Source organism: Collinsella sp. AM42-18AC (assembly GCF_003467965.1).
Lineage (GTDB): Bacteria > Actinomycetota > Coriobacteriia > Coriobacteriales > Coriobacteriaceae > Collinsella.
Window position 1 is genome coordinate 9,980 of the sequence record NZ_QSFY01000006.1, and the last position, 115,343, is coordinate 125,322.

The window sequence follows — 115,343 nt, forward strand, 5'->3', positions numbered from 1 at the left end:
CCTGGTCCACGTGTCCAGCGACTACGTCTTCGACGGCACCGCCGAGGTCCATACCGAGGACGAGCCCCTCAGCCCGCTGTCCGTCTACGGCCAGACCAAGGCCGCCGGAGACATCGCCGTGGCCGGCTGCCCGCGCCACTACATCATGCGCAGCTCCTGGGTCATCGGCGAGGGCCGCAACTTCGTCAAGACCATGAGGGGACTGTCCGACCGCGTAGCCGACCCCGAGGACAAGCTCGAGCAGGTCACCGTCGTGGACGACCAGCTGGGCCGCCTGACCTTCACGCGCGACATGGCCGCGGCCATCTTCCATGTGCTGGACGTGAAGGCCCCCTACGGCACCTACGACTGCACCGGCTCCGGGGCCGTGAGGAGCTGGGCGGACATCGCCCGCGCCGTCTTCGAGGCAGCCAACGGCAACGGGGAGAAGGTCTTGCCGGTATCGACCGCCGACTACTACGCGAACGCCGCGGGCCCCATCGCCCCGCGCCCGGTCCACTCCGCGCTCGACCTGTCCAGGCTCGAGGCCGCGGGCTTCCACATGCCCGACTGGGAGGAAGAGCTGGGGGAGTACCTCAAGACGCTCTAGTCGCTATTAACTTTTCGAGAGCAAAAGCCGCCGCTTGCTAACGGCGGCTTTTCTTGTTGGTGGCTATCGGCGCAGTGGTGCCAATAGTATTCTGTGGAAGATCTACCTCTCGCTTGTCTCGGTGGCGGACTTGCCGGGCTGGTCATCGTAGGCGTATTTGCTGTACACGTTGACCTCCCACTGCTTTTTTTCGACCTTTGCCACAGAATCCAGGATGAATCCGGTTGCAAGGCTCAGACCACAGAGGAACATAAACGATGCAGCAAGCATGGCAGTGGGGAAACGCGGGACCAGACCGGTCTGAAAGTACTCAACAAAGATAGGAATGCCCAAAACCAGGCCGATAATCGCGAATAGAAGCGCGACGAGGCCGAAGAACTTCAGCGGGCGGTAGTCCTTGAATAGCGTGCCGATCATCGCAACGACTTTAATGCCGTCGCTCACGGTATTGAGCTTGGACTCGGAGCCTTCCGGACGGTCGCGGTACTCGATGGGCACGTCTTTGATGCGCCAACGGTGGTCGACGGCGTGGATCGAGAGCTCGGTTTCGATCTGGAAGCCCTCGGAAAGCACAGGGAAGGTTTTAACGAACGGGCGGCTCATGGCGCGGTAGCCTGTCATGACGTCATCGAAGCTGTAGCCATAGATCCACTTGATCATGGCGCGGACCAGATTATTGCCAAAGCCGTGGAAGGCACGCTTGTTCTCCTCGGCGTAGGTGCCGTTGGAAAGGCGATCGCCTACGGTCATGTCGGCCGTGCCGTTTAGGATGGGCTCGCAGAGGGCCTTGGCCGCCTCGGCGGGGTAGGTGTCGTCTCCGTCGACCATCAGGTAGCAATCGGCGTCGATATCGCGAAACATCTGGCGGCACACGTTGCCCTTTCCCTGACGGGGCTCAAAGCGGACTGTGGCGCCGTGCTCGGTGGCAATGCGTGAGGTATCGTCCGACGAGTTGTTGTCATAGACATAGACCGTCGCCTGCGGAAGCTCGCGGTGAAAGTCGTCGATGACCTTACCGATCGTGAGCGCTTCGTTGTAGCAAGGGATGATGACGGCGATGGATTCAGAATTCACTTAATGCTCCTTATACATTCAATCCTAGAAAGTATAGCCGTTTGGGCCTGGCATCCTAAGATGTGGGTTAGTTCTCCAGTTTTGCTGCGCGAATCGTTTGCATGGCCGTCGGGTCTATACTGTTCGTTTGTCAACGATTACGAGTAAAGGAGTTGCATCCGTGTCGGATCAGACAAAGCAACAAGAAGCTCGCAGTCTGCCTGCGACGTTTGCTAAGAACGAATTTGAGAAGGACGCGTTTATCCTTCGTCAGCTGGTTACCAAGGATTTTAAGATCAAGTATCGCCGTAGCGTTCTGGGCGTCGCATGGTCGGTGCTCAACCCGCTGCTGATGATGATCGTCATGGCCATCGTGTTCTCGACGATTTTTGGCCAGGGCCGCAATGGCTCAATGACGCCCGAGATGTACCCGCTGTACTTGATCGTGGGTAACATTACCTTTGCCGTCATGTCCGAGTCTACTAACCAGGCCCTGACGTCGATCGTGGGCGCTGCCCCTCTGCTCAAGAAGGTTAAGGTGCACCGCTGGGTCTTCCCGGTGCAGAAGGTGCTCTTCTCGCTGGTCAACTTTGCCTTCTCGCTGGTCGCCGTCGCCATCGTCATGCTGTGGTTCCGCGTTATGCCTTCTTGGCACCTTATTCTGCTGCCGGTTTGCCTGCTGCTGCTTATGTGCTTCTGCATGGGCCTGGGCATGATGCTCTCTGCCCTTACGGTCTTCTTCCGCGACGTTATGCATCTGTGGAGCGTCGTCATTACGGCGTGGACTTACATTACGCCCATCTTCTGGACGACTGACTATATTGCGCAAATGCCGCATCTCGTGCGTATCTTGATGTATGCGAACCCCATGTTCAACTACCTGCAGTTTATGCGCGATATCTTCCTGTTCCAGACTACGCCCTCGCTTATGACGTTTGGTATGTGCGTCGCTTGGGCGGTTCTTGCGCTTATTATTGGCTATACCGTGTTCCATAAGTCCGAGCGCAAATTTATCCTCTACATCTAAGGAGTGCTGTGATGACTGAATCTGTTGTTGATTACAGCGAGCAGCCTCTGGCTGTCGAGGTCGACGACGTCACCATGATCTTTAACATGGCGTCCGAGTCGCTGACCAACCTCAAGGAGTACTTCATTAAGCTTGCCAAGCACGAGCTGTTCTTTGAGGAGTTTAGGGCGCTTAAGCACATCTCGTTTGATATTCATCGCGGCGAGGTTGTGGGTCTGGTCGGCACCAATGGCTCCGGCAAGTCTACGATGCTCAAGATTATCGCTGGCGTTCTTGAGCCTAGCGAGGGCAGCGTTAAGGTGCACGGTAACATCGCGCCGCTGATTGAGCTTGGCGCCGGCTTTGACCCCGAGCTGACCGCCCGCGAGAACATCTATCTGAACGGCGCCCTGCTCGGCTATACCAAGGAGTTCATCGACGCCAACTTTGACGGCATTATTGAGTTCGCTGAGCTGCAGAACTTTGTCGATATGCCGCTTAAGAACTTCTCCTCGGGCATGGTGGCGCGTATCGCCTTTGCAATCGCGACGATTACCGAGCCCGATATTCTGATCGTTGACGAGACGCTGTCCGTCGGTGATGTGTTCTTCCAGCAGAAGTGCGAGGCCCGCATCCAGCACTTTATCCAGAGCGGTGACGTGACGGTTCTGTTCGTTTCGCACTCCATGGAGCAGGTTGAGCGCATCTGCCAGCGTGCCGTTTGGATTGAGAAGGGTGACCTTCGCATGGACGGCCCGGTCAGTGAGGTCTGCAAGGCGTATCGCGAGCAGTTCAACTAGGTTATAATTACTTGCGCTTGGCCGAATTGTTTGGCTGGGCGTGCGGTTATTTGCTCCATTAGCTCAGTTGGATAGAGCAGGGGACTTCTAATCCCAAGGTCGACGGTTCGAATCCGCCATGGAGCACCATCGTTTATTAAGCCCGGACCGCTTGGTGGTCTGGGCTTTTTCACATGCCGGTGTTCTTTATTCTTGCCGGGTATACGTTTAGGCCGAAGCGGTGGTGCGAGCGTTCTGCGGACAGGCAAGCCTTGCCGTCTTTGCCTTTCATGCGGTTGACTGGTTTATCCCTTGGCAGACGATGCCGTTGCTTTTAACGCTGCCAGTACCATGGCTCTTTGCGTCGATTGTGCGCTGCGGGTGCGACATAGGGTTGGCGTACGTGATCAAGAAGGCGTAACAAAAACGGGGAGGACCAACTTGGCCCTCCCCACTATATCTAGTCTGTCTAGTCTGCCTTCAGGCACTCGGGCAAGACGCTTGCAATTGCATTCATCGCCTGCGGCCTCAGGTACTGCTCATTGAGCTTTGCCTTTCTGTAGGCGTAGCGAGTGTCTGTCGAGTACTTGATCAATACGTCGGTGAAGAATCGCTCCCAACTTAGGTACTTGCGACTTTCGATATAGCTCGAAGGGTCCTTGAGGATTTTTGGAATGTCGTTACTGGGAATGAGGCCAGATTGCAGAAGTGTCCACTCAAATGATTCCGGGAGGAACAAGCGAACGTTCTTGTAAACGCGCTGTCCGAGCACCTTTTCGATGTAGGGACCAAACGCTGCGCCGTCTCCAATGGCAAGAACGTTTTGCTCGGGGCATTCGTGAATTGTCCGCTTTAGATTTGCTACGCCGGTGGCGGTATAGCAGGGGATCCTGAGCCGGTTGCAAAGAGCGTCGTAGAATTGATAGCCAGATTTGCTATCCTCGACAACTACGGCGTCGGGTACCTCGAATCCAACATTTAGATCCTGATACAGCATACTTGCCGTGTGGTCATATAGCGGCTTGGTCACCGAGTAGAAGCGCCTGTCGCTCTTGCGGCCATTGATTGTTTTACTTGTCGTGTTGACTAGCTTTAGGATTTCATCAACGCTGTAGGGGAGCTCGTTGGCATCGCGACGAGATATCAGAACAAAATAGTTGGACGAGCCGTTGACGGCTTTGGCGAAGTCCTTTGAGTAGATAAACTCGTTACCCTCATCTAGAAAGACGATTGAATCTTCGATGATCGATAGCTCGCGCTCCCAGCGTCTGCCGGAAAGCGTTTCGCAAGGCACGTCGCAACTGAGTGCAACGCCGCTTTCCGGTCCTCGGTCGTTGTAGTCGCGAATCATCGAGATGAGCGTCGTTTTACCCGTGCCGCTGTTGCCGCGTATAAAGGAAATATTGCGCTTAAACGTGAGTGTGTATTTGACCTTTGCACGCTCTACGACAACGGTATGCGTTCCCTTCATTACTCATCAACATCCAAAAAGTCATTCGTGGCGCCGACAAACTCCTGCATGTTTCTGACGATGCGGCCATCGTTTTCAATGCGGATTTCAAAGCTCTTCCAGGGGAATTTCATGATGTGGTATAAGGTCACCAGCACATCCTGCTCTTTGCCGATCTTGAGTAGCCAGCGGGCACAGTTGTCTCCGCAGGTGGATGCGTTGAACACCATATTTGGGAGATTGCGCACCAGCAGCAGCGTCTTAACGCCGCCGGACAGTTCGAGTGGGGTGATCGAGCCCAGCTGTTTGCTTACGATGTTGTGGGGACCGATGAGCTCTGATCCGTCCACGCTTTTAATAATCTGTGCGGCCATAGGGTCTTCGAACCATGAGTCCAAGTATGAGTTCCTAAAATAGGTTTCGGTATCGTAGATGGAACCGGGGTAATCCCCCAGATGGATGCTTAACATGCGCGTCTCCAGACGTTGTGTGACTGCAATGATTATATGCCAGTAATAAAGTGCCGCCAGTAGCGAGGTTGCTGCTGGCGGCACTGGCATTATTAGCGTGTGAATCGCGTTGATGGATCTGCTCGCGAGGCTACTTTTCGAGACGTTCCCTCAGCAGCTCCAGCGCGTGGGCGTAGCCTTGCAGGCCCTCGCCGGTGATGGTGGCGAAGCAGGCTAGGCGTGCATAGCTCACCTGGCGGAAGTCCTCGCGCGTCTCTACGGCGCTGATGTGCACCTCGACGGCAGGGATGGCGACGGCCTTGAGGGCGTCAAGGATTGCCACGCTCGTATGTGTGTAGGCGGCCGGGTTGATGACGATGCCGTCGACCCGGCCGTAGGCCTCCTGAATCTTGTCGACGATGTTGCCCTCGTGGTTAGACTGGAAGACCTCGACCTCGTCGAAGCCCTGTGCGGCACCCGCCTCCTGGCAGATCTGCACTAAGCGGTCGTAGTTGTCGCTGCCATAGATGCCCGGCTCGCGAATGCCGAGCATGTTGAGGTTGGGGCCGTTGATGACGAGTGCTTTCATGGTTGCTTCCTTTGCGGTTGGAAAACCACCACAAAGGTGCTTGTCCCCTTTGTGGTGGTTTTGGTTAGAGGGCGGGTGGGAGGGTGTCGAGGAGGGCTTGGGCGGTGTTGGCGGCGCAGTCGCGTGAGTCGATGATGTAGTCGGCCCAGGCGCGGTAGTGTGGCATGCGCTGTTCGGCCAGCTTATCGATGCCGTCGCGCGCGGTGATGGGGCGGCCCTTGTGGGCGAGCTCGTCGAGCTTGCGGTTGAGCATCACGATCTGGCTGTTTTGGTGCAGCAGCGGGTAGTTCTCGTCGCGCGTGACCACGCCGCCGCCGGTGGAGAGCACCAGGCCGCTGCGCTTGGAGATGTCGGACAGCGCCGCCGTCTCCTGTTCGCGGAAGGCCGCCTCGCCGCGCTCGACGATAAAGTCGGCGCAGGGCATGTCGAGGCGTTCCTCGAGGGCGCGGTCCAGGTCGATGTGCTCGCGACCCGTGAGCAGGGCAATCTGCTCACCCACGCGGGTCTTGCCCGAGCCCGGCATGCCGATCAGCGCGATGTTCTGTTCGCGGCGTGACAAGCGCTCCGTTACATCCAGGATGCGCTTGCGCGGGGTGACCTGGCCGGTGTAGCGCTCAACAGCCTGTGCCGCTTGGGCCACGAGCATCAGCAGACCGCCGATGCAGGGGATACCGCGGCGCTCGGCCTCGAGCATCAGGCCCGTGCGGGCGGGGTTGTAGACAATGTCGATAACGCCTTCGAGCGCATCGAGCCCTTCGAGCGTGCAAGGCGCGTCGGGGCAATGGGGGAACATGCCGGCGGGCGTGCAGTTGACGAGTAGGGCGGCGTCGGACTGCTGCGCGATGTTGCCGTAGTTGACCTCGCTCGTGCGGCCCACGGGCACCACGGTGGCGCCAAGGTCGCCGAGCACCATGCTTGCCGTGGTGCCGGCACCACCGGTAGCGCCAAGCACGAGGACCTTCTTGCCGGTAACCTCAACCCCCAGCTCCTCGACCAGGCACTGAAAACCAAAGTAGTCGGTGTTGTCGCCGCGCAGGCGCCCGTCGGGCAGGCGCGTGATGGTGTTGACGTTGCCCATGCGCTCGGCGAGCGGGCTCAGCTCGTCCAGGTAGTTCATGACGGCGCGTTTGTAGGGGATGGTCACGTTGGTGCCTTCCCATTCTTTACCCGTCATAAAGGCCGCGAGGTCCTCGGGCTCGCGCTCAAATCGCACGTAATCGAGCCCAGCGAGCTCTTTGTAGATGGTCGGGGTGTAGCTGTGGCCCAGCACGCGGCCCAGCACACCGTAGGGGCGGGTTGCGGCGGTATCGGTCATCTAGAGCACCTCCGTGTAGCTGCCAAAGTAGGTGAAGCTCTCGCACACGTCGTCGATGGAATCGAGCAGGTCGTCGAGGGCCTTGCTGCCAAAGGGGCAGTCCAGATCAAAGTAGAACATAAACTCAAAGTCGCGGCCGGGGATGGGGCGGCTCTCGAGCTTGATGAGGTTGATATTGAGCGCATAGAAGCGCTCGAGTACGCGATAGAGCGCGCCCGGTTCGTTGGCCGTGGTGATCATGAGCGAGGTACGGTTGGCGCCGGGGTAGACGCGCGGCTCGCGGCTGATGACGACAAAACGCGTGTAGTTGTTGTCCGAGTCCTGGATGTTGGGCTCCAACACCTCTAGGCCGTAGAGTGCCGCACAGCTGCGCGAGGCGATGGCGGCGGCGTCGGTGCGTTCGGAGTTGGCGACCATCTCGGCCGACATGGCGGTGTTGGGGTACTTGGTGGCGTGCAGGCCGTGGGCCTCGATAAAGCCGGCGCACTGGGCAATGGCTTGGCCATGGCTGTAGACCTCGCGCACGTCTGCGAGCTTGGTGCCGGGCTTGACGAGCAGGTTGTGATCGATCTTGAGGCGCAGCGAACGCACGATGTGGAAGTCGAACTGGGCGAGCAAGTCGTAGACGGCGTTGACCGAGCCGGCGGTTGAGTTTTCGATGGGCAGCACGCCAAACTCGCAGAAGCCGTCACGCACGGCGCGCATAACGCCTTCGAAGGTCTCGAAAAACGCGATGTCGGGCACGTCGAAGAGTTTGCACGCGGCGATCTGGCTGTAGGCGCCTTCGACACCCTGGCAGGCGACGGTGGCCGTCTGGGGAAAGGGTGTGTCAAAGGCTGCGGCCGTGGCATGGGCTTTTTGCGACACCGTGATGCCCTTGAGCTCGTTGATGTAGCGCTGCTGCTCGGCCTTGCTCATGCTCATGAGGAGACGGAACAGGGCGATGGTCTGTGCCTCGTAGCGCTCGGGCGCGCGGCTGGCGAGGTTGTTGAGCTTGGAGCGCTCGCGGGCGGGGTCGAAGACGGCCTTGCCCATCTCGATTTTTGACTTGGCGACCTCGGTGGCAATGTCCATGCGCTCGACAAAGCTGTTGAGGAGCGTGGTGTCGATGCCATCGATGGTCTGGCGAATATCGGCAAGGTCCATGGAGACCCCTTTCACGTGTCGGGGGATGTTGAGGGGTGGGTAGTTAGCGCTGGGCGGCGTCTTCGAGGAGGGCGTCCCAGATGGCGAGGGCGGCGGCTGCTTCGGCTACGGGGACAGCTCGGGGGACGATGCAGGGATCGTGGCGGCCGTGGACCGAGAGCTCGGCATTTTCCATAGCGTCCATGTCCACCGTCTGCTGCTCGCGGCCAATTGAGGGCGTCGGCTTTACGGCCATGCGCCACATGACGGGAGCGCCGGTCGAAATACCGCCCAGGATGCCGCCGGCGTTGTTGGACTCGACCTCGATCTCGCCGGTCTCGGCATCGATGCGATACGGATCATTGTTCTCGCTGCCGCGCATGGCGGCCACGGCAAAGCCCATGCCAAACTCCACGCCCTTTACGGCGGGAATGCCAAACGCGATCTGCGCGATGCGGTTCTCGATGCCGTCGAACATGGGGTCGCCGATGCCCGCGTGAAGCCCGTAAATGCCGCACTCCACGATGCCGCCGATGCTGTCGAGTTCGTCGCGCGCGGCTAGGATTTCCTCGCGCATGCGGCCGGCTGCGGCGGCGTCAATGCACGGCAGATCGTTCGTAAGGATCGCCTTGCGGTCGGCCTCGCGATAGACCATGTCGTCCATCGGCAGGTCGGAGATGCCGCCGATCTGCGCGACGTGCGCCATGACCTGAATGCCGCGGGCCTCGAGTGCCTGCAGCGCAATGCCGCCGGCGATGCATAAGGGGGCCGTTAGGCGGCCGGAGAAATGACCGCCACCGGCGACATCGTGCATGTTGTGATACTTCACGCGCGCAGGGAAGTCCGCATGTCCGGGGCGGGGCTTGCGGCGCAGCTCGGAGTAATCCTTGGAGCGCGTGTTGGTGTTCTCGATAATCGCGGCGATGGGCGCGCCGGTGGTATGTCCATCGACCACACCGGCGATGATGTGGGCGGCGTCGGCCTCGCGGCGTTTGGTCGCGGTCTCGTCGCGACCGGGGGCACGACGGTCAAGGAAGGCCTGCAGCCGCTCCTGGTCAACAGCGATGCCCGCCGGGATGCCATCGAGGGAGCAGCCGATGGCGGGGGAGTGCGACTGGCCGAAGATGCTTAAGTGCAAGACGTTGCCAAAGGTCGAGGACATGCTATTCCTCCTCGAGTGTGACCTTGCCGCCCAGCAGGCGGTAGTGGTCGAAGAAATCGGGATAGGACTTGTTGACGGCCTCGGCACCGTGGATCACGACCTCGCCGGTGGCGCGGCTCGCGGCGATAGCGGCCATCATGGCGATGCGATGGTCGTTGTGCGAATCGACCTCGCCGCCGGTAAAGGCGTCGACGCCCTTGATGATGAGGTCGTCGCCGGCAATGCGCACCTGCGCGCCCAGCGCGGTGAGCTCGCGGGTGGTGGTGACCAAGCGGTCGGATTCCTTGATGCGCAGACGGGCACAATCGCGGATAAAGGTGCGGCCCTGTGCCAGCGAGGCCACGGCCGAGATGACGGGCACCAGGTCCGGAATGTCGTGGGCACTCATCTCAAAGCCGGCGAGCTTGTCGGACTGCACGGTGGCGGCGTTGGTGGAGCGCACGATGCGGGCGCCAAAGCGCGAAAGCGCGGCAAGCACGTTACGGTCGCCCTGTGCGGAGCTTAGCGACACGCCCTCGACGGTGATTGGGTCGGTACCGATGGCGCCGGCGCACAGCCAAAAGGCGGCGTTGGACCAGTCGCCCTCGACGGCCACGCTGCCGGGCGTGCGGTACGAGCCACTGCTCACGCGGAAGTTCGTGACCTCGGGCTGGCCGTCCTTGGCCGGAATGCGCTCGACGTTGACCTCGACGCCAAAGGCCTTCATGGCCTGTATCGTCAGGTTGATGTAGGGGCGGCTCTCGATGAGGCCGGTTACCTGCACGCAGGAGGGCTGGGCCAGCAGCGGGGCTGCCAGCAGCAGGCCCGAGATGTACTGCGAGCTCACGTTGCCCGGTAGCACAAAGGTGCCCGGGCGCATGCGGCCGCTCGTCTTGAGCGGAAAACCGCCCAGACCCTGTAGGTCGCAGCCGGCGGCGATGATCTCGTCCGAGAGCGGGGAGAGCGGGCGGGCGCCCAAGCGCCCCTGACCCACAAAAGTTGCTTCTGCGCCCAGCGCGCAGGCGACGGGCAACATAAAGCGGAGCGTGGATCCACTTTCACCGCAGTCAAGCGTGCTGCCGGCAAGGGCCTTGAGCAGGCCAAACTCAACACTCTTCATGGTGGGGTGGACCTGGAAGCCGTCCTCGACGGTCTCGATGCGAGCCCCCAGGGCCGTAAGGCAGCGCACCGTAGCCTCGATGTCGGCGCAGGTGGTGTTGCAGGTGACGTGTGTCTCGCCGTTGGCAAGCGCAGCGCAGATGATCAGGCGATGCGCCATCGACTTGGACGCGATGGCGGGAACGGTGCCCTTGAGCGGGGACGGGGTGATGCGGGCTAGCATGCGGATGCGTCTCCCTTCTGGCCGAGGCCCTCGGCAATGAGTTCGTGGAAAGTGGAAAGCGGTGTGCGGTCGATGCTGCAGCGGCCAATGCCGTGCGGAATCACTAGATCGATGGTGTCACCCGCGCGCTTCTTGTCGTGGAGCGCCTCGGCAAAGACGGTATCGGCATCTAGGTCGCAGCGGGTCTTGAGGCCATGGCGGGCGCAGAGTTCCTCAATACGATCGGGCAGTGCAGCATCGCAAATGCCGTGCAGGGCCGCGGCGCGCGTGATGATGCCCATGCCGATTGAAACGCAGTTGCCGTGTCCGAGCTCAAAGTGCTCGCAGGCCTCGACGGCGTGCCCGGCGCTGTGTCCAAAATTGAGGAGCTTGCGCTGGTTGGTTTCGCGCTCGTCGGCGACGACCACGGCGCGCTTGATGTCGATGTTGCGGGCGATGATGAGTGCTACGCGGGCCACATCGCGGTTGAGCAGCTCCAGCGTGAGCGGGGTCTTCTCCAGCTCGGCGAAAAGCTCCGGGTCGGCGATCACGGCGTGCTTGACGACCTCGCCGCAGCCGTCGGCGAACTGCTCGGGCGTGAGTGTGGCCAGACACCCCACGTCGGCGATAACCACGCTCGGCTGCCAAAAGGCGCCGGCCAAGTTCTTGCCGGCAGCCAGATCGATGGCGGTCTTGCCTCCCACCGACGAATCCACCATGGCGAGCAGGCTCGTTGGGATCTGCACAAACTTGCAGCCGCGCATGTAGGTGGCGGCCACAAAGCCCGCCACGTCGCCCACGACGCCGCCGCCGAGTGCCACGATCACGTCGGAGCGCGAAAGCTCGTGCTCGGCCACAAACTCCAAAATGGCAACATAGGTTTCGGCGCGCTTATGGGCCTCGCCGGCCTCGAAGGTGCAGATGCTCACCTCGTAGCCTGACGCCTCCAGGCTCTGCTTAACGGGCATCTGGTAGAGCGGGCCCACGTTGGTGTCCGTCACGATGACGGCCTTGGTGCCGCCGGCAGTGGCACGCACGAGCGGTCCCGCCTGCTCCAGCAAAAACGTGCCAACATGCACCTGGTAGGGGCGTGCAGTGTCGATATCGATGGTAATCGCCATAAGCTTCGGTCCTTTCGACCTGGCGTGATGGGTTGTCTAGTGGGAGGCCTCGTCGTCGAGTGCGCGCTTAATGCGGTCGCCCTCGGCAAGGAGATTCTCCAGATAGCGCTGGTCGCGGTCCTTGAGCGCACGGCTGTAGGCGCCAAGCGATTCGATCAGATGGTCGATCTCAAAGGCGAGCGCGTCGGCGTCGTCGATCATGAGCTCGGACCACATTTGCGGGTTGAGGTGCGCCACGCGGGTGAGATCGCGGTAGCTGCCGGCCGAAAAGCCGTGGTGGACCTGAGCGGTCGGGCTCTTAACATAGGCGTTGGAGACGACGTGCGCGAGCTGGCTCGTAAAGGCGATGACGCGGTCGTGCTCGGCGGCGCTGGTCACGCTGAACTTGCCAAAGCCCAAGGGGCGTACCATCTCGCGCACCTGGCCCAAAAGCTCCAGTTTGAGCGCATCGTCCACCGCGGGCGGTACGAGCACGAGCGGGGCGCCCTGGAACAGGTCGGCGCGGGAGTGCGCATAGCCCGAGTACTGCGTGCCCGCCATGGGGTGCGCGCCCACAAAGTAAAAGCCGTGCTCGCGGGCTAGCTCAAAGGCGCGCTCGCACACGATGCCCTTGACGCCCACCGTGTCGATCACCACGGGGCCCATGATGGCCTCGGTGTCGGTGGCGTCGGCGAGCGCCTGGGCGTGCGCCTCGAGCCACTCGATGCATGCCTCGGGATAGCAGGCAAGGACGATGATGTCGCATTCGCCGAGCGTCTTGTCGTTAAGCTCTCCGGCGACAGTGCCCATGCTGGCGGCCGTCATGACATCGTCATCGGGGTCCCAGGCCAGCACGCGGACGCCCGCCTGCGCATAGCCGCGGGCAAAGCTGCCGCCGATGAGGCCCAGGCCGACGATGCCGGCGCACTTGGGGCCGCCCTGGTTAACGCGCGCGTTTCTCACTGTACCCATGGGCTACTCCATGGTCTCTTGGCAGACAACCTCGCGAATGGCTCGGATGCGGCGCATGGTGTCGTCGAACTGATCGGGGGTGAGGGCCTGAGCGCCGTCGGACCATGCGCGGCTGGGCTCGTCGTGGACCTCGATCTCTAGGCCGTTGGCACCGCAGGCGGTCGCGGCGAGCGCCATGGGCTCAACGTAGCGGGTGTAGCCGGTGGCGTGGCTGGGGTCGGCGACGACGGGCAGGTGCGACAGGTGGTGCAGCACCGGCACGGCATTGAGGTCGAAGGTGTTGCGGGTGCGGGTCTCGAAGGTGCGGATGCCGCGCTCGCACAGGATGACGTTGTCGTTGCCCTCGCTCATGATGTACTCGGCGGCCATGAGCAGCTCATCGATCGTGCCGGACATGCCGCGCTTAAGCAAGATCGGAGTCTTGGTCTTGCCGACCTCTTTGAGCAGAGGGAAGTTCTGGGCGTTGCGGGCGCCGATCTGCATGACGTCGATCTTCTTGTCCAGGAAGACCTGCACGTCGCGCGGGTCCATGATCTCGGTGACGATCGGCATGTCGAGCTCGGCAGACGCCTCGCACAGCAGGTCCAGACCGGCGGGGCCCATGCCCTGGTAGGCGTACGGGGAAGTGCGGGGCTTGTAGGCACCGCCGCGCAGCATCGTGGCACCGGCGGTCTTCACGCGGCGGGCGATGCGGATGAGGTTCTCGCCCTCGACGGAGCACGGGCCGGCGATGACTTGGAACTGATCGCCGCCGATCTTGACGCCGTGGCCGCAGTCGATGACGGAGTCCTCGGGGTGGAACTTGCGGTTGGCGCGCTTGAACGGCTCGGAGACGCGCTGCACGCGCTCGACGACGTCCATGGACTCGAGCAGGAACGGGTCGATCTTGGTCGTATCGCCCACCAGGCCGATGATCGTCTCGTTCTCGCCGCGCGAGACGTCGGTCTTCAGGCCCTTTTTCTCAATCCAGCTGACGATATGGCTGACGGCCTCGTCGCTGGCGCTCTGCTTTAAAATTGCAATCATGGTGTGCCTCTCACATCGATGGATAACCCTTGCAAAAACGGCCCGCATCGCGAGCCGTGTATATATGGTGCATGAGAGTTTATACTATCTGATTCGCTTTTGCCTTCTAAAGTGAGCCGTTGCGCCGCGTCTTCCTCGGAATTGCAAAGCTTTTTCTTTTATTTTGATAGCCCGTGGTGCACTTGGGTATAATGCCAAACGTTGGCCCTATTAGCTCAGGGGATTAGAGCGTCTGCCTCCGGAGCAGAAGGCCGTTGGTTCGAATCCAACATGGGGCACCATCGAACGTAAGACCGTCCGAACCTCGCATGGTCCGGGCGGTTTTTCTTATACCGACGCGACGTGATGGGACGTGGTATGGCAGCAACGGATATCGAGCGCGGACTCTCGACCACCGAGGTCGAGGAGCGCATCGCCGCCGGTAAGATCAATCGCAACATGGAGCTCAAGACCAAGTCGGTCAAAGAACTCATCATCGAGAACCTCTGCACGCTGTTCAATTTGATCAACGTGATCTTGGCGTTCCTGGTCATTTTGACCGGTTCGTTTAAGAATCTGACGTTCCTGTTCGTGGTGTTCCTCAATACCGCTATTGGCGTCATTCAGTCCATGCGTTCCAAGAAGATGGTCGATAAGCTCACGCTGCTGACCTCCAAGAAGGCCATCGCGGTGCGCGACGGCGCCGAGGTGGAGCTCGACCTGGACCAGATCGTTCTCGACGACATCATCCGCCTGGGGCGCGGCGACCAGATTCCCGCTGACGCCGTAGTGGTTTCGGGCGAGGCTCTCGTGAATGAGAGCCTGCTGACGGGCGAGAGCGACCTTATTAAGAAACAGCCCGGTTCCGAGCTCATGAGCGGCAGCTTTATCGACTCGGGCCTGCTGCGCGCCCGCGTGATCCATGTCGGCGCCGACAACTACGTGGCCAAAATTAATAACGAGGCCAAGTACGTCAAAAAGGTCAATTCCGAGATCATGAACGCGCTTAACGCCATCGTGCGGTTTGCGAGCATCATCATGATCCCGCTCGGTTTGGCGTTGTTTTCCTCGAGTGTGAGCGAGCTGTGGGATGCCGCGGGAACCCCGGGCGATAGCGCGCTTTCGTGGTGCTTCTCCGAGCTGCTGGCCGGCCGCGTGCCCTCGTCGGCGCTGCTGTCCACGGTGGGCGCCCTGCTGGGCATGATCCCGCAAGGCCTGGTGCTGCTGACCTCGTCGGTGCTCGCCATCGCCACGGTGCGCCTGGCCCGCCGCAAGGTGCTGGCGCAGCAGCTCTACTGCATCGAGACGCTCGCGCGCGTCGACGTGCTGTGTCTGGACAAGACGGGCACCATCACGTCGGGCCGCATGGAGGTCGAGGGCACGTATCCGCTACCGGTTGAGGGTGTTGCCCTGGGCGTGGGGGAGAACGAGGCATCTGTTCCCGTCGATACCACGGTGCTCGATTTTGCGCTGGCTAACGTGGCACGTGCGACTTCGGCCGATGCCAACGAGACCTGCCAGGCGCTGCTCAACTATTACGCCGATCGACAGGTCGAGGTGTCTGAGCCGCTGTCGGTCATTCCGTTCTCGTCCTCCAAAAAGTGGAGCGGCGCGTCGTTTGCGCAGGGCTCCTATGTGATGGGTGCGGCGCAGTTTGTGCTCTCTGATCGTGCGTTTGCCCAGGTCGAGAACCGTGTCGCCGAGCTTGCCGATACCTGCCGCGTGCTCGTGGTGGCGCGCGTTGACGGCTTTACGCCCGATGGCGATATGGCGGGCGAGGCCGAGCCCGTGGGCTTTGTGACCATCCGCGACGAGATTCGTACCTCGGCGGCCGAGACCATCGGCTACTTTAACGAGCAGGGCGTGACCCTCAACGTGATCAGTGGCGACGACCCGCGTACGGTGTCGTCAATCGCTCGCGTGGTGGGCGTGCCGGGGGCGGACGCTTATGTGGACGCCACGACGCTCGATACGCCGGCCAAGCTCGATGCCGCAGTGGACCGCTACCATGTCTTTGGTCGTGTGACCCCGCAGCAGAAGCGCGAGCTCGTGCAGGCGCTCAAACGCCGCGAGCACACCGTGGCCATGACGGGCGACGGCGTCAACGACGTGCTGGCGCTCAAGGAGGCCGACTGCTCCGTCGCCATGGCGGCCGGCTCCGATGCCGCGCGTAACGTGGCCGAAATTGTGCTGGTCGACAACGACTTTGCCTCGATGCCTGCTGTGGTTGCCGAGGGCCGTCGCTCCATCAACAACCTGCAGCGTTCGGCCTCGCTGTTCCTGACCAAGACGCTGTTCTCGATGGGCCTGGCGGCGCTGTGCATCGCGTTGCCGCCGTACCCTTTCGAGCCGATTCAGATGACGCTCATTAACTTCTTCTGTATCGGCGCGCCGGGCTTTGTGTTGGGCCTGGAGCCCAACAATGCTCGCGTGAAGGGGTCGTTCCTGACGAACGTGCTCAAGCGGGCACTGCCGGCGTCGATTGCGGTCATTTTGGCCGCGGCGCTCGATATCTTTGTGGCGCGCGTGTTTGGCTTTAACCAGCTCACGCTGTCTACGATGTGCCTGCTTACGTCGTGCGCGGCGAGCGTCAGCCTGATCTGGCGCATCTCGCAGCCCCTCACGCCCTTACGTGTGGTGCTCTTTGTGTTTGTAGTCGCCGGCATCCTGACGGGCGTTATCGGATTCCCGGAGCTGCTGTCTATTGCCAACCTGTCGATGGGCCAGATGGTTATCTTGGCTGTCATCGTAGTCTTTACCTGCTCGGTGTTCTTTAAGCTCGCCACGATGATGGATTCGCTCAAGCCGCGTCGTCGTCATGCCGCAACTGGTTTTGGCCGTGGTGTGCGCGTCCGCCTGGGTCGCGGTGGCGGCAAGGTGAGCTCGACGGGTTCGACGGCGGAGCGTTTTGCCAAGCGCGTTGCCGCCGATATGGCGCAGCGCCGTGAGGAGCGCACTGTCCGCGAGGCCGAGGCCCGTGCACTCGAGGGCGTGGCCCAGGCCCAGCCCAAGAAAAAGAAGGGTAGCGGAGCCAAGCGCTCTCGCGTAACCAAGTCCGCCCAAGGCATCAAAGTCTCGATGCCGAGCAAAAAGAAGAAGTAACTACGCGCCCTGGCGATGTTGAATTGGTGCCTTGCTCCTGTGGGGCCGTGGCGATGTTATGCTCTAACCTCGATTGTTTGAATTGCTTCGAAAAGAGGATGCCGTGATCTGCCCGCATTGCCTTAAGACTATCGAGGACGGCGCCTCGTTCTGCCCCTACTGCAACGCCTATGTGGGTCCGGGCGATGGTCCCGAGCACACCGAGTTCGTGTTCTGTGAGGGCTGCGGTGCCCGTCTTTCTCCGCATGATCGTACGTGCCCCAAATGCGGACGCCCCGCTCCGGGTATCCTCTCCGAGGACGCGGCAGCATCCGACCTGGCAGCGGGCCGCACGGCGGGCTTTCCGCGCCTAACGCAAGAGCAGATCGATACCGAGGTGCCGCATGCGCCGGCCTCTGCCGCTGCGGTGCTTTCAGACGCCGCCGACCCCAATGAGACCTGCGTGCTGCCGGCTTTCGATAAGGATTTCGGTATCCCCAAGGTCGATATTCCCACGCCCGTTTCCCTGCATGACGATGCTCAAAAACCCAAGCGCAAGGTGCACCCCGACGAGGATGCCTATCACAAGCACAAGCGTCATATTCCCAAGCCGCTTATCGTCATCGCGGTCCTTGCCGTCGTTTGCGGCGGTGCCTATTGGTTCGTGACGACCGATCCCATGGGTGTCATGCCTGGCTTCTACGACCAGTTTGGCCAGGCCGCGCAGACGACCTTCCCCACGCGCCAAAAGGGCGAGGCCACTGAGGACGATGCCAAGCAGGACGATTCCGCCGAGGTGGTCCAGGAAGAAACCGTGCTCACCGATGATCAACTCTATACCAGGCTCGACGGTCTGTATCAGACCATCGTGTCCTACGCTGACGAGGACCAGATCGGCGAGGTCATCGATTCCTTTAACAACGGCTATCTCCGAACGCCGCTGTCCACCCGTCAGGAGCTGTCGCAGAGTGCCTACGCCCTGCGCGACCAGATTAAAAAGACGCAAGATGAGCTCAACAACCTGAAAGTACAGGACGATACGGTCTATGCGGATGACATCGCCCACTTAAAGCAGCTTGCCGAGTGGATGTATGAGCGCGTCGACGTGATCTGCCAGAGCTGGGACATCTCGCTGGCCATTCCCGATGGCGAGCCGATGAGTTCCCACCAAAGCGAGATCCTGGCGCCCATCGCGCAGGGCGGCAACAGCGCGCTGAACCAGTACGATGCCAATGTGGGTTCCTGGAAGCCGCAGCAGCGTTCCTAAAATTAGTTCGCCATAGTCGGCATAACCTACGTGCGCAATTGATGTAAGCCCGTGCTTATTGCTACAATTCGTACAAATATGCTTTAAACGCACGAGGAAGGAACCACATGTTTGGTTTTAAGAAAGAGCTCTACACGCCCGAGTATCAGCTTGTCGGCGACGAGTGCGCCGTAATCGAGACGTCGAAGGGCACCATCAAGGTCAAGTTTGACGGCGAGGGTGCCCCAATTCATGTCGCGAACTTCTGCGAGCTTTCCACGATGGGCTTCTATGATGGCCTTAAGTTCCATCGCTATGTGCCCGGTTTTGTCATCCAGGGCGGCGACCCCAATACCCGCGATATGTCCGGCGCCGACGTTGCTGCCGGTCTTGAGGGCCCCGATGGCATGCCTGGTACCGGTGGCCCCGGCTACTGCATCAAGGGCGAGTTTGCCACCAATCCGCGCAACAGCCATGTCGATGGCGCCCTTGCCATGGCACGCTCCATGGACCCCGATTCCGCGGGTTCGCAGTTCTACTTCTGCTTGGGTGCCCAGCATAACCTCGATTCCGGTTACACCGTCTTTGGCACCACGGTCGAGGGTCTCGATGTGATTTCGCAGCTGCGTGCCGGCGACGAGATCGTCCATGTCGAGATCGTTCACGAGTAAAGGGGACTTCCTTGAATAGCCAGCTGATCCAACAGGGCCGCGCCGCTTACCGCGCGGGTGATTTTTCCGCTGCAGCCCAGATGCTTGGGGCGGCAAAAACTCCCGATGAGATTATGGGCGAGGCCGATCACCTTCGTGGCAACGCCTTGATGCACCTGGGCATGTATGCCGAGGCCGCCGAGGCCTATGCCGCCGCTCTCAACGACGGCACCTACGGCAAGCGCGGCGCGCTGCTCACCAACCGCGGCAAGGCACTCGCCGCCGTGGGCGACTACACGACGGCCGCTCAGGCGTTCTCTGCTGCTACGCAGGACGCTTCTTATGCCACGCCGTTCAAGGCCTATCTGGGCTTGGGTAACGCGCTGTTCCAGTCGGGCGACTATGCCAACGCGGGTACTGCTTTCCGTCAGGCTGCCATCGACGGCGCTAATCCGGCTCCTGCCGCCGCACTCGGCGAGCTCGGTCGTTGCTTCATTAAGCTCGGCCGTCCGGCGGATGCCGTGGAGACCTACCGCACGGCTATCGACTTTGCCGGCCCCCGCGACGACACGCGTGCGCTCAACGCCGGCATGGGTCAGGCGCTTTCTGCCGCCGGCCGTCCCTCCGACGCACTCGACGCCTTTAACGCCGCTACTGCCGATGGCATCTACCAGCTCACCTCCGAGCAGGCCGATGAGCTTGCCCGCGTGCACGATTCGCTTGCCGCGCTGTCTGCCCAGACGGCTATGGCCACGGCTCCGGCGCCCGCGATGGACGCTCCTGCCGTCGATCCGCTCGATCCTACGGGCGCGACCGGTCAGTTTATGCCCGATCCCTCGGACACCGGCTTCTTTACGCTGTCCGAGTCCGAGATGGTCCAGCAGGACCGTCAGGATCGTAAGCAGGCCAAGGTCCGTCGTCGCCATCGCCACACGGGTCTCAAAGTCTTCATCGTGCTGCTTCTGCTCATTTTGATCGCCGCGGGCGGTCTGGGCTTTGCCTACACGCGCGGCTTTGGCTTCCCGTCCCAGGAGTCTGTCGTTACCGATCTGTTCCAGGCTGCCGGCGACGGTGACACCGCAAAGGCCGAGTCTTGCCTGGCATCGAGCCTGTCCGAGGACGCTAAGTCGATGATCATCTCCTCGATTCCGCAGGGTGCCACCGTGTCCGTCGAGGGCATGGATCAGTCCATGACCGAGACGACCGCCAAGGTGAAGGCATCGCTGTCCAAGGGCGGCGAGCAGGAGTACACCGTCAAATTCGTGCGCTCCGACAACCATATCGGCTGGGCCGTTTCCTCGCTCGATATGGATTTCTCGGCTGCTGACAACCAGTAGTGACCTTATGGGATTTAGCTTTGCCCGGCGCTTCACCGCAAGTGAGGTGCCGGGCTTGCGCTAGTATGATGAGCTAGTAGTTTTCCAGCAATCATCCAACACATCAGGAGTTGCGTTGTTTTCTTTGATGGATATGTTCTTCGGTAGCTATGCGGGCGATCTTGCCATCGACCTCGGCACCGCAAATACGCTTGTCTCCGTGCGCGGCAAGGGCATCGTCATTCGCGAGCCCTCTGTTGTCGCCATCGACAAGAACGACGAGCGCATCCTGGCGGTCGGTATCGAGGCAAAGCGCATGCTCGGCCGTACGCCCGGCAACATCGTGGCCGTTCGTCCCCTGAAGGACGGCGTCATCGCCGACTTCGATGTTACCGAGGCCATGCTTCGCTACTTTATCGACAAGGCGTCTGAGAAGCGCTATCCGTGGACCCCGCGTCCGCGTGTTGTCGTCTGCGTTCCTTCCGGTGTCACGTCGGTCGAGAAGCGTGCTGTCTTTGAGGCCACGATCCAGGCCGGTGCCCGCCAGGCCTATCTGATCGAGGAGCCCATGGCTGCCGCTATCGGCGCCGACCTGCCCGTCGAGGAGCCCACCGGCTCCATGGTCATCGACATCGGTGGCGGTACCACCGAGGTTGCCGTTATCGCTATGGGCGGCATCGTCGTCTCGCAGTCCATTCGTATTGCCGGCGACGAGTTCGATCAGGCCATCCTTACGCACGTTCGTGATGCCTACAACCTGGCCATCGGCGAGCGTACGGCAGAGGACATCAAGATCAAGGTCGGCTCCGCCGTGCCGCTCAAGGACGAGCTCGACGTCGAGGTCAACGGCCGCGACGTGATCACCGGTCTGCCCAAGACCGTGCGCATCGAGAGCGAGGAGATTCGTCGCGCGCTCAACAAGCCGCTCGACGAGATGGCCAAGGCCGTCAAGGACGCACTCGACGCTACGCCTCCCGATCTTGCCTCGGACCTTATGTACTACGGCATTTTGCTGACTGGTGGCGGCGCGCTGCTGCGCGGTCTCGACGTGCGCCTGCGCGATGAGACCGGCGTTTCGGTCAACGTCAGCCCCACGGCGCTCGATAACGTTGTTAACGGCTGTGCCCGCGTGCTCGAGGCCAATGCGTTTGATGGCGGCTTCGTCCAGACCAATGCTTAATTTCCAAAAGGTGGATTCCATTTGGCACGATCTTCGGGTTTCTCCACAAATCTGAATACCAAGCGACAATCAACGGGTATGCGCCCGTTGATTGTTTTCAGCCTGATTTCGGTGTTGCTGCTCACGTTTTATATTCGTGAGGGCGAGACGGGGCCGATTCATGCCGTTCGTTCGGGCGTGACGACGATTACCTCGCCGGTGCGTTTTCTGGGCTCGGCTGTGGCGGCTCCCTTCAATGCGATCGGTAACGTGTTCTCTAACCTTACGGCGTCACAGGACACGCTTGACGAGCTTAAGAAGCAAAACGAGGAACTGACCTCTAAGGTCGCCGAGCTCTCCGAGGCTCAAAAGACCGCCGAGCGACTGGAGGGTCTGGTCGGTCTGCAGTCGACCTACAACCTCAAGTCCACTGCAGCTCGTATCGTCGGCGCTTCGGGCGATGCCTGGACCTCGACCGTTACCATCGATAAGGGTTCTGCCGACGGGCTTACCATTAACATGCCCGTGACGAGTTCTGCCGGTGTCATAGGCCAGATCATCGAAGTCTCGGCCAAGACGTCCACCGTGCGCCTGATTGGCGACGAGAACTCGGGCGTGTCCGCCATGGTGCAGGATACGCGCGCCCAGGGCATGCTGCAGGGTCAGGCTGACGGCACGCTGCGTCTTGAGTATGTGAGCGTCGATTCCGACGTTAAGGTTGGCGACATCATCGTGACCTCGGGCATTGGCGGTGTGTTCCCCAAGGGCCTTCCGCTCGGCACCGTCTCGTCGGTTGAGAAATCGGCAAACGACGTGTACTACACCATTGTGGTGCGCGCTCAGACCACGGCCGAGAACAACGAGGAAGTGCTGGTCATCACCTCGCTGACCGACGAACAGTCGGCCTCGGATGAGGACGTGAACACCGCTAATAGCACGCCGCAGGGAACGTCGCGCGATGCTGCGACCAAGACGAAGGACGAGAGCTCGGATGACAGTTCCGACACGTCTGAGACGACCGATTCCGGCTCGAGCGAATAGGGGGCATGTCCATGGATCTACACGAGCAGGGGATGAGCTCCCGCACGTTTGTAATCGCCGCCATCGTGTGCGTGCTGCTGCAGGCAGGCCTGGCACCGCAGATCTCCATTGCGGGCGGTCGCGTCAACTTCATGATTATCTTGGTGTGCCTAAGCGTGTTCTCGGGCGACCCGAACCGTGCCGTCGTGTGCGGTTTTTGCAGCGGCTTGTTCTATGACCTTTCCGCTGCCGTGCCGGTGGGCGTTATGTCGCTCCTGCTGACCGTGGGTTCTTTTGCCCTGGTGCATAGCGCCGCCGGTCAGACGGGCGGTAGCCCGAGTGCGCGCGGCGTCACCGTGGGCGCCTTCGCGCTCGTCATTAATGTGATCTACAGCATCATCTTGCTGTTTATGGGTTTGGAGACGAGCTTTGTCGTTGCGATCTTCGGCCATGCGCTGCCGTCTTCGATCCTGACGGGTCTGGTTGCCATTCCGTTTTTGATGTCCGGCGTCGTGCCGCAGTCCGGTTATGGATTCTCCGCACGTGGCGGACGCCAGACGGGCATGCGCTTTAAGCCCAAGACCCGTAAGCTCAAATAGGGGAGGCCCGTAGATGTCTTCCCAGATGACGGTTATTATCGCCGGTATCGTGCTGGTTGTGGCCATCGTGGTCGCGCTGGTCATCATGCGTCGCGGCGATTCCCGTTTTACCTACGATACGCAGCATGGAACGGCCCCGCGCGCCACCGAGGGCGAGGGCAATACCGCGGCGACCGCCTTTAAGGGCCGCTTTTCCATCCTCACCACGGGTGTGGGCGCGATTTTTGCGGCGCTTGCCGTCAAGCTGTGGGGCATGCAGATGGTCTCGTCGGACTATTACGAAAAGCAGGCTAATAGCAATCAGACGCGCACCGTTACCACACCCGCTGTGCGCGGCCGCATCCTCGACCGCAATGGCGTGGCGCTTGTCCAGAACCGTCCCTCACTTGCTGTCGCGGCCTACCGCGACCTTGCCGAGGATGAGGTTCTGGTTCGCCATCTTGCCAACGTGCTCGGTATGCCCTACGTGGCGGTGCTGCGCAATATTCAGGACAATTCCGAGGGCGCTCAGAGCCTGCATACCATCGCGACGGACGTCCGTCGCTCCACGGTTGCCTATATTCAGGAGCACGCCGGCGAGTTCCCGGGCGTCAAGATTGCCGAGCGTACCGAGCGCCAGTATCCATATGGCGAGACGGCATGCCATATCTTGGGCTATACCGGCACCATTACCTCCGAGCAGCTCGAGGCCCAGAATAAGAAAACCTCTGGTGATGATGCTTCTGCTGGCCGGATTACGTACCAGTCGGGCGATATCGTGGGCCAGGCGGGTGTTGAGAGCTACTACGAAAACCTGCTGCAGGGTATTCGTGGCGAGCAGACCGTCAAGGTCGATGCCTCGGGCAATGTGACCGGTCAGGCCGGCGCCGTGCCCGCCAAGGCCGGCTCCGACATTAAGCTCACGCTCGATCTTAAGATCCAACAGGCCTGTGAGACGGCGCTGGCGAGCGCCATCGAGCTTGCCAAGACCACTGGCTACAGCAATGCCGGCAACGGCGCTGTGGTGTGTCTCGATCCCAACAATGGCGAGATCCTGGGCATGGCGAGCGAGCCCAAGTTCGATCCGTCCGTCTTTATCGGCGGCGTCTCAAATGACGTGTGGACCGAGCTCAATGATGACAAGGGTTCGCACCCGCTGCTCAACCGCGCCATTAGCGGACAGTACATGTCGGCCTCGACCATCAAGCCGCTCTCGGCACTGGCCGGTCTTGAGTTTGGAACCTACACTTCAACGCAGACAACTAACTGCACGGGCTATTGGACGGGCCTGGGCAAGGCTTGGGGCAAGCGCTGCTGGCTGACGTCTGGCCACGGCACCATGACGCTGCAGTCGGGTATCGCCAACTCGTGCGACCCCGTCTTCTACGACATGGGCAAGGCCTTCTTTTATGACGAGCAACATTCCGAGGGCCTGCAGGAGGTCTTTCGTCGCTGGGGCCTAGGCAAGACCTGCGGTATCGATCTGCCGAGTGAGGGCGCGGGCCGTATTCCCGATGCCGAGTGGAAAGAGTCGTACTTTACCGACGCCTCTGCCGAGGACCGCAAGTGGAATGCCGGCGATATGACCAACATTGCCATCGGCCAAGGCGACATCCTGGTGACGCCCCTGCAGATGGCGTGCGCCTATATGGGTCTTGCCAACGGCGGCAAACAGTACGTGCCTCACGTGTTTTTGTCTGCCGTGTCGCGCGATGGCGACGGCGATGCCTATAAGTACAACGGCAAGGGCAAGAAGAAGCGCCTGGAGGCCAAGATCAACAGCGATTCGGATTTGACTCTTGTTCGCAACGGCATGCACGACGTGATTTACACGGCATCGACGTCCCTGGCGGCTCACTTTGGCACCCTGACGCCGCAGGTGTACGGCAAGTCGGGCACGGGCGAGAAAAGCGGCGAGGACGAATACGCGTGGTTCTGCGCCTATGCACCGGCCGATGATCCCAAGTATGTCATCGCTACTGTCCTGGAGCAGGGCGGCGGTGGTTCGGATACCGCGATGCATGTCGTGCGCGACGTGCTCGGCGTGATTTATGACGAGCCCGATACCTCTTCGGCCTCGGGCGATTCTTCGGTTCGATAGGAGGTTGCGATGGATTTTTCTCCGGCGGATCTGTTCCGTTCAACCAAGACCGGCTCTCGCAGCAGCCTGGACCGCGTCAACAAGCAACTTTCGGCCTCGCGCGGTACGTTTCGCCAAAAGGTGCATATCGGTGTGCTGCTGGCTACCGTCGCGCTCGTTGCCTATGGCGCCATCATTATTTGGTCGGCGTCACAGTTTAAGGCCGACGCCTCATTCTCGCGCCACCTGCTGGGCATTGGCATTGGCGCGGTGCTTGCGGTGCTCGTCTGGCGTACCGATCTGCGCGGTATTTCCAATTTTTCGACGGCGTTGCTCGTCATCGACCTGATCGTGATCTTCTCGCCCAAGATTCCGGGTCTGTCCTATACGGGCGGTCTGGGCATGACGGGCTGGATCAAGATTCCCGGTATCGGCTTGACATTCCAGCCGGTCGAGCTTGCCAAGCTCATCACCATCTTCTTTATCGCCACGCTTGGCTCGCAGTATAACGGCCGCATCGATACCGTTCGCGACTACGTCAAGCTCTGCGGCATGCTGTCCATCCCGTTTTTGGCCGTCGTTGCCATGGGCGACCTGGGCTCGGGCCTGGTCGTGCTGGTCTCGGGCGCCATCGTCATCTGCATGAGCGGTGCGCGCCGCGAATGGGTGCTGTCGACCCTGGCCCTGCTTGTGGGCCTGGTGGCCCTCGTCCTGGCGCTCGATTCGGTCTTTGATTCGTTGCTCGGCCACGATGTGCTCATCAAGCAGTATCAGATGAACCGCCTGACGGTCTTTATCGACCCCGATAATGCCGATTCGGACGATGCCTACAACCTGCAGCAGTCGCTTATCGCCGTTGGCTCGGGCGGCTTCTTTGGTAAGGGTTTGGGCCATGCGACGCAGTCGGCCGGCGGCTTTCTGCCTGAGTTCCACACCGACTTTGTCTTCGCCTTCCTATCCGAGACCTTTGGCTTTTGCGGTTCCTTTTTGCTCCTGTGCCTCTACGTGCTGCTGATCTTTTCGACGATTCGCGTCGCCTTTAAGTGTGAGTCGCTGTTCTTGCGTCTTTCGTGTGTGGGCATCGTTGGCATGTGGGCGTTCCAGACCTTCGAAAACATCGGCATGTGCATCGGCATGATGCCGATTACCGGTATTCCGCTACCGTTTATTAGCTTCGGTTCGTCTTCGATGATGATTCAGCTGCTGACAGTGGGTATCGTACAATCCATATGGCGGCATCGTTCGGGCGCCGCGTAACCGCTGGAGGGGTTTGCTATGAAAATTCCCGTAGATAAGCTGACCCGCGCTTTTAAGATGGGCGCGTCCGTTAAGAAGGATTCCGATACGCCGGTGCGCGTCTCGGTCTATCTGGATTCGTCCGCCTCGCGCTTTCTGGCCGAGACGGTGCGTGACGCCTTTGTGCCGCAGACGACCTCGGGCATTGTGCGCGTCGAGCGTCTGGGGGAGGAGCGAATTGCTCCAAAGACCGATACCGATGTGGTACTGGTGCTCTCGTGTGGTTCCGACCGCCTGGAGAGTGCCGTGCAGGAGCTCGTGATCGCCGGCGCGCCCGTGTGCGTGCTTGCCGAGTCTGCTGTGGAGGTGCCGTTTATCGAGGAGTCCACGCCCATGCTCGGCGTGGTGGCGGCAACCGATAAGACGTTTCTGCTCGAGACGCTTGCCCGCTGGATTCTCGATCGCACCGACAAGGAAACGGCTTTTGCGGCGAACTTTGCCTTTATGCGCATCGCGGCGGCCAATCGTATCATCACCTCGTGCGCGCTCACCAATATGGCGACCGGTGCGCTGGTGTTTTTGCCGGGCGCCGATTATCCCGTTATGGCGCTGGCTCAGGTGGGAATGCTCTTTGAGCTCGCTGCCGTCTTTGGACGCGGCATTAAGCCTGAGCGCGGCTACGAGGTCGCGGGCGTGCTTGCCGGCGGTCTTGTGATCCGCGCGGTCACCCGTGCGCTCGTCAAGCAGACGCCGCATATTGGGTTTGCCGTCAAGGCGCTCACTGCTGCCGCGGGCACCTATGGCATGGGCCGTGCGCTCGTTTCGCTCTACGAGCGCGATGTCGACTACAGCCGTGCCAACGAGGTGGTCACTGCCACGTTCTCCCGCGTTCGCGATCTGGTGACCACGGTCGCGGGCGCTATCCGTCCTATGGCGTCCTACCAAGACGCATCCGATCTCGCTGCTTAGGGGTTTTCCGTTGCGCGTTCCGTATCAAGACTGCTTTCATTTAATTGAGCCGCTGCTCGCCAAGGTCGAAAAGCCGAGCCGCTATATCGATCACGAGTGGGGCACGCTTTCCAAGGCCGATGCCGACTACCGTTGCTGCCTGATCTACCCGGATGTGTACGAGGTTGGTCTGCCCAACCAGGGTATCGCCATCCTCTACAACATCCTTAACCAGGCCGAGGGCATCTCCTGCGAGCGTGGCTATGTGCCGTGGCCCGATATGGGTGACGCTATGCGCGAGGCAGGCATTCCGCTGCTCTCGCTCGAGGGTGCAGCGCCGGTCGCTTCGTTTGATATCGTCGGCCTGCATGTGCCGCACGAGATGGCGGTGACGAACTTCCTCGAGGCACTCGACCTCGCTGGCATTCCGCTGTTAGCGGCCGACCGAGGTGAAGACGACCCCATCATCATCGCCGGCGGCCCCTCGGTGTACAACCCCGAGCCGTACGCGGCCTTCTTCGATGCCATCCTCATCGGCGAGGGCGAGGAATCGCTGCTCGAGACCTGCCAGCTGCATCGCCGCCTGCGCGACGAAGGAGTCCCGCGCGCGCAGATTGTTGAGCAGCTTGCATCCATTGCCGGCAACTACGTGCCGTCGCTCTATGAGGTTCGTCACGACGAGCCCTGCTCGCCGCATGGCTACACCGTGCCGCGCGAGGGCAAGGATGCGCCGACCGTGGTCTACAAACGCGTCGTCGAGGATTTCGGCGCCACGAATCCGCTGTCGCAGTCGTGCGTGCCCTATGCGCAGCTGGTCCACGATCGCCTGTCTATCGAGATTCTGCGCGGCTGCGCCCGCGGCTGTCGTTTTTGCCAGGCCGGCATGACGTATCGCCCGGTGCGCGAGCGCTCGGCCGACCAGATCGTCTCGTCGGTGATTCTGGGTCTGGAAAAGACCGGCTATGACGAGGTGTCGCTGACCTCGCTCTCCACGACCGACCACTCCTGCATTCGTGACGTGCTCGGCAGGCTCAACCGTCGCCTGGAGGATACGGGTATTCGCGTGTCTATTCCGTCGCAGCGCCTGGATTCGTTTGGCGTGGATATGGCCGAGTCGGTCGCCGGCGAAAAGAAGGGCGGCCTGACGTTCGCGCCCGAGGCCGGCAGCCAGCGCATGCGCGACATCATTAACAAGAACGTGACCGAGGAGGACCTGGACCGTGCGGCCAAGGCGGCCTTCGAGGCCGGCTGGAACCGCATGAAGCTCTACTTTATGATGGGCCTTCCCGGCGAGCGCGACGAGGACATCGTGGCCATCGCCAATCTGGCCGATCACGTGCTGGAGCTCGGCCGTTCCGTGGTGCCCAAGGCTCGTCGCGGCTCGATCTCGGTGTCGATCTCGGTTTCGGTCTTTATTCCCAAGGCTGCCACGCCGTTCCAGTGGTGCCCGCAGCTCGACTACGACGACGTCAAGCGTCGCCAGAAGCTGCTCATCACGAGCGTTCGCAACCGTGCCGTCCGCGTGCATTACCACGATGCCGAGACCTCGCTCATCGAGGCCGCTCTGTCCCGCGCCGGTCGTGACATGACGCCCGTCATCATCGATGCTTGGCGCGCGGGCTCTCGCTTTGACGCCTGGGTAGAGCATTTCACGCTCGATAACTGGAAGGAGGCTGCTGCCAAAAACGGCATCGACCTCAATGAGCTCGTGCACCTGCCCTACGAGTTGGACTGGCGCCTGCCGTGGGAGCACGTGAGCCCCGGCTGCACGCGCGGCTTCCTCGAGCGCGAGTACCGTCGCTCGCTCGAGGGTGTCACGACTCCCGACTGCACCCGCACGTCGTGCACCGGCTGCGGAATCTGCCCCACGCTCCACGCCAAGAATGTATTGATGGGTGATCGCGCATGAGTGAGCGCCTGACCGACAACCCCACGCTCTTTAGACTTCGCGTTCGCTATGGCAAGCGCGATCGCCTTAAGTACCTGGGCCATCTCGAAGTAATCCATACCATTGAGCGCATCGTGCGCCGTGCGGGACTTCCCTATGCCGTCACGCAGGGCTTCTCTCCGCACATGCGCGTGGGCTTCTCTTCGGCGTTACCGGTGGGTACGTCGTCGACCTGCGAGTGGTATGACCTGTTTATGACCGAGTTTGTGGCGCTCGACGAGGCGTTTGGGCGTCTGGCTGCGGCGTCTCCGACCGATCTGGCGCCCATCGAGGCGGCGTATATCGACGTGCGCACGCCGGCGTTGACGGCGCAACTCACGCGTCTGTCGTATCGCATCGACCTGCACTTGGATCCCGAGGCGCCCGTAAGCGCCGACGAGGTGCGTCGTGCGATCGACACGCTGCGCGCGGACCATGGCATCGACTACGCGCGCGGCAAAAAGAGCAAGCGCTTGGATTTGGATCACACGCTTGTGGGCTATGAGCTCACGGCGGGGGAGCGCCCGGACCATCTGGTGCTTATGCTCGACACCCATGCCGATAACGAGGGCTCCATGCGTCCGGAAATTTTGCTTTCTGCTGCTGATGTTTTGTTGCAGGGCTTGACCCCGGGCGTGGATGCACCTATTGTTTCCACCGGTATGCAAGACCTCGTGACCATCTGCTCCTACGATGTCGAGCGTCAGAATCAAGCATGCGAGGACGACGAGGGCCGACTCGTCAGCCCCATACCTGTGCGAACTTGTGGATTTGCTTCACATACTCGTTGACGGGGGTATTTTCGCCTGCTACTATATTCGGCTGTTGCACTAACTGATGCATGAAGGGCAAGTAAACATGTACGCAATCGTTAACACGGGCGGCAAGCAGTACAAGGTCGCCACCGACGATGTCATCACCGTCGAGAAGATCGAGGGCAATGAGGGCGACAAGGTCACCCTGCCGGTCATCTTCCTCAACGATGGTAAGAAGATCGTCACCGATCCCGACAAGCTGGCCAAGGCCAAGGTTACCGCTCAGATCGTTGAGCAGTTCAAGGGCGAGAAGCAGCTGGTCTTCAAGTTCCACAAGCGCAAGCGCTATCGTCGTCTGAAGGGTCACCGTCAGCAGCTCACCAAGCTGAAGATCGTGAAGGTCCAGGCTACGTCCCGCGCCAAGAAGGCTGTCAAGGCAGAGGCCGAGGCTGTTGCCGAGGCTCCCGTCGCCGAGTAGATTACACTCGTAACGAAAGAGTAGGTATACACAATGGCACACAAAAAAGGACTCGGTTCCTCCCGTAATGGCCGTGACTCCCGCGGTCAGCGCCTTGGCACGAAGCGCTATGCCGGCCAGACGGTAACCACGGGCACGATTCTCGTCCGTCAGCACGGCACTCACATCCACCCGGGTGAGAACGTTGGCCGTGGCAAGGACGACACGCTGTTCGCGCTGGTCGACGGTACCGTTGAGTTCCACAAGGGTATCAAGCACAGGGTCAGCGTACGCCCGCTCGCGAACGCGTAATTCACCCTTCATAGAGCACATATGTGGGAGGCACTTGAGTTTTAGGATTCAAGGGTCTCCCTCTTTTTGTAGGAGGCGATTCTGTTGTCACAGTTCACCGATATCAGCCGCATTAACGTGTGCGGCGGCGACGGCGGAGCCGGATGCATGTCGTTTAGGCGCGAGGCATTTGTCCCCAAGGGCGGCCCCGATGGCGGCGACGGCGGTCGTGGCGGCAATGTCGTCATCCAGGCCGATGCTCAGCTGTCTTCGCTGATCGATTACCGCTTTAAGCATCACTTCCGCGCCGAGCGCGGCACGCACGGGCAGGGTGCCCGTCGTAACGGTAAGAGCGGCGAGGACCTAATTTTGAAGGTTCCTATGGGCACCGTGGTGCGCGAGCTCGACCCCGAGACGCAGACCCCGATGTTCGAGATTGCCGACCTGGTGCATGATGGCGAGCGCGTTGTCGTGGCGCCCGGCGGTGCCGGTGGCCTGGGCAACACGCACTTTGTGACGTCGGTGCGCCGCGCGCCCGCGTTCGCTCAGCTGGGCGAACCGGCCGAGGAGCACTGGATTGAGCTCGAGATGAAGCTTATGGCCGATGCCGCGCTCGTGGGCTTCCCCTCGGTGGGCAAGTCCTCGCTCATCGCGCGCATGAGTGCCGCCCGACCCAAGATCGCCGATTATCCGTTTACCACGCTCGTGCCCAATCTGGGCATGGTGCGTGCCGGTGAGTATTCTTACGTTGTTGCCGACGTTCCTGGTTTGATCGAGGGCGCGAGCGAGGGCAAGGGTCTGGGCCACCAGTTCCTGCGCCACATTGAGCGTACGGCCCTGATCATGCATGTCGTCGACATGACGGGCGGTTTTGAGGATCGCGACCCGGTTGAGGATTACCGCATCATCAACCGTGAGCTCGAGCAGTATGGCGCCGAGCTTTCGGAGCGTCCGCAGATCGTCGTCGCCAACAAGTGCGATGCGCCGGGCACGGCCGACAAGATTGCCGACCTCAAGCGCGCCGCGCTCGACGATGGACATATGTTCTTTGCCGTGTCCGCCGTGACGGGCGCCGGTCTCAACACGCTGATGCTTGCCGTGGGCGAGCAGGTGGCTAAGCTGCGTGCCGAGTTGGCGGTCTCCGCTGAGCCGGTCGATCTGCGCGACGAGGAGTGGGAGCGCCGCCGTCTGCAGCGCGAGAAGCGTTTCCGCATTGTCCAGGAGGAGCCCCATGCCTTCCGTGTGGTTGGTCGCGCGATTGAGCGCATGGTCATCCAGACCGACTGGGAAAACGAGGAAGCTGTCATTTATCTGCAGCACAAGTTTGCGCGTATGGGTGTTGACGACGCGCTCGAGAAGGCCGGTTGCCGTGCGGGCGACGAGGTCCGCATTTGCCAGCGCGCCTTTGACTTTGAGGGCGCCGAGGACTTCTTGGAGTACGAGGAGCTCGAGGACGCTGGTGAGGACGTTGCCGTTGAGGCCATTGACGTGGCCGATGCTGCGGATGAGGGCGTCGAGGCTATCGATGCGGCTGATGCCGCGGACGATGCCGAGACCTCGGAGGGCGAGTAAGCCATGTCGCTGCGCGGTGGAATCGGTTTGCCCGAGCTGCCCATAAAAGAGGGCAAAGAGTTTCGGCTTGGCATTATGGGCGGCACCTTCGACCCGATTCATTACGGGCACCTGGTGACTGCCGAGCAGGCGCGCGAGTCGCTCGACTTGGACGCCGTGCTCTTTATGCCGGCGGGCTCTCCCGCCTTTAAGCTTGACAAGCCGGTTACGCCTGCCGAGGACCGTTATGCCATGACGGTCCTCGCCACCGCCGCGAACCCGGCCTTTTTGGCGAGCCGGTTCGAGATTGACCGTCCGGGCGTAACCTATACGGCCGATACGCTTCATGCCCTTCGCGACTTTTACCCGCCGCAGGTAAAGCTCTACTTTATTACGGGCGCCGATGCGATTATCGATATTGTGACCTGGCATGATGCCGAACGAATCGCTGAGCTTGCTACCTTTATTGCGGCGACGCGACCGGGCTTTGATATCGATACGGCGCGTGCCCGAATCAAAGAGTCGGGGCTGCCGTTCGACGTGCGCTATATTCAGATTCCGGCGCTGGCGATCAGCTCGACGAACATTCGTAAGCGAGTTGCCCGCGGCATGAGCGTGCGCTATCTTACGAGCGAGTCCGTGCTCGGCTACATTCGCAAGCGCAGGCTATATGCCGATTTGGGCCAAGAAGATTTTGAGTGATGGGGGCTACGTTGTCGGTAGAGGATCAGTTTGAGGGCGATGAGCGCGCGCTGCTCAAGCGCATTCAAGAACTGCTCGATGTTCGCATGAAAGATAAGCGCAAGCGCTATGTGCATTCGCTGGGTGTTGCCGAGACCGCACTTCATCTGGCCGAGGTCTACGGCGTTGACCGCTTTGATGCGGCTGCCGCCGGCTTAATTCACGATTGGGACAAGGTTCTTTCCGATGACGAGCTCGTGGCCCGCGCGCTTCACTATGGCATCAAGGTTGCCGGCTCTCCTTCCGCTGCGATGCCGCTTTTGCATGGCCCTGTTGCCGCCTATGAGCTTCCGCAGCTTTTTCCCGAGCTGTCGCCGGCTGTTTTCCAGGCTGTCGACCGTCACACCGTGGGTGCCTGCGACATGACGCCGCTCGATATGGTGGTCTTTGTGGCAGATGCCATCGAGCCCAACCGTCACGGCGACTATGCCCATGCGCTGCGCAAGATGGTGGGGGAGTCGACGCTTGACGAGTTGTTCTTCTCCTGTTTTGCGCAGGGTCTGGTCTATGTGATCCAGTCCGGGCGCTATCTTTATCCCACGGCTATTACGATTTACAACCATTACGCCCAGCTGCGCTAGCTCGGGTGTGTCTAGAAAGAGGTATTCCATGGCCGACGAGACCATGACTGACGAGCAGATTCTTGAAGGTGTGGAGCACAAGAGTTTCGTTGCCACGTCCGACCGCACCGCCGCCTCGCTGTCCGCGAGCGGTGTCGCCGCCGAGGATGTCGCCCGCGCCGCCGCGCAGGCCGCCTACGACAAGAAGGGCGAGGACGTGCAGGTGCTCGACCTGACCGAGCTTTCCGACGTGTGCGACTACTTTGTGCTTGCCACCGGTACCAACAACCGCCAGGTCGATTCGATCGTCGACGAGATCGAGGAGAAGGTCGCCGAGGCTTGCGGCGAGCATCCGTTCTCCATCGAGGGCCGCGAGCAGAAGACCTGGATGCTCATGGACTACGGCTCGGTTGTCGTCCACGTCTTCACTCCCGAAGCCCGCGACTTCTACCGCCTAGAAAAGCTCTGGGGTGACGCCCCCCAGCTCCCCCTCAATCTCCTCTAGTAGCTCATTTGATACGGGGCTTTTTAGCTAGCTTCGCGCATTTCGCCGGGCAGTTGCGGTTTTCCGCACCTGCCCGGCTTTCTTTTTGCCTAAAGGCGGTTAATCGTTGAAGCGGGATTGGCGGCCGAAAGATAGGGCGGTGTCGCCGAACTTGTCTCGGACGGCGTCGATAGCGACCGAGAGGTCGCGACGGTCGCTTGATTGGGCTCCGCGGTCGTCGACTTCGCAGAACAGGTCGGTCTGGATGCCGCCTTGGTGGTCGAAGTCGCTCATGCCGATGCCCGCTAAGCGAACATGCATGCCTTCCTGCCAGATGTTGTCGAGCAGTTCGAGTGCAACCGCCACGAAGATGTTCTCATCGTCGGTCGGATGAGGCAGCCGGCGCTGTGCCGTACGCCCGCTGCCATACGAATACTTAAGCTTGAGCGTTACCGTGCCGCCCGTCAGTCCCTGACGGCGCAGGCGGCGTCCAACCGACTCACCCAGCAGCGCAATCGCCGCTTCGATGTCCCCGCGCTCAGTCAAATCTTTCGCAAAGGTGCGCTCATTGCTCACCGATTTAACCTCACGCTCTTCATCGAGACTTGTGACTTCGGAGATTTCGAGTCCCAGCGCACGCTGGCGCATGCGTTCGCCGTTGACGCCAAAAATAGAGGCCAAGGTGGATTCCGGTGCACGTGATAGCTCGCCGAGGGTGTAGATGCGCATGCGGCGCAGTCGTTCCTCGGCCGAGCGCCCGATGCCGCTCATGGCAGACACTGGTAGCGCGGCCAAAAAGCGCTGTTCCGTCCCGGGGCGCACAATCGTCAATCCAAACGGCTTGTCACGCTCGCTTGCGATCTTTGCGACCGTCTTGTTGCAGCCCACGCCAATGGAGCAGGTCACTCCCAGCGCTGCCACGCGGTCGCTTATACGCCGCGCAACCAGTCGCGGGTCTTCGGGCGCAAAGCGACCCGGTGTGATATCGATAAAGGCTTCGTCGATGGATACGCGCTCTACGCGCGGCGTTTCCTCGGCAAGAATCGCCATGACCTGCGCGCTCACCTCGCGGTAGCGATCAAAGTGCCCGTGCGTCCAAATGGCTTGCGGGCACAAGCGCCGCGCCTCGGCCGAGGCCATGGCAGAGTGCACGCCAAAGCGACGCGCCTCATACGAACACGTGGACACGACGCCACGCGAATCGGCGTCTCCGCCCACGATGAGCGGCTTACCGCGCCATTCGGGATGATCGAGCATCTCCACGCTCGCAAAAAACGCATCGAGGTCCATGAGGCCCACCGCCGGACCCGTCCAGGGAGGCGGCGTGACGCCCATGGCATCCTCATAACCGTATGTATGTTCGCGTATTTCCATGTCATGAGTATACCGCGCAGCTCATGTGGGGTGCGTGTATGTGCTTGCAAATCCCGAATTCTTGTCTAAGATATGGATTTGCCCTCGACTACACCGAAGAAGTTGGTCTCACGGACTTCACCTGCCCGCGTCGATGGCGTATTATGTTCAACTGTTTGTTTGTAGTTGCAGCCTAAAGCTGCTTGGTTGGAGGAGTTTCCTTTGGCAGTCAAGATTCGCCTTGCTCGTCACGGCGCTAAGAAGCGTCCGTACTACCGTGTCGTCGTCGCCGATTCCCGCGCCCCGCGTGACGGTCGTATCATCGAGGAGGTTGGCCGCTACAACCCGATGACCGCCCCCAAGACCATCAACCTCGACCTCGAGAAGATCGCCGACTGGCAGTCCAAGGGCGCTCAGCTCACCGACGCCGTCGCCGCTTTGGTCAAGGCCGCCAACGAGGGCGAGAAGACCGAGACCGTCGTCAAGAAGTCCAAGAAGCAGCTCGCCAAAGAGGCTGAGGCCGCTAAGGCTGCCGCTGAGGCCGCTGAGGGCGCCGAGGAGTAAATCGTGCCTGAGGTTGACGCTGCACAGCTCGAGGGTGAGGCAATGCTCTCAGATCGCATCGCCGATCTCGTCGAATATCTCGTTGTTCAGATCGTCGACGACCCGGATTCCGTGAGCCTTGAGGTCATCGATGGTGACGACGCCTCTACGATTGAGGTTTCTGTCGCCGAGGATGACGTCGCTAAGGTCATCGGCCGTCGTGGCCGTACCATCAAGGCCATTCGCACGCTCGCCCGTGCACTGGCCGCTCGCCTCGACACTGCTGTCGAGGTAGAGGTTCTGGGCTAGGACCTTGAGGTCCCAGTACAAAAACATCGCCCGTGTGGTCAAGCCGCACGGAAGGAAGGGGGAGGTCCTCGCGCAGCCGCTGCGGGGGCTTCCTTCTGTATTAGAGCCGGGTATGCGCGTCGCCCTGACGCCGCCGGCGCTCAAGCGCGACCGCTTTTGCACGGTCGTGTCCGTCACCGATACGGGCGATGGCGATCTGGTCTCGTTTGAGGGCATTGACGACTTGACGGCCGCCGAGGGCATCACGGGATGCTATGTGTTGACAAATCGTGACGATTTTGAACTCGATTCACTCGACGCCGCCTATACCGACCTGATGGGTCGCGAGGTGGTCGACGAGCGCTTCGGTTCACTCGGCACGATCGTCGAGATCATGTCGACGCCCGCTAACGATGTTTGGGTTGTCGAGGGTGATCGGTACGGCGAGGTACTGATTCCCGTGATCGAGCAGGTTGTGCTCGATCTTCCCGACACAGGAACAATTTCCGTCCACGTTATGGACGGCCTGATCGATATGGACAAGTAGGGAGGACAACATGCTGATTGAGACCCTTTCGGTCTTTCCCGAGATGTTTGAGCCCGTCATGTCCACATCGATTTTGGGCCGCGCCCGCAAGGCCGGCCTTTTTGATTTTAAGGCGTATAACCTGCGCGACTGGACGCACGACCGCCATCGTACCGTCGATGACGAGCCGTACGGCGGCGGGCAGGGCATGCTCATGAAGGTCGAGCCTATTGCCGAGGCCATCGAGGCTATTAGCTCCGAGGGTCCTAAGCCCACCGTGGTGTTTTTTACCCCCTGTGGCGAGCCCTTTACACAGCATGTGGCCGAGCGCCTGCTCAAAAGCGAGCGCTTGCTGTTTGTGTGCAGCCGTTACGAGGGTGTCGACGAGCGTGCCTATGCGTATGCCGACGAGCGCCTGTCGATCGGCGATTACGTGCTCACGGGCGGCGAGCTTCCCGCTATGGTCGTTGCCGATGCCGTCGTACGCCTGATTCCCGGCGCCCTTGGTGACGAGATGAGCAACGTGGACGAGTCGTTCTCGACCGCCGAGGACGGAGGCCTGCTCGAGTATGCGCAGTACACTCGCCCTGCTGAATTCAACGGCGAGGGCGTGCCGCCGGTGCTCGTGAGCGGTGACCATGCCAAGGTTGACGCCTGGCGCCGTAAGAATGCCATCGAGCGCACCTGCCGCTGGCGTCCCGACCTGATCGAGACGGCACGGCTTACGCCCCAGGAGCGCGCATACGCGCAGGAGATTCTGGACGCTTCGTATTCGCAGAGCGAGGAGTGAGAATGGTTCCATCGCAGCATTCCGCGTTGAGGGGCGCTTTTGAGTGGGTCGCGGTCATCGCGATCGCGCTCGTGGCCACCTTCCTGATCCGCACCTTTGTGGTCGAGCCCTTTGTGGTACCCACCGGCTCCATGGAGGACACGATCGAGATTGGCGACCAGATCCTGGCACAAAAGGTGAGCCTCGAGCTCGGTCAGCCCGTCAAACAGGGTGATATCGTGGTGTTCCACAACCCCGATGCCACTTCCGAGCATGATGTTCTTGTCAAGCGTGTTATTGCCACGGCCGGCCAGACGGTCGACCTGCAGGACGGCAAGGTGGTCGTTGACGGCCAAGCGCTCGACGAGGACTATACGACGGGCATGAGCTGGCCGCTTTCGGTCCAAGCGCCTGGCGCCCAGGTGAGTTATCCCTACACCGTCCCCGACGGGTGCGTGTGGGTGATGGGCGACAACCGCGAAAACTCTGCCGACTCGCGCTACTTTGGTCCCGTCGATCGCTCTGATTTGATCGCTGTGGCGCTTGTGCGCTACTGGCCGCTCAACCGCATCGGCGCTATCGACTAAAAACCGCTATAGTACAGTACCTAACCGTGTAATCGTTTCGACGAGGGGATATTAGAGGCATGAACGCTTCATCGCTTTCCTTCCAAGACATCATCCTGCGCCTCCAGCAGTACTGGGGCGAGCAGGGCTGCGTCATTATGCAGCCCTATGACTCCGAGGTCGGTGCCGGTACCTTCCATACCGCGACCACGCTGCGCTCGCTCGGTCCCGCCGAATGGCGCACCTGCTATGCGCAGCCCTGCCGCCGTCCCGCCGACGGCCGCTACGGCGAGAACCCTAACCGCATGCAGCACTACTATCAGTTCCAGGTGCTCATTAAGCCCTCTCCGGTTAATGCTCAGGAGCTTTACCTGGGGTCTCTTGCTGCCATTGGCCTGGACCCCAACGACCATGACGTCCGTTTTGTCGAGGACGACTGGGAGAGCCCGACGCTGGGCGCCTGGGGCCTTGGCTGGGAGGTCTGGCTCAACGGCATGGAGGTCACGCAGTTCACGTACTTCCAGCAGGTGGGCGGTATCGAGGTCGACCCCGTGCCCGTCGAGATAACCTATGGCCTGGAGCGTATCGCCATGTACGCTCAGGGCGTCAACTCGGTCTACGATCTGGTGTGGAGCTATCTGCCCGACGGCACGCCCATGACCTACGGCGACGTGTTCCTCGAGAACGAGCGCGAGTTCAGTGCCTATAACTTTGAGGTCGCCAACGTCGAGATGATGCGTCAGAAGTTTGACGACTACGAGGCCGAGTGCCATTCCTGCCTGGAGCGCAAGCTGCCGTTGCCGGCGTACGACTGTGTCATGAAGTGCAGCCACGCCTTCAACCTGCTCGATGCCCGCGGCGCCCTGTCCGCGGTCGAGCGTGCCAACTACATCCTGCGCGTCCGCGCCGTCGCCAAGGCGTGCTGCGAGGCCTACATGGCCGAGGTCGCCGGAGTCAACGAGAATGCCGACCAGGAAGGCGAGGTGGCGTAAGCCATGGCAGACGCTAAGGATTTCCTGTTTGAGATCGGTACGGAGGAAATGCCCTCTGCACCGCTGAACAATGCCGTCAAGCAGCTTGGTACCATGATCGCCAAGGGTCTCGACGAGGCCGGTCTGGCCCACGGCGAGGTCCGCGTGATCTCGAGCCCGCGTCGCCTGGCTGCGCTCGTTGCCGACGTTGCCACCGCGACCGATGAGGTTCACGAGGTCAAGCGTGGCCCCGCGGCAAACATCGCCTTCGACGCTGACGGTAACGCCACCAAGGCCGCCCAGGGCTTCGCCCGCAAGTGCGGTGTGGCTGCCGAGGATCTGGTCCGTCGCGAGGACACCGACGGCCGCGAGTACGTCTTTGCCGAGAAGAATATCCCTTCCGCACCGGCTACGCCGATTCTGACCGCTCTGTGCGAGAAGACCATCGCCGGCCTGCAGTGGCCCAACTACCGCTCTCAGCGCTGGGGCCACGAGCACGCGACCTTTGTTCGTCCGGTCCGTTGGATCTGCTGCCTTCTGGGCGAGGATGTTGTGCCCGTGTCGTTTGCCGACGTGACGAGTGGCAACACCACGCGTGGCCATCGCGTGCTTGGCCCCGGTGACCATGTGGTCGCCAGCCCCGCTGTTTACGAGCAGGTGCTCGAGGATGCCGGCGTGCTTTCTGCCGAGCGCCGTCGCGAGGCGATTCTCGCCGGTATCGCCGAGGTCGAGGCCGCTCGCCCCGGCTGCCATGTCGATACGCCCAAGAAGGTCTTTGAGGAGGTCATTAACCTCTGCGAGTGGCCGACGGTGCTCGTCGGTACTTTCGACGAGGAGTTCCTCAAGGTCCCGCACGAGATTATCTGCGAGTCCATGCTCACCAACCAGCGCTACTTCCCGATCTATGACGGCGAGGGCAAGCTGACGCGTGAGTTCGTGGTCGTCTCCAACAGCAAGCCCGAGAACGCCGAGCGAGTGATCGACGGTAACGAGCGCGTCGTGCGCGCCCGTCTGGACGACGCTAAGTTCTTCTACGAGGAGGACCTGAAGATCTCCCTCGACGAGTTCCGTGAGCGTCTGTCCAAGGTTGCCTTCCAGGAGAAGCTCGGTAGCGTGCTCGCCAAGTCCGAGCGCATCGAGCAGCTCGCGCTCGCTATCGCCCGCGAGGCTCACCTGGGCGCCCATCTTGCCGCCGACGCTGCTCGCGCCGCACACCTGTGCAAGGCAGACCTGGTGTCCAACGCCGTCGTCGAGTTCACGAGCCAGCAGGGCGTGATGGGCGGTTATTACGCGACCGCGATGGGGGAGAACGACGAGGTCGCCCATGCTATTCGCGATCACTATCGTCCCCGTTTTGCCGGTGACGAGCTGCCCGAGGGCACCGCTGGCTGCATCGTGGCCTGCGCCGACAAGCTCGATACCATCGCCGGTATCTTTGCCATCGGCGAGCCCCCGACCGGCTCCTCCGACCCCTACGCGCTGCGTCGTGCCGCTATCGGCATTATCAACATTCTGCGCGACCGTCTGCCGATCGACCCCACGTCGCTCATCGACTTTGCCCTCGAACTCTACAGTGAGCAGGGCATTGAGTTCGACGCCGCCGAGGTCGCCCAGCAGGTTCGTGACTTCTTCCATGGCCGCCTGGTGAGCATGGCCCGCGACGAAAAGATTCCGGCCGATACCGTCGCCGCCGTCTCCGCGGTGCACATCATCGCCCCGTCCGTCTTCTTCGCCCGCTGCGCCGCCCTCGACGAGGCCCGCAAGAACGACGCTGAGACGTTCGACAACCTGGCGACCGCCTATGCCCGCGCCGCGCATATCTCCAAGCCCGAGCTGGGTGCGGAGTATGACCGCAGCCTGATGGGCGAGGTCGAGCTTGCGCTCGCCGACGCCTCCGAGGCTGCTCAGACCGCCGTCGATGCCGCCCTTGCTGCCGAGGACTACCCGGCCGCATTTGCCGCCCTCGCCGCCCTGCGCGCGCCCATCGACCGTTTCTTCGATGAGGTCATGGTCATGGACAAGGACGAGCAGCTTCGCGATAATCGCCTTAAGCTGCTCAACCGCTTCGAGGCCGTTTTCTCCGGCATTGCCAACATCGGTGAGCTTGCCCGCAAAAAGTAAGCCAGCCTGCGCATAAGCGCAAAAGGAGCCCCGCATGGATTGCCCGGTCACCGCTCGTCCCACCGTTATCGTTATCTCCGACTCGCTCGGCGATACCGCTTGTGAGGTGGTGCTTGCGGCGTCCGGGCAATTTGATGAAGGGGCTTTTCGCGTTTTGCGCCTGCCCAAGGTGACCTCCGTGGAGCAGGTCAAGTCATTTGTGGGGCCGCGCGTCGATGCCGACCATCGCGATGTCGCCGTGTTCCATACCATTGTCGATCCGGCGCTTCGCGCCCGCGTGCTCGATTACCTGGGTATGCTGCATATCCGTTCGGTCGACCTGATCGGCCCGACGCTTGCCGTGCTGTCGTCGCTCATCGGTGTGCCGCCCAAGTGCGTTGCGGGCGTGATTCACAAGACCGATGACCGCTATTTCCATCGTATCGAGGCCATGGAGTATTTCGTTGAGCACGATGACGGTCGTGGTTGCGACGATCTGTCGGGTGCCGATATCGTGCTGCTGGGTGTGTCGCGTACATCCAAGACGCCGCTGTCGATGTATTTAGCCTATCAGGGCTACAAGGTCGCCAATGTCCCACTGGCGCATGGCATGGAGCCGCCCAAGTCGATTTACGAGGTTGACCCGATGCACCTGTTCGGCCTGATTTCGACCGTCGACGTTATTTCTGAGATTCGCGATAGCCGCTTGGGCGATGACTACGCCCGTGCCGTTGCCGGCTCCTATGCCGAGCCTGAGAGCGTGCGCAGCGAGCTTGAGGAAGCTCGTGCCCTCATGAAGCGCTTAGGCTGCTTTGTTGTGCGTACCGACGGCAAAGCCATCGAGGAAAGCGCTGCCGAGATCATTGCTCACCTCGAAGAGATTCAAGAGGCAAGAGCCCGCCGTGCCGCCCGCCGCGCTCAACAAAAGTAGCTCACTTGGGACAAGGTTGTTTGGGTAGCTAATTTGGGACGGGGCTCTTTTAGCTAACCAAAGAGAATACTTGGAAATAATGCTGATAAATGGTAAAGCGATTTAGCAAAAACATCGCATCCGACCTGCACTTTCCTTGTAGTGGTATCTTCATAAGGTAACCACCTTTACCTACCGTTTACCGCCATATTTATCACGTTTACCAACCCCCGCGCCCTCTGCGCAAGCCCGCTCAATGCCCGCCGTATAGTACCCTCACGGCCCGCATCCGGCGGGTCGATTCGTTACCACGGTCGTGCGCGTAAGCGCATGGAAGGGGAAGTATCGTGAGCGATTGCAAGAGGGTTTACCGTTTTGGAACCGACGCCCGGGGCACCTGTGTCACTGAGGGCGACAAATCCATGAACTTCGTGCTTGGCGGCAAAGGCGCAAACCTTGCCGAGATGAGCCGCATCGGTCTGCCGGTTCCCGGTGGCTTTACCATTACCTGCCAGACCTGTGTCGAGTACTCCGGTGCCGGCAACGTCTGGCCCGAAGGCGCACTCGATGAGATCGTTGCCGCCGAGGCGGACCTCGAGGCCCGTTGCGGCAAGAAACTCGGCGATGCCTCCGATCCGCTGCTCGTGTCGGTTCGCTCGGGCGCTCCGTTCTCCATGCCCGGCATGATGGACACGGTCCTCAACCTGGGCTTCAACGACGATTCCGTCCAGGGCCTTATCGCCCAGACGCAGAACCCGCGCTTTGCCTGGGACAGCTACCGTCGCTTTATCCAGATGTTCTCCAACGTCGTCATGGGCGTCGACGCCGACCTATTCGAGAACGCCCTGACCCAGGCCCGCCTGGTCGCCGGCGTTCGTGTCGATTCCGAGCTTTCGGCCGAGGACCTGCAGGAGCTCGTCGAGACCTTTAAGGGCATCTTCTCCGAGAACGTCGAGGCGACCCTGTATCCCGAGCTCGAGGTCGCCGACGGTAAGCCCGTTTTTCCGCACGATCCGGAGCTCCAGCTGCGCCTTGCCATCCAGGCCGTCTTTGGCAGCTGGATGAACGAGCGCGCCTGCATCTACCGCAAGCAGCACGGCATTTCCGACGAGCTCGGCACCGCCGTCAACGTCCAGGCCATGGCCTTTGGCAACAAGGGCGAGACCTCTGCGACCGGCGTCGCCTTTACGCGCAACCCGGCCGACGGCACCAAGGAGTTCTATGGCGACTTTTTGGTGAATGCCCAGGGCGAGGACGTCGTCGCCGGCATCCGAAACACCGAGCCCATCGCCGACCTCAAGACCACCTCGGGCCTCGAGTCCGCAGGCGAGGAGCTCGAGCGCGTGTTCCTGACGCTCGAGGATCATTACCGCGATATGTGCGATATCGAGTTCACCATCGAGCAGGGTAAGCTCTGGATGCTCCAGACCCGCGTGGGCAAGCGCACCGCCACCGCCGCCCTGCGCATCGCCATCGAGATGGTCGAGGAGGGCCTCATCACCCGCGAGGAGGCCGTGAGCCGCATCGACCCCGCACAGCTCGACCAGCTCCTGCACCCGCAGTTCGACGCCTCCAAGAAGTACGAGGCCCTGGCCAGCGGCCTTAACGCCAGCCCTGGTGCCGCCGTGGGCGAGGTCGTGTTCTCGAGTGATGACGCCGTCGCGCGTTCCGCCGAGGGCCACAAGGTCATTCTGGTCCGCTGGGAGACCAACCCCGACGACCTGAAGGGCATGGTCGCCGCCGAGGGCATCCTGACCAGCCACGGTGGCAAGACGAGCCATGCCGCCGTTATCGCCCGCGGCATGGGTACGCCCTGCGTTTGCGGCGTTGAGCGCTTCCACATTGACGCGGCAGAGAAGGTCGTGCGCATCGAGGGCAGCGACCGCGTGCTGCGCGAGGGCGATGTCATCTCCATCGACGGCACCCAGGGTATCGTCGTCGACGGCGCGGTCGACCTGGTCTCTGCAGAGCTCACCGGCGACCTGGACACCATCCTGTCTTGGGCCGATGAGATCCGTTTGGACGAGACCGACGGTCACGCCAACCACGTGCGCGTCAACGCCGACAACCCCGAGGATGCCGAGCTCGCGCTCGAGTTTGGCGCCGAGGCCATCGGTCTGTGCCGCACCGAGCACATGTTCCTGGGCGATCGCAAGAACATCATCCAGAGCTTTATCCTGTCTGACGATGAGGCCGTGAAGCAGCAGGCCCTGGCCGACTTGCTCAAGGTTCAGACCGAGGACTTCCTGGCGATGTCCAAGACCATGTCCGGTCGCGATGTGGTCGTCCGCCTGCTCGATCCGCCGCTTCATGAGTTCCTGGATAATCCTCGCGAGCTCGAGGTCGCCATCACCAAGAAGGAGGCCGCCGGCGCTCCCGAGGAGGAGCTCACTGCCCTGCGCGCCCGCCTGCGTCGCATTGACGGCATGGTCGAGTCCAACCCCATGCTGGGCTTGCGCGGCGTGCGCCTGTCCGTCGTCTTTGGCGATCTGCCGCTCATGCAGGTTCGCGCCGTCGCCACGGCCGCTGCCCGCCTTATCAAGGAGGGTGTCGACCCGCGCCCCGAGATCATGGTTCCGCTCGTTTCCATCACGGCCGAGCATGTCCAGACCCGCGAGGTTATCGAGCGCGTGATCGCCGAGGTTTCCGCCGAGGAAGGCGTCGAGCTCAATATTCCCGTGGGCACGATGCTCGAGCTGCCGCGTGCCTGCATGGTCGCCGACGAGATCGCCCATCATGCCGACTTCTTCTGCTTTGGCACCAACGACCTCACCCAGACGACCTTTGGCTTCTCGCGCGATGACGCCGAGGCCAAGTTCATCCCGCTGTACATGCATAAAAAGATCCTGAAAGACAACCCCTTCGAGACCATCGACGCGGCGGTGCTGGAGCTCGTGCGCTTGGCCGTCGAGAAGGGCCGCGCCACCAATCCCGACATGCACTTTGGCGTGTGCGGCGAACACGGCGGCGACCCCAAGTCCATCAAGGGCCTGTTTAACGTGGCCGACGTGGACTACGTGTCCTGCTCGCCCTATCGCGTGCCCCTCGCGCGCCTGGCTGCCGCTCAGGCCAAGCTCGAGGCCAAGCGTTCCGCCTAACGTTTTGGGTTTAGACGCCTAGCGTAGCCCCCTTCATGCCGCCCGTCTCATTCGTGAGACGGGCGGTTATCATGTGCGGGTTTTGTCTTTTTGTCTGCGTGAAAAAATGTTCTTGCAGCAGAAACCCGCGCGTGTATACTCGAATACGTTTGTTCAACTACGTGCCGGCCAAGGTGGTACGGCACCTCTAGAAGAGTAAGGAATTGCACATGGATTACATCCGCGCAATCGAGCGTCAGCAGATCCGCGAGGACATTCCTCAGGTTCGCGTCGCCGACAACGTCAAGGTTCACTACCGCATTAAGGAAGGCGACCGCGAGCGCATTCAGGTCTTCCAGGGCGACGTCATCCGCATGGCCGGCGCCGGTGCCCGCGAGACCTTCACCGTCCGCAAGATGTCCTTCGGTGTCGGTGTTGAGCGTACCTTCCCGCTTCACAGCCCCAAGATCGCCAAGCTCGAGGTCGTTCGTCATGGTCGCGTCCGTCGCGCCAAGCTGTACTACCTCCGCGACAAGGTGGGCAAGGCTGCTCGCATCCCCGAGAAGCGCTAAGAAGATCGCAGCGTCTGTCCACTCGTTTGGACACAAGGGTCACCTTCGGGTGGCCCTTCTTTTTATCTGATTTGCATGCAAGGAGGGCCTGGTATGGCCAATATGACGAGCTCGGTTTCGGCATCGCAGGTTGCCGGTGAGTTGGCGAGCGCTACGTTTGAGGAGATCCCCGCCCTCGTGGAGCATTATCGCGAGGACCCGCGCCAGCAGGTGATCAAGGCTTGCGAGCGTGCTCTTAAGCGCCATGCCAAGGAACTTGCCGAGCGCGAGCGCGTCAATGACATGTACGAGCTTATGCATGAGCTTGGCGGCGATGGGGTAGTCGTTGGTGTCGACGAGGTGGGTCGCGGATCGGTGGCCGGTCCTTTGACGGTATGCGCCGTCTGCCTTCCTATGGAGCCGCGCGTCTGGGGCATCAACGATTCCAAAAAGCTCACGCCGGCGCGCCGCGAGTTGCTCTCAGTGAAGATTGCCGAGGTGGCGACGGCAATTGGTTTTTGCCATATCGCGCCTAAGGATATCGATGAGATGGGCATGGCCCGCGCCATTCGAGCCGCTGTCGCGGGCGCCGTGGCCGATACGGGGCTCGAGCCCGATTGCGTGCTTATGGACGGTAACCCCTTGGGCGCCGTTCCCAACGAGCGCGACGTGGTGAAGGGCGATGCCAAGATCGCCTGTATCGCCGCGGCGTCCATCATGGCCAAGGTCACGCGTGATGAGATGATGGTCGAGTACGATGCCGAGTATCCCGAGTACCATTTGGCCGAATCGAAAGGCTACGCAAGCCCCGAGCACATCGAGGCCATTCGCAAACATGGACTTTGTCCACTGCACCGCGTGAGCTTTTGCGGAAACTTTCTGCAGACTGAGCGCCTTTTCTAGGTCAATTGTGGAGACAGGGACCTCAGGGGTTTTATAAACCTGCTGGTAGCGGGCCGTATGCAACACCATTGCTGCGTACGGCCCGTTTTTTGACGGCATTTGGTCAGCTTTTGGTTTGCTTCCGGTACTTACCCGCATGAAAGGTGCCCTCATCATCGGGGCAATGCAGCGTGCGGGAAAGGAGACCCCATGAGTGCCGCAAGCAAAAAGAGCAAGACGAAGCAGCTCAAGGAGCGTTGGGAAAACGGCGAGCTCGACTGCGGGGCGATGACGCCCGAGTTTATCAAGGGACTCAGTCCCCGCGAGCTGGGCATGCTGGGCGAGCTGATCACCATCGACTACTTTAACGAGCGCGGCTACACCTTGCTGGAGCAGGGTTATCGTTGCACCGAGGGCGAGGCCGATCTGGTGCTGCTCGATGAGCTCGACGATGTCGTGGTGATGGCCGAGGTCAAGACCAGACGCGTTGCACTGGATTGCAGCACGCGGGTCTTTCCCGAGGAGGCCGTGGACGCTCAAAAGCAACGCCGCTACCGCCGCATCGCAAGTTGCTATCTCATGCAGCATTATCCGCTCAAGGCGATTCGCTTCGATGCCGTGGGTGTCACCATTCGTGGCGGGCATATCGCTGAGATCGAGCATCAGTACAACGCGTTCGATTGGCAGGTGTCGTGATGGCGTTCGAGACGTTTGCCGTTCACGCGGCCTGCATCCGTGGCGTCGAGGCGATTCACGTCACGGTCGAGGTCTCGCTTGCCGGTGGTGTTCCGGGCATCCAAATGCTTGGCATTCCGAGTATGGAGGTGATGGAGTCACGCGGTCGTATTCGCTGCGCGATGCGCTCCGCCGGGTTCGAGATCCCACGCTCGGGCATTACGGTCAACCTAGCGCCCGGCGATATTCGCAAGACCGGTAGCGGCTTTGATCTGCCCATCGCCATCGCGGTTCTGGCGGCCGATGGGCAGATTCCCCGTGACAACCTCGATCGCTGCCTTATCGCCGGCGAGCTCGGCTTGGACGGTACGGTGCTTCCCGTCAAGGGCGAGGTGGCGTTTCAGCTATTGGCGCGTGATATGGGGCTGTCCTTTATCGCCGGCAGGTCCGATCAGCATGTGCCGCTCGCGGGCGTGGATTGTGGATTCATCGATCATTTGTCTCAGCTTGCCCATGGCATGGGCGAGGCGGCTCGGCACTATCTGGATTCCGAGGGCGTCGAGGCGACCTTTGAGCCCGAGCTCGACTATGCCGACGTACTGGGGCAGGAAGTCGCTAAACGCGGCATGGCGCTTGCGGCGGCAGGAGAACTCGGCTTGCTCATGATTGGGTCCCCGGGATCGGGCAAGACGATGCTTGCGCGCCGTATGACCGGCATCCTGCCCGAGCTTTCCATTGAGGATCAGCAGGAGGCGCTGTGCATCCATTCGGTCTTGGGCGAGAACATCGATGGCTTATTGGCAGGTCATCGGCCGTTTCGAAGCCCCCATCACAGTATTTCAACGGCGGGTCTCATTGGCGGAGGACGCCCGGTGCATCCGGGTGAGATCAGCCTGGCTCATGGCGGCGTGCTCTTTTTGGACGAGCTTGCCGAGTTTCCCACGGGTGTGCTGCAGACGCTGCGTCAGCCCATCGAACGCGGCTATGTGAGGATCGTACGCGTCGACGGGGCCTTTACCTTCCCGTCGCGCTTTCAGCTGCTGGCCGCGAGCAATCCCTGCCCCTGCGGCTTTTTGGGCGATCGCGAGGTGCCATGCCGCTGCTCGGCATCGATGGTGGAGCGCTATCGGGCAAAGCTGCGCGGTCCTTTAGCCGACCGTATCGACATGATGATCGATGTGACCCGTCCCGACCCCCAAGTGATTATCGAGGGTGCGGAGGGTATGTCGTCGGCCGAGTTGCGTGACTACGTTGTGCGCGGTCGCGCCTTTCGCGCCTGGCGCGAGTCCCGTATGGACGATGCGGATGCCGAGGTCGAGGATGACGAGACGCGGTCCATTGACGGCGTCGTTTCGACCTTTGAGCTCGATGATGCGGCGGAGAAGTGTGTGCTCGGCCTGTCGAAGCGCACGCATCTCACGGGCCGCGGCATCGTGCGCCTGGTGCGTATCGCACGTACCATCGCCGATGTCGCCGAGAGCGAGCAGGTGACGCAGGATCACGTGCTCGAGGCGGCGATGTACCAGGGAGGGAGGGACCAATGATGGCCGAGGGGACCTTCGAACTGCATCCAGGTGACGCGTTGTATCCAGAGTCCGTTTTGGAGCTATCTGATGTACCCCAGACGCTCTTTGTGCGCGGCAACCCCGAGGTGCTTTCGACGCCTGCGCTCTCCATCATCGGCGCGCGCAAGGCCTCTCCGTATGGTCTTGCCGTGGCAGAGCTTGCGGCAAAGGTGGCGGTCGAGGCGGGAGTGACGGTTGTTTCGGGCGGCGCGGTCGGTTGTGACCAGGCCTCGGGTTGGGCTGCGGTCAACGCCGGCGGCAAACACGTCGTGGTGCTAGGGACGGGCGCCGACGTGGTTTACCCGCGTTCGAGCGCGGGGCTTATTACTCGCACGCTCGATACGGGCGGCGCGATCGTGTCGATCTCTCCGTGGGGCATGGGTCCGCGCAAGTTTGCCTTTCCGCGCCGCAATCGCGTGATCGCGGCCCTGTCGCAAGCCCTCTTTGTATCCGAGGCGGGTATGCCTTCCGGGACGTTTTCTACAGCCGAGGCTGCTATGGATTTGGGGCGCGAACTTCTTGCCGTGCCGGGGTCGATCCTATCGCCCGAGTCGCGTGGCACGAATTACCTCATTGCGAACGGTGCCTGCTGCATCATCGACGAGGAATCTATCGAGATGGCTATCTCACGCATCTACGGCACCCTGCGCTACTCGCGCCCCGATGCTCCCGGCATTGCCGACCTGGATCCAACGCAGCAGACCGTGATGCATGCGCTCATCGCCTCTCCGCTCAAGGTCGATGACATTGCGGCGCTCGTCTCGCTTGATGCCGTCGGCGTACTTAAGCTCCTGGGTTCGCTTGAGCTCGAGGGCCTTATCGAGCGCATGATGGATGGAAGGTATGCGCCCTCCAAGTTTGCCCTTCACGCCCAGACGCCCTTCGGTCACAATGGAAAACGTGTCAATTAGAAAGGTGTTTGCAGATGCAGTTCGATCAGGTGACGGTTATCGGTGGCGGTCTGGCGGGATCGGAGTGCGCGATCCAGCTGGCAGATCGCGGGTTTGCCGTAAAGCTGTGCGAGATGCGCCCCCAGGTGAGCTCCCCGGCCCACCATACCGATCACCTGGCAGAGCTCGTCTGCTCCAATTCGTTTAAGTCGACCCGTCCGGATTCCGCGGCTGGTTTGCTGAAGGCCGAGCTTGAGCGCATGGGTTCGGTCCTGCTCGATTGCGCCCATCGCGCGGCTGTTCCCGCCGGTGGCGCCTTGGCGGTCGACCGCGTCAAGTTTTCCGAGCTTGTCGAGGACGAGGTTGCCGCCCGTCCCAATATCGAGATCGTTCACGGCGAGGTCACGCAGATTCCCGAAGGTCACGTGGTCATTGCCGCCGGCCCCTTGTGCTCGCCGGCGTTGAGCGAAGAGGTCGTGAAGCTCGTCGGTGGCGACGCCCTTGCGTTCTTCGATGCCGCGGCGCCGATCGTCGATGCCTCCACGCTCGATATGGACGTGCTGTTCTCGCAGTCGCGCTACGAGGAGCAGGGGAGCGGCGACTATCTCAACGCTCCGCTCAACAAGGAAGAGTACGAGGCCTTTATCGAGGCGCTTACCACGGCCGACCGCGTGGTGCTCAAGGACTTTGAGGGCGGCGATCTGTTCCAGGCCTGCCAGCCTGCCGAGGAAGTTGCGCGCACCGGCAAGGACGCCATTCGCTTTGGCGCCATGAAGCCCGTCGGCCTCACCGACCCGCGAACCGGTCGTCGTCCCTGGGCGGCGATTCAGCTGCGTGCCGAGAACAAGGAGAAGACCGCCTATAACCTGGTGGGCTTCCAGACCAACCTGACCTTTGGCGAGCAGAAGCGCGTCTTCCATATGGTGCCGGGTCTGGAGAACGCCGAGTTCTTCCGCTACGGTGTCATGCACCGCAATACCTTTGTCGATGCGCCGCACGTGCTCGATGGCACCTTTGCCGTGCCTGGTACCGGCGTGCGCCTGGCCGGTCAGATCACCGGCACCGAGGGGTACATGGAAGCCGTGGCGACAGGTCTGCTCGCGGCACTCAACACCTATGCCGAGGCTGTCGGGGCTGCTCCCGTCGAGCTGCCGCGCGTGGGTGCTTTGGGCGCGCTCGTGGGCTATGCTGCCGATCCGGCCACGGTGGGCTATCAGCCTATGCATGTCAACTTTGGCCTGGTGCCGCCACTCGAGGATGGTAAGCGCCGCAGCAAGCGCGACCGCTACCAGGCCTATGCGGACCGTGCGCTCGAGGCCCTTGATGCCTATCTGGCCACTCGCCCCGATCTGTTTGGAGGCGACCGGTCATAGCCTTTGACCTGTACGACACCGTCGACTCGTTTATTGCCTATATCTCACGCGTCGAGGGACTTTCTCCCAACACGGTGACGGCCTATGGCTCGAGGCTGGAGCGCTTTGCTGCCTGGTGCGAGCGTGAGAATATAGATTCTTTCGCTGCCGACGTGCGCACCATTCGTCGCTATCTTGCCGAGCTTTCGCGTGAGCAGGTGACTCCCCGAACGCTTGCGGCACACCTGTCTGCCATTCGCTCGCTCTATCGGTGGATGGCTGCCGAGGGGGTCGTGGAGGGCGATGTGGTCTCGGCAATTTCCTCGCCCAAGCTCCCGCGCGATCTACCCGGTGTGCTGACGACCCATCAGGTGGAGGCGCTGCTCAAGACGCCTGATACCTCAACACCCGCGGGACTGCGCGATGCGGCGATGCTCGAGCTGCTCTATGCCTCGGGCGCCCGTATCTCTGAGCTCGCAGCACTCAATGTGGAGTCCATTGCGTGGTCCGAACGCACGCTGCGCCTGTGGGGCAAGGGGAGCAAAGAACGTATCGTCCCTCTGTATCGTCGTGCGCTCGAGGCGACGCGTCTCTATATTGAGGAGGGGAGGCCGGAGTTGCTCGCTCAGGCAAAGCGTCGTGACCCCGCTACCGGGCCGCATCCGCTGCTTATATCGGCGCGCGGTAATCGCATGAGTGCCGCCATGCTCAGGCGGCGGTTTCATATGCTGGCGACGCTCGCCGGCATTCCGGCCGACATCGCCCCGCATGCGATGCGCCATACCTTTGCGACCGACTTGCTCGAGGGCGGCGCGGACCTGCGCTCGGTTCAAGAGCTGCTGGGTCATGCGAGCCTGTCCACGACGCAGATCTACACGCATCTCACGCCCGATCGGCTCAAACGTGCCGTGGCTCAAGCCCATCCCCGAGGCGAATAGTGGCTGGGACGTCCCGCGCCGCACTCAGGTGTGTGGTTTTGATTGCGGGTTGGCAGGAAGAAGCATTCCTGCTATCATTCATCGGGTTGCTTCACGGCAACATGTTTTTATCACGCACGCGCGGCTACTTCATACCGTGGTGCCCGGGCTTTGGTAGCACATGTCCGGGTTGGTTTTGGAGGATGACCCCGCGCGGAGGCAAACCACAGGAGGTTTAACATGGCTACCAAGATTAATATCCGCACCCTGCTCGAGGCCGGCTGCCACTTCGGTCACCAGACCCGTCGCTGGAACCCCAAGATGAAGCCGTTCATCTTCGGTGAGCGCAACGGCATCTACATCCTCGACCTCAAGCAGACCATCCTCGACGCCGATCAGGCCTACACTTTCGTCAAGAACGTCGCCAAGGGTGGCAACGTGCTGTTCGTCGGCACCAAGAAGCAGGCTCAGGAGGCCGTCAAGAACGCTGCTGAGCGCGCCAACATGCCCTACATCAACCAGCGTTGGCTCGGCGGCATGCTGACCAACTTCGTCACCATCCGCTCTCGCATCAACCGCATGGAGGAGCTCGAGGCCATGGTCGAGGACGGCCGCATGGCTGTTCTGCCCAAGAAGGAGCAGGCTGTTCTCGGTAAGGAGCTCACCAAGCTCCAGACCAACCTCGGTGGCGCCCGCGACATGAAGGGCCTGCCTCAGGCTCTCTTCGTCATCGACACCAAGCGCGAGGAGAACGCCATCAAGGAGGCCCAGCGCCTGAACATCCCCGTCGTCGCTCTGATCGACACCAACTCCGATCCCGACGAGGTCGAGTACGGCATCCCCTGCAACGATGACGCTATCTCCGCTGTCACCCTTATGTGCGAGCTCATGGCTGACGCCTGCCTCGCTGGCTCCGGCAAGGAGCAGGTCTCCGAGGCCGAGATGGCCGCTGAGCCCAAGGCCGAGTAAATCAGTCTTAGTTAATTCTTTTTCATCTCTTTGAAAGGAACCACAATGGCCCAGATTACCGCCGCTATGGTCAAGCAGCTCCGCGAGATGACCGACTCCCCGATGATGGAGTGCAAGAAGGCTCTCGTCGAGGCAGACGGCGACATGGACGCTGCTGTCGACGTTCTGCGTAAGAACGGCCTTGCCAAGGCTGCCAAGAAGGCTGGCCGTGAGACCAACGAGGGCGCTGTCGCCGCGTTCGTCTCCGAGGATGGCAAGACCGGCGCTCTGCTCGAGCTTTCCTGCGAGACCGACTTCGTTGGCTCCAACGCCAAGTTCACCGGCTTTGCTTCCAAGGTCGCCGAGGTTGTCGCTACCACCGAGCCTGCTGACGTCGACGCCCTGCTCGAGAAGCCGATGGGCGAGGAGACCGTTTCCTCCGAGCTCACCGAGATGATTCACATCATGGGCGAGAACATGAAGATTTCCCGTTTCGCCGCCCGCAAGGCCGAGAACGGCGCGCTCGCTTCTTACATCCACATGGGTGGTAAGATCGGCGTCCTCGTCGAGTTCGCCTTCGAGAAGGCCGAGACCGCTCAGGCTGAGTCCTTCAAGACCTTCGCTCACGACGTTGCCCTTCAGGTTGCCGCCGTCGCCCCGATCTGCGCCACCCGCGATCAGGTTCCGGCCGAGACCGTCGAGCACGAGAAGCAGATCTACATGGCTCAGGCTGCCGAGTCCGGCAAGCCCGAGGCTATCCAGGAGAAGATGGCTGTCGGCCGTCTGGAGAAGTTCTACAAGCAGTCCGTGCTCACCGAGCAGGAGTTCATCAAGGACAGCTCCCTCACCATCAAGAAGTACGCTGAGCAGGTCTCCAAGGAGCTCGGCGACACCATTACCGTCGTTGCCTTTGACCGTCTGGTCCGTGGCGAGTAAATAAGCTCTTGTAGCTGGTAATGAGCAGGCTGTGGGTTTTACTCACAGCCTGCTTTTTCATGGCTCTTCTTAGAGCCTTTGATAGAATGTTGAGAGTTCAATCTAAAGGAGGATCGCTTTGTCCGACATCCGATATAAACGCGTGCTTCTGAAGCTTTCTGGCGAAGCACTGATGGGCGACGGCCACTATGGCATCGACCCCAAGGTTACCGACCATCTTGCCAAACAGGTCAAGGAGCTGCTCGCCGTTGGCCATGAGGTCGGCGTCGTTGTCGGCGGCGGCAATATTTTCCGCGGCATGGCCGGCGCTGCCGGTGGCATGGAGCGTGCTCAGGCCGACTACATGGGCATGCTGGCAACCGTTATGAACGCGCTTGCCCTGCAGGATGCCTTCGAGCATAACGATGTTCCCTGCCGCGTGATGAGCGCTATCCAGATGAACGAGATCTGCGAGCCCTATATTCGTCGCCGCGCTATCAACCATCTGTCCAAGGGCAACGTCGTCATCTTCGCTGCCGGTTCGGGCAATCCGTACTTTACGACCGACACCGCCGCGGCTCTTCGTGCGTGCGAGATTGGCGCCGAGATTCTGATTAAAGCCACCAAGGTTGACGGCATCTACGACAAGGATCCCGTCAAGTGCGCCGATGCCGTCCGTTTTGACAAGATTACCTATCACGAGGTTCTCGTCCGCGGTCTGCAGGTTATGGATTCCACGGCTACGGCACTGTGTCAGGATAACCGTATGCCGATTTTGGTCCTCAACATCGATGGCGAGGACACCGTCAAGCGCGCGCTTTCGGGTGAGCCCGTCGGCACGCTCGTCTATCAGGAGGATTAAGCATGGCAGAGAACATCACCGCCCATATGGACAAGTCGCTCGAGTCCCTCAAGCATAACTTCTCCAAGGTTCGTACCGGCCGCGCCAACGCCAACATTCTGTCCGACATCACCGTTGATTATTACGGTGTCCCCACGCCGGTCACGCAGGTTGCCGCCGTCAAGACCCCCGAGGCTCACATGCTGCTCATCGAGCCGTGGGACAAGGCGCTCATCAACGCTATCGTCAAGGCCATCGGCGCTTCCGATCTGGGCATTACCCCCAACTCCGATGGCACCGTCGTTCGTCTGCCGTTCCCGGCCCCCACTGAGGAGCGCCGTCGCGAGCTCGTCAAGGAGTGCCGCGAGTACGCCGAGCAGGCCAAGGTGTCTATCCGTAACATCCGTCGCGACTTCAACAATAAGCTCGAGCGCGATGAGGAGCTCACCGAGGACGATGTCCGTCGCGAGCAGGCCAAGGTCCAGAAGCACACCGATGAGTATGTCGCCAAGGTGGAGGAGCTTCTGAAGGAAAAAGAAGCCGAGGTCATGGAGATCTAAGGTGCAATACGACGAGCATAAACTGGTCGAGTACTTTGCCGACGCCCCTGCGGGCGTCGGTTTTTCCGACCTTGACCTCAATAAGATTCCGCACCATATCTCGTGCATCATGGACGGCAACGGTCGTTGGGCTACGTCGCGCGGTCTTGCGCGCACCGAGGGTCATAAGGCAGGTATCGTCTCGCTGCGCGAGATCATTACCGCCTGCGTGCGCCTAGGCGTCGACGTGCTTTCTGCCTATGCGTTTTCTACCGAAAACTGGAACCGTCCGCAGCATGAGGTCAACGTTTTGATGCATCTGTTTGCCAAGACGTTTATCGACGAGCTGCCGCTTCTGAAGCGCGAGAACGTTCGCGTTGTCTTTTTGGGCGATATTTCCGCGCTGCCCAAGAAGACCCGCGATGTCTTTGAGCGCGGCCTTGCCGAATGCGCCGACCATACCGGTATGACGCTGGCGCTGGCCGTTAACTACGGTGCCCGTGCTGAGATCACCCGCGCTGTCCGCCAGATCGCACTTGATGCCGCCGCTGGAAAGATCGATCTTGCCGCTATCGACGATGATATGGTTGCTTCGCACCTGTACACCGCCGGTCTTCCCGATCCGGAGCTCGTGATTCGCACTTCTGGCGAGCTGCGCCTTTCGAACTATCTGCTGTGGCAGGTGGCTTATTCCGAATTCTACGTCACCGATACCTATTGGCCCGACTTTGATCGTTGGGGCCTTGTCGACGCCATTTTGGCCTATCAGGGCCGTGACCGTAGGTTTGGTGGACTGAGTAAGACCGAGGAGGCTTAATCGTGTCCGATCGTCCCAAGGCATCTGCTCCCAAGACGCCAGTTTCCGCGGCGCCTGCGCGCAAAGCTGCCGCTGCGGGAGCGCCTGCAGCAAAGAACGGCACCGGTTCGTGGCTGGCTGGCTTTATCACCCGCGCCGCCGCCGGTATCGTCTACGCCGTTGTCTTTATCCTGTGCCTGGTTTTGGGTATCGTCCCCACGGCCATCTTTGTTTCTGTCATGAGCGGTCTGTGCTGCTATGAGTTTTTCCGTATGACGAGGCTCGATGGCAAGATGGCTAACGAGCGCATGGGTATCGCTGCCGCCGTACTCTTTCCGCTTTCGGCGTTGGGCGATTCGATGTTGCTGAATGCCCTGCTTTTTGCCCTGATGCTCGCTGTGGGCATTTGGTATGTCTGGTCGCCGCGTACCCGTATCTCTGATGTGGCCGTGACGCTCATGGGTCCCATCTACACTGGCTTTATGCTGTCGGCTATCGTGTTGCTGCGCGATGCCGTGCCCGGTTTTGCCGGCGCCCTGCTTTCGGTGGGCGTTTGCGCGTCCCTTTGGGTCTCCGATTCGTTTGCCTACATCGTGGGCAGTCGTATCGGCAAGCACAAGATGGTTCCCAAGATCTCACCCAAAAAGAGCTGGGAGGGGTTTGTCGGCGGCATCCTTGGCTCGGTTTTGATTTGGCTCATCCTGTGGGCGACGCACTTCTACAAGCTCAGCCTGCCCTATGCGCTGCTGTGTGGCGTGGTCGTGTCCATTTTGGGCGTTATCGGCGACCTTATCGAGTCGCGCATCAAGCGCGGTGTGGGCGTTAAGGATTCCGGTAACCTTATCCCGGGCCACGGCGGCATGCTCGATCGTAGCGATTCGCTTATCTTCGGCTGCATTACCGCGCAGCTGCTTTTGATGATCGGAGGCGTGCTGTAATGTCATTCCAGACGACGTATGGCCCCGATGGACGCCTCCGTGTTGCCATCCTGGGTTGTACGGGCTCTATCGGCACCCAGGCACTCGATGTGTGCCGTCAGCATGCCGATCGACTACAGGTGACGGCGCTGTCCGTTAATTCCAGCACCTCGGATCTCGTTGCCGCTGCCCGCGAGTTCTCGGTTCCGGCGGTTGCCGTGGCCGATGTCGCTCATGGCGATGACGCCGTGCTGCAGGAGTTGCCCGAGGGAACGAAGCTCGGCGTTGGTGCGCAGGCGGTTTGCGAGCTCGCGCGTCGCGACGATGTCGACTGCGTGCTCGTCGCTATTGTGGGCGCCGCCGGTCTCGAGGCGAGCCATGCGGCCTTGACCTCGAATAAGCGTCTTGCCCTTGCCAACAAGGAGTCCCTCGTCGTCGGTGGCGACTTGCTTATGCCGTTGGCGCAACCGGGCCAGCTTATTCCGGTCGACTCTGAGCACTCCGCCATCTACCAGTGCTATCTGGGGGAGAACCCACGCGAGGCTCATTGTATTTGGCTCACCTGCTCGGGCGGTCCGTTCTTTGGCCGCACGCGCGACGAGCTCGATCGCGTGACGCGTGTCGACGCCCTCGCACATCCCACGTGGGCCATGGGTGCCAAGATCACCATCGACTCCGCCACCCTCATGAACAAGGGCCTGGAGCGCATTGAGGCCATGCATCTGTTTAACTGCGACCTCGATTTCATCAACGTGGTCGTGCAGCGTCAGTCCAAGATTCACTCTATGGTCGAGTTCGCCGACGGCTCTGTGATGGCGCATCTCGGTGCTTCCGACATGCGTATTCCCATCCAGTTCGCGTTCTCGTATCCCGAGCGTTGGGATACTCCGGCGCCTCGTATCGATTTCCGCGAGCTGGGGCAGCTCACGTTTGATGCTGCCGACATGGATACCTTCCGCTGTCTGGCACTGGCCGAGCGTGCCGGCAAGACGGGTGGCACCATGCCGTGCGTTCTCAATGCCGCCAACGAGGTCGCCGTCGATGCCTTCCTGCACGATGGCTGCAGCTTTACCGATATCGATCGCATTGTGGAATCCTGCATGGACGCCCACGATATGCAGGTGGTCGATTCGTTTGAGCAGCTTCGCGACATCGATGCGTGGGCGCGTGAAAAGGCTGCGCAGGTGCTCGCCGCAACTCGTTCCTAACCCATAAGGATTGCTTTTTCGTTTTATGGATACTGTTCTGAGCGTTCTCTCATCGGTCTTTTGGGGCCTGCTGATGCTTTCCGTCCTCGTGTTTTTGCACGAGGGCGGCCACTTTTTGGCGGCGCGTGCCTGCGGCGTCCGTGTGACCGAGTTCTTTTTGGGTCTGCCGTGCCGCTTTGACATCCATTACACGTCGCGTCGCATTGGAACCAAGTTTGGCGTGACCCCGCTGCTGCTGGGTGGCTACGCTGCCATCTGCGGTATGGATCCGACCGATGTTTCGTGCGCCGACCGCGTGCTCGCGGCTATCTATCGTCATGGTCGCGTGACCGTGGCCGACCTTGCTGTCGAGCTCGAGCTTTCCGAGGAGGATGTGCTCGAGGCATGCGCCCTTTTGCTGGGCTGGGGCTCCATCGCGCCCTGGTATGAGGAAGGGGAGAAGCCCTCGCCGAGCTACTATCCCACCAAATATCAGACGTTGCCGCGAGACACGGCAGGCTATACCACCTTTGATGGTCGTCGTTTCGATCGCGAACATGCGACTGCCGAGGGCGATGTGTGGGAGCTGCCGTGCGGCGAGGCCGAGTTCCTTGCGCAAGAGCGCTCGCACACCTATCTTGGCCAAGGCTTTCTCAAGCGCGCCTTTATGCTGCTCGCGGGCATTATCGTCAATATCTTGACGGGTTTTTTGCTCTTTATGAGCATCTATTCCATTGCGGGTGTCACCGTGCCGATGGATACCAACGTGATCGGTCAGGTTGACGAGGGGTCTATTGCCGCCAAGGCGGGTATCGAGGGCGGTGACGCGATCCTTTCGGTTGACGGTGTCTCATGTTCCACTTGGATGGATGTCTACAATGCCATCGGCAAGGCTGCCGGTAAGGACGATATCGCCATCGAGTACGAGCGTGACGGCAAGCAGCATTCGACCACGGTTGCGCTCAAAGAGGACGAGCGCCTAGGTGTGTATGCCTCTACGCAGGTGGTCCGTTTAGACCCCATCACGTCGGCTCGCCTGTCGTTCTCCTATGTCGTGCAGACAGCGGATGGCGTGATGCGCCTGCTCCAGCCGCAGCATACGATGGAGATTCTCGATCAGTCTTCTTCGATCGTGGGTATTAGCGTTATGTCCTCACAGGCCGCTGCTGCCGGCCCTGCCACGTTCCTTTCCTTTGCCGCCCTCATTTCGTTCTCGCTTGGCTTTATGAACCTGCTGCCCATTCCGCCGCTCGACGGGGGAAAGCTGGTTATCGAGATCATCCAAAAGGTCGCCGGTCGCGAGCTGCCGCTCAAAGTGCAGACAATCGTCAGCTATGTCGGCATCGCGCTCTTTGCACTGCTGTTTGTCTATATGCTTCGTTCCGACATCCTTCGATTTATTCTGTAGGGGAGTGTTTGGATTGTCTTTATCCCATCCTTTGCCTCGCGAGTTGACGCGCCCCGTGCATGTGGGCGGCGTGCAGATCGGTGGTGGCGCTCCGGTCGTGGTTCAGTCTATGACCTGCACCGATACTGCTGATGCCCAGGCAACGCTTGCGCAAGTGTGCGCGTTGGCGCAGGCTGGCTGCGATATCGTGCGCGTGAGCGTGCCTACCGAGGCTGCGCTCGAGGGCTTTCGCACGATTTGTGCCGAGTCTCCGGTGCCAATCGTCGCCGATATCCATTTTAACCATAAGCTTGCCATTGGCGCTGTCGAGGCTGGTGCCTCTAAGCTGCGCATCAACCCCGGCAATATCGGCGATTGGGCTAAGGTCGATGCCGTCATCGATGCCGCGGGTGCCGCGGGCTGCGCGATTCGCATTGGCGTGAACGCGGGCTCGCTTGAGCAAGATATTGCCGAGCGCGACGACCTCACGCAGCCCGAAAAGCTCGTGATGTCGAGCGAACGCTTTGTGCGGCACTTTGAGGACCGTGGGTTTACCAACATCGTGCTATCCGCCAAGGCCCATAGCGTACAGACGACACTTGATACCTATCGCGCCCTGTCGCGCGAGATACCGCATGTTCCGCTCCACCTGGGCGTGACGGAGGCGGGGACCAAGCTTCAGGGCACCATCAAGAGCTCTGTAGGCTTGGGTATCTTGCTTTCCGAAGGCATCGGTGACACCATGCGTGTGTCGCTCACGGCCGATCCGGTTGAGGAGCCGCCGGTCGCCTGGGGAATTCTACAGTCGCTGGGCCTGCGTCGCCGTGGTCCCGAGATTGTCTCGTGCCCCACGTGCGCCCGCTGCCAGGTTAACCTGATTCCCATCGCCGAGGAGGTCACCGAGCGGCTTAAGAACTATTCCGCGCCGCTTTCGATCGCCGTGATGGGATGTGCGGTCAATGGCCCCGGAGAGGCATCTGACGCCGACCTGGGTGTTGCCTGCGGACGTGGTCAGGGCCTGCTCTTTTCGCATGGCCAGATCATTGGTAAAGTAGCTGAGGATCAAATTGTCGACGTGCTTATGGCCGAGGTCGACAAACTTATTGAGGAGAAATAAATGACCCGAGCAATGTATATGTCTAAGCTCTATGCGCCGACGCTCAAAGAGGATCCGGCGGATGCCGAGCTAGCGAGCCACCGTCTGCTGCTTCGCGCTGGCATGATCCGCAAGGAGGCCGCCGGCCTGTATTCCTATCTGCCGCTCGCTTGGCGCTCGATCCGCAAGATCGAGAACATCGTGCGCGACGAGATGGATGCCGCCGGTGCTCAGGAGCTCATGATGCCCATCATGGTCGATGCCGAGCTGTGGCGTGAGTCCGGCCGTATCGATGCCTATGGCAAGGAGCTTGTGCGCTTTGATGACCGCCACGGCCGCGAGTTTGTGCTCGGACCCACGCACGAGGAGACCGTGACTGCCCTGGTGCGCAATGAGTTGCGTTCCTACAAGCAGCTGCCAGTGAACCTCTATCACATCCAGGACAAGTTCCGCGATGAGTTCCGTCCCCGCTTTGGCCTGATGCGCGGCCGCGAGTTCATCATGAAGGATGCCTACAGCTTCTCCGCCACGCAGGAGAGCTTGCAGGAGGAGTATGACAAGATGAAGCAGGCCTACGCTAACATTTGCGAGCGCTGCTACATCAAGGCCTTACCCGTCGTTGCCGACTCCGGCGAGATCGGTGGCGATACCTCCGTCGAGTACATGGCTTTGGCCGACGCCGGCGAGGCTTCTCTCGTCTATTGCGATGACTGCGGTTTTGCCGCCGATGATGAGGCTGCAAGCACCAAGATCGTCGTGACTGAGGGTCCCGGTGACGGTACGCTTACCAAGGTCGAGACTCCGGGCATGGGCACCATTGAGGCCGTTGCTAAGTTCTTTGGATTCCCCGAGAACGGTACGCGCAAGTCCCTGGCGCTCATCGATGCCGAGGGCAAGCCCGTCGTGGCCATCGTCCCGGGCGACCATGAGCTCAACGACTGCAAGGCCGAGCATGTCTTTGGCAAGGGTTATCGCATGATGACGGACGAGGAGCTCCAGACCTACGGTCTGCACAAGGGCTTTATCGGACCGGTTAACTTGCCCGAGGGCATCCGTCTGGTGTGCGACGAGAGCCTGCGCGAGTCCAAGCAGTGGGCCTGCGGTGCCAACGAGGTCGATTATCACTTTACCGGTGCCTGCCCCGAGCGCGACTTTACCGTCGATGAGTGGGCAGATCTGGTCACCGTCGTTGCCGGCGATCCCTGCCCGCACTGCGGCAAGCCGCTCTCTGCTGCTCGCGGCATCGAGGTCTCGCAGGTCTTCCAGCTGGGTACCAAGTATTCCGAGGCCATGGGCGCCACCTTTATGGACGAGGACGGCAAGGAGAAGCCGCTTATCATGGGTTGCTACGGCGTGGGCGTGTCCCGCTCGCTTGCTGCCGTCGTGGAGCAGCACAACGACGAGCACGGTATCGTCTGGCCGGTTTCCGTTGCCCCGTACGAGGTCGCGGTGATTCCGCTCGATCCCAAGAAGGAGGAGTGCGCAACCGTCTGCGACCAAATCGTCGAGGGCTTGTGCGCCGAGGGTATCGAGGTCGTCGTCGACGACCGTGACGAGCGTCCCGGCTTTAAGTTTGCCGATAACGACCTTATGGGATTCCCGTATCAGGTGGTGCTTGGCAAGCGTGGCCTTAAGAATGGCACCGTTGAGCTCAAGGACCGTGCCACGGGCGAGCGCGAGGACGTGGCGATTGACGAGGTCGTCGCCAAGGTTGCCGAGCTTGTTAAGGCGGCCCGCCGTTAATCGACGTTTCTGCTATTAGATGTAATTGCGGGACTGCTCCGTATCTCTCTTAGGAAGAGATGCGGAGCAGTCTATTTTGTTGCGTGAATAAACTCGATGGGTAAAGGAAAACCCCACAGCCCATATGAGCTGCGGGGTTTTCTTGTGCCTCCGATGCGAAATAAATCGCTCAGATATTACTGATAATCGACGACGTCGATCCAGTTCTTCAGGAACTCATCGTTCACGTTGCGCTTACGAGCGAGCTCGGAAGCGGCTACGATGCTCGTCCACTGACGCACGACCTGCATGGGCATGTCGGCGCGGTCGCAGTAGAGCTCCAGGTAGGCCTCGGCCTGATCCTTGCTGTTGAGGGCAAAGAGCAGGTAGGTGGTGGCAACGTCGGCAGCAGGGCAGCCCTGGGTGGCGTGTGCCCAGTCGCAGACGTACAGCTGGCCGTCGTCGCCGACGATGACGTTGGAGGGGTTGAAGTCGCCGTGGCAGACCTTGAACTCCTTGGTCATGCCGTCCAGACGCTCCTGAAGGTTGTAGCGCGTGGTGGCATTGAGCTGATCAAGGCTGTCGATCATGCGGGCGAACTTGTCGCGCTGACGGTTGAGCAGCGGGGAGGTGTAGCCGTGGATCTCGATCTGGAGGTCGACGAACATCTCGAGGTACTCACCAAAGCGCTGGGGCTCGGCAGTCATCTTCTCGGCAAGGGTGGTGCCCGGAACCTTCTCGGTCACGAGCGCCCAGCCGTTGGCGTTCTCGAGCTGGGAAACCTCGAGAGCCTTGGGGCTGCGGATGCCGCACTCATTGATGCGGGCAAGATTCAAAGCCTCGTTGAACACGTCGGAGACAGGCTTGGTCTCGTTAAAGACCTTGACGATCTTGTCGCCCAGGTCGTAAACGACCTTGTTGCCACGGCGGACGAGCTCGGTCTTGGAATCGGGTAGCAGCATGGTTGCATCCTTTCAACGATGCGATAGAAGCGACGGCGGGGGTGTGTGAAACACCCGTGCACCCCCGCCGTTAAAAACCGTGCTAAAACTAGCAGACGGCGTAGTCCTGAGGCTCGCGGCCGTAGTAGGCGTCCAGGTAGAGCTCCTTGATCTCGCTCATGAGCGGGTAGCGCGGGTTAGCGCCGGTGCACTGGTCGTTGAATGCCTGCTCGGTCATCTCGTCGAGGGTGTCGAGGAAGTACTGCTCGTCAACACCGTAGTCGGCGATGGTCTTCTTGACGCCGATGAAGTCCTTGAGCTCCTCGAGCTTCGTGATGAAGTTCTCGAAGACCTCCTTGTCGTCCTTGCCCTCGATGCCGCAGTACTTGGCCATCTCGGCGTAGTTGTGCAGCGCGTTGGGGTAAGGATACTGGGAGAAGGTACCCATCTTGACGGGAGCCTCGGCGGCGTTGTAGCGCATGACGCGGGTCAGGATGACGGCGTTGGCGAGGCCGTGGGGCAGGTGATGGAAGGCGCCGAGCTTGTGGGCCATGGAGTGGTTGAGGCCCAGGAAGGCGTTGGCGAAGGCCATACCGGCCATGCAGGAGGCGTTGTGCATCTCCTCGCGGGCGTGCGGGTCCTTGGCGCCGTTCGTGAAGCTGGAGGGCAGGTTCTCAAAGACGAGCTTGGCAGCGCGCTCGGAGAGGCCCTTGGTGTAGTCGGAAGCCATGATGGAGACGTAGGACTCGATGGCGTGGGTCATGACGTCGATGCCGGAGGCAGCGGTCAGGCCGCGCGGGGCGGTCATGCAGTTGTCGGCGTCGACGATAGCCATGTTGGGGAGCAGCGCGTAGTCGGCGAGCGGCCACTTGATGCCGGTCTCCTTGTCGGTGATGATGGCGAACGGCGTGCACTCGGAGCCGGTACCCGAGGAGGTCGGGACGGCGACGAAGTAGGCCTTCTTGCCCATCTCGGGGAAGGTGAAGATACGCTTGCGGATGTCCATGAAGTCCATGGCCATGTCCTCAAACTTGCACTCGGGGTGCTCGTACATCATCCACATGATCTTGCCGGCGTCCATAGCGGAGCCACCGCCGACGGCGATGATGACGTCCGGCTCAAAGAGAGCCATCTGCTTGGCGCCGCGACGTGCGCACTGCAGCGACGGATCGGGCTCGACGTCGTAGAAGCAGTCGTGGGCGATGCCCATCTCATCGAGCTTGGCCTCGATGGCGCGGGTGTTGCCATTCTTGAAGAGGAACTGGTCGGTGACGATGAAGGCGCGCTTCTTGCCCATGACGTTGCCCAGCTCGTCGAGGGCGACGGGCGTGGAACCCTTCTTGAAGTAGACCTTCTCGGGAGCGCGGAACCACAGCATGTTCTCACGGCGCTCGGCCACAGTCTTAACGTTGATCAAGTGCTTCACCCCAACGTTCTCGGAGACGGAGTTGCCGCCCCAGGAGCCGCAGCCCAGGGTCAGAGACGGCTTCATGCCAAAGTTGTACAGGTCACCGATGCCGCCGTGCGAGGACGGGGTGTTGATGACGATACGGCAGGCCTTCATGACGTGCTCGAACAGGCTGATCTTCTCGGCCTGAGCGGGGTGCACGTACAGAGAGGCGGTGTGGCCCGGGCCACCGGCGAGCACCAGGTGCTCGGCCTTGTCGACGGCCTCCTGGAAGTCCTTGGCGTGGTACATGGCCAGGACCGGGGAGAGCTTCTCGTGGGAGAACTCCTCCTTGGCGGGGTCGGTGGAGGTGACCTCGGCGATCAGGATCTTGGTCTTGGCGGGAACCTCGATGCCGGCGAGCTCGGCGATCTTGGCGGCAGCCATGCCGGGGATGCGGTGATCGAGGGCGCCGTTCTTGAACATGGCGGCACGCAGGGCCTCCATCTCGGCACCCTGCTTGACGAAGTAGCAGCCGCGCTTCTGGAACTCGGCCTTGACCTGGTCATAGATGGTGTCGATGACGGTCACGGACTGCTCGGAAGCGCAGATCATGCCGTTGTCGAAGGTCTTGGAGTGGATGATGGAGTTGACGGCGAGCAGCACGTCGGCGGTGTCGTCGATGACGACCGGGGTGTTACCGGCGCCAACGCCCAGGGCGGGCTTGCCCGAGGAGTAGGCGGCCTTGACCATGCCCGGGCCACCGGTGGCGAGGATGATGTCGACGTCGCGCATGACCATGTTGGTCAGCTCGATGGAGGGGACATCGACCCAGCCGATGATGCCCTCGGGCGCGCCGGCCTTGACGGCGGCGTCAAGCACGAGCTTGGCGGCGGCGATGGTGCACTTGGCGGCAGCCGGGTGCGGGGAGATGATGATGGCGTTGCGGGTCTTCAGGCTGATCAGCGTCTTGAAGATCGCGGTGGAGGTGGGGTTGGTCGTCGGGATGACGGCGCCCACGATGCCGATGGGCTCGGCGATCTTGGTGATGCCGTAAGCCTCGTCGCGCTCCAGGACACCACAGGTCTTGGTGTTCTTGTAAGCGTTGTAGATGTACTCTGCGGCGTAGTGGTTCTTGATGACCTTGTCCTCAAGAACGCCGCGGCCGGTCTCCTCGATGGCCATCTTCGCCAACGGGATACGTGCCTTGTTGGCGGCCATGGCGGCCTCATAGAAGATCTTGTCGACCTGCTCCTGCGTGTACGTAGCAAAAAGCGCCTGGGCCTCTCGCATCTGAGCGAGCTTAGCCTCAAGCGCCTCTACGTTGTCCACAATTGCGGGAGTAGTGTTTTCCGGTGACTTTTTCACCATTTGTGTCTCCTTGCGATCGGAGATTTACCCTACGCCTTGCATGATAGCAAGAAATTATTCGGCGAACGGTAAGATTCCCGTAAAAGGCATACTAAAACGCTTCAACCACATGAAACGATTCAACTAAATCTATCCGCCCAATGCACCGTTCCACTCATTGTCTGCCAGTGCATCGCCCCGCTCATTGGGGACAGACTTACATGAGTGCTTTCACTCATTGGGGGACAGACATCGATTTGCCATTTTGCCGTTCTGGGCCTGTTTTTGCCGCTCATTGGATATAAATAGATCACAGGCTCAGCATTTCGCGTTCCTTCTCTCCTTTTAGGTGTTGCCTGTTCAGTTTTGAAAGGAGAGATTATGCCTCGATGCGCCCGCGCCGTTTCGCTCACCGGCTATTACCACGTCTTTGACCGCGGTAACTCCAAGCAGATTATTTTTGAAGATGACTCCGACCGTTATCGTTTCTTATCGGATATCTCGGAAAGGTTTGCGCGCCATGAAGTGGCGGTGTTGGCTTGGTGTCTTATGGACAACCACTTCCATTTGATGGTTGATGATCCATTCGACAACCTTTCAAAGGCAATGCAGTGCGCACTGACGGCGTATGCTAAGTATTTCAATGGGAAAACGGGAAGAACGGGCCATCTGTTTGACAATCGCTATTCGCGTGTTGCAGTTGAGTCGGACACGCAGGCGGTTCAGCTGCTCGACTATATTCATCTCAATCCCGTGAAAGGTGCGCTCGACTCACTCGAGGCATACCGCTGGTCAAGCTACAAGGCATACCAGCTGGGCTACGATCCCTTTGACATCTGTGATGCGGCCCCTATGCTCGACATTGTCGGAGGCTCCCGTTGCTATTGCGAGCATCTCAAGGAAGTTGCCGGGCGCATCTGGTCAGTTGAGGTTCTTCCACGCCGACGGATCCACGATGAGGATGCCCTTTCCGTTGCGCGCGAAGTCCTGCCGAGCATAGATCCTGCGCTGCTCAAGGCCCTGCCTCGTCTCGAACGCGATGCCTGCCTGCTGAGGCTCAGGCGGGCGCATCTCACGGTCAAGCAAATTTCCCGTATCACCGGCATCGGCGCTACAAGTGTAACCAAGGCCACCGCGGGCTGGAACGAGGCGGCGTGAGGCAGGGGCCGAACCGCTGCCGGCATGCGTAATGTCTGTCCCCAATTCGTGAAAGCACTCATGTAAGTCTGTCCCCAATGAGTGCAAAAAGGCGCCCTCCGTAGGGGAGGGCGCCTTTGGTAAGTTCTATATGAACGCGAGGTCTTTGACCCGGAGAGTCCGAGGTACTTGTTGGTAAGACCTTATTTAGGAGCGCGCAACCTTGCCGGACTTGAGGCAGGTGGAGCAAACGTTCATCTTGCGACGGTGACCATCGACGACGACGTACACGCGCTGGATGTTGGGGCGGAACTTACGGTTGGTGACGCGGTGAGAGTGGCTGATAGAGCGACCGGCAACGGGGTGCTTACCGCAAACTTCGCAAACTTTGGACATAACTGACCCTCCTTGGGCGACAAACGAACATGTCGCGTTAACAAACAAGCCTGAACTATAGCACAGAAGCAGCTCCCTGTGCGTAATCTACACAGAGATATTCCTCTTTTGGCGATAGTGCTCACGCCACGGCCCTGGACGTAGATCCGATTTGCGTGCAGCAGAGGGGATTATGCCAGCTCGTGCGTGCGTTTTCAAGCTCGTCCCACAAATATATATAGGTTTATGGAGCGCCTGCGCCCGTTTATGGATTGCTTTGTATTTATGCTCGCAATTACGCTCGAGGTTGGCTACACTATTCGTTGACCATTAAAGGGGTACGAGATACCCACATGGAATTACATAGCTGCCAAAGAGCAGCCCTTCCTGTGGGTGTCTGGTCCGCTTTAAGCGGTCGGGCATCTATTTTTTTGACTGTGTCAGCAGTCAAGACATGTGAGGAAGGAGATCGATGGGCACGACTTCCCCCAAGGCGGTCATCATGGACGAGACCGCCGTCAATCGAGCGATGACCCGCATCGCGCACGAGATTCTCGAGCGCAACGAGGGCTGTGAAGACCTCGCTCTGGTCGGCATCGTCACGCGCGGCGACCTTCTGGCAAAGAAGCTCGCCGAGGAGATCAAGGAGATCGAGGGCGTCGACGTTCCGCTCGGCAGCCTGGACATCAGCTTCTACCGTGATGACTATGCGACCAATTTCGCTCCCGCGATCCACGCTACCAACATTCCCTTCAGCGTCGACGGCAAGCGAGTCGTGCTGGTGGACGACATCCTGTATACGGGCCGTACCATCCGCGCCGCTCTTGACGCCGTCATGGACCTGGGCCGTCCGAGCCGCATCGAGCTGGCAGTCCTCGTCGACCGCGGCCACCGTGAGCTCCCCATCTCGCCGGACTTTGTCGGCAAGAACGTTCCCTCGTCGCATGAGGAGAACGTGCACCTATATATGAAGGAAGTCGACGGCCACACCGCCGTCGAGATTAACGACGTCGCGCCGGGTTCCCACGTGGGCTCCGCGCCGCTGGGAGGTGAGTAGTACCGTGGCGTTCAACCATAAGCACCTGATCGACATTACCGAGTACTCCGAAGAGGATATCAAGCTCATCCTCGAGACCGCCAAGGCGTTCTCCGAGGTCAACGAGCGTGCCATCAAGAAGGTCCCCACGCTCAAGGGCAAGACCATCGTCAACATGTTCAACGAGCCCTCGACGCGCACCCGCAGCTCTTTCGAGCTCGCCGAGAAGCGTCTTTCGGCCGACAGCCTCAACTTTGGCGGCTCCTCGACCTCCACGGTCAAGGGCGAGAGCCTCGTCGACACCGTTGAGACCCTCAACGCTTATAAGATCGACTGCATCGTCGTGCGCGACAAGCACGCCGGCGCTCCCTACATCGTCACGCAGAACTCGCCCGCAAGCGTCATCTGCGCCGGTGACGGCAAGCACAACCATCCCACGCAGGCCCTGCTCGACCTGTACACCATCTGGGAGCACAAGGGTGACTTCCACGGTCTGAAGGTCGCCGTCGTCGGCGATATCGCCCACTCCCGCGTTTGCGGCTCGCTGATCCCCGCCCTTAAGATCATGGGCTGCGAGACCTACGCCGTCGCCCCCGGCACGCTGCTGCCGCCGGCGCCCGAGGTCCTGGGCTGCGACCACGTGACGAGCGACCTCGATTCCGTCCTGCCCGAGCTGGACGTCGTCTACATGCTGCGCGTGCAGCAGGAGCGCCTCGAGGGTGCCCCGTTCCCGACCATTCGCGAGTACCACAAGCTCTTCGGCCTGACCAAGGACCGCGAGAAGCTCATGAAGCCCGACGCGATCATCTGCCACCCGGGCCCCATCAACCGCGGCGTCGAGTTCGACTCCTATATGGCCGACCACCCGCAACGCTCCGTCATCCTGGAGCAGGTCTACGCCGGTATCTGCGTGCGTATGGCTATCCTGTATCTGCTGCTTGGAGGTGCCGATAATGGCCTTGCTTCTTAAGAATACCCACGTCGTCGACCCGTCCGTCGAGCTTGACGGTGTCGTTGACGTCCTGATTGACGGCGACAAGATCGCCGAGGTCGGCGAGAATCTCGCCGTCGAGGGAGCCGAGGTCCGCGACCTTTCCGGCAAGTACCTCGTCCCCGGCCTTGTGGATATGCACGTTCACCTTCGCGAGCCCGGCTACGAGGTCAAAGAGGACATCGAGAGCGGTACCCGCGCAGCTGCCAAGGGCGGCTTTACCGGCGTGTGCGCCATGCCCAACACCGATCCCGTAACCGATAACGGCACTGTCGTGGAGTTCGTCAAGTCCCGCGCTGCCGAGGTCGGCCACTGCCGCGTCTATCCGTCGGGCGCCATGACCCGCGGTCTTAAGGGCGAGGCCATGTCCGAGATGGGCGATATGGTCGCCCACGGCGCCGTCGCCTTCACCGATGACGGTCGCGGCGTGCAGGGCGCGGGCATGCTCCGTCGCTGCATGGACTACGGCAAGATGTTCGGCAAGGTCTTCATGAGCCACTGCCAGGACGAGGACCTGGTCGGCAACGGCCAGATCAACGAGGGCAAGGTCTCGACCCGTCTGGCCCTCGAGGGTTGGCCGGCTGCCGGCGAGGAGCTCCAGATCGCCCGCGACATCGAGATCGCCAAGCTGACCGGTGCCAAGCTGCACATCCAGCACATCTCCACCGCCCATGGTCTGGAGATCGTGCGTGCCGGTAAGGCCGCTGGCGTTCAGGTTACCTGCGAGGCCACCCCGCACCACATGTTCCTGACTGAGAACGACCTGGACGAGACCTACAACACCTCGCTCAAGGTCAATCCGCCGCTGCGTACCGAGGAAGATGCCGAGGCCATCCGTCAGGGCGTCATCGACGGCACCGTCGACGTTATCGTCACCGATCACGCTCCCCACACCCCGTGGGAGAAGGCCCGCGAGTTCGAGCTTGCGCCCTTTGGTATGATCGGCCTCGAGACCTCGCTGTCGCTCGTACTCACCGAGCTGGTCAATACGGGCAAGATGAGCGTGGGCCGCATGGTCGAGCTCATGGCCATCAAGCCGCGTGAGATCCTGGGCCTCGACCAGGTTCAGGTCAAGGCGGGCTCCGTTGCCGACCTGACTGTGTTCGACGCGTCCGCCACCTGGACGGTCGGTGAGGACGGTTATGAGTCGCGCGCCGAGAACTCCGGTTTTGCCGGTCGCACGTTTACCGGTCGTGCCACCGATGTGTTTGTCGGCGGTAAGCAGACGCTCGCCGACGGCTGCATCTGCTAGCATAGCCTTATCGCTTTTGTGCGCGGTGCCCTTGCGGTGCCGCGCTTTCTGTTCGTTTTGACCATGCAACCGCATGGGGGATTGGAGCGTCTATGCCCACACCTTCCACTGCACGCATGCATGACTTCGAGGTCGTCTCGAACCAGGAGATCGCCGAAGGCATCTTCTCGCTCGTCATCTCGGCCCCCAAGCTTGCAAGTGCGCTCAAGCCCGGTCAGTTTGTGAACATTGCCGTGCCCGGCGATGCGTCCTCGCTGCTTCGCGTGCCCCTGAGCTTCTATCGCGCCGACGCCCAGGCCGGCACCGTCGAGCTGTGGTACGCCGTCGTGGGCGACGACACCCGTCGTCTGTCGCAGATGGCCCCCGGTTCCAAGTCCAACCTGTTGGGCCCTGGCGGCCGTGGCTGGATGGTACCCGAGGGCACCAGGAAGGCTCTGCTCGTCGCCGGCGGCATCGGCGTTCCGCCTGTGCTGTGTCTTGCCGGTATGCTTGCCGAGCAGGGCGTGGATGTCGACGTGTGCCTGGGCTTTGGCACCGCTTCCAAGGCCGTGGGTGTTGATGAGTTCCGCGCGTTGGGCGCCACGGTTAACGTGTGCACCGACGACGGTTCGCTGGGCACGCACGGTTTTTGCACCGACCCGGCAGCCGAGCTGCTCGGCGAGGGCGGCTACGACTATGTGGCCAGCTGCGGTCCCGCCGTCATGATGAAGAAAGTCGCCGCCGCTGCCGCCGAGGCCGGTGCGTACTGCGAGGTGTCGCTCGAGCGCATGATGAGCTGTGGCTTTGGCGCCTGCAACACCTGCAATGTCGAGACGGTCGACGGTATGAAGGGCGCCTGCATGTGCGGCCCCGTGTTCGATGCTTCCAAGGTGGTGGTCTTCTAGTGGGTACCGTGAACATGGCCGTCGATTTCGGCGGCGTCAAGATGCAGAACCCCATCAACACCGCAGCCGGTACCTTTGGCTACGGTTGGCAGTTCCAGAACTTCTTTGATGTTTCCCAGCTGGGCGCCATCACCACCAAGGGTTGCGCTGCCGAGCCCTGGCCCGGCAACCCCGCGCCCCGCATGGCCGAGATTCCCGGCGGTATGATCAACTCCGTGGGCCTTCAGAACCCCGGCGTGGCCGCCTTTGCCCGCGAGTCCGGTCCGTGGCTCGAACAGTTGTCCAAGGACGGCTGCCAGGTCATCTGTCAGGTTGCCGGCCACTCCGTTGACGAGTTTGTCCGCGCACTCGAGATGTATGTCGAGCTGTGCCCCTGGGCTGCCGGCTACGAGATCAACGTGAGCTGCCCTAATATCGCCGCCGGCGGTGCCGCCATGGGCTCCACGCCCGAGGGCGCCTCTTCCGTTATGGCTGCCTGCCGCAAGGTGACCGATAAGCCGCTGTTCGTGAAGATGGCGCCGGTCAACGTCGCCGAGATTGCCAAGGCTCTCGAGGCTGCCGGTGCCGACGGCCTTTCAGTCATCAACTCCATCCAGGGCATGGCCATCGACGTCCATACCCGCAAGTCCCGCGTGGCCAAGCCCAAGGGCGGCCTTTCGGGCCCGCTGTGCCACCACATTGCCGTGCGCATGGTCTGGGAGGTTGCCCAGGCCGTCGATATCCCCATCAACGGTGTCGGCGGTGTCATGACCGGCGAAGATGCGGCCGAGTTTATCCTGGCCGGCGCCACCTGCGTGTCGGTCGGCATGGCCAACTTCGTCGATCCGTGCGCTTCGCTCAAGATCGCGCACGAGCTCGAGGCCTGGGCCGAGTCTCAGGGCGTGAAGGACATCAACGAACTGGTAGGTGCGTTCGAATGCTAGAGACCGATGCCCGCGACCGTGTTATCGTCGCCCTCGACTGCGACCGTGAGCGTGCGCTCGAGCTTGCCCACGAGCTTTCGGGCCATGCCGCCTGGCTCAAGGTTGGCATGACGCTCTATTACGCCGAGGGTCCTGAGATCGTCAAGACGTTCAAGGATTTGGGCTTTAAGGTCTTCCTTGACCTCAAGTTCCATGATATTCCGCATCAGGTTCGCGGTGCCGCCCGCTCGGCCTCGCTTGCCGGTGCCGATCTGCTTTCGGTCCACGGCTTGGGTTCGGGCGCCATGCTCGCTGCCTGCCGCGAGGGCGCCGAGGAGGCGCGCGAGGACCGCGCCAAGCTCGTCGCCATCACCGTGCTCACGAGCATGAACCAGGATGCCTTGAGCGAGATCGGCGTCGAGTCGCCCGTGGCCGAGGAGGCCGCCCGCCTGGCAAAGCTCGCTCAGGCCAACGGCATCGACGGTATCGTGTGCTCGCCGATGGAGGCTCACGACATGCGTGAGCTGCTGGGTCCCGATGCCCTGATCGTGACTCCGGGTGTGCGTCCGGTGGGTGCCGCCCTTGGTGACCAGTCTCGCGTGGCGACGCCTTCCCAGGCTATCGAGCGTGGTGCAAGCCACATTGTTGTGGGACGTCCCATCACCGGTGCCGACGATCCGGTTGCCGCCTTTGACGCCATCGTCGCCGAGCTGGTCGAAAACGTCGCGTAAAAGATTCCCCTAAGTCACCACTTTTGGGTCTCATTAGCACAAAATAGCCCCTGTGCCTGCGTAAACTTTCCCATCCTTTGTGTGGAATCGCAGGTCAGGGGCTTAACTTTGGGCGCAGTATATTGCACTTTTTGCGGGTATCGTCTAACCTATGGAGCCGCTATTGGGCATTTTGTACGTTCTACGTGCTAAAATGCCAATTATTGAATCAGATATAACCCAACTATTTGGAGGTACGAATGGCACTCCCTCAGCTTACCGATGAGCAGCGCAAGCAGGCTCTTGAGAAGGCTGCTGCCGCACGTCACGCCCGCGCTGAGCTTCGCGAGCAGATCAAGAAGGGCGAGAAGTCCCTCGAGTCTGTGCTTAACTCCGATGACCCCATCGCTTCCCGCATGAAGGTTTCCACCCTCATCGAGTCTCTCCCTGGTTATGGCAAGGCCAAGGCCGCCAAGATCATGGAGGAGCTCGGTATCTCCGCTACCCGTCGCGTCCAGGGCCTCGGCGTCCGTCAGCGCGAGCAGCTCCTCGAGCAGCTGACCAAATAAGTGAGCGCTCAGGATTCCAAGCTCTTTGTGATTTCTGGACCGTCAGGCGCAGGCAAGGGCACGCTCGTCACTCGTGTGCGCGAGCTCCGCTCGAACCTGGGCCTGACGGTTTCGGCTACCACGCGAGCACCACGCAAAGGTGAGGTCGACGGCGTCAACTACTTTTTTCTGACGCGCGAGGAGTTCGACCGCCGCGTGGCAAACGGTGAGTTTGTTGAGTGGGCCGAGGTCCACGGTAACTGCTACGGCACGTTGGTGAGCGAGGTCACATCCAAGCTCGCCTCTGGCTCGTCCCTGATCTTGGAGATCGATGTCCAGGGCGCCCTGCAGGTGAAGGAGCGTTTTCCCGAGGCCGTGCTGATTTTTATCAAGCCGCCTTCGCTTGAGGTGCTCCGCGAGCGTCTAGTCGGTCGCGGTACCGAGACGCCCGAGACGATTGAGCTGCGTATGGCAAACGCCGCCGATGAGCTTGCCCTTGCCGACCGCTACGACGACGTCGTGGTTAATGACGATCTCGACCGCGCGACCGATGAGCTCGTTCGCGTTCTCGATATGCATGAAAGGATCTGAGGTCCGTGTCCGTTGTAAAGCCTTGCATTGACGATCTTCTGGAGAAGACCGATCACAACCGCTTCCTGCTCGCTTCGCTTGCCTCCAAGCGCGCCTGCGACATCAATAGCATGCTGCGTGGCCAGCACAACCGCGTGCTTGCCGTCCAGGATGTCGATGACATCACCATCGGGCTTTCCGGTGCCGATACCATCTCGATGGCTATGGACGAGATTGTCGACGGCGACATCTCTTACGACGAGGCCCGTTACGAGAAGGCGCTCGGCCACAAGGTTGCTGAAGCCTAAATGGCGGCTCGCGTCTGCCTGGTCCACTATCACGAGGTTGGACTGAAGGGCAAGAACCGCGCACATTTTGAGCATATCCTCATGGATAACATCAAGGCGGCCTTGGCCGCCTTTTCCGTGAATGCCGTGTCTCGAATTTCCGGTTATATCCTCGTGACCTTTAACGAGCATCAGGCCGACGAGGCGGCGCGTGTCATTCGCACCGTTCCCGGCGTTGCTCGCGTGTCTTTGGCGTATCACACCAATCGCGACCCTCAGGAGTACTGTGCCGCCGCCGTGAAGGCGCTGCGCGAGTTTGGTTCCTTCGATTCGTTTAAGGTGCACGCCAAGCGCTCCAATACCGACTATGAGCTCACCTCGATTGACATCAATCGTCAGGTGGGCGAGGTGTTGTGTGAGGCCTTCCCCGATAAAAAGGTTCAAATGCACGACCCCGATGCGATGGTGCACGTACTGGTGGTCCAGGGTAGCGTCTACGTGTATGCGCGCTCCGAGCGCGGCGTGGGCGGTCTGCCGGTGGGTTCTGCCGGCAAGGTCGTGACGCTGCTGTCGTCGGGTATCGATTCTCCGGTGGCGACCTGGATGCTCGCGCGTCGCGGCGCGGTGTGCGTGCCGGTACATTTCTCTGGTCGTCCGCAGACGCCCGATACGAGCGAGTATTTGGTGCAGGACATCATCCGTGCGCTTGAGCCGGGTGTCCAGATCGGCCGCCTGTACGTGGTGCCGTTTGGCGACTGCCAGCGTGAGATTTCGGTCACCTGCCCCAGCAATCTGCGCGTGATCATGTATCGCCGCATTATGTATTCGGTTGCCGAGCACATTGCACACATCGAGGGCGCCAAGGCCATCGTTACGGGCGAATCGCTTGGGCAGGTTGCCTCCCAAACGCTTGAGAACATCATGGCCGTCAACGAGGCCGTGAAGATCCCCGTGTTCCGCCCTCTCATCGGTTCGGACAAGCAGGAGATCATCGCGCGCGCCGAGGAGATTGGTACGTTCGATATCTCGACTGAGGCCGCTCCCGACTGCTGCACGCTATTTATGCCGCGCCGTCCCGAGACGCATGCCAAACTCGATGCCGTGCATGAGGCCTGGGAGTTGTTCGATCATGAGGAGATGATCGAGCGCCTGCTCAAGCAGACCGAGTACATCGACTTCGAGAGCAACACGTATAAGGCCCCTAAGACCTTAAAACGCAAACATTCGGAGCTTGCTCCGCGTGAGATTTACCAAGATCACGAGTAATTTTGTGCATAGACCGACGATGCGCCTGCATCGTCGGTCTTTTGCTATCTGGGCATTTTGCGGCTAAGTGTCCATTTGCTGACGTGTGCCTGAATAAATGGACAGATTTGTGCAAGGTTTTGGTTGGTTTTTGGTTTGACCGCTAAAACCGGTTTTGGAGCGTGGCTGTTGCAGGGCTCTTTTCCTGACACGATGTTGTTGGGAGGTTTTGCTATGGCGCAGCGCGAACAACACGAACGGGTCAAACGGATGGACCGCTTGGCGGACAAGCTGCTCGGTCATAAGGCAGTGGTGATGGCGATACTGGTTGTCATTGCGATGGCGAGCGGCTTGGCGATGGCGAACCTTGGCGGCGGTGCTAGCGGCGTGTCTTTTGAGCGGACTGATGGTTCGGGCTCGTTGGTGGAGCCGGGATCCGGCGATGCTTCGAGCGGAAAGACATCCGAAGGCTCTTCGCCTAAGGCGTCTGCTGCGGCAGAGGTCTATGTCGATGTTGATGGCGCCGTTGTGTCGCCCGGCGTATATCGTCTCAAGGACGGCGCGCGGGTGGCTCAGGCGATTGATGCCGCCGGCGGGCTGGCGCCCGAGGCAGACGTTACGGGGCTCAATCGGGCATCTAAGGTCACTGATGGACAAAAAATCCATGTTCCAACGGTAGGGGAGCAGCAGGCGTCCATTGCGGAAGCCGGTGTTGATGGTGGGGTTTCCGCATCATCGGGCGCGGGTGGCGCAACAGGCCTAGTAAACATCAATACGGCAAGCGCAGAAGAGCTGCAGACGCTTTCGGGCATCGGCCCCTCCATGGCCCAGTCGATTATCGATGAGCGGACAAAGAACGGTGCTTTTTCTTCGGTTGACGATCTGATGCGTGTGTCGGGAATCGGCGAGAAGAAGCTTGCCAAAATCAAAGATTGCATCTGCGTATGAGTGCGACCGAGCGCGAGCACGTGATGCCTCCGCGGCCCCTGATGCCGTGGACGATGGCCCTGTGTGCCGGCATGTGCATGAGCTGCGTCTTGGTGCTCAACATGGTCGCTGATGCGCTGCTGAGGGAGCGGGCTCCGGCGGTCGGGCCGCTATGGGCCATTCCCGTTGCGGCGGCGGTATTCGTTGTGCTGGCTCAATCTTGTGCGCGGCTTGCCCCTTGGAAGCGGTGGCTGTATGCCGCGTCCGTCGGTCTCGTGGCGGGAGCGGTCGTCTCGGTGTGGTGGGCTGTGGGCACGCTAGGCGCCTCGAAGGCGCTCGATGGTCGAGCGGCAAGCAGCCTCGAGTTTGTCGTGCAGGGTGATCCATCCATAAACGACGACGTGTATTCCTATACCTGCGAGGCACGCGCGGACGGTAAGAACCTGGCAACGGTTCGCCTATCGTTTGACCGCGAGCTCAAGGTCGGGGCGCACGTGCGTGTTATCGGTCGCGTTTCACGTTTTGAGAACGATGCGTATGGACGATCGCGCGTGCTCCGAGGCGAGGTGCGCAAGGTTAAAGCCGTTCGGATTGTGTCGGTCGATGAGGGCTCTCCGGGGCCGCTGCTTCGGCTGCGAAATGGGCTGCTTGCGTCCATCGCGGCTGCGACCGACCCGGCGCGTGCGCTCATAGCCGGTGTCGTCTGCGGTCGTTCGGCCGAGCTGCGCGCCCAGCCGGCGGGCGACTGGTTTTCGGTGACGGGAACTGCGCATCTTATCGCCGTCTCGGGCAGCCATTTGGCTATCGTGGGGTTTGTAATCGAGGGTTTATTGCAAAAGACTCGGTGCTCACGTGGTCTTCAGCGGGCGATACTGGCGATAACGCTTGTGGGCTACGCTGCCTTTACGGGCGCGTCTCCCTCGGCCGTGCGCGCGTGCTGCATGGTGTTCGCGACGCTTGTCGTAAACGGCGCGGGGCGTCGCCGGCACGGCGCATCGGCACTCTTTGTTACCATGTCCATCTTTGTGCTACTGAGGCCGACGGTGCTGTTCGAGATGGGCTTTCAGCTTTCATGTGCCAGCGTTTTTGCCATCCTGTGCTTTTGCCCGTACGCCACCTACGCTTTGGGTGAGCTAGGTGTGCCATCGGGCATTGCCAGTATGCTTTCCGTCACGCTGTGCCCGCAGTTGGCGACCCTTCCCATTACCATTCCTGCCTTCGGAACGTTCTCGCTCATTGCTCCGCTGGCAAATGCGGTCATCGGTCCGGTGGTGAGCGTACTGCTCGCTATGTCGATCGTGCTGGTTCCCTTTTCGCTCGTGGGACCGTTGCGGACTTTGGCGCTCGTTGTGCCCATGATTGCCGCCCGTTGCGCGCTGTTTTTCGAGCAGCTGTTTGCCGCCGTGCCGGGTGCATCCGTGAGCGTGCCGCCCGATAGCATGTGGATTTACCTAGTGCCGTGTTTGCTGGCGGTTCTGCTTGTCCGGTGGCCGCGTCCCCGTGCACGTCCTATGGCGGTGGGGCTTGCATGCCTGGTGCTCTTGGCTGCGATTCCGTACGTCTACTGGGATCGATTCGCTCCGCCTTCGGTGACAGTGCTCGATGTGGGCCAGGCCGATGCGATTCTTATCCGCCAGGGCGGCGCAGTAGCACTCGTCGACTGCGGACTCGACGAGCGCGTGGTGGCGGCGTTGGTCCGCAATAACGTGCACCATATCGATGCCGTCTTTGTGACGCATTGGGATGAGGACCACTGGGGTGGTCTGCCTGCCGTGCTCGAACAGTTTTCGGTCGGAACGATTGCCGTAGCGGCGGATGCGCTGGAGGATGCTCCTGCCGAGGTATTGAACCGACCTGGCGTGGAGTATCGGCAGGTGCGCCGTGGGGATACGGTCGATATCGGCTCATTTTGCGCCCGCGTGATGTGGCCATTCGAGTCCGTGGATGGCGAGGGAAATGAGGATTCGCTTGTCCTGCTGCTCTCTTATGTTCAGGAAGGCAAGGGCCTGCGTATGCTCCTCACCGGTGATGCCGAGCTCGACCAAGAACGGGAATTCGTGCAGGAGGTGGGGGATATCGACGTACTTAAACTTGGGCATCACGGCTCTAAGGTTTCAGTTGATGGTGAGTTGCTGGACGTCCTGAAGCCCGAGCTTTCCCTCGCGAGCGCGGGCGAGGGGAATCGATACGGCCATCCGTCCGACGCCTGCATCGATGCCGTTAAGGAAGCGGGCGGCGTGTTCGCGTGCACTATCGAACACGGCGACATTACCGTCACGCCGACTGCGAATGGCTTTGCGATGCGATGCCAGCGACCGTGACGACGTCGTTGGCGTGTGGTGGGCCCCTGGGCTAGAATGGCACGGAGCGAATACGAATGCCTGCGGGAGGGGAGCGCAATGTCCGAAACCGGTCTGCTGCCGGCATATCTGATCGTCGGTACCGACGGAGTCAAGCGCGATCACGCCGTCTCACGTATGAAAGCGCGTCTGGAAAAGTCGGGTATGGTCGAGTTCAACCTCGACGAGCGCGACATGACCAAGGACCCCGATATCGAGTCCATTATCGGATCGCTTAACACCTTTCCGATGGGCAGCGAGTTTCGCCTGGTAATCCTTGACGGCTGTTCAAAGCTCGCCAAGGCGGTCTCGGAGCCGCTCGTTGAGTATCTGGCAAGTCCCAGCCCCACAACGGTCTGCCTCATCATCGCCGACTCGCTTGCCAAGAACACGCGCCTGTATAAGGCGATCGCCAAGATCGACAAGAAGGCCGTGATCGATTGCTCCGGCACCAAGCGCTGGGAGCTACCGCGCCGTGTGCAGCAGATGGCGACGCAGCACGGCAAGTCGATCTCGACGGCGGCCGCCGAGGAACTCGTCTCGCGTTCGGGTGAAAACACTCGCATGCTCGATAACGACTTGGCTAAGCTTGCCCAGATGGTCGAGGCGCCGCAGATTGAGCTTGCCGACGTTGAGCGCTGGATTGTACGTACGGCCGAGGTTCAACCCTGGGACTTTCTCAATGCGGTCTCGGCCCGTGACATGCGACGCTCGCTCGAGCTCTTCAATCTACTGCCCGCCAAGAGCTACGTGTGGACTTACACATTGCTGTGCGGCCGCATCCGCGAGCTTATCGTTGCCAAGGCGCTCGATGCGCGCGGACAGGGTCGTGAGTTGGCCGCAACACTTAAGCTCCAGTCCTGGCAGGTCAAGAATCACCTGACCTGGGCACGTCGCTTTTCGATGGCAGAGCTCGTTGCCGCGCTCGAGGGCGCGGTCGATGTGGAGCTCGCGCTGAAGGGTTCGGCCGATTCTCAGACCTCGCTTTTGCTCTGGATTACGAACATCTTGAGAAAATCGTGATGATACCTGCCTATTTGACAAATTCGTTCTATCCCTTTGAGGGGGAGCGTGCTATAGTAGGCGCTTGCATGACCTCACCGTGTCTCAGAGGTGTCATACATTTTTTGCAAGGAACTCGAAAGGAACTCCAGAAGTGGCAAACATCAAGTCTCAGAAGAAGCGTATCCGCACCAATGAGGCAGCTCGCATGCGTAACAAGGCTGTCAAGTCCGAGCTCAAGACGCTGACCAAGCACGTCCAGTCCGCCGTCGCCGAGGGCGACGCCGAGAAGGCCCAGGCTGCCCTCAAGACCGTCACCAAGCGTCTCGACATGGCTGCCGCCAAGCATGTTATCCACAAGAACCAGGCTTCCAACCGCAAGTCCGGTCTTGCCAAGCTCGTGAACAGCATCAACGCCTAAGTTGTAAATTTCACACCACACAGATTACGCGCATAAATGGAGCCTGTTTTATGGAACAGGCTCCATTTTTTGTACCGCTCGGGTAAGATAGTCCGCATGAATACTTCAATTGACATTTCCCACATCCGCAACTTCTCAATCGTTGCGCACATCGACCATGGCAAGTCCACGATCAGTGACCGCATTCTCGAGCTCACCCATACCGTCGACGAGCGCGACATGGAGTCGCAGCTGCTCGACACCATGGATATCGAGCGCGAGCGCGGCATTACGATCAAGTCCAATGCCGTTCGCGTGTCCTATGACGCCGACGATGGCGAGACGTATCAGTTCAATCTGATCGATACGCCGGGCCACGTTGACTTTACCTATGAGGTCTCGCGCTCGCTGGCAGCCTGTGAGGGCGCGGTGCTCGTTGTCGACGCCACGCAGGGCGTCGAGGCGCAGACCGTCTCCAACGCGACGCTCGCCATGAACGCCAATCTGGACATTGTGCCGGCCATCAACAAGATCGACTTGCCCTCGGCTCATCCCGATGAGGTTAAGACCGAGATCGAGGATGACCTGGCGATCCCTGCCGATGATGCCGTGTGCGTCTCGGGCAAGACCGGCGAGGGCATCCACGATCTGCTGGAGTCCATTGTCTTTTTGATCTCTCCGCCCAAGGGCGATGCGAACGCGCCGCTCAAGGCACTCATTTTGGATTCGTACTTTGACGAGTATCGCGGTGTGGTGGCTACGGTGCGCGTCTTTGACGGCTCCATCAAAAAGGGCGATACGCTGCGCATGATGCAGGCCAAGGGCGACTTTTTGGTCGATGGCGTGGGCGTCAAGCGTCCCGCCGAGACGCCGGTCGATGCTCTGACCGTCGGCGAGGTCGGATACGTGGTCACGGGTCTGAAGGATCCCGAGGCCGTTCGCGTGGGCGATACCCTCACGTGGGCGTCGAATCCCTGCCCCGAGCCTCTTCCCGGCTACCGCGAGGCTAAGCCCATGGTCTATACGGGCCTGTTCCCGATTGATAACAAGGACTACGAGAACCTGCGTGACGCGCTCGATAAGCTGCACGTCAACGACCCGTCGTTGGTGTGGGAGCCCGAGACCTCGGTGGCGCTCGGCTTTGGCTTCCGTGTGGGCTTCCTGGGCCTGCTGCACATGGAAGTCGTCAAGGAACGCTTGGAGCGCGAGTTCAATCTGGACCTCATTGCCACGAGCCCCTCGGTTGACTATCACGTCTACAAGACCGACGGCGAGATGATCGATGTCCGCAGCCCGCAGGACCTTCCCGAGGCCACGCGTATCGATCGTATCGAGGAGCCCTACCTCAAGGCAAAGATCATCTGCCCGCCTGAGTACACGGGTGCCGTCATGCAGCTCGCCATCGAGCACCGTGGCATTACAACCGACATGATCCATCTCACGAGCAAATCGGTCGAGATGCGCTTTGACATGCCGCTCGCCGAGCTCATCCTGGACTTCTTCGATCAGCTCAAGAGTCGTACCAAGGGCTATGCCTCGCTCGACTACGAGTTCAACGAGTACCGTCCCTCCGAGCTCGTTAAGCTCGATATCTTGCTTTCGGGCGACGAGGTGGACGCGCTGTCGTTTATCGTCCACAAGGACAAGGCCTATGGTCTGGCCCGTGGCCTGTGCGACAAGCTTAAGGAGATCATCCCGCGTCAGCTGTTCGAGGTGCCCATCCAGGGTGCTATCGGCAATAAGATCATTGCCCGCTCCACCGTCAAGGCGCGTCGCAAGGACGTGCTTGCTAAGTGCTACGGCGGCGATATCTCGCGTAAGCGCAAGCTGCTCGAGAAGCAGAAAGAGGGCAAGAAGCGCATGAAGGCCATCGGATCGGTCGAGGTCCCGCAGGAGGCCTTTATGGCGATCCTCAAGGTGGACGAGTAGGTCTATGGCGCTTTCTGAATACAGCAAGCGGCTGCTGGGCGCCTATGCCGAGCAGCCGTTCCTTATGGCTCCCATGGCGGGCGTGACCGACCCTGCCTACCGCATCATGTGCCGCCGCCGCGGTGCCAACCTTGCCTACAGCGAGATGGTGAGCGTGGCGGGCCTTGCCTATGCCAGCAACAAGACCTGGCGCCTGGTGCTACCGGCCGACGAGGAGCAGCAGATTTGCGTGCAACTCTTTGGCTCCAAGCCCGATCAGTTTGCGAGCGCCGTCGCTGCCGTCGAGGAGCGCGTTGGCGATCGCCTGTCGCTCATCGATATCAATATGGCCTGCCCGGCCCGCAAGGTTGTTACCAAGGGCGAGGGCTCGGCGCTCATGCGCACGCCCGATTTGGCCGAGAAGATCGTCGAGGCGGCGGTGGGCGCGGCGCATGTACCCGTGACCGTAAAGATCCGCAAGGGCTTTTATGCCGAGGACCGTAATGCCGCGACATTTGCCCAGATGCTCGAAGGCGCCGGTGCCGCCGCGGTGGCGGTGCATGGCCGCTGCGCCACGCAGCTCTATACGGGCCAGGCCGATTGGTCGGTCGTCGATGAGGTTGCCGACGCCGTTGAGATTCCCGTGATCGGTTCGGGCGATGTGTTCTCGGCCGAGGATGCCGCGGAGCATCTGCGCAACTCGGGTGCCAGCGCGGTGTTTATTGCGCGCGGTATCTATGGGAACCCGTGGGTGTTTGGCGATGCTCGCGCCCTTGCGCTCGATGGCATACCGGTGCCGGCTCGCAGCTCCGTTGAGCGCCTGGACGCCCTGCGTGAGCACCTAACGCTGACGCATGAGCTCCTGCCGCTCATGTCGCGTGCCCGCACGTACGCAAGCTGGTACTTAAAAGGCATGCCCCATGCTGCAGCCTGGCGCGCGCAGGTGGTGCGCTGCTCCACGTATGAGGAGTTTATGGCGCTGGTCGATGAGATCGAGCATGATGTGGTGGCCTGTGAGGCTGCCCTTGCCGCCGGCGAATCGGTGCCCCCTCATCCGCTGGAGGCTTAAGGGTGGCCGTTACAGCGCTGTACGTGCACGTGCCGTTCTGTGCCCAAAAGTGCCGCTACTGCGACTTCGACTCGCGCAGCTTTGCTTCGTGTGATTTGGATGCCGCGCTCGATTCCTATTTTGAGCAGTTGTACGCGCGCCTCGATGCTTTTGGTAAGGCTGGGGCCCTCGACCAGATCCGCACCGTCTATGTTGGCGGCGGTACGCCGTCGCTGGCGGGGGAGCGCCTGGTGGAGCTGGCGCGGCGTATTCGTGCGTGGTGCGCCCCCGTTGAGTTTACCTGCGAGGCCAATCCCGAGTCGCTGACCGCCGAGCTTGCCACTTCGCTTGCCAAGGTCGGTGTCACACGCGTCTCTCTGGGCGTGCAAACCCTCGACAATACCGAGCTGGCTGCTATTGGCCGCATTCACGATGCTAATCGGGCACTTGCGGCTATCGCGACGGTGAAGGACGCTGGCCTCGATGTGTCGTGCGACCTTATGTGTGGCCTTCCCGGGCAGACGGCGGCGAGTTGGCGGCGCACGCTCGATGGCGTGCTGGCGGCGGCTCCGCAGCATGTGTCGGTCTACCCGCTTACGCTCGAGGAGGGGACGCCCCTTTATCGCATGGCGTGCCGCGACGAGTCGCTCGAGCCCGACGAGGATTTTCAGGCCGCATGCATGGACGTGGCACGCGAGCTCCTGGGTGCGGCCGGTTATCATCCCTATGAGGTGGCAAGCTATGCACTCGACGGCCATGAGTGCGCCCATAACATTGCCTACTGGACCGGACGGGGCTACCTGGGCCTGGGTCGTTCTGCCGCGGGCATGCTCGACGCCGAGGATTTCGACAGTCTTGCAGGTTTGTTCCCCGGCGTGTCTGCTCGAGGCGATGCGTACCGCGTGCGTCTGGTGCAACGTGACGATGACGCGACGTCGTTTGAGGCCGAATACCTGTCGCAGCGAGAGGCTTCGGCCGAAGACCTGATGCTCGCCTGTCGCATGACGCGCGGTATTGCGTCCGATCTGTTGGTTCGTGCGACTTGCGTCATCCCAACGGGCGAGCTGGCAGCTGCCTGCGATCGCGCGCTCGAATTGGGTCTTGCCACTTGGGTGCCCGAGACGCTCGGGGTCCATGAGGGACGCTTTACTTCGGCAGATGTCGTCGCGGGCCATGTTCGAGCTCGTTTAGCGCCCACCCACTTGGGCTGGCTCGATGGAAATGTGCTGTTCGAGCTGTTTTGGGGTCTAGCCTAGGCCGCTCGGGTAGAATTACCGCAATATATACGCTGCTGTGAGCAGGAGGTTGCCGCGCATGGCGACGATGAACGAAAAAGATTACTACGAGATTTTGGGTGTCTCTAAGGACGCCACCTCGCGTGATATACAAAAAGCCTTCCAGCAAAAGGCCCGCAAGCTCCATCCGGACGTCAATAAAGAGCCGGATGCCGAGGAAAAGTTCAAAGAGGTTTCCGAGGCCTATGCCGTGCTTTCGGACGAGCAGAAGCGTGCGCGCTATGACGCCATGCGCTCGGGCAATCCCTTCGCCGGCGCTCCTGCGGCTTCTCCCTATGGCGGCGGCTACGCCGGTAGCGCGGGCTATGGCTATCCCTTTGAGGGCGGCTTTCCCTTTGGTGGCGCCTGGGGCCAGCCGCGTCGCGGGCAGGCTGCCTATAATCCCGAGAACGGCGCCAACGTGGTCGTCGATATTAAGCTCGACGCCAAGGAAGCCAAGGGTGGTGCCCGCAAGACCGTCCGCTATACGCGCTTCGATACCTGTGGTCACTGCGGAGGCTCGGGTTCTGTCTCCTCCGAGCATGCACATACCTGTCCGAGCTGCGGCGGTCGCGGCCACATCGACGTCGACCTGTCCTTCCTGTTTGGTGCCGGCACGTTTCAGTCGGTCTGCCCCGAGTGCGGCGGTTCCGGTAAGGTCGTCGCCGACCCCTGCCCCGATTGCGGCGGCAGCGGGCGAACCCGTGTGACCTCCGAGCAGACGATTGAGTTTCCTGCCGGTACGCACGATGGCGACGAGGTCCGTATTAGCGGTATGGGTCACGCCGGCACCAACGGTGCCTCGGGTGGCGATTTGGTCGGTCGCGCCCATGTTGAGGCCGAGCGCCTGGAAGGCAAGGCCCGTACCGGTTTTTACCTGATGGGCATCGTGGCGCCGTTTTTGGTGCTGTCGGCCATCTCGGGCGTGTTCTCGGCCTTTGCCGTGATGTGCTTTATTCCGTTTGCCATGGGCCTGTTCATGGTGCTCTCGGACGGCGTACTGCATCGCAGCCTGCTGTGGTGGAAGCGCGGCGCGATGCAGTTTGCCAATGGTTTTGCCAACGGATTTATGTTTGCGCTCGTGTCGGTTTGGTTTGCGAGCTGCTCGCAGCGTGCCATGCTTTCGCCCTACGCAATGCAATAACATCAAACCCTCTGTTTGCGGCCGGCCCAGCTTGGGTATAGGACGCACTGTGACAATAATGAAAGTCGGAAGGATTCGGTCGTGTCGGAAAATAGGGATTACTACGAGGTACTTGGCGTCGACAAGGATGCCGACGCGCGGACGATTAAACGCGCGTTTCTAAAGAAGGCCCGTACCGTACACCCGGACGTTTCGGACGACCCCGAGGCCGAGGCCAAGTTCAAGGAGCTCAACGAGGCGTATTCCGTTCTTTCCGATGAGCAGAAGCGTGCTAACTACGACCGTTACGGCACTGCCGACGGCCCCGGTGGCTCCGGCTACGTCGATATCAATGATATCTTTGGCGGCATGGGCATGGACGACCTCTTCTCCTCGTTCTTTGGCGGCGGTGCCAGCGGTGGCGCCCGAAATCGCCGTGAGCGTCGTCGCGGCCGCGATATGGCCATCTCCCTTTCGGTGACCCTTGAGGAGGCGGCGCTCGGTTGCAAAAAGACGATCAGCTATGACCGCCTTGCCCCCTGCGAGGATTGCAACGGCACCGGCAGGGCCGAGGGTGCACAGGAAAAGCAGTGCAGCCGCTGCCGCGGCACGGGCTATGTCACGACGGTCCAGCGTTCGTTCCTGGGCCAGGTTCAGTCCTCTTCGCCTTGCCCCGACTGCCACGGCGAGGGCACGGTTATCGACCATCCCTGCGAGACCTGTGACGGTCAGGGCCGCACGCCTTCGCACGAAAAGATCGACATCGATATTCCCGCCGGTGTTTCGACCGGTCGCCAGCTGCGCGTGAGTGGTTTTGGCGAGGCCGGCCTTCGCGGCGAGCCTTCGGGTGACCTGATTGTCAACGTGCGCGTTGCCGACCATGAGCGCTTTAAGCGCAACGGTGACGACCTGTACTTGGTGAGCGATATCTCGATTGCGCAGGCTGCGCTCGGCTGCGAGATCGAGGTCGAGGGCATTATGCCCGACGAGGTCGTTAAGGTGACGGTTCCCGCCGGCGCCCAGTACGGCGACACCGTGAGCGTCAATAATTACGGCATGCCGCGCATTGGCGGTGGCGGTTCGCGTGGCCGCCTGATCGTGCAACTGCGCGTGGTCGTTCCCACCAATCTTTCCAATAAGCAACGCGAGCTGCTCCGTGCTTTTGCCGATGAGATGGGCGATGACGTCGCTTCCGGTAAGAAGTCGGTGACCGACCGTATCAAGAGTGCCCTCGACGATATCCTCGATTAAGGAGCCCGCGTGCTCGCACCCCATATTTCCGTCGTCAACCTCGGCTGCCGTGTCAACCGGGTTGAGTCTGACCGTATCACTGCCGATCTTATGCGCCTGGGCTTTGCTATGGTGGAGCCCCAGGATGCCGATCTGATCGTCATTAACACCTGTGCCGTTACGGGCGAGGCCGAGGCCAAGACACGTAAGGCCGTCCGTCATGCGCTGGCCCATCCAAACGAGCCTTATGTGCTCGTGACCGGTTGCGTGGTCAATTTGCATCCCGAGGAGCTGTTGGAGCTTTCGGATCGCGTGATCGCCGAGCCGTCCAAGATCGATGTCGCCGAACGTGTCTGCGAGGTGCTGGGCGTTGAGTCCGATAGCGTTCCCGCCTGCAGCGATGGCGAGGTGGTCGATGCGCTCGGTCGCTCTCGCCTGGGCGTGAAGATCCAGGACGGCTGCAACCATCGCTGCACCTATTGCATTGTGTGGAAGGCGCGCGGCCCCGAGCGCTCCGTGCCCGTCGAGTCCGTGCTTGAACAAGTTCGCGAGGCCCAGGAGGCCGGCGTGCCCGAGGTGGTGCTGACCGGTGTGAACCTGGGTGCCTACGATGGCAAGAGCGCGACCGACGAGCATGTCGAAATCGATGAGCTGCTCGAGGCCATCATGGAGCGCACGACTATTGCGCATGTGCGCATTTCGTCGGTCGAGCCCATGGATATCTCTGAGCGCCTGCTTAAGGTTATGGCGCGCTATCCGCAGCGTATCGCCCCGTTTTTGCACCTGCCCGTGCAGTCCGGCTGTACGGCGACCCTGCATCGCATGGGTCGTCCCTATAGTGCGGAGGCCTTTGAGGACACGGTGCGCATGATTCGCGCCAACTTGCCCCAGGTGTCTCTTTCGTGCGATGTCATCGTCGGCTTCCCCGGCGAGACGGACGAGGAATTCGAGGAGTCGCTGGCGCTGTGCCGCCGTGTGGGCTTTTCGCGCATGCACGTGTTCCGTTACAGCAAGCGTCCCGGTACCCTTGCGGCTGACATGCCCGACCAGGTGCCGCCCGAGGTTATGGCCGAGCGCAGCCGCCGTATGCGGGCCGCGGCACAGGAGCTCGCTATTGCCGACGCTCGTCGTCGCGTGGGCACGGTCGAGCGTGCCGTGCTCGAGTATGGTGACAACCTGACGCTCGGCTCGTTCCATCATGCCCGTCTTGACGATACCTGTGGACTCACAGCCCCGTGCCTGCTCGATGTTGCTATCATCGGAGTCGATGATTCCGGCTTGGTCCATGCGCGCAGGGAGGTTCATGGAAGCCTCGAAGATTAGACTTACCGTTCCCGAGGGTATCGACCCCTCGCGCGTTTTGGGCGCCGGCGACGGCGTCCTTCGTGCACTCGAGAACTTGGTGCGCGCCCATGTGGTCGCCCGTGGCGATAGCATCGCCGTGAGCGGTGACCCGGACGAGGTCGAGCTCGTGGTGCGCTTTTTCGAACATGCTTTTCGCGAGGCGGCCGCCGGCCGTACCCTTTCTGCCGACGATGTCTCGCGTTGCTTGGCTGTCCTGCGCGATGGAGAGCATGATGCCTCGTCGCTGCGCGATGACGTGCTGCTGTCGTATCGCGGCCGCGTTATTCGTCCCAAGACGCTCGGCCAAAAACGCTATGTTGACGCCATCCGCTCGCATACCATCACGTTTGGCCTGGGTCCTGCCGGCACCGGTAAGACTTATCTGGCCATGGCGCTCGCCGTTGCCGCGCTCAAGCGCCACGAGGTGGGTCGTTTGATCTTGACGCGTCCGGTTGTCGAGGCGGGGGAGAATCTGGGCTTTTTGCCCGGTACCCTTGAGGAAAAGATCGATCCCTACATGCGTCCGCTCTACGACGCCCTTTTTGACATGATGGATCGCGAGCGCACCGATGAGCTTATGGAGCGCGGCGTGATCGAGATCGCCCCGCTTGCCTATATGCGCGGCCGCACGCTGAGCGATGCTTTCGTGGTGCTCGACGAGGCGCAAAATACCACGCCTGAGCAGATGAAGATGTTTCTGACGCGCTTGGGTTTTAACTCCAAGTTTGTGATTACCGGCGACCTGAGCCAGCGCGACCTGGTGGGTCGTCGTGGTGGCTTGGCGGATGTCGAGAAGATTTTGGGCCGTGTCGACGATGTCGCATTTTCGCACCTCGAGCGTGCCGACGTGGTGCGCCATGCCTTGGTGGGACGTATCGTCGAGGCGTACGATACTTATGATGATGTGCGCGAGAAACGCGTACGTGACCGAAAGGAGTCCCGTTGAGTGTATTGATCAGCAACGATGCCGAGCTCGATACGCTGCTTGACGCGCAGGAGGTGGAGCACATCTGCGAGGTTGTGCTTGCTGCCGAGGGCGTTGAACGTGAAGTCGAGATTTCCCTTTCGTATGTCGACGAGGACGAGATGCACGAGCTCAACCACGAGTGGCGCGGTATCGATCGCACCACCGATGTACTCTCGTTTGAGTGCGATTCGGCCTTTGACGATGACATTCCCGCCGATGAGACGCTCGAGCTCGGCGATATTATCTTGGCCCCGCAGGTTATTGCCCGTCAGGCCCCCGGTTTTGGCAATAGCCCCGCTGACGAGTGCCGTCTGATGCTCGTTCACGGCATGCTGCACCTGCTGGGCTATGACCACATCGAGGACGACGAGGCCGAGGTCATGGAGGCCCGCGAGGACGCCATCCTGCGCGATCTGGCGCTTGAGCGCGGCGAGGACCCCAAGCTAGTCCACGTCGGCCCCATCACCAACCACGCCCACGACTAGGAGCCGTCTATGATTCCCGGATCGAACAAGGACCATCCGTCCTTCTTAAAGTCGTTTTCCTACGCCATGGAGGGCTTCGTCACCGCTGTCAAGACCGAGCGCAACATTAAGGTCATGCTCGTGGCGGGCGTGTGCACTGTCATTGCCGGCTGTATCGTGGGGCTCGACATTGCCGAGTGGGCCACGATTATCATCTGTTGTGGCCTGGTGATTCACGGCGAGCTGTGCAACACCGCTATGGAGGCTATCGTCGACCTAGCGACCCAGGAGCTCCATCCGCTGGCCAAGCGTGCGAAGGACATCGCCGCCGCCTCTGTATACGTTCTTTCCATCACCGCCGCGATTGTGGGCGTACTGGTATTTGCCCACGCGCTCGACTTTATTTAGAAAGGGATTCCCATGTCCGACAATATGCAGCCTACCGATGAGATTTTGGACGACGAGTCCCTGGACGCGGTGGATACCGAGGAGCTCGAGGATGTCGAGGAGTTCGACCCGTTTGAGGGTATGAGCGACGAGGAACTCGACGCCCTGTGCGACGAGGACGACAACCTCGCGGGCTTTGGTGACGTTGAGCCCGGTTTCCGCAGCGGCTTTGTGGCCCTGGTCGGTCGTCCCAACGCTGGCAAGTCTACGCTGCTTAATGCCTGCTATGGCAAAAAGGTCGCCATCACCTCGCCGGTGGCCCAGACGACCCGCCGCCGCATGCGCGCCGTCGTCAACCGCCCCGGCTACCAGCTGGTCTTTGTCGATACCCCCGGTATTCATAAGCCCAAGGACGGCTTGGGATCCGAGCTCAACAAGAGCGCGTTGTTCGAGCTGAACGATGTTGATGTTGTCGCGTTTTTGATTGATGCCACCAAACCGATCGGCAGGGGAGACGCCTGGGTTGCCGAGCGCGTCAGATGCGCTCGTTGCAAGAAGGTCCTGGTGCTCACCAAGGCCGATGAGGCCGACCCCGCACAGGTCATGGAGCAGCTTAAGGCGGCCCACGAACTCATGGAATATGACGACGAGATCGTGACGTCGTCGGTCAAGAACTTCAACGTCGATGCCTTTATCGAGACCGTTGCGCACTTTTTGCCTGAGGGTCCGCGTTGGTTCCCCGAGGACATGGGTACCGACGCTTCCGATGAGACGCTCGTTGCCGAGTTTGTGCGCGAGAAGGTCTTGCGCCGCACCCGTGATGAGATTCCGCACTCCGTTGGCGTGATCTGCGATGCGCTTGAGCAGACCAAGAAGGTGCTGCGCGTGCACGCCACCATTTACGTCGAGCGCGAGGGCCAAAAGGGCATCATCATCGGTAAGGGCGGCGAGATGATCAAGCATATCGGTATCGACGCCCGTCGCGATCTTGAGCGCATCTTTGGCACGCAGGTCTTTTTGGAGCTGGACGTGAAGGTCAAGGCCGGCTGGCGTGACGACGAGGCCCAGATTCGCCGCTTTGGCTACAACGCCGAGGACTAAGGACGCGCGGCGCGCATGGCAGGCTCCCGGACATATCGCACCAAGGTGCTCGTTCTCGACAAGACGAAGCTCAAAGAGACCGACCTGATCTTGACGATGCTTGACGAGCGGGGACGGCAGGTTCGTGCCGTGGCAAAGGGCGCCCGCAAACCCGGCGGACGCCTGGCTGCGCGCTGCGAGCTGTTCTGTACGGTCGATATGCTGCTCGCACATGGACGGTCACTCGACGTGGTTTCTCAGGCCGAGCTTATGGAGGCGCCGCTCGGCGCTGCGCCCGATTACGAGACGACCTGCGCCGCAAGCGCGATCGCCGAGGTCGCGCGCGTGTGCTCGTTCGAGGACGCCGAGGACCCGTTTACCTTTGCCATAACGCAGCGAGCGCTTGCCCTGGTGGGCAGCGGGCTTGACACGGCACATATGGACCTACTTGTGGCGGCATATGTCTTTAAGCTGCTATCGCACGTTGGCTATCGTCCCGATTTTTCGGCCTGTGTGCTGTGCGGAGACCCCATGCTGTCGTATTTTTCGCCCCAGGCGGGCGGTCTCATGTGCGGGTCGTGCGCGTCGAGCGTTCCGGGTGCCGAACTGGTGTCGACCGGTGAGGTCGCATGGCTGCGCGCCCTCATGTCCATGACCTTCGATGCGCTCATGGCCGAGCGAATCGACCCGCATACCGCAGCCTTTTTGCTGGGGCTTTCGCATGTTTGGGCTGCGACGCACACCGATCAGCGCCTCCGTGCGATGGAATTCATGTTGGGTCGGTGATGATGCGCAGGCGCGGGCTGCTTGTGGTAACATACCGACCTGTTGGTACCTCGACCTTGGTTGCTCGCTCCACCGGCGGCTTCCCAGTCCGAGGCGAATCGAGTCGCCCGATGGCGACGCAAAAAGAAAGGTGAAACAATGACTGTTTCCAAAGAGCGCAAGGCGGAGCTGACTGCCCAGTTCGGTAACACCCCGGTCGACACCGGCAACCCCAAGGTTCAGGTCGCCATCCTGTCCGAGCGCATCAAGGAGCTGACCGAGCACATGAAGTCCCATCAGAAGGACTTCCACACCCGTCGTGGTCTGCTCATGCTCGTCGGTCGTCGTCGTCGTCTTCTCTCCTACATCAAGAAGAACGACATCGTCGAGTACCGTGAGCTCATCAAGGCTCTGGGCATCCGCGACAACATCCAGTAGGATTTGTACATGCTAAGAGCGTCCTGCGCAGCGGGGCGCTCTTTTTGTGTAAGGGCGTGAACAATCACGCTCTGAAGCGTGGCGGGGGCAGGGGGCCCGCGTCACATGAGAAGCCCGCAGGCAAGGGGCCTGTGGGGTAAAGGAGAACAATGACACTCGTATCCAAGACCTTTGAGCTGTACGGCAAGACCTACACCTTTGAGTCGGGCGAGCTTGCCAAGCAGGCCACCGGCGCCTGCCTGGTCAAGCAGGGCGACACCACCATGCTCGACACCGTGGTCGTCTCCAAGGAGCGCAAGAACTACGACTTCTTCCCGCTGACCGTCGACTTCAACGAGAAGATGTACGCCGCCGGCCGCATCCCGGGTGGCTACCTCAAGCGTGAGGGCCGTCCCAGCGAGAAGGCCACGCTCACCGCGCGCATGATCGACCGTCCGATTCGCCCGAGCTTTCCGGATGGCTTCCGCAACGAGGTGCACATCGTCGCTACCTCGCTTGTCGCCGACCAGGTCAACCCCTTTGACGTCATCAACGTCATGGGTGCTTCCCTGGCCATGACGCTCGGCGGCGTGCCCTTCGAGGGCCCGCTTGCCTGCGTGCGCATCGGCCGTAACGTGGAGACCGGCGAGTTTATCGTCAACCCCACCTACGAGGAGCGCGAGAACTCCGATCTGGACTTGGAGCTGGGCGGCTCCGCCGACTTCATCTCGATGGTCGAGGCCGGCGCCGAGGAGATCTCTGAGGACGACATGCTCGCCGCCATGAAGTTTGGCCAGGAGGCCCTTGCTGCCTTCTGCCAGGCTCAGGATGAGTTCGTCGCCGAGTGGGAGCAGGTCAACGGCCCCATCGTCAAGAAGGAGTACCCGCTCGACCAGCCCGTCGAGGAGGTCCAGGAGCGCATCTTCGCCCACTACGACGAGATGGCAGCCGCCTTGCGCGACGCCGACAAGCTCTCCCGTATCGGCAAGGTCGAGGCTCTGAAGGAGTCCATCCGCGCCGAGTTCACCGAGGAGGAGCAGGCCGCTTGGGAGCGCGAGATCCCCGTGGCGCTCAAGAAGCTTGAGAAGAAGGCCATGCGCACCATGGTCGTCGAGACCGGCGAGCGCGTCGACGGCCGTGCCGCCGACGAGATTCGCCCCATCATGGTGAAGGATAACTACCTGCCGCTCGTTCACGGCTCCGGCCTGTTCCAGCGCGGCCAGACCCAGGTGCTCTCCGTCCTGTCACTCGGTATGCTCAACGAGGGCCAGCGTCTGGATACCATTGAGCCCACCGAGGGCAAGCGCTACATGCACCACTACAACTTCCCGCCGTTCTGCACCGGCGAGACCGGCCGCATGGGCAGCCCCAAGCGCCGCGAGATCGGCCATGGCAACCTGGCCGAGCGCGCCCTGCTTCCGGTGCTCCCCGACGAGAACGAGTTCCCTTATGCCATCCGCGTCGTCTCCGAGGTCATGGAGTCCAACGGTTCCTCTTCGATGGCTTCGACCTGCGGCTCCACGCTCGCCCTTATGGACGGCGGCGTGCCCATTAAGCGCCCGGTCTCCGGTATCGCCATGGGCCTGATCCAGGAGGAGGGCAAGACCGTGGTCCTGTCCGACATCCAGGGTCTCGAGGACTTCCTGGGCGACATGGACTTTAAGGTCACCGGCACCACCGAGGGCATCACCGCCCTGCAGATGGACAACAAGGCCACCGGCCTTACCTTCGACATCCTGGCCCGCGCCCTGCAGCAGGCCAAGGAGGGTCGCGCCTTCATCCTGCAGAAGATGCTCGATGTGATCCCCGAGCCGCGCCACACTACGCGCAGCACCGCTCCGCGCATCGTTTCCATCCAGGTTCCGACCGACAAGATCCGCGACGTCATCGGTTCCGGCGGCAAGGTCATCCGCGGCATCCAGGACGAGACCGGCGCCTCGGTCGACATCCAGGAGGACGGCACCGTCTTTGTCGGCGGCACCGGCGAGTCCGTCGACCAGGCTGTCGAGCGCATCAAGCTCATCATCAAGGTTCCCGAGCCGGGCGAGGAGTACACCGGTCGCGTGGTTTCCATCCAGCCCTTCGGCGCGTTCGTGAATCTGCTGCCCGGCAAGGACGGCCTGCTGCACATCTCCCGCGTTGCCAAGGGCCGCGTGGAGAAGGTCGAGGACGTCCTCAACGTGGGCGACGAGGTCAAGGTCGTCGTCATCGAGGTCGACGATCGCGGTAAGATCTCGCTCGATCGCCTTGACAAGCCCGAGGCCCCGGCTCGCGCCGAGGGTGCCTCCGAGGGCGACGGCGAGCACTTCCAGCGCCGTGAGCGTCCGCGTCGCGAGCGCTCCGAGCGCAGCGACCGTCCGCGCCGTCCCGGCGACAACGGAGGCCGCAAGCCCCGCCGTCACCACGACGCCGAGTAACAGCTAAACATAAGCAGCTCAACAAGGGCGACTCCGGACAGGGGTCGCCCTTTTGCTTGCGCCCGGGAGGGCCGCATATGAAGTTTCCTGCTCTACAGTCCTGCGCAAGACGGAAAGCACATTAAGTGCTTTCCTTTGCGTGCGGAACTCGCGATAAACTTCATATGCGCCCCTCCCGGGCGCAAGCAAAAGGGCTGGTTAGTGCCGCTCGCTATTTAGTTAGACAGTCTATTCAGTAGTCAGATTTCAGATCTGTAGATAGCCGCAGCAGCATCTTCCCAGATAAAACCGACCAAAATAAACCTGTCTCTTTTTGGCAGGTTTCCCGTGGGGCGGGCACTGATGAAGTTTATCGCGAGTTCCGCACGAACAGGAGGCCACTTAATGTGGCCTCCGTCGTGAGCAGGACTGTAGAGCAGGAAACTTAGCCCGTGCCGGGGCCGCTGAGCCCTGACCGGCGGGATGGACCAGTTCAGATGGGGCTTTGATGCATGGGTGGTCTGTTGTTGTGCAAATGGGTATCATACTGTGGTTATTGCATCGACTCTGCGATGCATGTTTGTACGTTCCCGGCGGTCGGTTTGCCAGAAGCGCCCCGTCGGTTGTTCCAGACCCGTTTCGAAGAAAGGAAACCACACTAACCTATGGCAGCTAAAAAATCATCTCCCTTGAAGATCATTCCGCTCGGCGGCCTTGACGGCATCGGCAAGAACATGACGGTCTTCGAATGCGGCGACGACATGGTGCTCGTTGACGCTGGCCTCATGTTCCCCGACGATTCCCAGCCCGGTATTGACCTGGTGCTTCCCGACTACACCTATGTTCTGGAGAACGAGGAGAAGCTCCGCGGTATCGTCGTCACCCACGGCCACGAGGACCACACCGGTTCGCTTCCGTATCTGCTGCAGGACCTCAACAATAAGGTGCCCATCTTCTCGAGCAAGCTGACGCTTGGCTTTATCGAGGGCAAGCTTTCTGAGTTCCGCATCCGCGCACCCAAGTTCCGCGAGGTCAAGGGCGGCAGCCATGTCAACCTCGGCGGCATCTCGCTCGATTTCTTTTCGATGACGCACTCCATCCCCGGCGCTCTGGGCGTGTTCATCCGCACCAATCAGGGCACCGTTATGCACACCGGCGACTTTAAGCTCGACCAGACGCCCATCGACGGCGTCACGCCCGACTACGCCGCTATCAGCCGCTTTGCCAAGCAGGGCATCGACCTGCTGCTTTCCGACTCCACCAACGCCACGGTTCCGGGCTTTACCAAGTCCGAGGCCGAAGTCGGCCCCAACCTGCTGCACGCCATCAAGAACGCGCCGGGTCGCGTGTTCGTCGCGTCGTTCTCGAGCCACATCCATCGTCTGCAGCAGATCTGCGATGCCGCCCGCAAGTGCGGCCGTAAGGTCGTTGTGACCGGTCGCTCCATGCTCACTAACACCCGCGTGGCGCGCGAGCTTGGCTACCTCAACATCGACGACGCCGATATCATCGATGCCTTTGACATCGATAACCTGCCCGACGACAAGATCGTCGTCATGTGCACCGGTTCGCAGGGCGAGCCGCTGTCGGCCCTGTCCCGCATGGCCAACGGAGAGCACAAGACGCTCTCCATCCACGAGGGCGATACCGTTATCCTCTCGGCAACGCCGGTCCCCGGTAACGAGAAAGCCGTCCAGCAGGTCGTCAACAGCCTAGCCAAGCTCGGCTGCGACGTGTGGGATAAGAACCGCGCTCTCGTTCACGTCTCCGGTCACGGTAGCCAGGAGGAACTCAAGCTACTGATGGCCATGGCCAAGCCCACCTACTTTATGCCGGTTCACGGCGAGGCCGTGCATCTGCGTGCCCATGCCCAGCTGGCCCGCAAGATGGGCATCAAGGATGATCACATCTTTATCCTCGATAACGGCGACACGCTCGAGATGCGCGGCGGTATCGTCAAACGCGGTACGCCCGTCGAGTCCGGCGTCGTCTACGTCGACGGCCTGCGTATCGGCGATACCGACCCCATCGTCCTGCGCGATCGTCAGAAGCTCGCCAACGACGGTATGGTTACCGCTGTTGCCATCGTCTCGCTCAAGCACAAGAAGATCGAGGCCATCGAGTTCTCGGGCCGCGGCGTCTCGTTTGCCATCGACGACCAGTTCTCCGAGGATGCCTCCGCGTCCATTATGAAGACGATCGAGAAGGGCAAGTTTAGCTTTACGAGCAGCGGTTCCGATGCCATTCGCAAGGCCGTGCGCGATTCGCTCTCTAACTTTATCTGGAGCCGTACGCGCACCCGTCCGATGATCATCCCGGTCGTCATGGAGGTTTAGTTTGGCGCGCGGATCTGCACAAAACGCCAAAGGCAATAAGGCCAATAACCAACCGGCATCTGCTAAGGGTGCCGGTTCCCATCTGCGTGCCAATAAGGGCCACGAGGCGGACTTCGACGATTTTGAGCCCTTGGTCGAGCCCTCGGCCAACCGCGATATCGCCGGCGTGGTCATTGCCGTTTTGGCGATTGCGTCCTTTATTGCCGTGATTTCGCCGGCGACTGCGCCCGTTACGGCTGCGGTTGCCGGTTTCTACCACTTGGGCTTTGGTCTGGGCGCCTACGTGCTGCCGATCGTCATTTTGCTGTTTGCCGCCACGCTCTTTTTAGGCGAGGACTCGCCGCTCAACGCGCGCTCTGTTGCGGGCGGCGCCGTGGTCTTTATCGCCGTCGTCTCCATTCTTTCGTTGATGGTGCCAGGTACGAGCGACTCGTGCGACCTTATGTTCACGCCGCAAAATCTGTCCGCCTCGGGTGGCTACATTGGTGCGTTTATTGCGAGTGCGCTGCAGAATGCCCTGGGTAAGCCTATCGCGATGGTAGTCCTGTTGGGCCTTGTCGTCGTGGGCCTGGTCATCATCGGCTTTTCGGTGGGTGGCGTTTTGCGCTCTGCTCGCGACCGTGCGGCCGATTTTGCCGAGCGCCGTCGTGCCGATGTTAACGCGAGCCCGTGGGGTGACGATGAAGCCCTGTCGGTGCCCGGCGTTGCCCGTCCTCACCTGAGCATTCTTCGTCAAAAGGGCTCCGATGCTGCCGTGACCACGGTCATGGGCAACGATGTGGACCCGGTTTTGGACGATGACGACGAGGACGAGGATCCGTTTGTCGACGTGTCCGATGCCGTGGAAGCTGAGCGCGCTAAGACGACGCTGTTGCCGCGCCGCCATGCCAAGAAGGGCAAGGCTGCGCCCAAACTCAATACGAGTGAGCCCGACCCGTCTTGGTCCGAGAGCGAGATTGAGCTCACCGAGGGCGATGACGAGGACGACGAGGCTCCGATTGAGACCGCAAAGACAACTTTGCTGCCGCGTCGCCATGCAAAGCGCGACCAGGTAACCGGTCAGCTTTCGATGGAAGACGACCCCGATAAGATCGACGAGTCCGAGCCGCCGTTTGCCGTGAATCCTGTCTCGGCAGCACCTCAGATCCCCGACTTCTTGAAGCATCCCAAGGTTGCCGATGCGCCTGCCTTGAGTGCTGTCGAATCGGCTGCGGCTAGCGATGGGGGAGCGGACGGCGGCGCCGCAGATAACGAGGGCGAAGAAGAGGACGGCCTCAAACTTCCGCCACTTGAGATTCTGCATGCCAACCCGCAGTCGGCTTCCTCCGCGTCTTCTGACAAGGAGCTGGAACAGACTGCCGAGTCGCTTCAGTCCACCTTGCTGGAGTTTGGTCGTAGTGCCCGCGTGGTCGGCTGGATCGCCGGCCCCACGGTGACGACCTTTAAGCTGCAACCTGGCGAGGGCGAGCGCGTGAGCAAGATTTCGAGCCTCGAGGACGATATCGCGCTATCGCTTGCTGCCCAGTCGGTGCGTATCTTTGCCCCGATCCCCGGCACCTCGCTTGTGGGTATCGAGATCCCCAATCGCAAGCGCCAGAACGTCAACCTGGGCGACGTGCTTCCCTATGTGAAGGGCGGTCCGCTCGAGCTCGCCATCGGTCGAGATGCCGAGGGTACGCCGGTCGTCGCCGACCTTGCCAAGATGCCCCACCTGCTGATCGCCGGTACCACGGGTTCCGGTAAGTCGGTCATGATCAACTCCATCATCACGACCTTGCTCATGCGCGCCCTTCCCGAGGACGTTCGCCTGATCATGGTCGACCCCAAGCGCGTCGAGCTTGCGGGCTATAACGGTCTGCCGCATCTTTACGTGCCTGTAGTGACCGAGCCCAAGCAGGCCGCGAGCGCTCTGCAATGGGCCGTGTCCGAGATGGAGCGTCGCCTGAAGGTCTTCGAGCGTCTCAACGTGCGTAAGATCTCGACCTACAACGAAAAGCAGGCCGCCGGCGAGTTTGAGCATTACGACAACCCGCCGCAAAAGATGCCCTACTTGGTCATCATCATTGACGAGCTCTCGGACCTGATGATGGTTGCCGGCAAGGATGTCGAGGCCTCGATCGTGCGTATCGCCCAGCTGGGCCGTGCCGCCGGTATTCACCTCATCGTGGCTACGCAGCGCCCGAGTTCCAACGTGGTGACGGGCCTCATCAAGGCCAACATCACCAACCGCATCGCCTTTAACGTCGCCACGGGCATCGACTCGCGCGTCATCATCGACCAGATGGGTGCCGAAAAGCTCACCGGTTTGGGCGACATGCTGTTCTCCAAGGTCGACTGGGGCAAGCCCCGCCGTATCCAGGGCTGCTTTGTCTCGGATGATGAAATCAACGAGATTGTCGAGTTCGTCAAGTCGCAGAGCGAGCCCGACTACCACGAGGAGATCCTGTCTGCCGTGGCGCCCGCTTCCATGTCCATGGCGGGTGGTGGCGGCATTGTCCGTACCGGAGTCGCCGAGCCGCAAGACGATGATCCGCTCATTTGGGAAGCCGCCCATATTGTGGTGGAATCTCAGCTTGGCTCCACATCTGGCCTGCAACGTCGTCTGAAGGTTGGCTATGCGCGTGCCGGGCGTATTATGGACATGCTGGAAGAAAAGGGTGTCGTCGGTCCGCCCGACGGTTCCAAGCCGCGTGAGGTCCTGTTGGACGAGGAGGGGCTTGCCGCGCTGGAATCTGTCGATGCCGAGATGGCACGTGAAGATCGTGAGTTTGGAGGATTCTGATGGCTGCACGCTTTGGTGACATGCTGCTTGAGCAGCGTCGCCGAATGGGCCTTTCCATTCAGCAGGTCGCCAACACCATCAAAATCAGGCCGCAGATCATCGAGTTTTTCGAGACCGGTAACTTTGCTTCGATGCCGCCGCGCGGCTATGCGCAGGGCATGATTTCGAGCTATGCTCGCTTTTTGGGCCTCAATCCGCGCGAGGTCGTCAATGCCTACTTTGACGACCTGATGGCTTACGAACGCGAGACGTCGCAGCAGGGCGGTCGTTTTCAGGACGCCGCCGGCTACGTTAATTCGCGTTCCTCGGTCGATAACGGGCGCTTCCTGATGGTTCAGGGCGGTCGTTCGACCCGCTATGGACAGCGTCCTCAGCAGGCCGGTTATATTACCGAGACGGGTTCGGGCGAGGAGATTCGCTCACAGCGTGACCGGTTCCGCAGCACGCCGATGCCCGAGGACCGTGCACTTCCCGCTGCCCGCGGCGTGGCGCGTGACCCTCGTGCCGGCTACGGCGACGGCGGCTATTCCGATCGCGGTTACCGTGGTGCCTCTACGGGACGTTCTCGCGGAGGCTATGCGGACGCCGATACCACGCAGGTGACGCCGCGTCTTCGCTCTCAATCACAGCCGTATGGCCAGCGCTCTTCGGCTCCGCGTTCGGGCCAGCGTGGCTATCAAGGCCGCGGTGAACTTGCGCCCCGCTCGGGTCAGCGCAGCCTTCAGGGCCAGGGTGGCTATCGCGGCCGTTCCGATAGCAATCGTGGTCGTATGCCTCAGGGAGGCGGCCGCAGCAGTTCCAATCGTGGACGCGGCGGATCACGTACTCCTCAAAACAACGGGCTCGATCCGCGTATCGTCTACGCCGGCATCGGTGCCGTTGCGCTGCTGTTGATTGTGCTCATCGTGGTGCTTCTGCGCGGCTGCGCATCTTCGGCGCCCGAGACCACGCCCGAGACGCCCACTGCTACCAAGACAACGACTAAGAAGTCTTCCAAGAAGACCGAAACGGTCGACGAGGACGAAGACACCGATGAGGCGACGGATGAGTCGACTGATTCGGACGCCACCAAGACGACGGCCAAGAAGGAAGAGAACGAGGTCACGAAGGTCAAAGTCTCCGTTGCCAAGGGTAAGACCGCGTGGATTGAGGTCAAGGTCGACGGCAAGTCGGTCTATGGCGCCCAGGCGACTGGCCCCTTTGGGCAGGAGTACACGCCCGAGTCCTCGATCGAGATCACCACATCCAAGCCTTCCGATGTCACCGTTACCAAGAACGGTGAAAAGGTCCGTTACGATACCAAGACCTCCGGCGTGGCGCGTGTGACGATCACCGTTCCCAAGAAGGAGACGACTGATTCCGAGAATGGTGAGAGTTCTGATGGTGCCGACGCCACCGATGGTAACGATACCACCGACGGTACCGATGCCCAGTCCGCGGATGGCGCCGATACCGCAACTGACGGTCAGACGCCCACCGATTCTACCGACTATTCGTACGATAGCTACTAAGCCGCTCGTACGCGAAAGGAAACATCATGGCTAAAGATTCCAGCTTCGACGTCGTGTCCGAGGTCAACATGCAAGAGGTCGACAACGCCTTTCAGCAGACCACGCGCGAGATTTCCCAGCGCTATGACCTTAAGGATTCCGGCGCTACGATCGAGCTTTCGAAGGGCGACAAGCTCTTTACGATTAACGCCCCGGCCGACTTTGTCTCCAAGCAGATTATCGACGTGCTGAGCTCCAAGCTCATCAAGCGCGGCATCGACCTCAAGGCTGTCTCGTGGGATGCTCCTCAGGCGGCATCGGGCGGCACCGTGCGCGTGTTCGGCCATATCGTCGAGGGTATCGACCAGGCGACCGCCAAGAAGATCAACAAGGACATCAAGGACCAAAAACTCAAGGTCAAGGTGACCATCGAGGCCGACAAGCTGCGTGTTTCCTCTGCTTCGAAGGATGCGTTGCAGACCGTGATCCAGTTCCTGCGCGACCAGGACTACGGCCAGCCGCTACAGTTCACCAACTACCGCTAATATCATTCGAAAGGACCGCTCTCCAACATGGATACACCGTTGGGCTCCGTGCTCTACATCACCCTCGGGTGCGCTAAGAACGAGGTTGACACCGACCGCATGCGTTCTCTTTTGACCGCCGCAGGCTACGAGGAAGCATTCGACCCGCAGGATGCCGATATCGCCATCGTCAATACATGTTCGTTCCTCGCCTCCGCAACGTCCGAGAGCATCGAGACCACGCTCGAGCTCGCCAATGAGGTTCAGGACGGCGTTCGTTCTTGCCCCATCGTCATGTGCGGCTGTGTGCCGTCGCGCTATGGCGACGACCTGCCCGACGAGCTGCCCGAGGTCGCTGCCTTTGTGAAGGCCGACGATGAGGACGGCATCGTGGCGGTCATCGATGGCGTACTGGGTGTCGAGCGTGAGATCGCGGCCTATATCCCTCAGGTCAAGCGTACCGTCGAGGGCGCCGTTGCTTACGTCAAGATTTCCGATGGCTGCAACCGCTTCTGCAGCTTCTGCATGATCCCCTATATTCGCGGTCGCTATCATTCGCGCAATGCCGAGAGCATTATCTCCGAGGTACGCGACCTGGTTGCCGGCGGTGTGCGCGAGATCGTGCTGATCGGCCAGGACACGGGTATTTGGGGCACCGACTTTACTGACGAGGATGTCGCCGAGGGCTCGCCGCGCAATCTGGCGCAGCTGCTGCGTGCCGTCGCCGAGGCCGTGCGCCCGCACAACGTCTGGGTCCGCGTGCTCTATCTGCAGCCCGAGGGCATGACCGATGAGCTTATCGATACGATTCGCGATACGCCCGAGGTGCTGCCCTATATCGATATCCCCGTGCAGCACTGCGACGCGCGCATCCTCAAGGCTATGCGCCGTTCCGGTTCGCGCCAGGAGCTCGAGGACCTGTTCCGCGATCTGCGTGAGCGTATCCCCGGCATCGTGATCCGTTCCACGGCTATGGTCGGCTTCCCGACCGAGACCGACGACGAGTTCCGCGACCTTATCGATTTTATGGACACCGTCGGCTTTGACTACACGAGCGTCTTTGCCTACTCGCAGGAGGAGGGCAGCCTGGCCGCTAAGATGGAGGGTCAGGTCGACGAAGAGGTCAAGCTCGAGCGCGCCCAGGAGGCCATGGACCTGGCCGAGTCGCTCGGTTTTGCCGCCACCGCCGCACATGTGGGCGAGCGCGCCCAGGTGATCGTCGACGGTATCGAAGAAACCGAGGACGGCACCGAGCTGATCGGCCATGCCTGGTTCCAGGCGCCCGATTCCGATGGCGCGGTCCACTTGGACGCCAGTGAGGCGTCCGTGGGCGATATTCTGACTGTCGAGTTTACCGATAGCTTCTGCTATGAGCTTATCGGCCATGTTGTGGAGTAGGAGAGCATCGTGGCAAACGAGAGCAATAAGGAACTGACGAGTGTTTGGACGCCCGCCAACATCGTGACGTGCGTTCGCATCGTCTTTATCCCGGTGTTCATGATCGTGTCGGCGCTTTCTCACACGAGTGTTGCCGGTACGGATTGGAGCATCTTCGACGGCCCGCTCGCCGCCGCTGCCTTCATTCTGTATGTGATCCTGTCGTGCACCGATAAGGTCGACGGTTATCTGGCGCGTTCGCGCAACGAGATCACCGACTTCGGTAAATTCTTGGACCCCATCGCCGATAAGCTGCTCGTGTTCTCGGCCCTGCTGCTGTTCTTGGATTTTGGCGCGGTGACCGTGTGGTCCGTGTTCATTATCCTGTTCCGTGAGCTTCTGGTGAGCGCCCTTCGCATGGTCGCGAGTGCGGCTGGTGTGGTCGTTGCGGCCGATAAGCTCGGCAAGTACAAGACGGCGACCACGATGGTCTCCATCTGCGGTTACCTGTGCGTTTTTGCTATGGCCGGCTTGCACCTTGGCCCGGTGGCGCTGACGCTCGGCATCTACTCGGTGTCGCGCTTCCTGTATGCCGTTGCCGTTGTCTTGACCGTTATCTCGGGCGCCCAGTACTTCTGGAACTGCCGCAAGATCGTCTTTTCGGTCTAGGTCCTGGTGGGTATGACGGACTCTTTTGAGCAGATTTCCGCACATAACGAGGAGCTGGCGCGCGATATCGTCGAGCGCGCGAGCGCTCGGGGTGTGACGGTTTCGACGGCTGAGTCGCTGACGGCGGGTATGATCGCCTCGACGATTGCGGATATCCCGGGCGCCTCGGCGGTGCTGCGTGGCGGTGCGGTGACCTACTGCGATGAGATTAAGCATCGCGTGCTGGGTGTTGAGCAGGAGACGCTCGACCGCTACACCGCGGTGTCGCATCAAACTGCGCGCGAGATGGCGTCGAGTTCGCTGGAACTGTACCAGAGCGATATTGCAGTGAGCGCAACGGGTTATGCCGGCCCCGGCGGTGGTACTGAGGACGATCCTGCTGGCACTTTCTATATTGGCTGGGCACATCGTTCCGCCGATGGGGGAGTGCCGGTCGTGGACTCTGTGCGCTGCCACTATGAGGGCGACCGTTCGTGTGTTCGTGCCCATGCGGTCACGGAGGCATTGGGTCGCATTGCCCTTGTGCTCAACTCTATGGAATAGACGTGTTTTAAGGGGCCTCCGGGCCCCTTAATTGTGGAGATAGGGACCTCCGGCGAATTTTATCTTTGTGCAGGTAGTTGTCGTATTTTTCCTCGCCATGATTTTCTTGGTTCGCCTGCGGTCAAGCATTTGGTCAGTGTTTGGTCGGCGTTTGGTTGGGTTTTGGAAAGACCGCCTGCATATGATTGGCCTGAACGGTTGACCACGAACAGCCGTTCGTTTATTATCGATGCAGGTTGTTAAGAGGAGGGCTATTCATGGCCAAGAATTCAGGTCCCGTACGTACCGTTCATGCTCGCACGACGGGTAAAGAGCGCGATGAGATGATCGCCACCACCAAGGCCGAGATCGAGAAGAAATTCGGCCAGGGTTCCATCATGAGGTACGGCGACGGTGGTCCCGAGCTCGAGGTCGAGGCCATTCCCACGGGCGCCCTGGCCCTCGATGCCGCGCTGGGTATCGGCGGCGTGCCGCGCGGCCGTATCGTCGAGATTTACGGTCCTGAGTCCTCCGGTAAGACGACGCTTTCGCTCGAGATCCTGGCCGAGGCCCAGGCAATGGGTGGCGTTGTGGCATTTATCGATGCCGAGCACGCGCTTGATCCCACGTATGCCGCGCGCATCGGCGTGGATATCGACGAGGTGCTCATTTCCCAGCCCGATACGGGCGAGCAGGCGCTTGAGATTGTTGACATGCTCGTGCGTTCCGGCGCCATCGATGCCATCGTCGTCGACTCCGTCGCCGCGCTGACCCCGCGTGCCGAGATCGAGGGAGAAATCGGCGACACTACGGTCGGTCTTCAGGCTCGCCTGATGAGCCAGGCGCTCCGCAAGCTCGCCGGCTCGCTGTCTAAGTCCAACACGACGTGCATCTTCATTAACCAGCTGCGTGAGAAGATCGGCGTCATGTTCGGCAACCCCGAGACCACGACGGGCGGCCGCGCCCTTAAATTCTTCTCTTCGGTGCGTATCGACATTCGCCGTATCGATAGCATTAAGCTTAAGGACGAGGTTATCGGTAACCGCGTGCGCGCTAAGGTCGTTAAGAACAAGGTGGCAGCTCCGTTCCGTTCTGCTGAGTTCGACATTATGTACGGTACGGGCATCTCTAAGGAGGGCTCGATTCTGGACATGGCTGTCGAGTGCGGCATTTGCAAGAAGATGGGCTCCTGGTTTGCCTATGGCGAGGACAAGCTCGGCAACGGTCGCGAGGCCGCCAAGGCGTTCCTGCGCGAACACCCCGATTGCGCCGACGAGATTGAGCATAAGGTCCGTCTTGCCTGCGGGCTTGAGTTTGATGACGATGCTCCGTCCGAGGTAGAGCTGACCGATCAGCCTGCGCCTGAGGAGTTCGATGAGCTCTATGCCATTGACGGCTCCGCCATGCTCGATGATGACGACGAGTAGCGGTTACGCTCATGTCGTATACGGTGACCGAGGCCACGGTCGTCTTTCCCGATAAGAAGGCGGCCTCCTCGTTCTCGAGCGGGTATGCGTCTAAAAAGCCCTGCGCGCATATCGATTGTGAGCTTGAGGACGGTTTTGAGCGGTCCATTTGGATTCCCGTGCGGGTCGCGCGCCTGTATGTCAAAAACCGCCCTGATCTTCCCTGTGATTGGGACAACTTTCGTGAGGCGGTGCAGTTCATCGAGCGTAAATGTGCACTTACCATGGTGACCGAGATGTTATCGCGCCGCGACCATGCGACGGGTGAGGTCCGTGACAAGCTGGCTAGCTACGGCTTTCACCAGCCCTCGATCGATTTCGCCGTCGAGCGCGCCACCGAGTATCGCTTTTTAGACGAGAACCGCTTTTGCTCGTACTTTATCGAGGAACGCAAGCGGCGCGGTTGGGGACAGCGCAAAATCGAGACCGAGCTCAAGCGTCGTCATGTCGTGCTCGATGACATTCCCGGTTATCCCGAGGAATATTTTGCCGTCGAAGACGATTTGGCGCGTGCGTCAGCCCTACTTGCCAAGCGGCGTGTTCCAGAGACTCGCGGATTCGAAAAACTGGTTCGGTTTTTGATGGGCAAGGGCTTCTCGTATCACATTGCCGCCGATGCCGTTAAGGCACGCCTCGATGCCGAATGCGAGGAATGTGCGGTTTAGGCATATGCGTTTTGTGGTCCTGCCGTTCACCGCGTTTTAGCCGCCGTGCTGGGGCTATTTATTTGACAGTTGTTGCGGTTCAACGTACGATAAACACTGTCATTTGCTTTGTGATATGTGCTCATCTGTGATGAGTTTGTTTATATGTTTATCTGTATCCGACCCGCATAAGCTGCGCCCATATTACTCAAATGTCGCGAGCCGTTCGTAAGGACGGTTCGCTTTGTTGTGTAACGAATCCATAAAAAGGAGTGAGCATGCCTATCATCGCTGCGCTCGTTGGCATCGTTTTGGGTGCCATCGCCGCCATTGCCTACATGCGCACCGCCAAGCAGGGTAGTCTTCACGAGGCCGACGAAAAGATCCAGTCGGCACATGCACAGGCTGAGTCCCTGATCGACGATGCAAAGCGTCAGGCCGAGACCCTCAAAAAAGAGGCTCTGCTCGAGGCTAAAGAGGAGATCATCAAGAACAAGCAGGCCGCCGAGGCCGAGGACAAGCAGCGTAAGAGCGAGATTCGTACGCTCGAGAACCGCGTGATGCAGCGCGAGGAATCCCTCGATCGCCGCAACGACGCTCTCGACAAGCGCGAGCATCAGCTGTCCAGCCAGGCCGGTCAGGTCGAGAAGCGCTCCCGTGAGCTCGAGGAGCTCTGCGCAAAGCAGACCTCCGAGCTCGAGCGAATCGCCGACCTTACCCGCGAGGACGCCCACAAGGAGCTCCTCGATAAGGTTCGCGGCGAGGTCACCCACGAGGCCGCCACGATCATTCGCGAGTCCGAGCAGCAGGTTCGCGCCGAGTGCCACAAGACCGCCCAGGAGATTCTGTCCTTGGCGATTCAGCGCTGTGCCGCCGACCACACTGCCGAGGTCACCGTTACCTCCGTGCACATTCCCTCTGATGACCTCAAGGGCCGTATCATCGGTCGCGAGGGTCGCAACATCCGGACCTTCGAGCAGGTTTCCGGCGTCAACCTCGTGATCGACGACACGCCCGAGACCGTCGTTCTTTCGAGCTTCGACCCGGTCCGTCGTGAGACCGCCCGTGTCGCCCTCGAGAACCTAATCGCCGACGGCCGCATTCATCCCGCCCGTATTGAGGAGATGTATCACAAGGCTGCCGACCTGGTTCAGCAGCGCGTGCGCGAGGCTGGCGAGCAGGCTGCCTTCGATACCGGCATTCACGACCTGCACCCCGAGATCGTCAAGACCCTTGGTGCCCTGCGCTACCGTACTTCGTTTGGTCAGAACGTGCTTCAGCACTCCCTCGAGGTCTCTGACCTGTGCGGCGTGATGGCTTCCGAGCTTGGCCTGGACGTTGTGACCGCTAAGCGCGCCGGCCTGCTGCACGACCTGGGCAAGGCAATCGACCACGACGTCGAGGGCCCGCATGCCGTCATCGGCGCCGAGCTTGCCCGTCGTTATGGCGAGAAGCCCGTTATCGTCCACGCTATCGAGGCTCACCATGCCGATGTCGACCCCAACACGGTGCTCGATGTCCTGGTACAGGCCGCCGATGCCGTCTCCGCCTCTCGCCCCGGTGCCCGTCGCGAGTCTGCCGAGAACTACATCAAGCGCCTTGAGAAGCTCGAGGAGATCGCCAACTCCCATGACGGCGTCGAGCGTACCTATGCCATGCAGGCTGGTCGCGAGGTCCACGTCATGGTTCAGCCGGACAAGATCTCCGATGCCCAGTCCACGGTCCTGGCCCACGATATCGCCCATCAGATCGAGGAAGAGATGGAGTATCCCGGTCAGGTGCGCGTCGTCGTGATTCGCGAGAGCCGCGCTGTCGATATCGCTAAATAACATGAGCGACGCGAACGAGCTCATCTCATTTATCGCGTCGATGTCGGGGGAGGGCAACCTTCGCGTCGAGGAGAACCTTGGCGAGGGGTATGTCCGCCTCCGAGTTTCGGAGGCCGAGCGGCGCCAGGCAAAGCACGACATTCAGCATGTCGAGGATATCGTCATCGAAATGCTCCGTAATGCTCGCGATGCCGGCGCCGACAAGGTCTATCTCGCCACAACCAAGGAAGATGGCGTCCGCACGCTTGTCTTTCTGGATAACGGCTCGGGTGTTCCGCAGGATATGCAAGAGCGAATCTTCGATGCTCGCGTTACCTCAAAGCTCGAGAGCATGAAGATGGACCGTTGGGGCGTTCACGGTCGTGGCATGGCATTGTTTTCGATCAAGCAGAACACCGACGAGGCCCGTGTGGTCACGTCCGGCGTCGATCTTGGTTCAGCCTTTAAGGTGAGCGTTGCGGCCGACCGCCTCAGTGAGCGTGCCGATCAGTCCAGCTGGCCCCAGGCCGTCAAGGATGAGGACGGACGTTATGTCTGCGCTCGCGGCCCACATAATATTATTCGCGCTGCTTGTGAGTTTGCGCTCGAGGAGTTGCGTGGTTGCGATGTCTATCTTGGTTCTCCGTCTGAGATTGCCGCGACCCTTTATGCTCAAGCGTCAAGTCGGCTCGATACGTCTCGTCTCCTGTTCATTGATGACGAGAGCGAGCTTCCGGTTGTCGATCGTTTAGGCCTTGCTTCTGATGCCGAGGACTTTATCCGTATTTGTTCGGGTTTGGGTCTTGAGATGTCCGAGCGCACGGCCCATCGCATTTTGGCAGGGCAGATTAAGCCCGTTCGCGGTGTGACCGCGCGTCTGCTGCGCGAGCGTGATTCGTCCTCGCATGCGCCGGCTCCTGTCGATCTCGCGAAGGATCGTCGCGGGCTACGTATTGCCAAGGATGACATGGCACAGTTTTCGCGCGCTGTGGAACGCGACTTTAATGACCTTGCCGCCCGGTACTATCTCAACCTTTGCGGCGACCCAAAGATCCGTGTTTCGCGTGATCGAATCACCGTGACCTTTGATCTTGCCAAAGAGGAATAGTGCCTTTACCGAGTCCACTCGGTACGATACAGTTATTGCAGTTAAAACGTACTTTTAAATGCAGGAGTTTCTTCATGGATTGCCTGAAGGTATCAAGCAAATCATCGCCCGCGTCCGTTGCCGGCGCCATCGCCGGCATGGTCAAGGATGGTGTGCCCGTCAACATCCAGTGTGTCGGCGCCGGTGCCGTCAACCAGGCCATTAAGGCCGTTGCTATCGCGCGCGGTTTTTTGATTCCAACCGGTTTTGATATTTCCTGCGCGCCCGTGTTCTCCGACATCCTCATTAACGGGGAGTCGCGCACGGCCATCCGCCTTTCTATCTACGTTCATCAGATCAATCGAGCTGCTATGGATAACGTCGTCATGGATGATGTTAAGCCTGTGGCATAGCTTCTGCTTGCCTTGTTTCGCTCCCCATCGTTAGGACTTATGCACATGGACCAGCGTTCCGTACGCGATATTCTTGCCGGTAAAACCTACTTTATCCGCACCTTTGGCTGCCAGATGAATCAGCACGACTCCGAGCGTGTGAGCGGTCTGCTTGATTCGTATGGCTGCCTCATGGCGCTCGATCCCGCGCATGCCGATATCGTTGTCTTCATGACGTGCTGCGTGCGCGAGGCCGCCGATACTCGCCTGTACGGTCAGTGCAATTCCTGCAAAAGCCTGCCGCCTTCGCCTTCTGGCAAGCGTGTGGTTGCCGTTGGCGGTTGCATCGCGCAGCGCGATGGCGAGGGCCTGCTCACCAACGTCGATAACGTCAATGTCGTCTTTGGCACGCATTCCATTGCACATGTGGCCGAGCTCATTGCCGAGGCGTTCCTTGATGGTAAGCGTCATATCCGCACCAATGAGCATGAGGATACGGATGCCATGAGCATGCCGTGGCATCGCGAGACCCAGTATCACGCCTGGGTGCCCATCATGACGGGCTGCAATAATTTCTGCACCTATTGCATCGTGCCGTACGTGCGCGGCCGCGAAAAGAGCCGCCCCTTCGAGGAGATTGTCGACGAGGTGACCGGTTTGGTGCGCCAGGGCGTGCGTGAGATTACGCTGCTGGGCCAAAACGTTAACTCATATGGTCGCGATCTGTTTGGCAAGCCGCGTTTTGCCGATCTGCTGCGTGCCGTGGGCGATACGGGCGTGGAGCGCATCTTCTTTACGTCTTCGCATCCCAAGGACCTGTTGCCCGAGACCATCGACGCCATGGCCGAGACGCCTGCCGTTATGCCGCAGCTGCACTTGGCCGTCCAGTCAGGTTCGACGCGGATCCTCAAAGAGATGAATCGCCGTTATACACGCGAGGACTATCTGGGCCTTGTCGATCGCATTCGCAACCGCATGCCCGATATCGCGCTCTCGACCGACATTATCGTTGGCTTCCCGGGTGAGACTGAAGAAGACTTTGAGCAGACGCTCTCACTTGCCGAGACGGTCCGCTATGCTCAGGCCTATACCTTCATCTATTCCAAGCGCGCCGGTACCCCGGCCGCCGAGATTGACGATCCTACGCCGCATGAGGTTATTCTCGAGCGTTTCAACCGCCTGGTTAAGGTTATCGAGACCACGGCACACGAGTATAACCAGGGTGAGCTCCATACTGTGGTGCCGGCTCTCATTGAGGGAACGAGCAAAAAGAATGACGCTGTCCTGCTGGGCAAGAGTCCCAAGAATCAGACCGTGCATGCGCCTATCCCCGAGGGTTACAGCATCGATCAGCTTGTTGGCAAGATCGTTGATATTGACGTTGACGTTGCCAAGACCTGGTATTTGTCCGGTTCCGTTGTGGGCGAGCCGCGCTAATGGTTTCTCCCGGGGCAGGTCTTTCCGCCGTTGCGATCGTCGGTCCGACGGCGGTTGGTAAGAGTGATGTTGCCGACCGTTTGGCAGCTCGTCTTTCGTCCGAAGTGCTGTCGTGCGATGCGATGCAAATCTATTGCGGCATGGACATCGGTACCGCAAAGATGGCGCCCGATGAGTGTACGGCGCCGCTGCGTCTCGTCGACATTGTAGAGCCGGGTGTGGCATATTCTGCTGCGCTTTATCAGGCTGACGCTCGTGTGCATGTTGAGCGTTTGCTTGGCGAGGGCCGCCTACCGGTGTTTTGCGGGGGCACAGGCTTGTATCTCAAGGCCGCCCTGGATGAGATGGATTTTCCCTCGGGCGAGCTTGAGGACGATCGTCGCGTGGGGTATCAGGAACTTGCCGAGCGCATAGGCGAGGAAGCGCTGCACGCGCTGCTTGCCGAGCGCGACCCAGAATCTGCTGCTGTTATTCATCCCCATAATGTGCGCCGTGTGATTCGTGCGCTCGAGATGCATGATGATGGTATCTCCTATGCACAGCAAAAAAGTCAGTTTAGTGTTCCGCGTGAGCATTATCATGCTCTATGGTTTGGTCTGACGCGTAATCGCGAGGTGCTCTACGAGCGCATTAACCTGCGTGTCGATCTGATGCTTGAACAGGGTCTTGTTGATGAGGTTCGCGGTCTGATGGACCAGGGGCTGGGAGATGCCCTGACTTCGATGCAGGCAATTGGCTATAAAGAGATCATCGATGCTTTCAATGGTGTGATGAGCATGGATGAGGCTCGCGAACTCATTAAGATGCGTTCGCGTCGTTATGCCAAGCGTCAGCTTTCGTGGTTTAAGCGCGATGACCGTATCGTGTGGTTTGATATGGATGAATGTACGATCGATGAGGTCGTTGAGGATATCCTGCATCGTATTGAGGCTGCCTAATGGCCCGTTTCCCCCTTGTTCCCACGGCACCCGAGCCCGAGCGTGCCATTTTAGTTGGTGTTGAGTGGCGCGACAATGCATGGCCACACGATCGCTCGCTTGATGAGCTGGAGCGTCTTGCCCACACAGCTGGTGCCCAGTGCGTGGCACGTTTGTCGCAGCGTTTGGTAAAGCCGTATCCTAAATCGTTTATCGGTTCCGGTAAGGTTGAAGAGCTGTGCGGCCTGGTGCATCGCATGGACGCCGATGTCGTTATTTTTGACGACGACCTGACCCCCTCGCAGCAATCCTATTTGGAGAAAGCCGTGGGCGAGCCGGTAAAGATTATCGATCGTACAGCACTGATCCTGGATATCTTTGGCCTGCATGCTCAGACGCGTGAGGGACGCCTGCAGGTACAGCTGGCACAGCTTCAATATTTGTTGCCTCGCCTGCGTGGCATGTGGAGCCATCTCGCCAAGGAGCAGACGCGCGGCGGCATCGGCTCACGTTTTGGTCAGGGCGAAAGTCAGCTCGAGGTCGACCGTCGCCTCATTCGTAATAAGATCGCTGCGCTTCGTCGTGAGCTCAAGCAGGTTGAACAGCGCCGCGATGTTCAATCCAAGAGCCGCATTGAGTCACCGGCGTTTCGCGTCGCGTTAGCCGGTTATACCAATGCCGGTAAATCGACGTTGCTCAATCGTCTGACCGGCTCTACGGTACTTTCGCAGGACAAGCTGTTTGCTACGCTCGATCCGACGACGCGCTCGTATCGCCTGCCCGGCGGTCGCGGCATGACGATTACCGATACCGTCGGCTTTATTCAAAAACTGCCGCATGGTCTGGTCGATGCCTTTAAATCGACGCTTTCCGAGGTGTTGGGTGCCGATCTAATTCTCAAAGTCGTAGATGCGTCTGACGAGGATTATGAGCGGCAGCTGGAGGCTGTCGACCGCGTGCTTGATGAGATCGGCGCCGGAGAGCGTTTAACGCTTACGGTGTTCAATAAAATCGATCTTCTCGATAGCGTCGATCGATTGAGTTTCCGTCGTCGCTATCCGGAGGCCGTTCTATTCTCGGCCCAAACGGGCGAGGGGCTCGACGATCTCGTCGACCGGATTGCTCGCGAGGCAGCTGCCACCGATGTGTTGCTCTCCGCTGATATCCCGTATCGTGAGGGCGCTCTCATCACGCTGGTGCATGAGCAGGGAACCCTTCTGCATGAGGAATATCTCGAGGACGGCGTTCGCATTGTGGCGAAGTTGCCGGCTCGTATTGCACCGCGGCTCGAGCGTTATCGCACCGAGTAGACGAGCTCCAAAATGCCCAGAATGATGGGCTGATGCAGCAGATAAAAGGGGAGAGCGTGACGTCCAAGGCTGGCGAGCGCCGGCAGGGGGTTGGCGTAGGCCCAGCTAGGGACGGTCTTATCGATTCCCTGCGCTATGTGTGCGGCGAAGTATCCTGCAAGATACATAAAGATAAACGGGATGATGGGGTAGTAATCACCTGAGATAAACCCAGGGCTCGGAAATCCCAGCCACGCCAGGTAGGGGACAGGGTAGATCGTTTTGGGGATGCTCCAGGTGATTGCGAACAACATAAGGCATAGGGGCATGCCCCATCTCGCCGTTATCTTCTTAAGGACGGGATCGGTCAACGCCACGATGCCGGTGCATGCGGCCATGCAGTAGATGATGCCAAAATTAACCGAATCGTCGACTGAGACAAGTGTTGTTGCCAACCAGACAACGAGTGCTGCTAAGGCGTATTTGGCGGCACGTTTGATATTGTTGCGCGAAAGGGTGCACATCCAACCGGCGATAAACAAAAATACCCAGCTGATGCTGGCGCGCCAGATGTCTTGAAAGACTGACTGGGTAAACCAGGGCATATCCCAGCCGTACAGGTAGGCGAGATCATAGCAAGCGTGAAAACCTGCCATAGAAATCATCGTAAACCCGCGGACGGTATCAAATATGGTTATGCGTTTTTGCATTACGAGAACCGGCGCATCAAGCCGACGACTTTGCCCAGGATAACGGGATTCGTTGCATAGATAGGTTCCATGGTGTCGTTCTCGGGCTGCAAGCGCACACGCCCCTGCTCCTTGTAGAACGTCTTGACGGTCGCCGAACCATCAATCATGGCCACGACAATTTCGCCGTTCATGGCACTCTTTTGTTCACGGACGATGATGTAATCGCCATTGAAGATGCCGACATTGATCATTGAGCTCCCATGCACCTCAAGGATAAAGGAACCCTGATCAGTGGCGATTTCGGTCGGGATAGTAAACGTGTCTTCGATATTCTGCTCGGCCAGAATGGGAATCCCGGCCGCGACGCGACCAACGAGCGGTAGCGAGACCGTTCCGCGAGGTGCGGTGGGCTCGTCAGATTTAGAAATTGAGACAGAGGAACCGTCCTCGTTAAAGAGTTCCAGGGCACGCGGCTTGGTGGCATCGCGCTTGAGCAGCCCGCGCGCCTCCAGGGCAGAGAGATGGGCGTGCACGGTGCTTGGGGAGGAAAGGCCCACGGCAGAAGCCATCTCGCGCACGCTGGGCGGATAACCCTTCTCCTGCTGATATTCCTTGATGAAGTCGTAAATTTGCTGCTGACGCTTGGTAATTTTGCGAGCCATCAGGGCATCCTCTCTACCCATGTCAAACAAATGTTCGAATTTTGCTTGACAGGAACAACTGTTCGAAGATAATAATAACCGAACATTCGTTCTCGCGCTAGACATTTTTGTCCGCGCGGCTTGATAAAACTGTTCTCAGCAAAACACGCGAGAGGAGAACATGATGAACGCAACGAATATGGTCCAGGGAAACCTCGCCCTTAAGCTCGAGACGCCTGCAGAACCCACTTTTACGGTTGTTCAGGGTGGCCGCTCCGGCATTCAACCTTTGACCGTAAAGCCTGCTCGCAATCAGCAGGCTGTAGT

General features: G+C 60.6%; 108 protein-coding genes and 2 tRNA genes (1 of these 110 cut by a window edge). 93 read left to right on the forward strand and 17 right to left on the reverse strand.

Annotated elements, in window-relative coordinates; all coding sequences use genetic code 11:
- On the forward strand, positions 1-589 hold a 589-nt coding region (locus DW913_RS04600; RefSeq protein ID WP_117797799.1), incomplete at its 5' end, for a sugar nucleotide-binding protein.
- 102 nt (positions 590-691) lie between these two features.
- Here DW913_RS04600 and DW913_RS04605 read toward each other — a convergent pair.
- Positions 692-1,663: a glycosyltransferase family 2 protein gene (locus DW913_RS04605; RefSeq protein ID WP_117797736.1), complete on the reverse strand. Its 972-nt coding sequence runs from the start codon at positions 1,661-1,663 to the stop codon at positions 692-694.
- A 160-nt stretch (positions 1,664-1,823) separates the two neighbouring features.
- Here DW913_RS04605 and DW913_RS04610 point away from each other — a divergent pair, with 160 nt between their 5' ends.
- The 3 genes from DW913_RS04610 to DW913_RS04620 all read left to right on the forward strand — a co-directional run bounded on the left by DW913_RS04610 (position 1,824) and on the right by DW913_RS04620 (position 3,577).
- Positions 1,824-2,669 carry an ABC transporter permease gene (locus DW913_RS04610; protein WP_233541998.1) on the forward strand — a complete coding sequence of 282 codons (846 nt, stop codon included), beginning with the start codon at positions 1,824-1,826 and terminating at the stop codon, positions 2,667-2,669.
- A gap of 11 nt (positions 2,670-2,680) precedes the next feature.
- Positions 2,681-3,448: an ABC transporter ATP-binding protein gene (locus DW913_RS04615; RefSeq protein WP_117763046.1), complete on the forward strand. Its 768-nt coding sequence runs from the start codon at positions 2,681-2,683 to the stop codon at positions 3,446-3,448.
- A gap of 52 nt (positions 3,449-3,500) precedes the next feature.
- Positions 3,501-3,577: transfer RNA gene (locus tag DW913_RS04620), tRNA-Arg, on the forward strand.
- A gap of 319 nt (positions 3,578-3,896) precedes the next feature.
- Here the strand turns inward: DW913_RS04620 and DW913_RS04625 are convergent.
- The 10 genes from DW913_RS04625 to aroF all read right to left on the reverse strand — a co-directional run bounded on the left by DW913_RS04625 (position 3,897) and on the right by aroF (position 13,915).
- Positions 3,897-4,898 (reverse strand): translation initiation factor 2, encoded by a 1,002-nt coding sequence (locus DW913_RS04625; RefSeq protein ID WP_117797737.1) that lies wholly within the window; start codon positions 4,896-4,898, stop codon positions 3,897-3,899.
- Positions 4,898-5,347, reverse strand: coding sequence for a DUF4869 domain-containing protein (locus DW913_RS04630; RefSeq protein ID WP_117797738.1), 450 nt, complete (start codon positions 5,345-5,347; stop codon positions 4,898-4,900). The genes DW913_RS04625 and DW913_RS04630 overlap by 1 nt, the downstream gene beginning before the upstream one ends.
- Positions 5,348-5,477: 130 nt before the next feature.
- Positions 5,478-5,915: a type II 3-dehydroquinate dehydratase gene (aroQ, locus tag DW913_RS04635; protein WP_117797739.1), complete on the reverse strand. Its 438-nt coding sequence runs from the start codon at positions 5,913-5,915 to the stop codon at positions 5,478-5,480.
- Between the two features lie 64 nt (positions 5,916-5,979).
- Positions 5,980-7,230 (reverse strand): shikimate kinase, encoded by a 1,251-nt coding sequence (locus tag DW913_RS04640; protein ID WP_117797740.1) that lies wholly within the window; start codon positions 7,228-7,230, stop codon positions 5,980-5,982.
- The gene (gene pheA / locus DW913_RS04645; protein WP_117797741.1) at positions 7,231-8,376 is read right to left on the reverse strand and encodes a prephenate dehydratase; all 1,146 of its coding nucleotides are present in this window, start codon (positions 8,374-8,376) and stop codon (positions 7,231-7,233) included.
- Between the two features lie 43 nt (positions 8,377-8,419).
- Entirely contained in the window at positions 8,420-9,517 is a 1,098-nt protein-coding gene (gene aroC, locus DW913_RS04650) for a chorismate synthase (RefSeq protein WP_117797742.1), read from the reverse strand.
- A 1-nt stretch (position 9,518) separates the two neighbouring features.
- A complete protein-coding gene (gene aroA / locus DW913_RS04655) occupies positions 9,519-10,838 on the reverse strand; it encodes a 3-phosphoshikimate 1-carboxyvinyltransferase (RefSeq protein ID WP_117635291.1) in 1,320 nt (439 codons plus the stop codon).
- A complete protein-coding gene (gene aroB / locus DW913_RS04660) occupies positions 10,832-11,938 on the reverse strand; it encodes a 3-dehydroquinate synthase (RefSeq protein WP_117797743.1) in 1,107 nt (368 codons plus the stop codon). Before aroB ends, aroA begins: the two co-directional genes overlap by 7 nt.
- A gap of 36 nt (positions 11,939-11,974) precedes the next feature.
- Positions 11,975-12,889, reverse strand: coding sequence for a prephenate dehydrogenase/arogenate dehydrogenase family protein (locus DW913_RS04665; RefSeq protein WP_117564237.1), 915 nt, complete (start codon positions 12,887-12,889; stop codon positions 11,975-11,977).
- A gap of 3 nt (positions 12,890-12,892) precedes the next feature.
- Complete coding sequence (aroF, locus tag DW913_RS04670) at positions 12,893-13,915, reverse strand: 3-deoxy-7-phosphoheptulonate synthase (protein ID WP_117797744.1); 1,023 nt, start codon at positions 13,913-13,915, stop codon at positions 12,893-12,895.
- Between the two features lie 204 nt (positions 13,916-14,119).
- Between aroF and DW913_RS04675 the strand changes: the two genes are divergently transcribed.
- The 19 genes from DW913_RS04675 to rsfS all read left to right on the forward strand — a co-directional run bounded on the left by DW913_RS04675 (position 14,120) and on the right by rsfS (position 33,995).
- Positions 14,120-14,196 (forward strand) — tRNA-Arg (locus DW913_RS04675).
- 76 nt (positions 14,197-14,272) lie between these two features.
- Complete coding sequence (locus DW913_RS04680) at positions 14,273-16,996, forward strand: HAD-IC family P-type ATPase (protein WP_117797745.1); 2,724 nt, start codon at positions 14,273-14,275, stop codon at positions 16,994-16,996.
- 103 nt (positions 16,997-17,099) lie between these two features.
- Complete coding sequence (locus tag DW913_RS04685) at positions 17,100-18,242, forward strand: zinc ribbon domain-containing protein (protein WP_158566195.1); 1,143 nt, start codon at positions 17,100-17,102, stop codon at positions 18,240-18,242.
- Between the two features lie 107 nt (positions 18,243-18,349).
- Positions 18,350-18,892 (forward strand): peptidylprolyl isomerase, encoded by a 543-nt coding sequence (locus DW913_RS04690; protein WP_055249980.1) that lies wholly within the window; start codon positions 18,350-18,352, stop codon positions 18,890-18,892.
- 11 nt (positions 18,893-18,903) lie between these two features.
- Positions 18,904-20,208 (forward strand): tetratricopeptide repeat protein, encoded by a 1,305-nt coding sequence (locus DW913_RS04695; protein ID WP_055309859.1) that lies wholly within the window; start codon positions 18,904-18,906, stop codon positions 20,206-20,208.
- Between the two features lie 127 nt (positions 20,209-20,335).
- Positions 20,336-21,367 carry a rod shape-determining protein gene (locus tag DW913_RS04700; RefSeq protein ID WP_006236061.1) on the forward strand — a complete coding sequence of 344 codons (1,032 nt, stop codon included), beginning with the start codon at positions 20,336-20,338 and terminating at the stop codon, positions 21,365-21,367.
- A gap of 78 nt (positions 21,368-21,445) precedes the next feature.
- Complete coding sequence (gene mreC, locus DW913_RS04705; protein WP_117797747.1) at positions 21,446-22,387, forward strand: rod shape-determining protein MreC; 942 nt, start codon at positions 21,446-21,448, stop codon at positions 22,385-22,387.
- Between the two features lie 11 nt (positions 22,388-22,398).
- Positions 22,399-22,965, forward strand: coding sequence for a rod shape-determining protein MreD (locus tag DW913_RS04710; RefSeq protein WP_117797748.1), 567 nt, complete (start codon positions 22,399-22,401; stop codon positions 22,963-22,965).
- Between the two features lie 13 nt (positions 22,966-22,978).
- Complete coding sequence (mrdA, locus tag DW913_RS04715) at positions 22,979-25,045, forward strand: penicillin-binding protein 2 (protein WP_117797749.1); 2,067 nt, start codon at positions 22,979-22,981, stop codon at positions 25,043-25,045.
- A gap of 9 nt (positions 25,046-25,054) precedes the next feature.
- Positions 25,055-26,281, forward strand: coding sequence for an FtsW/RodA/SpoVE family cell cycle protein (locus DW913_RS04720; protein WP_055249988.1), 1,227 nt, complete (start codon positions 25,055-25,057; stop codon positions 26,279-26,281).
- A gap of 18 nt (positions 26,282-26,299) precedes the next feature.
- The gene (locus tag DW913_RS04725) at positions 26,300-27,229 is read left to right on the forward strand and encodes a YcjF family protein (protein WP_117797750.1); all 930 of its coding nucleotides are present in this window, start codon (positions 26,300-26,302) and stop codon (positions 27,227-27,229) included.
- A 10-nt stretch (positions 27,230-27,239) separates the two neighbouring features.
- The gene (locus DW913_RS04730; protein ID WP_117797751.1) at positions 27,240-29,117 is read left to right on the forward strand and encodes a TIGR03960 family B12-binding radical SAM protein; all 1,878 of its coding nucleotides are present in this window, start codon (positions 27,240-27,242) and stop codon (positions 29,115-29,117) included.
- Complete coding sequence (locus tag DW913_RS04735) at positions 29,114-29,926, forward strand: TIGR03936 family radical SAM-associated protein (RefSeq protein ID WP_117797752.1); 813 nt, start codon at positions 29,114-29,116, stop codon at positions 29,924-29,926. The genes DW913_RS04730 and DW913_RS04735 overlap by 4 nt, the downstream gene beginning before the upstream one ends.
- A 67-nt stretch (positions 29,927-29,993) precedes the next feature.
- A complete protein-coding gene (gene rplU, locus DW913_RS04740; RefSeq protein ID WP_035138585.1) occupies positions 29,994-30,368 on the forward strand; it encodes a 50S ribosomal protein L21 in 375 nt (124 codons plus the stop codon).
- 33 nt (positions 30,369-30,401) lie between these two features.
- A complete protein-coding gene (rpmA, locus tag DW913_RS04745) occupies positions 30,402-30,659 on the forward strand; it encodes a 50S ribosomal protein L27 (RefSeq protein ID WP_006236075.1) in 258 nt (85 codons plus the stop codon).
- Positions 30,660-30,743: 84 nt separating this feature from the next.
- Positions 30,744-32,210 carry a GTPase ObgE gene (gene obgE, locus DW913_RS04750; protein ID WP_199580762.1) on the forward strand — a complete coding sequence of 489 codons (1,467 nt, stop codon included), beginning with the start codon at positions 30,744-30,746 and terminating at the stop codon, positions 32,208-32,210.
- 3 nt (positions 32,211-32,213) lie between these two features.
- A complete protein-coding gene (nadD, locus tag DW913_RS04755) occupies positions 32,214-32,891 on the forward strand; it encodes a nicotinate-nucleotide adenylyltransferase (protein WP_117637231.1) in 678 nt (225 codons plus the stop codon).
- Between the two features lie 86 nt (positions 32,892-32,977).
- Positions 32,978-33,511 (forward strand): bis(5'-nucleosyl)-tetraphosphatase (symmetrical) YqeK, encoded by a 534-nt coding sequence (gene yqeK / locus DW913_RS04760; RefSeq protein ID WP_199580770.1) that lies wholly within the window; start codon positions 32,978-32,980, stop codon positions 33,509-33,511.
- 28 nt (positions 33,512-33,539) lie between these two features.
- A complete protein-coding gene (rsfS, locus tag DW913_RS04765; RefSeq protein ID WP_035138582.1) occupies positions 33,540-33,995 on the forward strand; it encodes a ribosome silencing factor in 456 nt (151 codons plus the stop codon).
- Between the two features lie 99 nt (positions 33,996-34,094).
- Here rsfS and dinB read toward each other — a convergent pair whose 3' ends face one another.
- The gene (gene dinB, locus DW913_RS04770; protein ID WP_117797755.1) at positions 34,095-35,348 is read right to left on the reverse strand and encodes a DNA polymerase IV; all 1,254 of its coding nucleotides are present in this window, start codon (positions 35,346-35,348) and stop codon (positions 34,095-34,097) included.
- A 201-nt stretch (positions 35,349-35,549) separates the two neighbouring features.
- Between dinB and rpsP the strand changes: the two genes are divergently transcribed.
- The 26 genes from rpsP (at position 35,550) to DW913_RS04900 (ending at position 62,278) form a co-directional block, all read left to right on the forward strand.
- Positions 35,550-35,891, forward strand: coding sequence for a 30S ribosomal protein S16 (gene rpsP, locus DW913_RS04775; RefSeq protein WP_022094749.1), 342 nt, complete (start codon positions 35,550-35,552; stop codon positions 35,889-35,891).
- Between the two features lie 42 nt (positions 35,892-35,933).
- Positions 35,934-36,179: a KH domain-containing protein gene (locus DW913_RS04780; protein ID WP_171021534.1), complete on the forward strand. Its 246-nt coding sequence runs from the start codon at positions 35,934-35,936 to the stop codon at positions 36,177-36,179.
- 4 nt (positions 36,180-36,183) lie between these two features.
- Positions 36,184-36,705: a ribosome maturation factor RimM gene (gene rimM, locus DW913_RS04785; protein WP_117797756.1), complete on the forward strand. Its 522-nt coding sequence runs from the start codon at positions 36,184-36,186 to the stop codon at positions 36,703-36,705.
- A gap of 10 nt (positions 36,706-36,715) precedes the next feature.
- Entirely contained in the window at positions 36,716-37,474 is a 759-nt protein-coding gene (gene trmD / locus DW913_RS04790) for a tRNA (guanosine(37)-N1)-methyltransferase TrmD (protein WP_055250008.1), read from the forward strand.
- Positions 37,475-37,476: 2 nt separating this feature from the next.
- Entirely contained in the window at positions 37,477-38,040 is a 564-nt protein-coding gene (gene lepB / locus DW913_RS04795; protein WP_055250011.1) for a signal peptidase I, read from the forward strand.
- Positions 38,041-38,099: 59 nt separating this feature from the next.
- Complete coding sequence (locus DW913_RS04800) at positions 38,100-39,011, forward strand: glycine--tRNA ligase subunit alpha (RefSeq protein WP_006236091.1); 912 nt, start codon at positions 38,100-38,102, stop codon at positions 39,009-39,011.
- A 3-nt stretch (positions 39,012-39,014) separates the two neighbouring features.
- Positions 39,015-41,111 carry a glycine--tRNA ligase subunit beta gene (gene glyS / locus DW913_RS04805; protein WP_117797757.1) on the forward strand — a complete coding sequence of 699 codons (2,097 nt, stop codon included), beginning with the start codon at positions 39,015-39,017 and terminating at the stop codon, positions 41,109-41,111.
- A gap of 34 nt (positions 41,112-41,145) precedes the next feature.
- Entirely contained in the window at positions 41,146-42,021 is an 876-nt protein-coding gene (locus DW913_RS04810; protein ID WP_117797758.1) for a pyruvate, water dikinase regulatory protein, read from the forward strand.
- Between the two features lie 326 nt (positions 42,022-42,347).
- Positions 42,348-45,098, forward strand: coding sequence for a pyruvate, phosphate dikinase (gene ppdK, locus DW913_RS04815; RefSeq protein ID WP_117797759.1), 2,751 nt, complete (start codon positions 42,348-42,350; stop codon positions 45,096-45,098).
- 209 nt (positions 45,099-45,307) lie between these two features.
- Positions 45,308-45,649: a 50S ribosomal protein L19 gene (gene rplS, locus DW913_RS04820; protein WP_006236098.1), complete on the forward strand. Its 342-nt coding sequence runs from the start codon at positions 45,308-45,310 to the stop codon at positions 45,647-45,649.
- Between the two features lie 93 nt (positions 45,650-45,742).
- Positions 45,743-46,531, forward strand: a complete 789-nt coding sequence (locus DW913_RS04825; RefSeq protein WP_117639929.1) for a ribonuclease HII — start codon at positions 45,743-45,745, stop codon at positions 46,529-46,531.
- Positions 46,532-46,720: 189 nt separating this feature from the next.
- Positions 46,721-47,206: a YraN family protein gene (locus DW913_RS04830; protein ID WP_117797760.1), complete on the forward strand. Its 486-nt coding sequence runs from the start codon at positions 46,721-46,723 to the stop codon at positions 47,204-47,206.
- Positions 47,206-48,729 (forward strand): YifB family Mg chelatase-like AAA ATPase, encoded by a 1,524-nt coding sequence (locus tag DW913_RS04835; protein ID WP_117797761.1) that lies wholly within the window; start codon positions 47,206-47,208, stop codon positions 48,727-48,729. The genes DW913_RS04830 and DW913_RS04835 overlap by 1 nt, the downstream gene beginning before the upstream one ends.
- Complete coding sequence (locus DW913_RS04840; protein WP_117790447.1) at positions 48,729-49,661, forward strand: DNA-processing protein DprA; 933 nt, start codon at positions 48,729-48,731, stop codon at positions 49,659-49,661. Before DW913_RS04835 ends, DW913_RS04840 begins: the two co-directional genes overlap by 1 nt.
- A gap of 14 nt (positions 49,662-49,675) precedes the next feature.
- Complete coding sequence (trmFO, locus tag DW913_RS04845; RefSeq protein ID WP_117797762.1) at positions 49,676-51,013, forward strand: methylenetetrahydrofolate--tRNA-(uracil(54)-C(5))-methyltransferase (FADH(2)-oxidizing) TrmFO; 1,338 nt, start codon at positions 49,676-49,678, stop codon at positions 51,011-51,013.
- A gap of 8 nt (positions 51,014-51,021) precedes the next feature.
- Positions 51,022-51,930 carry a tyrosine recombinase gene (locus tag DW913_RS04850; RefSeq protein ID WP_369832194.1) on the forward strand — a complete coding sequence of 303 codons (909 nt, stop codon included), beginning with the start codon at positions 51,022-51,024 and terminating at the stop codon, positions 51,928-51,930.
- Between the two features lie 219 nt (positions 51,931-52,149).
- On the forward strand, positions 52,150-52,878 hold the full coding sequence (gene rpsB, locus DW913_RS04855; RefSeq protein ID WP_006236109.1) for a 30S ribosomal protein S2: 729 nt from the start codon (positions 52,150-52,152) through the stop codon (positions 52,876-52,878).
- Between the two features lie 45 nt (positions 52,879-52,923).
- Positions 52,924-53,793 (forward strand): translation elongation factor Ts, encoded by an 870-nt coding sequence (gene tsf, locus DW913_RS04860; protein ID WP_022094736.1) that lies wholly within the window; start codon positions 52,924-52,926, stop codon positions 53,791-53,793.
- Between the two features lie 118 nt (positions 53,794-53,911).
- Positions 53,912-54,634 carry a UMP kinase gene (pyrH, locus tag DW913_RS04865; RefSeq protein WP_117583224.1) on the forward strand — a complete coding sequence of 241 codons (723 nt, stop codon included), beginning with the start codon at positions 53,912-53,914 and terminating at the stop codon, positions 54,632-54,634.
- Positions 54,635-54,636: 2 nt separating this feature from the next.
- Complete coding sequence (gene frr, locus DW913_RS04870; RefSeq protein ID WP_006236112.1) at positions 54,637-55,173, forward strand: ribosome recycling factor; 537 nt, start codon at positions 54,637-54,639, stop codon at positions 55,171-55,173.
- Between the two features lies 1 nt (position 55,174).
- On the forward strand, positions 55,175-55,969 hold the full coding sequence (locus DW913_RS04875; RefSeq protein ID WP_117635267.1) for an isoprenyl transferase: 795 nt from the start codon (positions 55,175-55,177) through the stop codon (positions 55,967-55,969).
- A gap of 2 nt (positions 55,970-55,971) precedes the next feature.
- On the forward strand, positions 55,972-56,886 hold the full coding sequence (locus DW913_RS04880) for a phosphatidate cytidylyltransferase (protein WP_233542001.1): 915 nt from the start codon (positions 55,972-55,974) through the stop codon (positions 56,884-56,886).
- Entirely contained in the window at positions 56,886-58,073 is a 1,188-nt protein-coding gene (gene dxr / locus DW913_RS04885; protein WP_117797763.1) for a 1-deoxy-D-xylulose-5-phosphate reductoisomerase, read from the forward strand. The genes DW913_RS04880 and dxr overlap by 1 nt, the downstream gene beginning before the upstream one ends.
- A gap of 25 nt (positions 58,074-58,098) precedes the next feature.
- Positions 58,099-59,460 (forward strand): RIP metalloprotease, encoded by a 1,362-nt coding sequence (locus tag DW913_RS04890; RefSeq protein ID WP_117797764.1) that lies wholly within the window; start codon positions 58,099-58,101, stop codon positions 59,458-59,460.
- Between the two features lie 13 nt (positions 59,461-59,473).
- The gene (gene ispG / locus DW913_RS04895; RefSeq protein ID WP_117797765.1) at positions 59,474-60,556 is read left to right on the forward strand and encodes a flavodoxin-dependent (E)-4-hydroxy-3-methylbut-2-enyl-diphosphate synthase; all 1,083 of its coding nucleotides are present in this window, start codon (positions 59,474-59,476) and stop codon (positions 60,554-60,556) included.
- Positions 60,557-62,278: a proline--tRNA ligase gene (locus DW913_RS04900; protein WP_233542002.1), complete on the forward strand. Its 1,722-nt coding sequence runs from the start codon at positions 60,557-60,559 to the stop codon at positions 62,276-62,278.
- Between the two features lie 176 nt (positions 62,279-62,454).
- Here the strand turns inward: DW913_RS04900 and DW913_RS04905 are convergent, their stop codons facing one another.
- Both DW913_RS04905 and adhE read right to left on the reverse strand, forming a co-directional pair.
- Complete coding sequence (locus DW913_RS04905; protein ID WP_117797766.1) at positions 62,455-63,219, reverse strand: aminoglycoside phosphotransferase family protein; 765 nt, start codon at positions 63,217-63,219, stop codon at positions 62,455-62,457.
- Between the two features lie 88 nt (positions 63,220-63,307).
- On the reverse strand, positions 63,308-65,956 hold the full coding sequence (gene adhE, locus DW913_RS04910; protein WP_117797767.1) for a bifunctional acetaldehyde-CoA/alcohol dehydrogenase: 2,649 nt from the start codon (positions 65,954-65,956) through the stop codon (positions 63,308-63,310).
- 360 nt (positions 65,957-66,316) lie between these two features.
- On the opposite strand from adhE, the gene DW913_RS04915 reads away from it, so the two are divergent.
- Positions 66,317-67,093 (forward strand): transposase, encoded by a 777-nt coding sequence (locus DW913_RS04915; protein WP_117797768.1) that lies wholly within the window; start codon positions 66,317-66,319, stop codon positions 67,091-67,093.
- Between the two features lie 186 nt (positions 67,094-67,279).
- Here DW913_RS04915 and rpmB read toward each other — a convergent pair whose 3' ends face one another.
- On the reverse strand, positions 67,280-67,468 hold the full coding sequence (rpmB, locus tag DW913_RS04920) for a 50S ribosomal protein L28 (RefSeq protein ID WP_022094725.1): 189 nt from the start codon (positions 67,466-67,468) through the stop codon (positions 67,280-67,282).
- A 451-nt stretch (positions 67,469-67,919) separates the two neighbouring features.
- Between rpmB and pyrR the strand changes: the two genes are divergently transcribed.
- The 42 genes from pyrR to hflX all read left to right on the forward strand — a co-directional run bounded on the left by pyrR (position 67,920) and on the right by hflX (position 113,704).
- Positions 67,920-68,504 (forward strand): bifunctional pyr operon transcriptional regulator/uracil phosphoribosyltransferase PyrR, encoded by a 585-nt coding sequence (gene pyrR / locus DW913_RS04925; RefSeq protein WP_006236123.1) that lies wholly within the window; start codon positions 67,920-67,922, stop codon positions 68,502-68,504.
- Between the two features lie 4 nt (positions 68,505-68,508).
- Entirely contained in the window at positions 68,509-69,453 is a 945-nt protein-coding gene (locus DW913_RS04930) for an aspartate carbamoyltransferase catalytic subunit (RefSeq protein WP_035138537.1), read from the forward strand.
- Entirely contained in the window at positions 69,437-70,726 is a 1,290-nt protein-coding gene (locus tag DW913_RS04935; protein WP_117797769.1) for a dihydroorotase, read from the forward strand. Before DW913_RS04930 ends, DW913_RS04935 begins: the two co-directional genes overlap by 17 nt.
- A 116-nt stretch (positions 70,727-70,842) precedes the next feature.
- Positions 70,843-71,610, forward strand: a complete 768-nt coding sequence (locus DW913_RS04940) for a dihydroorotate dehydrogenase electron transfer subunit (RefSeq protein ID WP_117797770.1) — start codon at positions 70,843-70,845, stop codon at positions 71,608-71,610.
- Between the two features lie 14 nt (positions 71,611-71,624).
- Positions 71,625-72,533, forward strand: coding sequence for a dihydroorotate dehydrogenase (locus DW913_RS04945; protein ID WP_006236128.1), 909 nt, complete (start codon positions 71,625-71,627; stop codon positions 72,531-72,533).
- Positions 72,527-73,243, forward strand: a complete 717-nt coding sequence (gene pyrF, locus DW913_RS04950) for an orotidine-5'-phosphate decarboxylase (RefSeq protein WP_035138533.1) — start codon at positions 72,527-72,529, stop codon at positions 73,241-73,243. The genes DW913_RS04945 and pyrF overlap by 7 nt, the downstream gene beginning before the upstream one ends.
- Before the next feature lie 239 nt (positions 73,244-73,482).
- A complete protein-coding gene (mihF, locus tag DW913_RS04955) occupies positions 73,483-73,791 on the forward strand; it encodes an integration host factor, actinobacterial type (RefSeq protein ID WP_006236130.1) in 309 nt (102 codons plus the stop codon).
- Positions 73,792-74,361, forward strand: a complete 570-nt coding sequence (gene gmk / locus DW913_RS04960) for a guanylate kinase (protein WP_117797771.1) — start codon at positions 73,792-73,794, stop codon at positions 74,359-74,361.
- Positions 74,362-74,366: 5 nt separating this feature from the next.
- Positions 74,367-74,648, forward strand: a complete 282-nt coding sequence (locus DW913_RS04965; RefSeq protein ID WP_035138532.1) for a DNA-directed RNA polymerase subunit omega — start codon at positions 74,367-74,369, stop codon at positions 74,646-74,648.
- Positions 74,649-75,893, forward strand: coding sequence for a tRNA uracil 4-sulfurtransferase ThiI (thiI, locus tag DW913_RS04970; protein WP_117797772.1), 1,245 nt, complete (start codon positions 74,649-74,651; stop codon positions 75,891-75,893).
- 213 nt (positions 75,894-76,106) lie between these two features.
- Positions 76,107-76,820: a helix-hairpin-helix domain-containing protein gene (locus tag DW913_RS04975; RefSeq protein ID WP_117797773.1), complete on the forward strand. Its 714-nt coding sequence runs from the start codon at positions 76,107-76,109 to the stop codon at positions 76,818-76,820.
- The gene (locus DW913_RS04980) at positions 76,817-79,120 is read left to right on the forward strand and encodes a DNA internalization-related competence protein ComEC/Rec2 (protein ID WP_117797774.1); all 2,304 of its coding nucleotides are present in this window, start codon (positions 76,817-76,819) and stop codon (positions 79,118-79,120) included. The genes DW913_RS04975 and DW913_RS04980 overlap by 4 nt, the downstream gene beginning before the upstream one ends.
- Before the next feature lie 78 nt (positions 79,121-79,198).
- Positions 79,199-80,161 (forward strand): DNA polymerase III subunit delta, encoded by a 963-nt coding sequence (gene holA / locus DW913_RS04985; RefSeq protein WP_117797775.1) that lies wholly within the window; start codon positions 79,199-79,201, stop codon positions 80,159-80,161.
- Positions 80,162-80,294: 133 nt separating this feature from the next.
- On the forward strand, positions 80,295-80,561 hold the full coding sequence (rpsT, locus tag DW913_RS04990; RefSeq protein WP_022094714.1) for a 30S ribosomal protein S20: 267 nt from the start codon (positions 80,295-80,297) through the stop codon (positions 80,559-80,561).
- A gap of 96 nt (positions 80,562-80,657) precedes the next feature.
- The gene (lepA, locus tag DW913_RS04995) at positions 80,658-82,469 is read left to right on the forward strand and encodes a translation elongation factor 4 (protein ID WP_117797776.1); all 1,812 of its coding nucleotides are present in this window, start codon (positions 80,658-80,660) and stop codon (positions 82,467-82,469) included.
- Between the two features lie 4 nt (positions 82,470-82,473).
- Complete coding sequence (gene dusB, locus DW913_RS05000; RefSeq protein ID WP_117797777.1) at positions 82,474-83,517, forward strand: tRNA dihydrouridine synthase DusB; 1,044 nt, start codon at positions 82,474-82,476, stop codon at positions 83,515-83,517.
- Positions 83,518-83,519: 2 nt separating this feature from the next.
- Positions 83,520-84,752 (forward strand): radical SAM family heme chaperone HemW, encoded by a 1,233-nt coding sequence (gene hemW, locus DW913_RS05005; RefSeq protein ID WP_117797778.1) that lies wholly within the window; start codon positions 83,520-83,522, stop codon positions 84,750-84,752.
- A 58-nt stretch (positions 84,753-84,810) separates the two neighbouring features.
- On the forward strand, positions 84,811-85,914 hold the full coding sequence (locus DW913_RS05010; protein ID WP_199580764.1) for a DnaJ domain-containing protein: 1,104 nt from the start codon (positions 84,811-84,813) through the stop codon (positions 85,912-85,914).
- 81 nt (positions 85,915-85,995) lie between these two features.
- Positions 85,996-87,144, forward strand: a complete 1,149-nt coding sequence (gene dnaJ / locus DW913_RS05015; RefSeq protein WP_117786043.1) for a molecular chaperone DnaJ — start codon at positions 85,996-85,998, stop codon at positions 87,142-87,144.
- A gap of 9 nt (positions 87,145-87,153) precedes the next feature.
- The gene (locus DW913_RS05020; RefSeq protein ID WP_117797779.1) at positions 87,154-88,446 is read left to right on the forward strand and encodes a MiaB/RimO family radical SAM methylthiotransferase; all 1,293 of its coding nucleotides are present in this window, start codon (positions 87,154-87,156) and stop codon (positions 88,444-88,446) included.
- Positions 88,427-89,413: a PhoH family protein gene (locus DW913_RS05025; protein WP_117797780.1), complete on the forward strand. Its 987-nt coding sequence runs from the start codon at positions 88,427-88,429 to the stop codon at positions 89,411-89,413. Before DW913_RS05020 ends, DW913_RS05025 begins: the two co-directional genes overlap by 20 nt.
- On the forward strand, positions 89,410-89,919 hold the full coding sequence (gene ybeY, locus DW913_RS05030) for an rRNA maturation RNase YbeY (RefSeq protein ID WP_117654802.1): 510 nt from the start codon (positions 89,410-89,412) through the stop codon (positions 89,917-89,919). The genes DW913_RS05025 and ybeY overlap by 4 nt, the downstream gene beginning before the upstream one ends.
- Positions 89,920-89,928: 9 nt before the next feature.
- The gene (locus DW913_RS05035) at positions 89,929-90,306 is read left to right on the forward strand and encodes a diacylglycerol kinase family protein (RefSeq protein ID WP_117797781.1); all 378 of its coding nucleotides are present in this window, start codon (positions 89,929-89,931) and stop codon (positions 90,304-90,306) included.
- Between the two features lie 12 nt (positions 90,307-90,318).
- The gene (era, locus tag DW913_RS05040; RefSeq protein WP_199580766.1) at positions 90,319-91,386 is read left to right on the forward strand and encodes a GTPase Era; all 1,068 of its coding nucleotides are present in this window, start codon (positions 90,319-90,321) and stop codon (positions 91,384-91,386) included.
- A gap of 15 nt (positions 91,387-91,401) precedes the next feature.
- Positions 91,402-92,151 carry a DNA repair protein RecO gene (gene recO / locus DW913_RS05045; RefSeq protein WP_117797782.1) on the forward strand — a complete coding sequence of 250 codons (750 nt, stop codon included), beginning with the start codon at positions 91,402-91,404 and terminating at the stop codon, positions 92,149-92,151.
- A gap of 138 nt (positions 92,152-92,289) precedes the next feature.
- Positions 92,290-92,568, forward strand: a complete 279-nt coding sequence (gene rpsO / locus DW913_RS05050; protein ID WP_035138510.1) for a 30S ribosomal protein S15 — start codon at positions 92,290-92,292, stop codon at positions 92,566-92,568.
- 149 nt (positions 92,569-92,717) lie between these two features.
- Entirely contained in the window at positions 92,718-94,964 is a 2,247-nt protein-coding gene (locus DW913_RS05055) for a polyribonucleotide nucleotidyltransferase (RefSeq protein WP_055309899.1), read from the forward strand.
- Between the two features lie 644 nt (positions 94,965-95,608).
- Positions 95,609-97,279, forward strand: a complete 1,671-nt coding sequence (locus DW913_RS05060) for a ribonuclease J (protein ID WP_006235967.1) — start codon at positions 95,609-95,611, stop codon at positions 97,277-97,279.
- A 1-nt stretch (position 97,280) separates the two neighbouring features.
- Positions 97,281-100,061, forward strand: coding sequence for a DNA translocase FtsK (locus DW913_RS05065; protein ID WP_233542003.1), 2,781 nt, complete (start codon positions 97,281-97,283; stop codon positions 100,059-100,061).
- Positions 100,061-101,572 (forward strand): helix-turn-helix domain-containing protein, encoded by a 1,512-nt coding sequence (locus DW913_RS05070; protein WP_117797783.1) that lies wholly within the window; start codon positions 100,061-100,063, stop codon positions 101,570-101,572. The genes DW913_RS05065 and DW913_RS05070 overlap by 1 nt, the downstream gene beginning before the upstream one ends.
- 26 nt (positions 101,573-101,598) lie before the next feature.
- Positions 101,599-102,096 carry a YajQ family cyclic di-GMP-binding protein gene (locus tag DW913_RS05075; RefSeq protein ID WP_117797784.1) on the forward strand — a complete coding sequence of 166 codons (498 nt, stop codon included), beginning with the start codon at positions 101,599-101,601 and terminating at the stop codon, positions 102,094-102,096.
- A 27-nt stretch (positions 102,097-102,123) separates the two neighbouring features.
- Entirely contained in the window at positions 102,124-103,473 is a 1,350-nt protein-coding gene (gene rimO / locus DW913_RS05080) for a 30S ribosomal protein S12 methylthiotransferase RimO (protein ID WP_117797785.1), read from the forward strand.
- A gap of 99 nt (positions 103,474-103,572) precedes the next feature.
- On the forward strand, positions 103,573-104,121 hold the full coding sequence (gene pgsA / locus DW913_RS05085) for a CDP-diacylglycerol--glycerol-3-phosphate 3-phosphatidyltransferase (RefSeq protein WP_229025873.1): 549 nt from the start codon (positions 103,573-103,575) through the stop codon (positions 104,119-104,121).
- 12 nt (positions 104,122-104,133) lie between these two features.
- Complete coding sequence (locus DW913_RS05090) at positions 104,134-104,664, forward strand: CinA family protein (RefSeq protein ID WP_117797787.1); 531 nt, start codon at positions 104,134-104,136, stop codon at positions 104,662-104,664.
- 257 nt (positions 104,665-104,921) lie between these two features.
- Positions 104,922-106,070, forward strand: coding sequence for a recombinase RecA (recA, locus tag DW913_RS05095; protein WP_022094695.1), 1,149 nt, complete (start codon positions 104,922-104,924; stop codon positions 106,068-106,070).
- Positions 106,071-106,081: 11 nt separating this feature from the next.
- Complete coding sequence (locus tag DW913_RS05100; protein WP_117797788.1) at positions 106,082-106,774, forward strand: regulatory protein RecX; 693 nt, start codon at positions 106,082-106,084, stop codon at positions 106,772-106,774.
- A 257-nt stretch (positions 106,775-107,031) separates the two neighbouring features.
- Positions 107,032-108,582 carry a ribonuclease Y gene (rny, locus tag DW913_RS05105; RefSeq protein WP_117797789.1) on the forward strand — a complete coding sequence of 517 codons (1,551 nt, stop codon included), beginning with the start codon at positions 107,032-107,034 and terminating at the stop codon, positions 108,580-108,582.
- A 1-nt stretch (position 108,583) separates the two neighbouring features.
- Positions 108,584-109,669: an ATP-binding protein gene (locus DW913_RS05110; RefSeq protein ID WP_006235981.1), complete on the forward strand. Its 1,086-nt coding sequence runs from the start codon at positions 108,584-108,586 to the stop codon at positions 109,667-109,669.
- A 74-nt stretch (positions 109,670-109,743) separates the two neighbouring features.
- Positions 109,744-110,061, forward strand: coding sequence for a stage V sporulation protein S (locus DW913_RS05115; RefSeq protein WP_006235982.1), 318 nt, complete (start codon positions 109,744-109,746; stop codon positions 110,059-110,061).
- Positions 110,062-110,106: 45 nt separating this feature from the next.
- Positions 110,107-111,477, forward strand: a complete 1,371-nt coding sequence (miaB, locus tag DW913_RS05120) for a tRNA (N6-isopentenyl adenosine(37)-C2)-methylthiotransferase MiaB (RefSeq protein WP_117797790.1) — start codon at positions 110,107-110,109, stop codon at positions 111,475-111,477.
- Positions 111,477-112,415: a tRNA (adenosine(37)-N6)-dimethylallyltransferase MiaA gene (gene miaA / locus DW913_RS05125; protein WP_117797791.1), complete on the forward strand. Its 939-nt coding sequence runs from the start codon at positions 111,477-111,479 to the stop codon at positions 112,413-112,415. Before miaB ends, miaA begins: the two co-directional genes overlap by 1 nt.
- Positions 112,415-113,704 (forward strand): GTPase HflX, encoded by a 1,290-nt coding sequence (gene hflX, locus DW913_RS05130; protein WP_117797792.1) that lies wholly within the window; start codon positions 112,415-112,417, stop codon positions 113,702-113,704. The genes miaA and hflX overlap by 1 nt, the downstream gene beginning before the upstream one ends.
- On the opposite strand, the gene DW913_RS05135 is transcribed toward hflX, so the two are convergent.
- A complete protein-coding gene (locus tag DW913_RS05135) occupies positions 113,689-114,393 on the reverse strand; it encodes a heparan-alpha-glucosaminide N-acetyltransferase (RefSeq protein ID WP_117654788.1) in 705 nt (234 codons plus the stop codon). The two genes, hflX and DW913_RS05135, sit on opposite strands and share 16 nt — an antisense overlap.
- On the reverse strand, positions 114,393-115,037 hold the full coding sequence (gene lexA, locus DW913_RS05140; protein ID WP_040359862.1) for a transcriptional repressor LexA: 645 nt from the start codon (positions 115,035-115,037) through the stop codon (positions 114,393-114,395). Before lexA ends, DW913_RS05135 begins: the two co-directional genes overlap by 1 nt.
- A 163-nt stretch (positions 115,038-115,200) precedes the next feature.
- On the opposite strand from lexA, the gene DW913_RS05145 reads away from it, so the two are divergent.
- On the forward strand, positions 115,201-115,343 hold the beginning of the coding sequence (locus DW913_RS05145) for a LysM peptidoglycan-binding domain-containing protein (RefSeq protein ID WP_158549288.1). It continues 307 nt past the right edge of the window; the window shows 143 of its 450 coding nt (coding positions 1-143); its start codon is at positions 115,201-115,203; its stop codon lies beyond the right edge, outside the window.

Bases quoted from the DNA above. Each gene is read 5' to 3' on its own strand.
- DW913_RS04940 (WP_117797770.1), top strand. From the start codon at position 70,843: ATGCATGACTTCGAGGTCGTCTCGAACCAGGAGATCGCCGAAGGCATC.
- DW913_RS04625 (WP_117797737.1), bottom strand. From the start codon at position 4,898: ATGAAGGGAACGCATACCGTTGTCGTAGAGCGTGCAAAGGTCAAATAC.
- DW913_RS05035 (WP_117797781.1), top strand. From the start codon at position 89,929: ATGATTCCCGGATCGAACAAGGACCATCCGTCCTTCTTAAAGTCGTTT.
- DW913_RS05010 (WP_199580764.1), top strand. From the start codon at position 84,811: ATGGCGACGATGAACGAAAAAGATTACTACGAGATTTTGGGTGTCTCT.
- DW913_RS05090 (WP_117797787.1), top strand. From the start codon at position 104,134: ATGACGGACTCTTTTGAGCAGATTTCCGCACATAACGAGGAGCTGGCG.
- miaB (WP_117797790.1), top strand. From the start codon at position 110,107: ATGGACCAGCGTTCCGTACGCGATATTCTTGCCGGTAAAACCTACTTT.
- DW913_RS04615 (WP_117763046.1), top strand. From the start codon at position 2,681: ATGACTGAATCTGTTGTTGATTACAGCGAGCAGCCTCTGGCTGTCGAG.
- pyrR (WP_006236123.1), top strand. From the start codon at position 67,920: ATGGGCACGACTTCCCCCAAGGCGGTCATCATGGACGAGACCGCCGTC.
- dinB (WP_117797755.1), bottom strand. From the start codon at position 35,348: ATGGAAATACGCGAACATACATACGGTTATGAGGATGCCATGGGCGTC.
- DW913_RS05135 (WP_117654788.1), bottom strand. From the start codon at position 114,393: ATGCAAAAACGCATAACCATATTTGATACCGTCCGCGGGTTTACGATG.
- DW913_RS04825 (WP_117639929.1), top strand. From the start codon at position 45,743: ATGGCCAATATGACGAGCTCGGTTTCGGCATCGCAGGTTGCCGGTGAG.
- DW913_RS04800 (WP_006236091.1), top strand. From the start codon at position 38,100: ATGAACGCTTCATCGCTTTCCTTCCAAGACATCATCCTGCGCCTCCAG.
- DW913_RS04915 (WP_117797768.1), top strand. From the start codon at position 66,317: ATGCCTCGATGCGCCCGCGCCGTTTCGCTCACCGGCTATTACCACGTC.
- miaA (WP_117797791.1), top strand. From the start codon at position 111,477: ATGGTTTCTCCCGGGGCAGGTCTTTCCGCCGTTGCGATCGTCGGTCCG.
- thiI (WP_117797772.1), top strand. From the start codon at position 74,649: ATGGCGGCTCGCGTCTGCCTGGTCCACTATCACGAGGTTGGACTGAAG.
- DW913_RS04935 (WP_117797769.1), top strand. From the start codon at position 69,437: ATGGCCTTGCTTCTTAAGAATACCCACGTCGTCGACCCGTCCGTCGAG.
- DW913_RS05075 (WP_117797784.1), top strand. From the start codon at position 101,599: ATGGCTAAAGATTCCAGCTTCGACGTCGTGTCCGAGGTCAACATGCAA.
- DW913_RS05110 (WP_006235981.1), top strand. From the start codon at position 108,584: ATGAGCGACGCGAACGAGCTCATCTCATTTATCGCGTCGATGTCGGGG.
- DW913_RS04780 (WP_171021534.1), top strand. From the start codon at position 35,934: ATGCTCTCAGATCGCATCGCCGATCTCGTCGAATATCTCGTTGTTCAG.
- rpsB (WP_006236109.1), top strand. From the start codon at position 52,150: ATGGCTACCAAGATTAATATCCGCACCCTGCTCGAGGCCGGCTGCCAC.
- aroC (WP_117797742.1), bottom strand. From the start codon at position 9,517: ATGTCCTCGACCTTTGGCAACGTCTTGCACTTAAGCATCTTCGGCCAG.
- DW913_RS04830 (WP_117797760.1), top strand. From the start codon at position 46,721: ATGAGTGCCGCAAGCAAAAAGAGCAAGACGAAGCAGCTCAAGGAGCGT.
- rsfS (WP_035138582.1), top strand. From the start codon at position 33,540: ATGGCCGACGAGACCATGACTGACGAGCAGATTCTTGAAGGTGTGGAG.
- DW913_RS05025 (WP_117797780.1), top strand. From the start codon at position 88,427: ATGGAAGCCTCGAAGATTAGACTTACCGTTCCCGAGGGTATCGACCCC.
- DW913_RS04710 (WP_117797748.1), top strand. From the start codon at position 22,399: ATGGATCTACACGAGCAGGGGATGAGCTCCCGCACGTTTGTAATCGCC.
- DW913_RS04725 (WP_117797750.1), top strand. From the start codon at position 26,300: ATGAAAATTCCCGTAGATAAGCTGACCCGCGCTTTTAAGATGGGCGCG.
- pyrF (WP_035138533.1), top strand. From the start codon at position 72,527: ATGCTAGAGACCGATGCCCGCGACCGTGTTATCGTCGCCCTCGACTGC.
- lepA (WP_117797776.1), top strand. From the start codon at position 80,658: ATGAATACTTCAATTGACATTTCCCACATCCGCAACTTCTCAATCGTT.
- nadD (WP_117637231.1), top strand. From the start codon at position 32,214: ATGTCGCTGCGCGGTGGAATCGGTTTGCCCGAGCTGCCCATAAAAGAG.
- DW913_RS04900 (WP_233542002.1), top strand. From the start codon at position 60,557: ATGACCCGAGCAATGTATATGTCTAAGCTCTATGCGCCGACGCTCAAA.
- DW913_RS04890 (WP_117797764.1), top strand. From the start codon at position 58,099: ATGGATACTGTTCTGAGCGTTCTCTCATCGGTCTTTTGGGGCCTGCTG.
- lexA (WP_040359862.1), bottom strand. From the start codon at position 115,037: ATGGCTCGCAAAATTACCAAGCGTCAGCAGCAAATTTACGACTTCATC.
- DW913_RS04630 (WP_117797738.1), bottom strand. From the start codon at position 5,347: ATGTTAAGCATCCATCTGGGGGATTACCCCGGTTCCATCTACGATACC.
- DW913_RS05070 (WP_117797783.1), top strand. From the start codon at position 100,061: ATGGCTGCACGCTTTGGTGACATGCTGCTTGAGCAGCGTCGCCGAATG.
- trmFO (WP_117797762.1), top strand. From the start codon at position 49,676: ATGCAGTTCGATCAGGTGACGGTTATCGGTGGCGGTCTGGCGGGATCG.
- hflX (WP_117797792.1), top strand. From the start codon at position 112,415: ATGGCCCGTTTCCCCCTTGTTCCCACGGCACCCGAGCCCGAGCGTGCC.
- recA (WP_022094695.1), top strand. From the start codon at position 104,922: ATGGCCAAGAATTCAGGTCCCGTACGTACCGTTCATGCTCGCACGACG.
- recO (WP_117797782.1), top strand. From the start codon at position 91,402: ATGGCAGGCTCCCGGACATATCGCACCAAGGTGCTCGTTCTCGACAAG.
- tsf (WP_022094736.1), top strand. From the start codon at position 52,924: ATGGCCCAGATTACCGCCGCTATGGTCAAGCAGCTCCGCGAGATGACC.
- DW913_RS05055 (WP_055309899.1), top strand. From the start codon at position 92,718: ATGACACTCGTATCCAAGACCTTTGAGCTGTACGGCAAGACCTACACC.
- yqeK (WP_199580770.1), top strand. From the start codon at position 32,978: ATGAAAGATAAGCGCAAGCGCTATGTGCATTCGCTGGGTGTTGCCGAG.
- aroB (WP_117797743.1), bottom strand. From the start codon at position 11,938: ATGGCGATTACCATCGATATCGACACTGCACGCCCCTACCAGGTGCAT.
- DW913_RS04680 (WP_117797745.1), top strand. From the start codon at position 14,273: ATGGCAGCAACGGATATCGAGCGCGGACTCTCGACCACCGAGGTCGAG.
- rny (WP_117797789.1), top strand. From the start codon at position 107,032: ATGCCTATCATCGCTGCGCTCGTTGGCATCGTTTTGGGTGCCATCGCC.
- adhE (WP_117797767.1), bottom strand. From the start codon at position 65,956: ATGGTGAAAAAGTCACCGGAAAACACTACTCCCGCAATTGTGGACAAC.
- DW913_RS04975 (WP_117797773.1), top strand. From the start codon at position 76,107: ATGGCGCAGCGCGAACAACACGAACGGGTCAAACGGATGGACCGCTTG.
- pheA (WP_117797741.1), bottom strand. From the start codon at position 8,376: ATGGACCTTGCCGATATTCGCCAGACCATCGATGGCATCGACACCACG.
- glyS (WP_117797757.1), top strand. From the start codon at position 39,015: ATGGCAGACGCTAAGGATTTCCTGTTTGAGATCGGTACGGAGGAAATG.
- dusB (WP_117797777.1), top strand. From the start codon at position 82,474: ATGGCGCTTTCTGAATACAGCAAGCGGCTGCTGGGCGCCTATGCCGAG.
- DW913_RS04840 (WP_117790447.1), top strand. From the start codon at position 48,729: ATGGCCGAGGGGACCTTCGAACTGCATCCAGGTGACGCGTTGTATCCA.
- rimO (WP_117797785.1), top strand. From the start codon at position 102,124: ATGGATACACCGTTGGGCTCCGTGCTCTACATCACCCTCGGGTGCGCT.
- era (WP_199580766.1), top strand. From the start codon at position 90,319: ATGTCCGACAATATGCAGCCTACCGATGAGATTTTGGACGACGAGTCC.
- DW913_RS04945 (WP_006236128.1), top strand. From the start codon at position 71,625: ATGGCCGTCGATTTCGGCGGCGTCAAGATGCAGAACCCCATCAACACC.
- DW913_RS04810 (WP_117797758.1), top strand. From the start codon at position 41,146: ATGGATTGCCCGGTCACCGCTCGTCCCACCGTTATCGTTATCTCCGAC.
- holA (WP_117797775.1), top strand. From the start codon at position 79,199: ATGTCCGAAACCGGTCTGCTGCCGGCATATCTGATCGTCGGTACCGAC.
- pgsA (WP_229025873.1), top strand. From the start codon at position 103,573: ATGATCGTGTCGGCGCTTTCTCACACGAGTGTTGCCGGTACGGATTGG.
- trmD (WP_055250008.1), top strand. From the start codon at position 36,716: ATGCTGATTGAGACCCTTTCGGTCTTTCCCGAGATGTTTGAGCCCGTC.
- rpsO (WP_035138510.1), top strand. From the start codon at position 92,290: ATGACTGTTTCCAAAGAGCGCAAGGCGGAGCTGACTGCCCAGTTCGGT.
- rpmB (WP_022094725.1), bottom strand. From the start codon at position 67,468: ATGTCCAAAGTTTGCGAAGTTTGCGGTAAGCACCCCGTTGCCGGTCGC.
- DW913_RS04690 (WP_055249980.1), top strand. From the start codon at position 18,350: ATGTTTGGTTTTAAGAAAGAGCTCTACACGCCCGAGTATCAGCTTGTC.
- DW913_RS05100 (WP_117797788.1), top strand. From the start codon at position 106,082: ATGTCGTATACGGTGACCGAGGCCACGGTCGTCTTTCCCGATAAGAAG.
- mihF (WP_006236130.1), top strand. From the start codon at position 73,483: ATGGCACTCCCTCAGCTTACCGATGAGCAGCGCAAGCAGGCTCTTGAG.
- frr (WP_006236112.1), top strand. From the start codon at position 54,637: ATGGCAGAGAACATCACCGCCCATATGGACAAGTCGCTCGAGTCCCTC.
- DW913_RS04640 (WP_117797740.1), bottom strand. From the start codon at position 7,230: ATGACCGATACCGCCGCAACCCGCCCCTACGGTGTGCTGGGCCGCGTG.
- rpmA (WP_006236075.1), top strand. From the start codon at position 30,402: ATGGCACACAAAAAAGGACTCGGTTCCTCCCGTAATGGCCGTGACTCC.
- rplU (WP_035138585.1), top strand. From the start codon at position 29,994: ATGTACGCAATCGTTAACACGGGCGGCAAGCAGTACAAGGTCGCCACC.
- DW913_RS04980 (WP_117797774.1), top strand. From the start codon at position 76,817: ATGAGTGCGACCGAGCGCGAGCACGTGATGCCTCCGCGGCCCCTGATG.
- DW913_RS04905 (WP_117797766.1), bottom strand. From the start codon at position 63,219: ATGCTGCTACCCGATTCCAAGACCGAGCTCGTCCGCCGTGGCAACAAG.
- DW913_RS04700 (WP_006236061.1), top strand. From the start codon at position 20,336: ATGGATATGTTCTTCGGTAGCTATGCGGGCGATCTTGCCATCGACCTC.
- mreC (WP_117797747.1), top strand. From the start codon at position 21,446: ATGCGCCCGTTGATTGTTTTCAGCCTGATTTCGGTGTTGCTGCTCACG.
- DW913_RS04735 (WP_117797752.1), top strand. From the start codon at position 29,114: ATGAGTGAGCGCCTGACCGACAACCCCACGCTCTTTAGACTTCGCGTT.
- DW913_RS04835 (WP_117797761.1), top strand. From the start codon at position 47,206: ATGGCGTTCGAGACGTTTGCCGTTCACGCGGCCTGCATCCGTGGCGTC.
- dxr (WP_117797763.1), top strand. From the start codon at position 56,886: ATGTCATTCCAGACGACGTATGGCCCCGATGGACGCCTCCGTGTTGCC.
- rplS (WP_006236098.1), top strand. From the start codon at position 45,308: ATGGATTACATCCGCGCAATCGAGCGTCAGCAGATCCGCGAGGACATT.
- DW913_RS05115 (WP_006235982.1), top strand. From the start codon at position 109,744: ATGGATTGCCTGAAGGTATCAAGCAAATCATCGCCCGCGTCCGTTGCC.
- mrdA (WP_117797749.1), top strand. From the start codon at position 22,979: ATGTCTTCCCAGATGACGGTTATTATCGCCGGTATCGTGCTGGTTGTG.
- aroQ (WP_117797739.1), bottom strand. From the start codon at position 5,915: ATGAAAGCACTCGTCATCAACGGCCCCAACCTCAACATGCTCGGCATT.
- DW913_RS05060 (WP_006235967.1), top strand. From the start codon at position 95,609: ATGGCAGCTAAAAAATCATCTCCCTTGAAGATCATTCCGCTCGGCGGC.
- aroA (WP_117635291.1), bottom strand. From the start codon at position 10,838: ATGCTAGCCCGCATCACCCCGTCCCCGCTCAAGGGCACCGTTCCCGCC.
- lepB (WP_055250011.1), top strand. From the start codon at position 37,477: ATGGTTCCATCGCAGCATTCCGCGTTGAGGGGCGCTTTTGAGTGGGTC.
- DW913_RS04720 (WP_055249988.1), top strand. From the start codon at position 25,055: ATGGATTTTTCTCCGGCGGATCTGTTCCGTTCAACCAAGACCGGCTCT.
- aroF (WP_117797744.1), bottom strand. From the start codon at position 13,915: ATGATTGCAATTTTAAAGCAGAGCGCCAGCGACGAGGCCGTCAGCCAT.
- DW913_RS04665 (WP_117564237.1), bottom strand. From the start codon at position 12,889: ATGGGTACAGTGAGAAACGCGCGCGTTAACCAGGGCGGCCCCAAGTGC.